73 protein-coding genes and 6 tRNA genes are annotated in these 92,312 nt (G+C 68.0%); 40 read left to right on the forward strand and 39 right to left on the reverse strand.

Going from position 1 to position 92,312, the window contains the following annotated elements; translation table 11 throughout:
* The coding region (locus J2X01_RS15610) for an HNH endonuclease (protein WP_310059352.1) at window positions 1-232 on the forward strand (232 nt) is incomplete at its 5' end.
* 373 nt (window positions 233-605) lie between these two features.
* On the opposite strand, the gene J2X01_RS15615 is transcribed toward J2X01_RS15610, so the two are convergent.
* Together J2X01_RS15615 and J2X01_RS15620 are read right to left on the reverse strand one after the other, a co-directional pair.
* Window positions 606-1,454 (reverse strand): cytochrome, encoded by an 849-nt coding sequence (locus tag J2X01_RS15615; RefSeq protein ID WP_310059353.1) that lies wholly within the window; start codon window positions 1,452-1,454, stop codon window positions 606-608.
* Window positions 1,455-1,560: 106 nt separating this feature from the next.
* A tRNA-Val gene (locus J2X01_RS15620) sits at window positions 1,561-1,632 on the reverse strand.
* A gap of 318 nt (window positions 1,633-1,950) precedes the next feature.
* Between J2X01_RS15620 and J2X01_RS15625 the strand changes: the two genes are divergently transcribed.
* The 6 genes from J2X01_RS15625 (at window position 1,951) to J2X01_RS15650 (ending at window position 3,015) form a co-directional block, all read left to right on the forward strand.
* Window positions 1,951-2,023, forward strand: a tRNA-Gly gene (locus J2X01_RS15625).
* 45 nt (window positions 2,024-2,068) lie between these two features.
* Window positions 2,069-2,139, forward strand: a tRNA-Cys gene (locus J2X01_RS15630).
* A gap of 39 nt (window positions 2,140-2,178) precedes the next feature.
* Window positions 2,179-2,253 (forward strand) — tRNA-Val (locus J2X01_RS15635).
* Window positions 2,254-2,309: 56 nt separating this feature from the next.
* Window positions 2,310-2,382: transfer RNA gene (locus J2X01_RS15640), tRNA-Gly, on the forward strand.
* 38 nt (window positions 2,383-2,420) lie between these two features.
* Window positions 2,421-2,495, forward strand: a tRNA-Val gene (locus tag J2X01_RS15645).
* Window positions 2,496-2,736: 241 nt separating this feature from the next.
* The gene (locus J2X01_RS15650) at window positions 2,737-3,015 is read left to right on the forward strand and encodes an antitoxin (protein WP_310059354.1); all 279 of its coding nucleotides are present in this window, start codon (window positions 2,737-2,739) and stop codon (window positions 3,013-3,015) included.
* Window positions 3,016-3,217: 202 nt separating this feature from the next.
* Here the strand turns inward: J2X01_RS15650 and zapE are convergent, their stop codons facing one another.
* Complete coding sequence (gene zapE, locus J2X01_RS15655; protein WP_310059355.1) at window positions 3,218-4,255, reverse strand: cell division protein ZapE; 1,038 nt, start codon at window positions 4,253-4,255, stop codon at window positions 3,218-3,220.
* Between the two features lie 228 nt (window positions 4,256-4,483).
* On the opposite strand from zapE, the gene J2X01_RS15660 reads away from it, so the two are divergent.
* From J2X01_RS15660 to ybaK, 3 genes are read left to right on the forward strand one after another with little or no spacing between them, the layout of a single operon-like run.
* Window positions 4,484-5,401, forward strand: coding sequence for a sulfurtransferase (locus J2X01_RS15660; protein WP_310059356.1), 918 nt, complete (start codon window positions 4,484-4,486; stop codon window positions 5,399-5,401).
* A 51-nt stretch (window positions 5,402-5,452) separates the two neighbouring features.
* Window positions 5,453-5,908, forward strand: coding sequence for a SufE family protein (locus tag J2X01_RS15665; protein WP_310059358.1), 456 nt, complete (start codon window positions 5,453-5,455; stop codon window positions 5,906-5,908).
* Between the two features lie 48 nt (window positions 5,909-5,956).
* Window positions 5,957-6,457, forward strand: coding sequence for a Cys-tRNA(Pro) deacylase (ybaK, locus tag J2X01_RS15670; protein ID WP_310059360.1), 501 nt, complete (start codon window positions 5,957-5,959; stop codon window positions 6,455-6,457).
* A gap of 35 nt (window positions 6,458-6,492) precedes the next feature.
* On the opposite strand, the gene J2X01_RS15675 is transcribed toward ybaK, so the two are convergent.
* Window positions 6,493-7,785, reverse strand: a complete 1,293-nt coding sequence (locus J2X01_RS15675; RefSeq protein ID WP_310059526.1) for an alpha/beta hydrolase family protein — start codon at window positions 7,783-7,785, stop codon at window positions 6,493-6,495.
* A gap of 260 nt (window positions 7,786-8,045) precedes the next feature.
* Here J2X01_RS15675 and J2X01_RS15680 point away from each other — a divergent pair, with 260 nt between their 5' ends.
* The 9 genes from J2X01_RS15680 (at window position 8,046) to J2X01_RS15720 (ending at window position 18,473) form a co-directional block, all read left to right on the forward strand.
* Entirely contained in the window at window positions 8,046-8,534 is a 489-nt protein-coding gene (locus tag J2X01_RS15680; RefSeq protein WP_310059364.1) for a hypothetical protein, read from the forward strand.
* Between the two features lie 14 nt (window positions 8,535-8,548).
* Window positions 8,549-9,064: a peptide-methionine (R)-S-oxide reductase MsrB gene (gene msrB, locus J2X01_RS15685; RefSeq protein ID WP_310059366.1), complete on the forward strand. Its 516-nt coding sequence runs from the start codon at window positions 8,549-8,551 to the stop codon at window positions 9,062-9,064.
* A gap of 197 nt (window positions 9,065-9,261) precedes the next feature.
* Entirely contained in the window at window positions 9,262-10,671 is a 1,410-nt protein-coding gene (locus tag J2X01_RS15690) for a DUF6421 family protein (RefSeq protein WP_310059368.1), read from the forward strand.
* Window positions 10,668-11,453 (forward strand): SDR family NAD(P)-dependent oxidoreductase, encoded by a 786-nt coding sequence (locus J2X01_RS15695; RefSeq protein ID WP_310059369.1) that lies wholly within the window; start codon window positions 10,668-10,670, stop codon window positions 11,451-11,453. The genes J2X01_RS15690 and J2X01_RS15695 overlap by 4 nt, the downstream gene beginning before the upstream one ends.
* Before the next feature lie 56 nt (window positions 11,454-11,509).
* A complete protein-coding gene (locus J2X01_RS15700) occupies window positions 11,510-12,598 on the forward strand; it encodes a threonine aldolase family protein (RefSeq protein ID WP_310059529.1) in 1,089 nt (362 codons plus the stop codon).
* An 82-nt stretch (window positions 12,599-12,680) separates the two neighbouring features.
* The gene (locus J2X01_RS15705) at window positions 12,681-13,328 is read left to right on the forward strand and encodes a DUF3000 domain-containing protein (RefSeq protein ID WP_310059371.1); all 648 of its coding nucleotides are present in this window, start codon (window positions 12,681-12,683) and stop codon (window positions 13,326-13,328) included.
* 97 nt (window positions 13,329-13,425) lie between these two features.
* Window positions 13,426-14,808 (forward strand): HRDC domain-containing protein, encoded by a 1,383-nt coding sequence (locus tag J2X01_RS15710; protein WP_310059372.1) that lies wholly within the window; start codon window positions 13,426-13,428, stop codon window positions 14,806-14,808.
* A 183-nt stretch (window positions 14,809-14,991) separates the two neighbouring features.
* On the forward strand, window positions 14,992-16,296 hold the full coding sequence (locus J2X01_RS15715; protein ID WP_374724983.1) for a thiolase family protein: 1,305 nt from the start codon (window positions 14,992-14,994) through the stop codon (window positions 16,294-16,296).
* On the forward strand, window positions 16,293-18,473 hold the full coding sequence (locus J2X01_RS15720) for a 3-hydroxyacyl-CoA dehydrogenase NAD-binding domain-containing protein (RefSeq protein ID WP_310059374.1): 2,181 nt from the start codon (window positions 16,293-16,295) through the stop codon (window positions 18,471-18,473). The genes J2X01_RS15715 and J2X01_RS15720 overlap by 4 nt, the downstream gene beginning before the upstream one ends.
* Before the next feature lie 39 nt (window positions 18,474-18,512).
* Here J2X01_RS15720 and J2X01_RS15725 read toward each other — a convergent pair whose 3' ends face one another.
* The 3 genes from J2X01_RS15725 to J2X01_RS15735 all read right to left on the reverse strand — a co-directional run bounded on the left by J2X01_RS15725 (window position 18,513) and on the right by J2X01_RS15735 (window position 22,070).
* Window positions 18,513-19,601, reverse strand: coding sequence for a nucleoside hydrolase (locus J2X01_RS15725; RefSeq protein WP_310059376.1), 1,089 nt, complete (start codon window positions 19,599-19,601; stop codon window positions 18,513-18,515).
* On the reverse strand, window positions 19,602-20,579 hold the full coding sequence (locus J2X01_RS15730) for an aldo/keto reductase (protein ID WP_310059378.1): 978 nt from the start codon (window positions 20,577-20,579) through the stop codon (window positions 19,602-19,604).
* A 141-nt stretch (window positions 20,580-20,720) separates the two neighbouring features.
* Entirely contained in the window at window positions 20,721-22,070 is a 1,350-nt protein-coding gene (locus tag J2X01_RS15735) for an MFS transporter (protein ID WP_310059380.1), read from the reverse strand.
* Between the two features lie 167 nt (window positions 22,071-22,237).
* On the opposite strand from J2X01_RS15735, the gene J2X01_RS15740 reads away from it, so the two are divergent.
* The 4 genes from J2X01_RS15740 to J2X01_RS15755 all read left to right on the forward strand — a co-directional run bounded on the left by J2X01_RS15740 (window position 22,238) and on the right by J2X01_RS15755 (window position 28,434).
* On the forward strand, window positions 22,238-23,071 hold the full coding sequence (locus tag J2X01_RS15740; RefSeq protein ID WP_310059383.1) for a PaaX family transcriptional regulator: 834 nt from the start codon (window positions 22,238-22,240) through the stop codon (window positions 23,069-23,071).
* Between the two features lie 89 nt (window positions 23,072-23,160).
* Window positions 23,161-24,735: an FAD-dependent monooxygenase gene (locus J2X01_RS15745; RefSeq protein WP_310059384.1), complete on the forward strand. Its 1,575-nt coding sequence runs from the start codon at window positions 23,161-23,163 to the stop codon at window positions 24,733-24,735.
* The gene (locus tag J2X01_RS15750; RefSeq protein WP_310059386.1) at window positions 24,728-26,764 is read left to right on the forward strand and encodes an acetate--CoA ligase family protein; all 2,037 of its coding nucleotides are present in this window, start codon (window positions 24,728-24,730) and stop codon (window positions 26,762-26,764) included. Before J2X01_RS15745 ends, J2X01_RS15750 begins: the two co-directional genes overlap by 8 nt.
* Window positions 26,761-28,434, forward strand: coding sequence for a (2,3-dihydroxybenzoyl)adenylate synthase (locus tag J2X01_RS15755; protein ID WP_310059388.1), 1,674 nt, complete (start codon window positions 26,761-26,763; stop codon window positions 28,432-28,434). Before J2X01_RS15750 ends, J2X01_RS15755 begins: the two co-directional genes overlap by 4 nt.
* Before the next feature lie 82 nt (window positions 28,435-28,516).
* Here the strand turns inward: J2X01_RS15755 and J2X01_RS15760 are convergent, their stop codons facing one another.
* The 8 genes from J2X01_RS15760 to J2X01_RS15795 form a co-directional block, all read right to left on the reverse strand.
* A complete protein-coding gene (locus J2X01_RS15760; protein ID WP_310059390.1) occupies window positions 28,517-29,344 on the reverse strand; it encodes a PaaX family transcriptional regulator in 828 nt (275 codons plus the stop codon).
* Window positions 29,345-29,393: 49 nt separating this feature from the next.
* Window positions 29,394-29,612, reverse strand: coding sequence for a helix-hairpin-helix domain-containing protein (locus J2X01_RS15765; protein ID WP_310059392.1), 219 nt, complete (start codon window positions 29,610-29,612; stop codon window positions 29,394-29,396).
* A 69-nt stretch (window positions 29,613-29,681) separates the two neighbouring features.
* The gene (locus J2X01_RS15770; RefSeq protein ID WP_310059394.1) at window positions 29,682-30,239 is read right to left on the reverse strand and encodes a hypothetical protein; all 558 of its coding nucleotides are present in this window, start codon (window positions 30,237-30,239) and stop codon (window positions 29,682-29,684) included.
* Window positions 30,236-30,781 carry a DUF402 domain-containing protein gene (locus tag J2X01_RS15775; protein WP_310059396.1) on the reverse strand — a complete coding sequence of 182 codons (546 nt, stop codon included), beginning with the start codon at window positions 30,779-30,781 and terminating at the stop codon, window positions 30,236-30,238. The genes J2X01_RS15770 and J2X01_RS15775 overlap by 4 nt, the downstream gene beginning before the upstream one ends.
* Window positions 30,778-32,751 (reverse strand): 1-deoxy-D-xylulose-5-phosphate synthase, encoded by a 1,974-nt coding sequence (dxs, locus tag J2X01_RS15780; protein WP_310059398.1) that lies wholly within the window; start codon window positions 32,749-32,751, stop codon window positions 30,778-30,780. The genes J2X01_RS15775 and dxs overlap by 4 nt, the downstream gene beginning before the upstream one ends.
* A gap of 187 nt (window positions 32,752-32,938) precedes the next feature.
* Window positions 32,939-35,752: an aconitate hydratase gene (locus J2X01_RS15785; protein WP_310059400.1), complete on the reverse strand. Its 2,814-nt coding sequence runs from the start codon at window positions 35,750-35,752 to the stop codon at window positions 32,939-32,941.
* Between the two features lie 172 nt (window positions 35,753-35,924).
* The gene (locus J2X01_RS15790; RefSeq protein WP_310059402.1) at window positions 35,925-37,289 is read right to left on the reverse strand and encodes a class I SAM-dependent RNA methyltransferase; all 1,365 of its coding nucleotides are present in this window, start codon (window positions 37,287-37,289) and stop codon (window positions 35,925-35,927) included.
* Window positions 37,286-39,262, reverse strand: coding sequence for an APC family permease (locus tag J2X01_RS15795; protein WP_310059403.1), 1,977 nt, complete (start codon window positions 39,260-39,262; stop codon window positions 37,286-37,288). Before J2X01_RS15795 ends, J2X01_RS15790 begins: the two co-directional genes overlap by 4 nt.
* 202 nt (window positions 39,263-39,464) lie before the next feature.
* Between J2X01_RS15795 and J2X01_RS15800 the strand changes: the two genes are divergently transcribed.
* Window positions 39,465-40,136 carry a potassium channel family protein gene (locus J2X01_RS15800; protein ID WP_310059404.1) on the forward strand — a complete coding sequence of 224 codons (672 nt, stop codon included), beginning with the start codon at window positions 39,465-39,467 and terminating at the stop codon, window positions 40,134-40,136.
* Entirely contained in the window at window positions 40,137-40,895 is a 759-nt protein-coding gene (locus tag J2X01_RS15805) for a potassium channel family protein (protein WP_310059407.1), read from the forward strand.
* Here J2X01_RS15805 and J2X01_RS15810 read toward each other — a convergent pair.
* The 4 genes from J2X01_RS15810 to dut form a co-directional block, all read right to left on the reverse strand.
* A complete protein-coding gene (locus J2X01_RS15810; RefSeq protein WP_310059409.1) occupies window positions 40,892-41,650 on the reverse strand; it encodes a DUF3159 domain-containing protein in 759 nt (252 codons plus the stop codon). The genes J2X01_RS15805 and J2X01_RS15810 overlap by 4 nt on opposite strands.
* Window positions 41,647-42,066, reverse strand: a complete 420-nt coding sequence (locus J2X01_RS15815) for a hypothetical protein (RefSeq protein WP_310059411.1) — start codon at window positions 42,064-42,066, stop codon at window positions 41,647-41,649. The genes J2X01_RS15810 and J2X01_RS15815 overlap by 4 nt, the downstream gene beginning before the upstream one ends.
* Window positions 42,059-42,790, reverse strand: a complete 732-nt coding sequence (locus J2X01_RS15820) for a DUF3710 domain-containing protein (RefSeq protein ID WP_310059413.1) — start codon at window positions 42,788-42,790, stop codon at window positions 42,059-42,061. The genes J2X01_RS15815 and J2X01_RS15820 overlap by 8 nt, the downstream gene beginning before the upstream one ends.
* Window positions 42,791-42,875: 85 nt before the next feature.
* Window positions 42,876-43,424 carry a dUTP diphosphatase gene (gene dut / locus J2X01_RS15825; RefSeq protein ID WP_310059416.1) on the reverse strand — a complete coding sequence of 183 codons (549 nt, stop codon included), beginning with the start codon at window positions 43,422-43,424 and terminating at the stop codon, window positions 42,876-42,878.
* A 120-nt stretch (window positions 43,425-43,544) separates the two neighbouring features.
* Here dut and J2X01_RS15830 point away from each other — a divergent pair, with 120 nt between their 5' ends.
* The gene (locus J2X01_RS15830) at window positions 43,545-44,030 is read left to right on the forward strand and encodes a DUF3093 domain-containing protein (RefSeq protein ID WP_310059419.1); all 486 of its coding nucleotides are present in this window, start codon (window positions 43,545-43,547) and stop codon (window positions 44,028-44,030) included.
* Here the strand turns inward: J2X01_RS15830 and J2X01_RS15835 are convergent.
* A complete protein-coding gene (locus J2X01_RS15835) occupies window positions 44,027-44,326 on the reverse strand; it encodes a DUF4193 domain-containing protein (RefSeq protein ID WP_018772415.1) in 300 nt (99 codons plus the stop codon). The two genes, J2X01_RS15830 and J2X01_RS15835, sit on opposite strands and share 4 nt — an antisense overlap.
* Before the next feature lie 356 nt (window positions 44,327-44,682).
* Between J2X01_RS15835 and sepH the strand changes: the two genes are divergently transcribed.
* A complete protein-coding gene (gene sepH, locus J2X01_RS15840) occupies window positions 44,683-46,047 on the forward strand; it encodes a septation protein SepH (RefSeq protein WP_310059425.1) in 1,365 nt (454 codons plus the stop codon).
* 35 nt (window positions 46,048-46,082) lie between these two features.
* Here sepH and J2X01_RS15845 read toward each other — a convergent pair whose 3' ends face one another.
* The 3 genes from J2X01_RS15845 to J2X01_RS15855 form a co-directional block, all read right to left on the reverse strand.
* The gene (locus tag J2X01_RS15845; protein ID WP_310059534.1) at window positions 46,083-47,303 is read right to left on the reverse strand and encodes an alkaline phosphatase family protein; all 1,221 of its coding nucleotides are present in this window, start codon (window positions 47,301-47,303) and stop codon (window positions 46,083-46,085) included.
* Between the two features lies 1 nt (window position 47,304).
* On the reverse strand, window positions 47,305-48,048 hold the full coding sequence (locus J2X01_RS15850) for a DUF5998 family protein (RefSeq protein WP_310059427.1): 744 nt from the start codon (window positions 48,046-48,048) through the stop codon (window positions 47,305-47,307).
* 86 nt (window positions 48,049-48,134) lie between these two features.
* Entirely contained in the window at window positions 48,135-50,825 is a 2,691-nt protein-coding gene (locus J2X01_RS15855) for a bifunctional acetate--CoA ligase family protein/GNAT family N-acetyltransferase (protein ID WP_310059431.1), read from the reverse strand.
* A 67-nt stretch (window positions 50,826-50,892) separates the two neighbouring features.
* Between J2X01_RS15855 and J2X01_RS15860 the strand changes: the two genes are divergently transcribed.
* Both J2X01_RS15860 and J2X01_RS15865 read left to right on the forward strand, forming a co-directional pair.
* Window positions 50,893-53,433, forward strand: coding sequence for a DNA gyrase/topoisomerase IV subunit A (locus J2X01_RS15860; RefSeq protein WP_310059439.1), 2,541 nt, complete (start codon window positions 50,893-50,895; stop codon window positions 53,431-53,433).
* Between the two features lie 261 nt (window positions 53,434-53,694).
* Window positions 53,695-54,213 (forward strand): DinB family protein, encoded by a 519-nt coding sequence (locus J2X01_RS15865; RefSeq protein WP_310059443.1) that lies wholly within the window; start codon window positions 53,695-53,697, stop codon window positions 54,211-54,213.
* Window positions 54,214-54,228: 15 nt separating this feature from the next.
* On the opposite strand, the gene J2X01_RS15870 is transcribed toward J2X01_RS15865, so the two are convergent.
* From J2X01_RS15870 to J2X01_RS15885, 4 genes are read right to left on the reverse strand one after another with little or no spacing between them, the layout of a single operon-like run.
* Window positions 54,229-55,221: a GNAT family N-acetyltransferase gene (locus J2X01_RS15870; protein WP_310059446.1), complete on the reverse strand. Its 993-nt coding sequence runs from the start codon at window positions 55,219-55,221 to the stop codon at window positions 54,229-54,231.
* 21 nt (window positions 55,222-55,242) lie between these two features.
* Window positions 55,243-58,797 (reverse strand): thiol reductant ABC exporter subunit CydD, encoded by a 3,555-nt coding sequence (gene cydD / locus J2X01_RS15875; RefSeq protein ID WP_310059449.1) that lies wholly within the window; start codon window positions 58,795-58,797, stop codon window positions 55,243-55,245.
* A gap of 6 nt (window positions 58,798-58,803) precedes the next feature.
* Window positions 58,804-59,853, reverse strand: a complete 1,050-nt coding sequence (cydB, locus tag J2X01_RS15880; RefSeq protein WP_310059452.1) for a cytochrome d ubiquinol oxidase subunit II — start codon at window positions 59,851-59,853, stop codon at window positions 58,804-58,806.
* A gap of 31 nt (window positions 59,854-59,884) precedes the next feature.
* The gene (locus J2X01_RS15885) at window positions 59,885-61,486 is read right to left on the reverse strand and encodes a cytochrome ubiquinol oxidase subunit I (protein WP_310059456.1); all 1,602 of its coding nucleotides are present in this window, start codon (window positions 61,484-61,486) and stop codon (window positions 59,885-59,887) included.
* A 298-nt stretch (window positions 61,487-61,784) separates the two neighbouring features.
* Here J2X01_RS15885 and J2X01_RS15890 point away from each other — a divergent pair, with 298 nt between their 5' ends.
* On the forward strand, window positions 61,785-62,171 hold the full coding sequence (locus tag J2X01_RS15890; protein ID WP_310059459.1) for a BlaI/MecI/CopY family transcriptional regulator: 387 nt from the start codon (window positions 61,785-61,787) through the stop codon (window positions 62,169-62,171).
* Window positions 62,172-62,177: 6 nt separating this feature from the next.
* Entirely contained in the window at window positions 62,178-63,167 is a 990-nt protein-coding gene (locus J2X01_RS15895; protein ID WP_310059461.1) for a M56 family metallopeptidase, read from the forward strand.
* 40 nt (window positions 63,168-63,207) lie between these two features.
* On the opposite strand, the gene J2X01_RS15900 is transcribed toward J2X01_RS15895, so the two are convergent.
* Together J2X01_RS15900 and J2X01_RS15905 are read right to left on the reverse strand one after the other, a co-directional pair.
* Window positions 63,208-64,725, reverse strand: a complete 1,518-nt coding sequence (locus tag J2X01_RS15900) for a M20/M25/M40 family metallo-hydrolase (protein ID WP_310059464.1) — start codon at window positions 64,723-64,725, stop codon at window positions 63,208-63,210.
* Between the two features lie 175 nt (window positions 64,726-64,900).
* Complete coding sequence (locus tag J2X01_RS15905; protein ID WP_310059467.1) at window positions 64,901-67,009, reverse strand: DNA gyrase/topoisomerase IV subunit B; 2,109 nt, start codon at window positions 67,007-67,009, stop codon at window positions 64,901-64,903.
* 238 nt (window positions 67,010-67,247) lie between these two features.
* Between J2X01_RS15905 and J2X01_RS15910 the strand changes: the two genes are divergently transcribed.
* Window positions 67,248-67,469 carry a DUF7455 domain-containing protein gene (locus J2X01_RS15910; protein WP_310059469.1) on the forward strand — a complete coding sequence of 74 codons (222 nt, stop codon included), beginning with the start codon at window positions 67,248-67,250 and terminating at the stop codon, window positions 67,467-67,469.
* A 206-nt stretch (window positions 67,470-67,675) separates the two neighbouring features.
* Here J2X01_RS15910 and J2X01_RS15915 read toward each other — a convergent pair whose 3' ends face one another.
* The 4 genes from J2X01_RS15915 to J2X01_RS15930 all read right to left on the reverse strand — a co-directional run bounded on the left by J2X01_RS15915 (window position 67,676) and on the right by J2X01_RS15930 (window position 73,116).
* On the reverse strand, window positions 67,676-69,013 hold the full coding sequence (locus tag J2X01_RS15915; RefSeq protein WP_310059472.1) for an RNA polymerase sigma factor: 1,338 nt from the start codon (window positions 69,011-69,013) through the stop codon (window positions 67,676-67,678).
* Between the two features lie 323 nt (window positions 69,014-69,336).
* The gene (locus tag J2X01_RS15920) at window positions 69,337-70,650 is read right to left on the reverse strand and encodes a DUF4192 family protein (RefSeq protein WP_310059476.1); all 1,314 of its coding nucleotides are present in this window, start codon (window positions 70,648-70,650) and stop codon (window positions 69,337-69,339) included.
* Between the two features lie 160 nt (window positions 70,651-70,810).
* Window positions 70,811-72,142 (reverse strand): MFS transporter, encoded by a 1,332-nt coding sequence (locus tag J2X01_RS15925; RefSeq protein WP_310059479.1) that lies wholly within the window; start codon window positions 72,140-72,142, stop codon window positions 70,811-70,813.
* Window positions 72,143-72,177: 35 nt separating this feature from the next.
* Window positions 72,178-73,116 carry a proteasome assembly chaperone family protein gene (locus tag J2X01_RS15930; protein WP_310059482.1) on the reverse strand — a complete coding sequence of 313 codons (939 nt, stop codon included), beginning with the start codon at window positions 73,114-73,116 and terminating at the stop codon, window positions 72,178-72,180.
* A gap of 290 nt (window positions 73,117-73,406) precedes the next feature.
* On the opposite strand from J2X01_RS15930, the gene J2X01_RS15935 reads away from it, so the two are divergent.
* From J2X01_RS15935 to J2X01_RS15955, 5 genes are all read left to right on the forward strand, one after another.
* Window positions 73,407-74,933 (forward strand): leucyl aminopeptidase, encoded by a 1,527-nt coding sequence (locus J2X01_RS15935; protein WP_310059485.1) that lies wholly within the window; start codon window positions 73,407-73,409, stop codon window positions 74,931-74,933.
* A 254-nt stretch (window positions 74,934-75,187) separates the two neighbouring features.
* A complete protein-coding gene (lpdA, locus tag J2X01_RS15940; RefSeq protein WP_310059487.1) occupies window positions 75,188-76,573 on the forward strand; it encodes a dihydrolipoyl dehydrogenase in 1,386 nt (461 codons plus the stop codon).
* 115 nt (window positions 76,574-76,688) lie between these two features.
* Window positions 76,689-78,422 (forward strand): 2-oxoglutarate dehydrogenase, E2 component, dihydrolipoamide succinyltransferase, encoded by a 1,734-nt coding sequence (gene sucB, locus J2X01_RS15945; RefSeq protein WP_310059490.1) that lies wholly within the window; start codon window positions 76,689-76,691, stop codon window positions 78,420-78,422.
* A gap of 156 nt (window positions 78,423-78,578) precedes the next feature.
* Window positions 78,579-78,929, forward strand: coding sequence for a hypothetical protein (locus tag J2X01_RS15950; RefSeq protein WP_310059493.1), 351 nt, complete (start codon window positions 78,579-78,581; stop codon window positions 78,927-78,929).
* Window positions 78,930-79,117: 188 nt separating this feature from the next.
* Window positions 79,118-79,546, forward strand: coding sequence for an OsmC family protein (locus tag J2X01_RS15955; protein WP_310059496.1), 429 nt, complete (start codon window positions 79,118-79,120; stop codon window positions 79,544-79,546).
* A 98-nt stretch (window positions 79,547-79,644) separates the two neighbouring features.
* Here the strand turns inward: J2X01_RS15955 and J2X01_RS15960 are convergent, their stop codons facing one another.
* The gene (locus J2X01_RS15960) at window positions 79,645-83,262 is read right to left on the reverse strand and encodes a S41 family peptidase (protein ID WP_310059499.1); all 3,618 of its coding nucleotides are present in this window, start codon (window positions 83,260-83,262) and stop codon (window positions 79,645-79,647) included.
* A 73-nt stretch (window positions 83,263-83,335) separates the two neighbouring features.
* Here J2X01_RS15960 and J2X01_RS15965 point away from each other — a divergent pair, with 73 nt between their 5' ends.
* On the forward strand, window positions 83,336-84,238 hold the full coding sequence (locus J2X01_RS15965; RefSeq protein ID WP_310059503.1) for a TIGR01777 family oxidoreductase: 903 nt from the start codon (window positions 83,336-83,338) through the stop codon (window positions 84,236-84,238).
* Between the two features lie 46 nt (window positions 84,239-84,284).
* Here J2X01_RS15965 and J2X01_RS15970 read toward each other — a convergent pair whose 3' ends face one another.
* The 5 genes from J2X01_RS15970 to J2X01_RS15990 all read right to left on the reverse strand — a co-directional run bounded on the left by J2X01_RS15970 (window position 84,285) and on the right by J2X01_RS15990 (window position 90,804).
* Window positions 84,285-85,973, reverse strand: a complete 1,689-nt coding sequence (locus tag J2X01_RS15970; protein ID WP_310059506.1) for a serine/threonine-protein kinase — start codon at window positions 85,971-85,973, stop codon at window positions 84,285-84,287.
* A gap of 113 nt (window positions 85,974-86,086) precedes the next feature.
* Window positions 86,087-87,430: a dipeptidase gene (locus J2X01_RS15975; RefSeq protein WP_310059508.1), complete on the reverse strand. Its 1,344-nt coding sequence runs from the start codon at window positions 87,428-87,430 to the stop codon at window positions 86,087-86,089.
* A gap of 3 nt (window positions 87,431-87,433) precedes the next feature.
* The gene (locus tag J2X01_RS15980; protein WP_310059511.1) at window positions 87,434-87,880 is read right to left on the reverse strand and encodes a hypothetical protein; all 447 of its coding nucleotides are present in this window, start codon (window positions 87,878-87,880) and stop codon (window positions 87,434-87,436) included.
* Window positions 87,877-89,325: a glutamate/gamma-aminobutyrate antiporter GadC gene (gene gadC, locus J2X01_RS15985; protein WP_310059514.1), complete on the reverse strand. Its 1,449-nt coding sequence runs from the start codon at window positions 89,323-89,325 to the stop codon at window positions 87,877-87,879. The genes J2X01_RS15980 and gadC overlap by 4 nt, the downstream gene beginning before the upstream one ends.
* Before the next feature lie 192 nt (window positions 89,326-89,517).
* The gene (locus J2X01_RS15990; RefSeq protein ID WP_310059518.1) at window positions 89,518-90,804 is read right to left on the reverse strand and encodes an APC family permease; all 1,287 of its coding nucleotides are present in this window, start codon (window positions 90,802-90,804) and stop codon (window positions 89,518-89,520) included.
* Window positions 90,805-90,997: 193 nt separating this feature from the next.
* Here J2X01_RS15990 and lipB point away from each other — a divergent pair, with 193 nt between their 5' ends.
* Together lipB and J2X01_RS16000 are read left to right on the forward strand one after the other, a co-directional pair.
* Window positions 90,998-91,666, forward strand: coding sequence for a lipoyl(octanoyl) transferase LipB (gene lipB / locus J2X01_RS15995; protein ID WP_310059520.1), 669 nt, complete (start codon window positions 90,998-91,000; stop codon window positions 91,664-91,666).
* A partial coding sequence (locus J2X01_RS16000; protein WP_310059523.1) for a lipoyl synthase occupies window positions 91,663-92,312 on the forward strand: 650 nt, incomplete at its 3' end. The genes lipB and J2X01_RS16000, both read left to right, overlap by 4 nt.

Here is a 92,312-nt window from a genome sequence, read left to right on the forward strand (position 1 = left end):
AACCTGGTGCGAAGCACACCACATCGACTACTGGTCCCGCGGCGGAACAACCGGCACGGAAAACGGCGTGCTTCTTTGTTCCCACCACCACCACGCGATCCACAAGGAACAATGGACCATCCAGCTCCAAAGCGGCGTCCCCTGGTTCATCCCGCCACCCCACATCGACCCGCGCCGACAACCCAGACGCAACTACTACTTCCACCCCACAGACCTCAACACCGCCGCCTGACCGGGGCCGAACGCAGCACGGGGCCTGGGTGCGTTTGCGACTGATCCCGGCGCCGGCAAAGGACGTGGCCGAAGGCCCGGGAACGGTAGCAGGAACCGCTATCGGTCATCACCCGCTGAATCTTCACCCCGTGGGCGGCGACGACGGCAATGGCCTTGGTCATGACGGCCGAGGTGGTGGCCTGGGATTCATCGGGCAGGATCTCGGAGTCCACGTAGCGGGAATGGTCGTCGACGGCGTCGTGGATGAAGGAGTAGCACTGACCTGGCCGCGGACCGTGCGGTGGCCCTGGGCGCGGTTCCGTGCCCGGGAGGACGCGGGCCTACTGCTGCGGTCCGCCAGCCCGGCTTCGCCCGATTCGCCGTAGCAACAGTTAGCGCGAAATTGGCGGCGGAGCCAGCGGGAGCAGCGCCGCTCCTGCGGCAGTGGTGTCGGCGGACATTTCCCAGACACGGCGCAGGGCGCAGAACTTCCACCAGTGGTGCTTCAGGACGTCCGGGTTGGCCCGCAGCGGTCGAACTTCGGTCTGTCCGATCGCAACCGCCAGCAGGATCGGGGATTCACCGTGCTGCCAGGCCTCCCACTCCCCTGCCACCGGATCCACCAGGCTTTCCTCGGCCTTCATTCCGGCGACGAGCTGCATAACCACTTTGTCATCCAGGGGTTTGACGGTGCCGTCACGGCTGGTGCCCTTGGTCTTGTAGTCAATGAGGCACGTCCGGCCGTTGATCCTGGCGACAAGGTCCAGGGTGCCGGCGTAGCCGACAGTCTTGTTCCAGACTGTGATTTCCGGGGCGATCGGCTCCACCTGGAAGAGCTCCCACCACTCGTCAAAGCGGGCCGCAAAGGCTTCTTCACCATTGGCGGCAAGGGCCTCGCGGGTTTCCTTCATCTCGTGCGGACGACCCAGGGCGCGCAGGGCGACCTGCTCGCAGTAGTTGTGCACCCGGTCACCGCGCTTCGCCGCGTCGTCGCGGTAGGTCTCGGCGGCCTTGGCCGCACGGCTCACCGCCTGGCGCACCTTGGCCGGGCTCCCCAGGATGCCGGGCAGCGTCGGATCCTGGGCAAGGCTGTTGGCGCCCATGTACCCGAACCAGCCGTCCAAACCATGGGGCTGCTGACCGATCACGGTGGTAATGGAGGGGACAGAAAATTGCTCCGATGTGGAGCGCGCATACATCCGGCCATGGTCCGTGGCGTGGGCAAGAAGTGGGGCGGTCATAAGAAGACCCTTTCACGGGGGTATGACAGTGGTGAAAACAGCAGGCCAACTGCACTAACAAGAATGGTCCGCCCCGCTCGGTGAGCGGAACGGACCATCTATGGGGTGGGCGATACTGGGTTCGAACCAGTGACCTCTTCGGTGTGAACGAAGCGCGCTACCACTGCGCCAATCGCCCCAATGCCATTGAATGCTAGCCCACCCCGGCGGAATATAGAAATCGGAGCGCTGCATTGCGCATGGGACACCCAAATACGTCTTCCGGTGTTGAACCGACCTACCTCCGGCAGACCTCCGCCACCACGCTGGGCCGCCCGCGAAATGCACTCTAATTACATCCTTGTAATTAGCTGGAACCGCTAGAACTCAACGATGCAGCGCTCCCGTCGCCCGGCATCGCCGTCTCGATTTGTAAGTTCCCAGAACCTCCTATAGAGTTCTTACTCGTTGGAACGCGAGGAATTGCCGATTGCGGCGGGGAATTGCAGACAATACTGCGGACGTAGCTCAGCTGGTAGAGCACCACCTTGCCAAGGTGGATGTCGCGAGTTCGAATCTCGTCGTCCGCTCGCAGGACACTGTCACGGTAAGGTTCTTCGGAATCCTATCTACACGGTGGGTTGGCCGAGAGGCGAGGCAGCGGCCTGCAAAGCCGTATACACGGGTTCGAATCCCGTACCCACCTCGGTGAAAACCCTGGTTTCCGGTCTAGGTCGGATACAAGGGGCGATTGGCGCAGCGGTAGCGCGCTTCCCTGACACGGAAGAGGTCACTGGTTCGATCCCAGTATCGCCCACCAGAGCAAGGCAACTTGCTTGATGCAGTACCACCGGCCCAGCCGGCATGGACTAAAATGCGGACGTAGCTCAGCTGGTAGAGCACCACCTTGCCAAGGTGGATGTCGCGAGTTCGAATCTCGTCGTCCGCTCTCTTCAATACAACTCCACTCCGGATCCTTCCGGTTGCGGGCGATTGGCGCAGCGGTAGCGCGCTTCCCTGACACGGAAGAGGTCACTGGTTCGATCCCAGTATCGCCCACCACAAGAGCAGCTCCCCGGAGCTGCTTTTTTTATGCCACGCCGCGCGCTGCCACTCCGCCCTCCCCCAGCCGCCCCGGGACTGTTCCCAGGCGCTCGTCCTCGCGGGAGTCCGGGTCCTTGTACCCTTGCCCCGGGCCAAAGTTCTTTACCCTGTGGGCGTACACCCTTGGCACCCCCGCCACCTCCCGCTAGGGTGGAAAGCGCTAGGAGCGATCTGGCTCCGCGACCGAAGGGAGGTGCCCGTGGGTCTTCTTGACGATCTAAAGGGCAAGGCTCAGCAAATCATTGGTGGCAACGAAGAAGCCATCAAGGACGGTATCGAAAAGGCCGGCGATTTCGTCGACTCCAAGACCGGCGGAAAGCACGCCGACAAGATCGATGCCGTTCAGCGGGGCGCCTCCGACTTCGTGGACAAGGCGAACGACCGGCCGAACGCGGCCCCCGTCGCCGATGAGACTCCCGTAGCCGGGGAGCCCCCGGTACCTCCGGTAACCGGGGAACCCCGCCAGCCAGGCCTCTGACCCAGATACGTCAGCGAGGTGCCGGTCCCGCCGAGAGGCGGCGCCGGCACCTCCGGCGTTTAACGGCACCGTACGTCGCCGGCTCCAAGCGCCAGCGGGCTGCTAAACCGAACGGCTCTTAACGAAGCAACGCGGGGTCACGTGCAGCCCATCCGGTGCTTGGCGGATGGACTGCAAGTGAGCCCGCGTTGCTTTCTGCGTGTCAGGACGGTTCGTGGTTCTGGCCCTCGCGGGCCAGGGCGGTGAGCCGCGAGACGGCCCGGAAGTACTTCTTTGTGTACCCGCCGGTCATCATTTCCTCGGTGAAGAGCTGGTCGAACGGCACGCCGCTGGCCAGGATCGGCACGTCCTTGTCATAAAGCCGGTCCGCGAGCACCACGAAGCGCAGCGCGACGGCTTGCTCGGTGATGGTGTGGACGTTTTTCCAGACGACGCCTTCGATCCCGTCCAGCAACTGGCGGTACCGGCTCGGGTGGACGCCGGCCAGGTGGTTGATCAGGGTGCTGAACTCATCGCGTGCCACCGTCTTGCCGTGGAACTCGTTCTGCATGTGGTGCGTCAGCTGCTCGTTCGGCAGCGGCTGCGGTGCAGCGGGAAGGCCGCGGTGGCGGAAGTCCTCGCCGTCGATCCGGACGACGTCGAACTGGTCCGCCAGCACTTGGATTTCGCGGGCAAAGTCGACGGCAGCGAAGCGTCCGTCGCCGAGGGAACCGGGCAGTGTGTTGGACGTCGCCGCGAGCTTGACACCGGCGTCGGCCAGTTCGCGCATGAGCCGGGACATCAGGACAGTGTCGCCGGGATCATCCAGCTCGAATTCGTCGATGCAGACCAGCTTGTAGTGGCTCAGGGACTCGACCGTTTTCCGGAAGGAAAGCGCCCCGACCAGGTTCGTGTATTCGACGAAGGTACCGAAGGCCTTCGGCCCGGGGGTGGCATGCCAGAGCGATGCCAGCAGATGGGTCTTGCCGACGCCGAACCCGCCGTCGAGGTAGATCCCCGCCCGGGACGTGTCCTTCTTGCCGAAGAGGCGCTTGAAGAGCCCGTCGCCGTCGCGGGCTCCGACGTTGGCCGCGAAACCTTCCAGCGCCTTGACCGCGTGTGCCTGGCTGGGCTGGGACGGATCCGGCCGGTAGCTGGAAAACGAAACCTCACCGAAGCGCGGCGACGGATAAAAACCCTTGAGGAGTTCATCCACTGAAACTGCCGGGGTGCGGGCGGCGAGCTGTTCGATCTGTACCAAGGTGGTCCGTTCTGCTGGTCTCTTGTCCCCAGACAGAATACCGGCAATGCGCGGACAGCCGGTCGGCAGACGGGGACGGCTGGGCATCACGTGACGAAGACCATATTTCCGAGTGTGAACCCCGTGGAGCAATCCCGGCGGGGCGTGGCTAGTGTTGAAGCAGGCCCGGCGCCGCCTTTGAACCTTCCATGGCCCGGTCCCTGACCGTTCCAGTGAAAGGCCACCACCATGCCCTACCCCGTTGAGCAGAATGAGAAGTTCTCCGCCTACGCCCACCCCGAGCGGCTCGTGTCCACCGAGTGGCTGGCCACCGCGATCGACGACGGCGCCCTCCAGGACGGCAAGCTCGTAGTGGTCGAATCCGACGAGGACGTGCTGCTCTACGAAACCGGCCACATCCCCGGCGCGGTGAAGGTCGACTGGCACACGGACCTGAACGACGAGATCACCCGCGACTATGTCGACGGCGCTGCGTTCGCCGCCCTCGCTGCAGCCAAGGGAATCTCCCGCGACAGCACTGTCATCATCTACGGCGACAAATCGAACTGGTGGGCCGCGTACGCCCTGTGGGTCTTCACACTCTTCGGCCACGAGGATGTCCGGCTGCTCGACGGCGGCCGGGACAAGTGGATTGCCGAAGGCCGCGCCGTCACCACGGACCAGACCGCCACCAGCCCCGGCGACTACCCCGTCATCGAGCGCAACGACGCACCGATCCGCGCCTTCAAGGAAGATGTGATGGCCCACTTCGGCAAGCCGCTGATCGATGTCCGCTCCACCGAGGAGTACACCGGCCAGCGCACGCACATGCCCGCCTACCCCGAAGAAGGCACCCTGCGCGGCGGACACATCCCCACCGCCGCCTCCATCCCCTGGGCCCGGGCGGCAGCCGGAGACGGCACCTACCGGACCCGCCCCGAACTGGAGGCACTGTACCTGGGCGAGGCCGGGCTGAAGGCAGGCGACGACGTCGTGGCGTACTGCCGCATCGGCGAGCGTTCCAGCCACACCTGGTTCGCACTGAAGTACCTGCTTGGTTTCGAAACTGTCCGCAACTACGACGGCTCCTGGACCGAATGGGGCAACGCCGTCCGCGCCCCGATCGCCAAGGGCACCGAACGCGGCACGGTGCCGGCCGCGAGGTAGCGCCGGACACCGACTGGGACACAAATCGCCGCGCGTGCGAAACTGGAACCGATGAATACTACTGCCCTTCCCACCGCACTGGCGGAAATTGTTGACGACTTCCAGGCCGTCACCGAACCCGAACGGCTCCAGCTGCTGCTCGAGTTCTCCCGTGAACTGCCGGAACTCCCGGAACGGCTCAAGGACCACCCGGAGCTCATGGAGCAGGTGGTGGAGTGCCAGTCGCCGCTGTTCCTGACGATTGAAACAGAACTGTCCGACGGCGGCGCCGACAGCGTCCGGCTCTTCTTCAAGGCGCCGCCCGAGGCCCCCACCACGCGCGGCTTCGCGGGTGTGCTTCACGAGGGCCTCGACGGGCTGAGCGCTGCGGAAATCCTGGCCGTCCCGGACGACATGCCGGAGCTGCTGGGCCTCACCCGCGCCATCACGCCGCTGCGGATGCGCGGGATGACAGCGATGCTGGGCCGGATCAAGCGCAAGGTTGCCGCCCTGCCGCAGCAGCCCTGACGGTTATCCGAACAAGCAGATAACCGGGCACCCGAAGACCGGACAGCAATGGCACGCAAGCAGGCGTCACAGGGAACCCCGGCCACCGCAGCACTGGCGGCCGCCGGGGTTCCCTTCGTCGCGCGCCCCTACAGCCACGACCCGGCGGCCGCCAGTTACGGGCTGGAAGCCGCGGAGATGCTCGGCGTCGATCCGTCCCGGGTGTTCAAAACCCTCATGGTCGACGTCGACGGCCGCCTCGCCGTCGGCGTCGTGCCGGTGAACGGAAACCTGGACCTCAAGGCGATGGCGGCCGCGCTGGGCGGCAAGAAGGCGGCGCTGGCGGACCCGGCTGCCGCCGAGCGCCGCACCGGCTATGTGCTGGGCGGCATTTCCCCGTTGGGACAGCGGCAGCCCTCCCCCACCGTTGTCGATGACAGCGCCCTGGGCCTGGACACGATCCTGGTCTCCGGCGGGCGGCGCGGGCTGGATATCGAGTTGAGCCCGGCCGAACTGGTCCGGCTCACCGGGGCACGCACCGCCAGGATCGGCACCCGCAGGAACCAGTAGGCCGCCCCGCTGCCCGGGTTAGTTGCCCGGGCGAGTTATGCCGCCGGGCCGGGCTCCCCCGGAGCGAATTCTCCCGCCTGGGGCTGTTGGGGATCCGGCTGGCCCGGATTCAGGCGGGGCGCGAGCTGCTGCCCGAGCCAGGCTGTGACCAGCCGCTCCCAGCGTTCCGGATCCACGTTCCATTCCTTGGTGTGCCGCGCACGGTCGAAGGTCTCGAAGGTGACCATCTCCGGGTTTTTCTCGGCCAGGGCAGCTGACGGGCCATAGGGGACGTATTCGTCGTCGACACTGTGGATGATCAGTGTCGGTGTCCGCAGTTCGACCGCCCGGGACACCCAGTCCATCGCTTTGAGGTCCACCGGGGCGGCGAGGCCGGTCAGCCGCCTTCCGAGTTTGTGGCTCATCATCAGCTGCCCGTACCGGCCCACCGCCGAGGGAATTCGGTTGAGTTCGGCGTGGTGCGCCAGCACATTCACCCAGTTAATGACGGGCGCGTCCAGCACCATGGCCCGGATCAGGTGGTGGTACCGGGACAGGTCGGCGGTCTGGAGGCAGATTGCCCCGCCCATGGACCAGCCAAAGAGCACCACTTCCCGGGCGCCGCGCTCGAGGGCATAGCTGATGGCAGCCTCGACGTCCCGCCATTCGGTGGAGCCCAGGCCGTAGCGCCCGTCCTGCGCCGAGGGCGCCAGACCGTCATTTCGGTACGTGATCAGCAGGCTGGACATGCCCAGTTCGCGGGACGTGCGGACCGCCCGCAGGCATTCCTGCCGGCTCGCTCCACGGCCGTGCACCATGATGGCCCAGATGCCGGACTCCTGCGGGGCCCGGACCAGCCACGCCGGCGCCGTCCCGCCGTCGACGTCGACGTCCACGTCCTCCGACGGCAGGCCGATGCTGGCCGGATCCGGGTACGCCGCCCCGCTCCAGTAGCCGCGGCGCGCCGTGCCGAGATCGCCGCTGTAGACGGCCTCGACTTCGCGCTGCACCGTCCGTTCCGCCGGCGAATAGGACACGATCCGGCCGATCCGGGCGTGTCCCCGGCCGCCGTCGAAGAAGAAACCGTAGACGCCCTCGACCGTGGCCTCGGGCGTGGCGGCGAGGATGAGCTGCAGCCCCGGCCCGCCCCGGATCACAGCGAGCACTTCCTGGTCCTCGACCTTGACCCTGGCGGGAGTGATCACGCGGCGGGCGAAATAGAGGGCGAGGGCGGAGGATCCGGCGGCCAGCAGGCCAGCCGCGGCGCTGCCGCCGATGATGCCTCCAAGCGCCCACTTGGCGCTGCCCTTGACCGAGACGTCGTTCGCCGAAGCCGTAACTTCGACCATGGCGGCGCGGACCGCCTTTCCACGGGCGGTGGAGATCCGGTGCTGGTCCGGCAGGAGGCGCGGGGAGGATGCCATGGCACCATTCTTACCGAACTACCCGCCCACCGTGGCATCCGCCGGCGTCACCGGCCACCGGCGGCGGGTCCGGCCGACGGCCCGAACGTCCGTGGGCCGCCGCGCAGAACGCCCAACACCGCGACAGGCCGGCCCCCGGCGCCCCAATCCGTGCGGGCCCAACGGCGCACGACTAGGCTGGGGTCATGAGTGATCCAATCGTCATTTTGACAGAAGAGCCCCTTGGCGCGGACGACCGCGTCAACATCAAAGCCCTGCTTGCCGGGGGTGATGCACCGCTGGTGGTCCTGGTTCCGGCCAGCACGGAGCGGCACATCCTGGTGGATTTCCTGGAGAACCTGTCCCTGCTGGAAGTCTCCAAGGCCTTCCGTGAACTGACGGCACACTCCGACCCCGCCGGGGAACGCGCGGAAGCCGCCGAGACCCTGGCCGCCTCGCTGGCCGCGTTGGCCGGGCTGGGCGGCGGCGTCACCGGGGAGATCGTCGAGGGCAAGGCCGTCGACTCAATGGTCGCCCGGGTCAAGGAACTCGGCGCCGGGCAGGCCGTGGTGATCACCCGCCCGCACGCCGTCGCGGACACGTTCCACACCGACTGGGCAACCAAGGCCCAGGACAAACTGGGCCTGCCGGTCCTGCATCTGTACGCCGGATCGGGATTTATCGGGGACTCCTGAACGTTATTGAGGCTATGAGTATCTTTAGCAACCGGCCAAAAGTCACCCCTGTCGCGGCCCCCGCTGCCGAAAGCGCGCCCGGCCCCGCCGTCGGAAGCGTCCCCGGACCGGCTGGACACGCGCCCGCGGCAAAGACCGACGAGCAGTGGCGCCAGGAACTGACGCCGGAGGAATACCGTGTGCTCCGCCAGGCGGGCACCGAGCGGCCCTACACCGGCGAATATTGGGACAGCCATACCGCGGGCGTCTACCAGTGCCGCGCCTGTGGCACCGAGCTGTTCACCAGCCAGGAGAAGTTCGATTCGCACTGCGGCTGGCCCTCCTTCTGGGCCCCGCTCGCCGAGGGCACGGTCCGTTACATCCACGACCGCACGCTGGGCATGGAACGGGTGGAAGTCCGTTGCGCCAACTGTGATTCGCACCTTGGCCACGTCTTCGAGGGCGAAGGCTACGGAACGCCGACCGACCAGCGGTACTGCATCAATTCCGTCTCCTTGAAACTGGTCCCGGCGGACGCCGCCGGCCAGTAGCCGGGCGGGCAGCCGTCGCGGGCAGCCCGGGCCGGCAGCCCCGCGGCAGCTGGAGCTGACCCGGGCCGCAGCGGCCACTTGCCACAGAGTTCCTTATGCTCGAGGCAATTTTGCGTTAGGGATTCTGTTTGCTTGCTACGCTCGGCATAGAGGCTGACGAGCGACGCTCCCAGCAAACAGAAAGGTGCCCGCTGACGATGACTACCACCGCTTTCACCACCACTGCCCCGATCTCCGCCGGCTCCCCGGAGTGGCTCGAGCTCAAGGCCGCCGCCACCGCCCTGCAGGCACTCCAGGTCCAGGACGGTTCGGTCCCGGAGCCAGCCCACCACGAGGCCGCCGCGGAGTACGTCCGCACGATCACGGCATCGATCAGCGCCCTCGCACCGGCCTTTCCGCACGACGCCGACTACCTTGCCCTCCTCGTCACCGACTTCGGCCGCTGGGCCGAGGGCGGTTTCGGCGTGCCCGACTTCCTCGACTCCCTGCAGGCATTCCAGCCACAGGAGCACCGGGTGAACGGGCTGCGGCACCTCGTGGTCTTCCCGATGTACACGCAGAACGGCAGCAGCAACCGCCTGGTCGAAGCGGTGCTGATCGAGGTCATCTGGCCCGAGTTCATCGCAGGCCTCGAGCAAGGCGAATACTCCAACCGGCTCTTCGTGCCGATCCGATTCCTCGACTTCACCCCCGGCTACAACACCAACTCCGCGGTGCTGTTCCCCGAGACCGTCGCCGTACGCACCACCCCCACGTTCACCTGGGGTGCCATCTTCGCCGACCGTGAGGCGGCCCGCTTCCGCCGGGTACTCCGGGCCGCCGCGGACATTACCTCGCTGCAGCTCCCCGAAGACGCCGCCGCCCTGCTCCAAAACCAGGAGCTGACGCAGGAAACCTTCGTCATGTGGGACCTCATCCACGACCGCACCCACATGCGCGGGGACCTGCCCTTCGACCCGTTTATGATCAAGCAGCGCATGCCGTATTTCCTCTACTCCCTCGAGGAACTCCGCTGCGACCTGACCGCCTTCCGGGAATCCGTGAAGATCGAAAAGGACGAGGACGCCGACCCGGAGGCACGCCGGCACGCCAAACTTGTCCAGTTCGCCGTCATCTTTGACCGGATCTTCCGCTTCGCCATCACCGGCAGCCGCGTCCGCAACTACGACGGCCTCGGCGGCCAGCTGCTTTTCGCCTGGATGCACCAGCACCACGTCCTGAATTGGACCGACAGCAAGCTCAGCATCGACTGGGACGAAGCCGCCGACGTCGTGGTTGAACTCGGCGCAAAGATCGAGGAGCTCTACTGGCGCTCGATCGACCGCCCCAAGACGGCCCACTGGCTCGCCGCCTACGAGCTGGTCTCGGGCACCCTCACGCCCAACCCGGCGTCGGCCTGGGCCAAGGGACCGGAGGCACTGCCGCTGGCCGGGCCGCCGCGCGGCCTCACCGACCAGGTGCTCGACGACGAATTCCCGCTGTCCATGTTCTACGAGGCCCTCGAAAAGAAGATGCGCCCGGTGATCGAATCGACGGCCGGGATCACCGGCACGTCCGATACGGGTTCCGCCGCCGGCCCGGCACGCAAAGCCATGAACGCCGGATGAGCCCCGGACGCAGCTTGAACGTGCTGGTAACGGGCGGCAGCGGCCCTTCGGGGATCGCCGCCGCCCGTGCCCTGCGCAACGCCGGGCACACGGTGTTCACGGTCGGCTCCGACGGGCCCCGGATCGAGGCGGCCGCCGCGGAAGCCGGCGACGGCGTCACGCCGCTGGTCTGCGATCTCGCCAGCCTGGCCGCAGTCCGTTCACTGCACACCACCATCCACCGGCTTGCCGGATCTGGAGCTGCCGGACCTGGAACTGCCGGAAACGGCGGAGCCGTCGACGGCGTCATCCATCTGGTCGGCGGGTGGCGCGGCGCCAAGGGCATCACGGATCAGAGCGACGAGGACTGGGACTTCCTGGAACGCGGCGCCATCACCACACTGCGGAACGTCACCCGGGTCTTCTACGACGACCTCGCCGCCTCGGACACCGGGCGCTTCGCCATGGTCTCCTCCACGGCCGTGGACAGGCCGACGGCGGGCGGCGCCAGCTATGTGGCCGCCAAGGCCGCCGCCGAAGCCTGGACCCTCGCCGTCGCCGACGGCTTCCACAGCGGCCAGGCGGGCCGCCAGCAGGACCCCGTGGAACAGCACAGCGCCGCCGTGATCTTCGTCGCGAAAGCCCTCGTGGATACAGCCATGCGGGCTAAGTCCCCGGACCGCAGCTTCCCCGGATTCACCGACGTGGAGGACCTCGCCGCGGCCGCCGCCGGACTGTTCAGCTCACCCGCGGCGGAACTCAACGGCCGGCGGCTGCTGCTGGGCCCCGGGCCCACGCCGTGAGCCCGGGCACTGAACTTCGCCCCGGACATCCTTAGACTGAAAGCGTGAGCAAATCGATGACAAGCACAGTTGAAACCGCCCGTGCCGGCACCGCGGCGCGGCTCCACGATCCCTCCGTCCGCGGCTTCGCCTCCGACAACTACTCGGGCGTCCACCCCGAGGTGCTGGCCGCCCTGGCCGCCGCCAACGAGGGCCACCAGGTCTCCTACGGTGAGGACGACTACACCGCCCGGCTGCAGCAGCTGATGGAGCAGCACTTCGGCGACGGGATCGAATGCTTCCCGGTCTTCAACGGCACCGGCGCCAATGTGCTCTCGCTGCAGTCCCTGCTGCCGCGCTGGGGCGCCGTGGTCTGCGCCTCAACCGCCCACATCAACATGGACGAGAACGGCGCACCGGAGCGGATCGGCGGCATCAAACTGCTCCAGGTTCCCACGAAAGACGGCAAGCTCACCCCCGAGCTGATCGACCAGGAAGCCTGGGGCTGGGGCGACGAGCACCGGGCCCAGCCACTGGCCGTGTCCATCACGCAGACCACCGAGCTCGGCACCTGCTACACACCGGACGAAGTCCGGGCCATCGCTGAGCATGTCCACTCCAAAGGCATGAAGCTGCACATGGACGGCGCCCGGCTGGCCAACGCCGCCGCCCACCTGAACGTGCCGCTGCGGGAGTTCACCCGCGACGCCGGCGTCGACATCCTCTCCTTTGGTGGCACCAAGAACGGACTGCTGTTCGGAGAGGTCGTTGTCGCGCTCAACCCGGCCGCCGCCCAGGGGCTGGTCTACCTGCGCAAGATGAACATGCAGCTGGCCTCCAAGATGCGCTTTATGTCCGCGCAGTTCATTGCCCTGCTCGAGGGTGACCTCTGGCTGCGCTCCGCCTCGCACGCCAACGCCATGGCGTCCCGGCTCCGTGCCGGCGTCGAATCCATCCCCGGCGTCGAACTAAGCCAGAAGACGGAATCCAACGGCGTGTTCGCGATCCTGCCGGCCGGAGTGGCAGACCGGCTGCGCGCGTCGTTCCGGTTCTACGACTGGAACGAGGCGGCCCGTGAGGTCCGCTGGATGTGCTCCTTCGACACCACCGAGGCCGACGTTGACTCCTTCATCGCCGCCATCAAGCGCGAACTCGCTGCCGGCTGACCCGCGTGCCCGGCGCAAGCCCGGCCGGGCAGTTGCGGCGAGCCTGCCGGGCTTGGGAGCGCGCCTTGCATAATCTTCCAGAGTGAACGCACTCGATCAGGTTCCGGCAGACTTTATCTTTGCCTTGGGAACCCTTCGGCAAGCACGAACCCGCGCTGAACTGCGTCTGGAGGAGATCCCGGCACCGGCGCGGCTGGCACCCTTCGCCGTCGCGCTCGGGGCGGAAGTCATCGCCGCCGGCGAACCGGCACCCTCCGGAGCCGTCCACGGCCCGGCGGCCGCGGCCCTGGCACGTGCTTCCGGCAGCGATGACATCGAACTGGCCACCGGCCGCTTCATCCTGCTGCACGATCCCGACGGCTCCGACGTCTGGGAGGGTGAATTCCGGATCGTCACCTACATCCGCGCCCAGTTGGAGCCGGAAATGGGCAATGACGAAATGCTCGGCCCGGTCGCCTGGGCGTGGCTCGTCGAGGCGCTGGAAAACCATGCCGCACCGTACCGCGCTGCCGGGGGCACCGCGACGCGGGTGCTTTCCGAAAGCTTCGGCACCCTCGCGGACCGGCCCAACTCCATCGACATTGAGCTCCGGGCATCATGGACGCCGGCTTCCCCTGACATCACCTCGCACCTCGAGGCGTGGTCGGACATGGTCTGCACCTTCGCCGGCCTCCCCCCGCTGCCGGAAGGCGTCACCCCGCTGCCCCGCTGGCGACGCGGACTGCCCTGAAATGGACCTGATCCTGGACCGTAGCGCCAGCGCCATCCGCTTCGTTTTGGCACAGGCGCGGCCCGCAACACTGTGTTGTCGCTAAACTGAAGTCATCATGACCCCTCATATTCCGGAAACCACGACGGCCGGCGCCGTACCAATCAAAACAGAGGCCGCTGACACTACAGCCCACATCGCGGTGGACGGCTTCGACAGCCTGGTCCCCGAGGTCATCGACCTCGATGCCCCCCGCGACGGTGTGCCGCTCGTCATTGAAACAATGTCAGGCCTGCAGCGCTGCGCCGCGGCCCTCGCCGCAGGACACGGACCCGCGGGGGTTGACGCCGAACGCGCCTCCGGCTTCCGCTACGGCCAGCGCGCCTTCCTGGTCCAGATCCGCCGTGAGGGTTCCGGCACCTGGCTGATCGATCCGGAACCCTTCGACGACCTGCGAATCGTCAACGACGCCCTGCGCGGCGTGGAATGGATCCTGCACGCTGCCAGCCAGGACCTGCCCTGCCTGTCCGAACTCGGCATGTGGCCGGACAAACTCTTCGACACCGAACTCGCCGCCCGCCTCGCCGGCTTGCCCCGCGTGGGCCTCGCCGCCGTGATCGAACAGCTCCTGGGCTTTGGCCTCGCCAAGGAACACTCCGCCGCCGACTGGTCCACCCGGCCGCTGCCGGAGCCCTGGCTGCGCTACGCCGCCCTCGACGTCGAGGTCCTCACCGAACTGCGCGAGGAACTCATCGAACTCCTCGTGGCCGACGGCAAGCTGGACTACGCCGAACAGGAATTCGCTGCCATCCTCGACGCCGGGCAGGCACCGCCTCGCGTCGACCCGTGGCGCAAGACGTCCGGACTGCACCAGATCCGCGACCGTCGCCAACTGGCGGCGGTCCGCGAACTGTGGCTCGAACGCGACTCGCTGGCGCAGAAGCGCGACGTCGCCCCCGGCCGGCTGATCCCCGACTCCGCACTGGTCGCCGCCGCCAAGGCCATGCCCACCACCGTGCCGCAACTGCTCGGCACCAAGGGCTTCCACGGCCGTGCAGCCCAGCGCGAGGCGCCGCGGTGGCTGCGCTGTATCAGCACCGCCCGGACCCTCGAGGAACTCCCGCCCCTGCACCTGCCCACGAACGCTCCCCCGCCCCCGCGTGTGTGGGCCGACCGGGACCCGGAGGCCGCCGCACGGCTCGCCACCGCCCGCCCCGCGCTGCAGGCCAGGGCCGAGGAGCTGAACATGCCGGTGGAGAACCTGCTGACGCCGGATTACCTCCGCCGCGTCTCCTGGCGCCCGCCGCTCGAGTCCACCGAGGAAGGCATCGCGGAGGAGTTGGCGAACCTTGGCGCGCGCCAGTGGCAGATTGAACTCGCCGCGCCGCTCATCGCCACAGCGTTCCAGCACCCGCAACCACTGCCGGCCAAGGAAGCCAAAGCCGCACCGGACAAAACTGGCGTCACGACTGCCGCGGAAGCACCGGACACAGCGCACTAGGCCGCGACCGGCCCGCGGAACGTCACCCGGCGGCACCGCCGCCGGACTCCTTGCCAGCTATGTTACTGGCTAGTAACATGGTCTCTGATGTCGCCCGACTCCGTCGCCTCTGGGCTCTTTGCGCCCAGGGCACGGATCCGGCACCCATGTCTCGATGAGGAGTAACACGTGAGCCAGCCCAGCATCAGCGGACAACCCAGCGGCGCAAAGCCGAGCATCGGAGGAAACAGGACCATCCGCGAGGTCGTTTTCGTCGACGGCGTCCGCACCCCCTTCGGCCGCGCCGGCGAGAAGGGCATCTACGCGGGAACGCGGGCCGATGACCTCGTGGTCAAGTGCATCCGCGAACTGATGCGCCGCAACCCGTCCCTGCCCGCCGAACGCATCGACGAGGTGGCCATTGCGGCGACGACGCAAACCGGCGACCAGGGCCTGACGATCGGCCGCACCGCCGCCCTGCTGGCCGGACTGCCGCGCACCGTGCCGGGTTTCGCGATCGACCGGATGTGCGCCGGCGCCATGACGGCCGTGACCACCACGGCGAGCGGCATCGGCTTCGGCGCCTACGACGTCGTGATCGCCGGTGGCGTGGAACACATGGGCAACCACCCGATGGGCGCAGGCTCCGACCCCAACCCGCGCTTCATGTCCGAACGGATCGTGGACCCGGCCGCCCTGAACATGGGCAGCACCGCGGAGAACCTGCACGACCGCTTCCCCGCCATCACCAGGGACCGCACCGACGCCTTCGCTGTCGCCTCGCAGGACAAACTGGCCGCCGCCTATGCCAGGGGCCAGATCCAGCCGGACCTGGTGCCGGTCGCGACGATGAAACCGGGCCGGGGCTGGACCGTCAACAGTCTGGATGAGCCGCCGCGGCCGGGGACCTCGCTTGAGGACCTCGCCGCGCTCAAGACCCCGTTCCGCGCCCATGGCCGGGTGACGGCCGGCAACGCTGCCGGCCTCAACGACGGCGCCACGGCGGCCCTGCTGGCGTCCGCCGACGCCGCCGAGGAACTTGGCCTGCCGGTCAAGATGCGCCTGGTCAGCTACGCCTTCGCCGGCGTCGAACCCGAAGTCATGGGCATCGGACCGGTCCCGGCCACCGAAAAGGCCCTCAGGAACGCCGGACTCGGCATCGGGGACATCGGCCTCTTCGAAATCAACGAGGCTTTTGCCGTGCAGGTGCTCAGCTTCCTGGACCACTTCGGCATCGCCGACGACGACCCCCGGGTCAACCGTTACGGCGGCGCGATCGCCGTCGGGCACCCCCTTGCCTCCTCCGGCGTGCGGCTGATGAACCAGCTGGCCCGCCAGTTTGAGGAGGACCACTCGGTCCGCTTCGGCATGACCACGATGTGCGTCGGCCTGGGCATGGGCGCCACAGTGATCTGGGAGAACCCGCACCATGCCGGTTACGGCACCTCCTTCGAGCCGGCCGCCGCCACGGGCACCGCCACCACTACCGAGACTGGAGCAGCCGCATGAGCGCCGCCGATTTCCGTAAACTTGCCGATCTCTTCCCGGACGAGACGGTCACCCACTCCTACGTCCAGGACATTCCGCTGCCGGCGGTCGATGGCAGGAGCCCCGGCGTGTTCGCCTTGGTCACGCTGGACAACGGCCTGGACCACGCCAGGCCCACGACCCTGGGTCCCAACACCCTTGTCGAGCTCGGCACCGTCCTGGAAGGACTCAAGGCCCGCGCCGCCCGCGGCGAGATCGCGGGCGTGGGCGTCACCGGCAAACCCTACTTCCTCGTCGCCGGCGCCGATCTGTCCACGGTCAAGTCCATCAGCGGCCGCGAACACGGGCTCTGGATGGCCCAGTTGGGTCACGACGTCTACGGCACGCTGGCGGACCTGGGTGTGCCGAGCTTCGCGTTCATCAACGGCCTCGCCCTGGGCGGCGGGCTGGAAATCGCGCTGCAGTCCACCTACCGCACGGTATCCACCGGCGCCGGCGCGCTGGCCCTGCCCGAAGCCTTCCTCGGACTCATCCCGGGCTGGGGCGGCGTGTACATCCTGCCGCGGCTGATCGGCCCGGAAAACGCCGTCAAGGTGATGATTGAAAATCCGCTGAGCAACAACCGCTCGCTCGCCGGGCCCCAGGCGTTCCAGCTCGGAGTGGCGGACGCCATGTTTGAGCCGGCCGACTTCGTCGAGCAGTCCGTCGCCTGGGCCGCGCAGGTCATCGCCGGCGCCGTGACCCCGGAACGCGCCAACGCCGTCGACCCCGCTGCCCCACAGGTCGCGGCCCGCTGGGCCGCCGCCGTCGCCACGGGCAGGGCCTTCGTGGAGGCCAAGACCTCCAACGCCTCCCCCGCCCCGGCCAAGGTCCTCGACGTGATGGAAGCCAACCGGACACTGACCCAGGCGCAGGCCGCGGAGCTGGAATGCGAGACCCTCGCAGACCTGATGCAGACCGAGGAGTTCCGCTCCACCGTCTACGCCTTCCTCGACCTCGTGCAGCGCCGGTCCAAGCGCCCCGCCGGCGCCCCGGACCGCGCGCTCGCCCGCCCGGTGACGAAGATCGGCGTCGTGGGCGCCGGGCTGATGGCGAGCCAGCTCGCCCTGCTCTTCGCCCGCCAGCTCATGGTGCCCGTGGTGCTGACTGATATCGACCAGGCCCGCGTGGACAAGGGTGTGGGCTACGTGCACGCCGAGGTGGACAAGCTGTTGCAGAAGGGCCGCATCAGCCCAGACGCCGCCAACCGGACCCGGGCGCTGGTCACCGGATCTGTCTCCAAGGAAGCCTTCGCCGACGCCGACTTCGTCATCGAAGCGGTGTTCGAGGAGCTCAACATCAAGAAGCAGGTCTTCAAGGAGGTCGAGGCGATCGTTTCACCCGAGTGCATCCTTGCCACCAACACCTCCTCGCTGTCCGTCACCGCCATGGCCGCAGACCTGGAGCATCCGGAGCGCCTGGTCGGGTTTCACTTCTTCAACCCCGTTGCCGTGATGCCCCTGCTGGAGATCGTCCGCGCCCCGAAGACCGACGACGCCGTACTGGCCACCGCGTTCGAGCTCGCCAAGGGGCTCAAGAAGTCCGCCGTGCTAGTCAAGGACGCCCCGGCGTTCGTGGTCAACCGCCTCCTGCTGCGCCTGATGGGCGAGGTGACGGCGGCGTTCGATGAGGGCACCCCCGCGGACGTGGCCGACAATTCGCTGCGCCCGATGGGCCTGCCGATGACCCCGTTTGTCCTCGGCGCGATGGTGGGACTGCCGGTCGCCCAGCACGTCCAGGAATCCCTGCATGCTGCGTTCCCGGACCGCTTCACCGTCTCGCGGAACCTGCAGAAGCTCCTCGATCACGGCGTGACATCCATCTGGGCCACGCAGAACGGGGCAACGGAAAAGGGACCGGACGGTAAGCCGTTCATCCCCGCCGAAACGCTGGCACTGATGACCTTCGGCAACACCCCCTCGACCGCAGGGGAAGTGCTGCGCCGCACCCAGGATGCCCTGGCCGAGGAAATCGGACTCATGCTGGACGAGGGCGTGGTGGCCGGTCCCGAGGACATCGACCTCTGCATGATCCTCGGCGCGGGCTGGCCAATGTTCCTCGGCGGCATCACCCCGTATCTGGACCGGGTGGGCGCCTCCGAGCGGGTCAACGGCAGGAAGTTCCTGGCGCCCGGGGTGGCGTCCGAACCGGCCGCCTGAACACCCCATATTGGCCCCTGCCGCAGGGCCGCCCGCACCCTATCCCGGGGCGGGCGGCCCGGCGGACATACTCCGCCGGGCCAGCGCACCCACAGAGGAAATCAGCTCCTCGAAGCATTGCTCCGGGTTGTTGGAGGCGACGATCCGGGCGTTGGGCGGCAGGCCCCAGAGACCGCGGAAGTCAGCGACGGTCGTGCCGATCAGCAGGGGCGAGCCGGTTTCGACGTCGACGGTTGCCAGGCGCGCGGTGAACGGCGTGCGCCCGACGGCGGCGCAGGCCGCGAAGGCGTCATGCATGTGTGCCACATAGCCCTGCCCGTGGAGCCGGTGGAACTCCATGTAGAACCGGATCGCGTCGGACAGGCAGGCCACAAGCGGGCTGGCCGAGGTGCTGCGGAGGCCATCCGGCTGCTCCGGCAGGACCAGTTCCGGCCCGGCCCCGGCGGCCTCGCCCAGGCGCCGGAGGTGCAGCGGCAGCAGCTCGATCCGCTCGGTCGTCTCCAGCGCGCACAGCAGCGGCAGCTTGTCCGCCGGCAGGCCGCGGTACGCGGCGAAGACTTCCCGGGCCGCGTGCGGGTCCACCGAGACGTTCCATTCCGCCGTCGGGGTGGTGTTGCCCTGGTAGTTGAAGCTTCCGCCCATAATCACGAGGCCCTTGAGCAGCCGCGGCAGCTCCGGCTCGCGGCGCAGGGCCAGGGCGAAGTTGGTCAGCGGGCCGGTGACCAGCCCGGTGATCTCCCCCGGATGCGCCCGGACCTCCTCCACCCAGACGTCGACGGCGTGGCGCGGCGAGATCCGCCGGGCGGGCGCCGGCAGGACGGCGTAGCCGATCCCCTGCGGCCCGTGCGTTTCCTTGGTGGTGACCAGCGGAATTTCCAGCGGCGCCTCGGCGCCGATGGCCACCTCGACGCCCGGCCGGCCGCACAACTGAAGCAGTGCCAGGTTGTTGAGCGCGACCTGGCGGGCGCCCACGTTACCGGCCGTGCACGTGATGGCCTGGAGGTGGACCTCCGGCCGGGACAGCAGGTAGACGAGGGCCAGCGCGTCGTCAATCCCGGTATCGACGTCCATCAGGATGGTCTGCGGCGGTGCTGGCACCCCGGGACGGTCCATCTGGCGACGGTCCATCTAGAACAGCGCGACTTTCGGTATGCGCGGGAAGATCTCGTCGAGTTCCGCACGTTCCGCGGCGCTGGGCAGCCAGGCGACGGCCGCGGCATTCTGCCGGACCTGTTCGGGCCGGGTGGCGCCGGCAATGACGCTGCTGACCGAGGGCTGCGCCGCGAGCCAGGAGAACGCCACCTGGATCTCGTTCAGGCCCCGCTCTGCGGCGAACGCGCTGAAGGCAGCCAGTTGCTCCCAGTCGGCGTCATGGACCAGGTTGGTGCGCGTGTGGCTGAGGCGGGAGCCCTCGGGCGCGGTGTCCCTGGCGTATTTGCCGGTCAGCAGGCCGTTGGCGAGCGGGAAGTAGGGCAGCACGCCCAGGCCGTAGGCTTCGGCGGCCGGCGTGACCTCGAGTTCGGCCCGGCGGTCCAGCAGGTTGTAGTGGTTCTGGCTGGAGATGAAGCGTGCTCCGCCGCGGGCGCGGGCCACGAATTCGGCCTCGGCGATCTGCCAGCCGGCGCGGTTGGAATGACCGACGTAGCGGACCTTGCCGCTGGTGACGAGCTCGTCGAGGGCAGCGAGGGTCTCCTCGATCGGGGTGAGCGGGTCCGGGGTGTGGAACTGGTAGAGGTCGATCCAGTCAGTCCCGAGCCGTCGCAGTGACGCTTCCGCGGCCCTGATGATGTAGCGGCGGGAACCGCGGGCGCCGAAGTCATTGCCGTTGGTCCCGCGCATGTCCATGCCGAACTTCGTGGCGACGACGGCGTCGTCGCGGCGTCCCTGCAGGGCCTTGCCCAGCATCGTCTCGCTGAGGCCCGGTTCCCGGCCGTAGCTGTCGGCGACGTCGAAGAACGTAATGCCGGCGTCCAGGGCCGCGTGCACGACGGCGTCGGTCCCCTGCTGCGACTCGGTCGCAGTACTGGCCCGGCCCAGGTTGTTGCAGCCCAGCCCGACGACGGAGACAGTCAGTCCGGAATTTCCGATGCGGCGGTATTCAGTCATGGGGTTCAGCCTATATCGGCCGACAGCGGCTGCCGGGCAGGGTCCGCGCCCGCCGTGGCCGGGCACGGGGCTGCCCCCGTCACCGCTTTGGCGGCGACGGGGGCAGGTGCCGTACGAAGGCGACCGGGTCGCCCGCGGGGGTCAGCCCACCGGCTCGACGACGGCAGCCGTGGCGTCCGTGACGGCGGCAACGGGTTCGCCCGCCCTGGCTGCCGGTACGGCGAGGACGGCGACGACGCCGACGGCTGCGGCGATGGCCCAGATGGAGAAGTTGACGAAGTTGCCCAGCGATGCCGCGACCAGGATGCCGCCGCCGGAGATGGCGAGGACGGCGCCGATCCGTCCCACGCCCAGCGTGATTCCGAGGGCTGTCGCACGGGTGGCTGCGGAATAGTAGGTCGCCACGTAGCCGTTGATCAGGATCTGCGCGCCGACGGAACCAAAGCCGACCACAGCCACCAGCAAGTACATCGCCGGAAGCGGCGCGATTCCCGAGCCCATGACCAGCAGCGCGGTGCCGGAGCAGACGAAGGAAACGGCGGTGATGACCCGGGGCCCGAACTTGTCCGCCAGCCGGGAGGAGACGATGACGCCGACGACGGCCCCGACGTTCACGGTCAGCAGGAAGCTCAGCGAGGAGGCGAGGGAGTAGTTGGCGAGCACCATCAACTGCGGGAGCCAGGTGTTCAGGCCGTACACGAGGATCTGGCCGCAGATCCCGGCCAGCGAGAACAGCACCGTGGCGGCCAGCACCCGGCCGGTCAGCAGGGTACGGAACCGGCCGCGCTCCTTGGCCCGGGCGCTGGCGGCCGCGGCGGGCGCCAGCGGTTCCAGGCCGTAGTCGGCGATGAGCTCCTCGGCCTCGGCACGCCGGCCCCGGGCGGCCAGGAACGCCGGAGACTCCGGAAGGAATTTGAACAGGAACGGCAGGACAATGATCAGCGGAAGGCCACCGATGGCGAGCATGCCGCGGAACCCGATGGACGACAGCAGGGCCAGCGCCAGCAGTGCCGCCATGATGCCGCCCACGGCGTAGCCGGAGAACATCAGGGCGTTGTTGAAGTTGCGGCGGTGGGACTTGGAGAACTCAACGGTCAGGGCAATCGCCGTCGGAATGACGCCGCCGAGGCCGAGCCCGGCGAGGAAGCGGAAGATGCCGAACAGCTCCGGGGTGGGCGCCCACGCGGTGAGCAGCATCAGCAGCGAGAAGAAGGCGATGGAGCCCATCAGGACCCGTCGGCGGCCCAGGATGTCCGTGAGGTAGCCGATCAGGATGGCGCCGATGAACATTCCCGCCAGCGCGTAGCTGCCGATGGCGCCGGTCTGAACCGGGGTCAGGCCCCAGTCCTGGTAGGCGAGCAGCTTGGGGACGATCGCCCCGTAGACCACGAGGTCATAGCCGTCAAAAACAATGGCGACGAAGCACAGGAAGATGACAGCGGCCGCGGATTTCCGGGGCCGGGATACAGCGGTCGGGGCTTGACCAAGCATGAAAACTCCAAGCGGTTACGCCACAGCTTCGTGGCGGCTGATGGGTGCGGGAGAGGAAACCAGGAGGTTTGATGGGCGTGTGATGCAACCCACAATTCAATGTAACATAGTCTTGTTGTGCGTCAAGATACTTGTTACATCTCAATTCTTGCTTCCCAGGAGTCCACATGGCGGAGACCCCGCGTTCACTCGTCCTGAACCTTTTCGGGGACTATCTCCGCTATGCCGGCGGCGAGGTCAAACTCGGCGAACTGACCGAACTCATGACCGCATTCGGCCTGGAACCGGCCACCATCAGGGTCAGCATGTCACGGCTCAGGAAGGAAGGCTGGTTCTCCACCCGCAAGGAGGGCCGGGAGACGGTATACACCCTCAGCGGCCACATGCTGGAAGTGCTCACCCAGGGCCGGGCGCGGATCTTCCGCCGCCGGGAGGACCCCTGGTCCGGCCGCTGGACCATGGTGATCTACCAGGTGCCGGAGTCCGAGCGGGCCGTCCGCGAAGCGCTGCGCAAGCAGCTGGCGTGGATTGGTTTCGGACAGCTCTCCCCCTCGACCTGGCTGGCCCCGCACGACCTCTCGCTCGAGGCCAAGGAGCTCGCCGCACGGCATGAGTGCGCGCGGGTTGACGTTCTCTGGTGCGGCTCGGATGACGCCGACGCGGCCAAGGACCTGGCCCGGCGGTGCTGGGACCTTGAAACCCTTGGCCGGGACTACCGCAACTTCCTCGCCACCTATGGACATCTGGACAATGCGCGCGGCAACCTCACCAAGGACGGCCGCCAGGCCCTTGTGGAACGCACCCGCCTTGTCAACGATTTCCGCCGCTTCCCCTTCCGGGATCCCGAACTGCCGGAGCAGCTCCAGCCGGAGAGCTGGCCGGCACCGGCGGCATTCAGCCTGTTCCGCCGCGTCCACGAACAACTCGGCCTGCAGGCCAACGCCTACGTGGCGGACCTGATCGGAAGGCCGGTCCACCCGGGCACCCCGCTTCATGTGTAACAAAAGCTTGACGTTCCACATTTTTTAGCAACATAATGGTTCCGGGACGTGGCACACGTCCTCCCCCAAATCTCCAGAAGGTGGCATCGATGGCACTTCGCGTAGCCTGCATTGGCGGCGGTCCCGGCGGACTGTTCTTCTCAACTTTGTTCAAGCAGACCGTTCCCGACGCCGAGGTCGTGCTCTTTGAGCGCAACCAGGCCACGGACGCCTTCGGCTTCGGCGTTGTCTTTTCCGACGCAACGCTGCGCCGGATCAACGACGCGGATCCTGTCGTGCTGAACGGTCTCCGTGACTACGGCACGCACTGGGACGATATCGAGGTCTGGCTCAAAGGCGAGCGGAAGTCCTTTACCGGCAACGGCATGGCAGCCATCAACCGCAAGACGCTGCTTCAGCTGATGCAGGACCGGGCAACGGACGCCGGTGTCGACCTGCGCTTCGGCGAGTACGTGCCCGACCTGGCCGCGCTCGAAGGATTTGACGTGATCGTCGGCGCGGACGGCGCAAACTCCTCCACCCGCGAGCAGCTGGGTGACAGCCTGGGCCACACCGCCGAAACCGCCACCGCCAAGTTCATCTGGTTCGGCACAAGCCACAGGTTCAAGGGCATGACCTTTGTCCACCGCAAGAGCGAGTTCGGCAACTTTGCTGTCCATGGCTACCCGATCAGCGATGAGCTCAGCACCTTCATCGTCGAAACCGATGAAGAGACCTGGCGCCGCGCCGGACTCGACGAATTCGACGTCAGCCAGCCTCCGGGGCCCTCCGATCTGAAGACCCAGCGGTTCCTGGAGAAACTCTTCGCCGAAGACATCGCAGGCGAGCCGCTCGTGGCCAACAACTCCCGCTGGGCCAATTTCCGCACCCGCCGCACCCGCTCCTGGCACAAGGGCAACGTGGTCCTGCTCGGCGATGCCGTCCACACCGCGCACTTCTCCGTCGGTTCCGGCACGAAGATGGCGATGGAGGATGCCATCTCCCTGGTTCGCGAGATTGCGGACCACCAGGACGACCTCGAGCTGGCCTTCAGCAACTACGAGGCCGAGCGCCAGCCGCAGGTGGCCAAGATCCAGAACCAGGCCCGCGGCGGCCTGAGCTGGTGGGAACACTTCGCCCGGTACTACGACTCCTTCGACCCCACCCAGTTCACTTTCCACTTCTTCTCCCGCAGCATCGACATCGACAAGATCCGCCAGCGCGACGCGGGCCTCGTTGCGGCCGTCGAGGCTGACTGGCTCCAGCGCCATGGCTCCGAGCCGCTTGACACGCCGCTGGCCGCAGGAAACGTCCGGTTCAGCGGACGGCTGCTGTCCCTGCGCAACTACGGCGGACACCCGGCCCTGAGCGGCCCGGGCGGCAGCATCGCGCTGACCACCGACCCGGCCGCCGCCGGCGGCAACACCGGCCTGCTCGTCACCGCGCCCGACACCGAGGACGGCCTCGCAGCTTCCTTCCGGGAACTGCCGGCCCGTGCCGCCGCCATCGTCATCCAGGGCGGAACCCCGTTCACCCGTACCCTCCTGTCCGAGGAGGTTCGGCTCGGCCGGGGCCTCACGAGCGTGGTGGTGGACGACCGCGGCGCCGTCTCCGCCCTGACCCAGGTGCTGTCCGGCCGGACGGACGCCGTCGCGACCGTGGCCCAGGAGGATTCCGATGCATAGCCTGGCCCCGCTCTTCGCGCCCCGCGGCATCCTCGTTGTTGGCGCCTCAGCCAGCCCGGACAAACTCGGCGCTGTGATGGCCCAGTCCCTCGCCAGCTACCCGGCGCCCCTGGCGCTGGTGAACAGCCGCGGCGAGAACGGCATGCACACCAGCATTGCCGATGCAGCAGCCACCATCCCCGGCGGACCGGACCTGGCCGTACTGTGCGTGCCGGCCGCCGCCACCGCCCAGGCGCTGCGCGACAGCGCCGCCGCGGGGGCCACAGCCGCCCTCGTCTGTGCCGGCGGCTTCGCCGAAGCCGGCGGCCCGGGACTGGAGTTCGCCCGCCAGGTCGAGGATGCCGTCCGGGACACCGGAATCCGGCTGCTCGGCCCCAACACGTCCGGGTTTTTCGTGCCGCACCGGAGCCTGCGCGCCAGTTTCGTTCCCGGCGTCGCCGCGCTGGAACCCGGCCCGGTCGCCGTCGTGGCAGCCAGCGGCGGTGTCAACCACGTCCTGGCCTTCCATCTGCAGCGGGCCGGGGTGGGCGTCAGCCTCGCCGTGGGCATCGGCGCCGGCGTGGACATCAGCGCGCCCGATGTACTGGAGTACCTGATCTCCGATCCGCACACCAAGGCAGTTGCCCTGCACCTGGAAACCGTCGCCGACGGCCCGGCGCTTGTCGACGCGGTGGCCCGGCTGAGTGCGGTCAAACCGGTGGTCGCACTGGTGGTCGGCCGCAACGATGTTTCCGAGTTTGCCCAGTCGCATACCGGCGCCCTGGCCACGTCGTGGCGCACCACGAGGGCGGTCCTGAAGCAGGCCGGCGCGGTGATCGTTGACGACGAACACCAGCTGGTTGCCGCAGTGACGGCCCTCGCCGGACGCCGCCTGACTCCCGCCGCCGATCCCGGCGTCGGGCTCATCACCGGGCAGGCCGGCCCCGGACTGCTGATCGCCGACGCGCTGCACAGCGCCGGTGTGGCCCTGCCCCGCCTGGACAGGAACAGCCAGGAGGCCATCGGCGCGCTGCTGCCGCCGCTGACCTTCCAGGCCAACCCCGTGGACACCGGCCGCCCCGGCCCCGGCTACGAGAAGATCGTGGCGGCCGTGGCCGCTGACCCTGCCATCGACGTCGTCGCCGTCTACGGGCTGACCGAACCCGTCGCCGACCTTCCGGCGTCCGTGGCGGCTTCCGGCGCTGCCGGGACCCTGCCGATCGTGATCGGTGTGGACGGCCCGGACAGCGACCTTGAGCGCGCCGCGAAGTCTGCCCGGCAGTACGGCCTGCCCCTGATCAGCGGACCGACGGCACTCGCTCACGGCATCACCGCCCTGGTTAACGACGCACGCGGGCAGTTCCAGCGGGCGCAGGCGCCCGCCGGGTCCTTCGCGTGGCCGGAACTGCACGGACCATGGGATGAGGTCCGGTCCAAGGAACTCCTCGGCGCGCTGGGGATCGCCACGCCGCCGCGACGGCGCTGCGAAAGCCGCACCGCTGCCCACGAGGCGCTCGCTGACCTGGGCGGTCCGGTGGCGGTCAAGCTGCTCGACGCCACCGTGCTGCACAAGACAGACATTGGCGGCGTCTTCCTCGGCGTCGAGTCCCCCGCCGCCCTGGACCGTGCGCTCGACGGACTCGAAGCCGCCGGGGCCCGCGAATTCCTGATCGAATCAATGGCTCCATCCGGCGTCGATCTGGTGGTCGGCGCACGCCGCGACCCGGTCTTCGGCCCGATCATCGTCCTGGGCCTGGGCGGGACCGCCGCTGAAGTTTTCGCCGACATCTCCATCCGCTCCGCGCCCCTGTCCGTCCGCGGAGCCGAGGGTATGCCCGGCGAGCTGCAGGCCCGTGAACTGCTCTACGGCTTCCGCTCCGGACCCGTGCTGCAAACCACCGAACTGGCCGTAATCCTGGCCCGGCTCGGTGACGCTTTGTGCTCCAATGAGGAGATAGCCGAAATCGAAATCAACCCCCTGCGCCTGACCCGTAACGGTCTCCTGGCGCTCGATGCAGTCGTGATCAATGTCGAGGAGGACATTCAATGACCAGCCACACAAGTGCGGGCACCGTCGCCTGGCCGGACGACCTCGCGGCCGGGTTCCGCCGCAAGGGCTACTGGGAAGACCGCCCGCTGGGCAGTCTGCTGCTCGACGCCGCGGACCGGCTGCCGGAGAAGACCGCCGTCGTCGACGGCGACGTGCGGCTGAGCTACGCCGGACTCGCCAACCGGGTGGATGCCGCCGCCGGACGGCTGCTGCAACTGGGCCTGAAGGCCGACGACCGGATCATGGTCCAGCTGCCCAACGGCTGGCAGTTCACCGTGCTCACGCTGGCCTGCTTCAGGGCCGGCATCATCCCGGTGATGGCCCTCCCGGCCCACCGCAGGTACGAGCTTTCCTTCCTGACCGAGCTCTCCGAGGCCCGGGCCATCGCCGTTCCGGACGCCATCAAGGACTTTGACCACCAGGCCCTGGCCGAGGAACTTGCCGCCGCGGTCCCCACACTGGATGTCATCCTGGTGTCCGGAGCAGCGAACACCGGCAACACCCGGCTCGAGGACATCCTCGCCCCGGGAACAGAGGTGGCGGCTGCCCGCGCCCGGCTGGATGCGGCCGCCCCGTCAGCGGACAGCCCGGCCCTGTTCCTTCTCTCCGGCGGCACCACGGGCCTGCCCAAACTCATCACCCGGACGCACAACGACTACGCCTACAACATCAGGGAAACCTCCCGCGTCACGGCCGTCACCGAAGACACCGTCTACCTTGGCACGCTGCCGGCAAGCCACAATTTCCCGCTGGCCTGCCCCGGCATCCTCGGCATCCTGTACGCCGGCGGCCGCGTCGTGATGCTGCCCAGCCCCGAACCGCGAAAGGCGTTCGCCACCATTGAAGCCGAACAGGTCACGCTGTCCACTGCGGTGCCCGCCGTCGCCCAGCGCTGGATCGAACACCAGCAGGAGACCGGATCCGGGCAGCTCGCCAGCCTCCAGGTGCTGCAGGTCGGCGGCTCCCGCCTGCCGGACGAAATCGCACGCAAGGTGAAGCCCGTCCTGGGTGCCACCCTGCAGCAGGTCTTCGGCATGGCGGAGGGGCTGATCAACTCGACCCGGCTGGACGATCCGGAGGAGGTCATCTGCACGACCCAGGGCCGCCCCGTCTCCGAGGCTGACGAGGTCCGGATCGTGGACGAGGCCGGCATGGACCTTCCCGACGGCGTTCCCGGCTCCATCCTGACCCGCGGACCGTACACGCCGCGGGGATACTACCGTGCACCGGAAGCCAATACCCGCGCCTTCACCCCCGACGGGTGGTACGCCAGCGGCGACATCGTCGAACGCCGTCCGGACGGGAACCTGATCGTGCAGGGACGCGACAAGGACATGATCAACCGCGGCGGGGAGAAAATCTCGGCGGAGGAAATCGAAAGCCTGGTCTACCGGATCGAGGATGTCACCATGGCGGCCGCGGTCTCCATGCCGGACCCCACCCTTGGCGAACGCCTGTGCCTGTACATCACGGTGAAGCCCGGGAGCGAAGTCACCCTGCAAATCATCCAGCAGCTCCTGCGGGAGACCGGCGTGGCAGCCTTCAAGATCCCGGAGCGCCTTGTGGTGGTCGATGAGCTGCCCGTCACCAAGGTCGGAAAGATCAACAAGAAGGACCTGCGGGCCGACATTGCCCGGCGCCTTGCCGGCGCCGGGGTCAACGCCGGCTGACCCGGGAGCCGCCCCGGCGTCCCGCCGGCCGGTGCCCACCGACTGGTGTGTGCCCGCCGGCCGGTGTGCCCCCGCCGGGTGTCTAGGAGACGACGGGCGAATCGACGAGGATTTCGCGTCCGATGAGGTCCGCGACGAACGCGTTCGAGGGCGCGGCGAGTTGCCGGTGGATTTCCTTGAAGAGCGCGAACGCCGCGTCGCCCGGCCAGTCCGCGGGCCGCAGTTCAGCGGGAAGGAACGGGTCCCGGAACGGGAAGCGACGGAAGTCGGATATCAGCTGGATCCGTTCGGACAGCGCCTGGCTGCCCGCTTTGGCGGCATTGGCGGCGGGGTCATTGAGCGGCGAGTAGCTGGCGATGAAGCGTTCGTAGTCGGCAGCGAGCTCCGTCAGGTCCCAGCAGCGCGCCGCCAGATCGCGGTCCGCATCCGCGTCCCCCGTTCCGCACCAGAGGACGTCGATGGTGGCGGACGGGTAGTCGGCGGCGAGTCTGTGGGCCGCGTCCAGGAGGTCGTGGGCGGCCACCCAGGTCGAGGTGGACAGCTGTCCGAAGCCGTGCCAGGAAAGGTCCTTGCGGAGCTGCTCCCGCAGGGACCTTTCAGTTTCCGGCACCTGGTAAATGACCATGGTCCATCGCCCCGGCCAGGGCTCCTGCCGCCGGTCGAAGATCCGCATCCGGCCTTCGGTGAGGACGTGGAGCATTTTCTCCGTCAGTTCGTAGACCGTTTCGCGCTGCTGCCGGCGGGTCGTGAACCAGCCTTCCTTCTTCAGGCGGGACATGCTCACCCGCACGGTGGCGGGTTCCACGCCGAAGACCGCCAGAAGCTTGGTCATGTCGCCGAGCTTGATTTCGGCGCCCGCGTAGCGGAGGTAATCCCCGAACAGGTCGAGGATGATGGAACGCGGTTTCATGGACGCAGGGCCCTTCGGTTGGTGGAACGTATCCTAACCCACCCGCCGGCTATCCTGCGGGCAGTTCCAGCCCTTGTTCGTCCAGGGCGTCCTCGAGCTGGGCCAGGGTCCGCGGGCCCATCCCGTGCATCCCGGACAAGGCGCGGCCACCGAGGGCCACCACCTGCTCGAGGGTCTCGACGCCGGCGTGGGCCAGGGCCCGGCGGGCGGGAGCCGCGATCCCCCGCGGCAGAGGGGTCCGGCCAGGTTCAACGGATTTCGGTGCCATGATGCATACCTTCCAGTCGTTGTCCCCCAAAACTGATGTGAAAACGTGCCGGTGGAACCAGCCCCGGAACTACAGGGTGAAGCTGTTGGCCGGCTTGGGTGAGTGCTTGAGCCTGAAGGACGTCTCGCCGAAGGCGGCGGCGCCGATGCTCAGTTTGGTGTAGTCGAGGTCCTCGCCGCGGATGCAGACCTTGATCGCGTTGACGGCCTTGTTGATGTCAGGGGTGAGTATGAAGATGTTGAGCTTGGCATCGGCGAACTCCGAGCGGTCCACAATGCCAAGCCCGCGCCAGGCCAGGTGGCTGATCAGGGCGTCCTTGGCCTTTTCCTCGAGGTAACGGTCGCGGTCGGTGCCGTCTTTGGTCTTCAGGGCGTACTGGGCCACGACCCAGAACTGCTCTTCCTCGGGGATTTCGGCATAGCCGTCTTCGGCGCACTGTACGGCGAAGGCGTCCATCAGCCCTTCAGCGGCTGCGGCATCGGCGACGTCGGTCTCGTCGGTCTTGCTCTGGTGCCCGACCACGCCGTGGTTCATCACGAACTGGCTGTAGTCCTCGTCAAACCAGGCCTCCCTGAACTCGAGGACCCCTTCGTCGTTGCGTTTATAAACGCGGATAATCCCGCTCATGTCCGTCCTTTCCTGAACCATTCGCGGTCTGCGCCGTCGAACGGTGGCTGTTGTGCCTTGACGGCCTGAAAAAGCTGCTCCGACGCCGCACTGATCCGGTCCACCACGTCTGCGGGGTAGTCCATCTCGATCCGGTGCGCGGCGAACTCGTCCTCGTCGTCGACGTACACACCGCGGTCCGCGGTCCGGATGACGTCGAGGTCCATGTCGATCAGGTGGAACTCTGTGACGCCCGGCCGGATCGTGGTCCAGCCGTGGTCTGTCGCAAGATCCACGTAGATCCGGACGCCCGCGGGATGGGCCCCGTCGTAGAAGGTGGCCACGTACTCGCCGGAGCGCGGGACCAGCAGCACGGCGTCGGATTCGGCGTAGAAGGCCGCGCCCGGGCGGGAGCAGAACTCGTTGGTTCCCTGGAAGATCCACCAGCCGTGGGCGTCCTCGCCGAGGTAGGTTCCGGGCACCACCCAGTGGGCCTTGCCGTTCCATTTCCGGTTGCGGGAGACCACGAGGTCTCCCGGTGCCAGACCGCGGGGGATCCTCACAGAATCGGCAGGCTGCCGGTGCTGGGGTGTGACTGGCCCGGGAGGGGCCGCGCGAACGGCACCTTGGTCCCCAGGACCTGCGCCACGACATCGTGCGTGATCTGCTGCGCGGTCAATCCGACCCGTTCCAGCACCTGGTTGCGGGACCCGTGGTCCAGGAACTCCACCGGGAGGCCGACCTCGTTGAGCGCGGTGTCCACGCCGGCGGCCCGCATTTCCTGGCGGATCCGGGATCCGACGCCGCCGGCGCGGACCCCGTCCTCGATGCAAATGACCAGGCGGTGTTGGGAGGCGAGGGCGATGATGGATCTCCGGACCGGGAGGAGCCAGCGGGGGTCCACCACGGTGGAACTGATCCCCTGCGCCCCGAGCCGGTTGGAAACGTCCAGCGCGAGTTCGGACATCGCACCGACACTGACGATCAGCACGTCGTTTTCGCTGGAGCCGGCCGGGCGGCGCGCCAGCACGTCAACGCCGTCGCTCAGCCGTTCGAGGGCTTCAACCTCGGCGCCCACGGTGCCCTTGGAGTAGCGGATGACACTGGGCGCGTCCTCGATGGCGACCGCTTCGCGCAGTTCCTCGCGCAGCCGTGTGGCGTCGCGGGGCGCGGCGAGGTGCAGCCCGGGAACGATCTGGACCATGGCCATGTCCCACATGCCGTGGTGGCTGGGGCCGTCCGGTCCGGTGACGCCGGCGCGGTCCAGGACCACGGTGACGCCGGCCTTGTGCAGGGCGACGTCCATCAGGAGCTGGTCGAAGGCGCGGTTCAGGAACGTCGCGTAGACCGCGACGACGGGGTGCAGGCCCCCGAATGCCATGCCGGCGGCGGACGTGAGGGCGTGCTGTTCGGCGATCCCGACGTCGAACACGCGCTCAGGGTGCCGCGCGGCGAACTTGTGCAGCCCGACGGGGATGAGCATGGCGCCGGTGATCCCGACGATGTCCTTGCGTTCGTCCGCGATGTCGGCGATCTCATCGGCGAAGACGGCGGTCCAGGACTTCGCGCCGCCGGCCTCGGTGGGCTCGCCGGTCTCCGGGTCGATGATCCCGACGGCGTGGAACTGGTCGGCCTCGTGGGCCCGGGCGGGCGCATAGCCGTGGCCTTTTTCGGTCATGGCATGCACGATCACCGGACCGGCGTAGTTCCTGGCGGTGGACAGGGCGTTCTCCATGGCCTGGAGGTCGTGGCCGTCCACCGGGCCGATGTACTTCATCCCCAGGTCCTCGAACATTCCCTGTGGGGCCCACCAGTCCTTGACGCCCTTCTTCATGGCGTGCAGGCTCTTGTAGGTGAACTGGCCCGCGGGGCCGCCGTTCTGCAGCCGCCTCCGCCACCAGTCCAGGGTGCCTTCGTAGGTCGGCGCCGCGCGGAAGGAGTCGATGGTGGGGCGCAGCGAGGCCAGGTAATCCGCGAATCCGCCAACGGTCGCGGCGTAGGAGCGGCCGTTGTCGTTCACCACGATCACCACGCGGCGCTTCTTGTCGGCGGCGATGTTATTGATGGCTTCCCAGGCCATACCGCCGGTCAGGGCGCCGTCACCCACCACGGCGATGACGTAGCGGTCGCCGTCGCCGGTCAGCTGACGGGCGCGGGAGATCCCGTCGGCCCAGGACAGCGAGGAGGAGGCGTGTGAGCTTTCGACGATGTCGTGCTCGGATTCGGCGCGGTCCGGGTAGCCGGACATGCCGCCCTGCTGGCGCAGGGTGCTGAAGTCCTGGCGTCCGGTGAGCAGCTTGTGCACGTAGGACTGGTGGCCCGTGTCGAAGACGATGCTGTCGCGGGGGGAATCGAAGATCCGGTGGACCGCGATGGTGAGTTCGACGACGCCGAGGTTCGGGCCCAGGTGCCCGCCCGTCTGGGAGACGTTGCCGATCAGGAACTCCCTGACCTCGGCTGCCAGCTGATCCAGCTGCGCCTCGGACAACTTACTCAGGTCCTGCGGATTCCGGATGGTCTCCAAGATTCCCAACGGCCCCTCCTTCGGGTGGTAGACATGCCTGTTAACTCTAACGCCTCCGGGCTGGGCCCGGTGCCGGAACGCGTCGCGGCGGGACGGCGCCCCGGCGCGCGTCCGGCACGCAAAAGCCCCGGCCGGTCAGGGACCGGCCGGGGCCAAAGACGCCTGGGAACTCCTCCCGTGCGGGAGGAGTCCTCCACTAGTTGGCGGAGATCTGGCGCAGCACGTACTGCAGGATGCCGCCGTTGCGGTAGTAGTCGGCCTCGCCCGGGGTATCGATGCGCAGGACCGCATCGAAGGACGTGACGGTGCCGTCTTCGGCTGTGGCGGTGACCTTGAGCGTCTTCGGCGTGGTGCCTTCGTTCAGGGCGGTGACGCCCTCAACGGCGAAGGTCTCCGTGCCGGTCAGCCCGAGGCTGGCAGCGTTCTGGCCGGCCGGGTACTGCAGCGGCAGGACACCCATGCCGATCAGGTTGGAGCGGTGGATGCGCTCGTAGCTTTCGGCGACGACAGCCTTGACGCCCAGGAGCGCGGTGCCCTTGGCTGCCCAGTCACGGGACGAGCCCGAGCCGTATTCCTTGCCGGCCAGGACGACCAGCGGGGTACCGGCGGCCTGGTAGTTCTGCGCGGCGTCGTAGACATAGGCCTGCGGGCCGTCCGCCTGGCTGAAGTCGCGGGTGAAGCCACCCTCGACGCCGTCCAGGAGCTGGTTCTTGATCCGGATGTTCGCGAACGTTCCGCGGATCATGACCTCGTGGTTGCCACGGCGTGAGCCGTAGGAGTTGAAGTCCTTGCGCTCCACACCGTTGGCCAGCAGGTACTGCCCGGCCGGGGTGTCGGACTTGAAGGAACCTGCCGGGGAGATGTGGTCCGTGGTGACGGAATCGCCCAGCTTCAGCAGCACGCGCGCGCCGGTGATGTCCTTGACGGGGTCCGGCTGTGCCTTCATGCCGTCGAAGTACGGGGGCTTCCGGACGTAAGTGGACTTCGGGTCCCAGGCGAAGGTGTCGCCCGCCGGGGTGGAGAGTGCCTTCCAGCGGTCGTCGCCGTCGAAGACGCCCTCGTAGCCGCGGGCGAACATCTCCTTGTCGATCGAGGAATCGATGACCTGCTGGACCTCGACCGGGTTCGGCCAGATGTCCTTCAGGAAGACGTCGTTGCCGGCCTCGTCCTGGCCCAGGGCGTCGGCGTCGAAATCGAAGTCCATGGTCCCGGCCAGGGCGTAAGCGATGACCAGCGGCGGGGAAGCCAGGTAGTTCATCTTCACGTCCGGGTTGATCCGGCCTTCGAAGTTGCGGTTACCGGACAGCACGGCGGTGACGGAAAGGTCGTTGGCCTGGATGGCCTCGGAGATTTCGGCGTCGAGCGGGCCGGAGTTGCCGATGCAGGTTGCGCAGCCGTACCCGACGATGTAGAAGCCGAGCTTCTCCAGGTAGGGGGTCAGGCCCGACTTGTTGTAGTAGTCGGTGACAACCTTGGAACCGGGAGCCACGGAGGTTTTGACCCACGGCTTCGACGTCAGGCCCTTGTCGACGGCGTTGCGGGCCAGCAGTGCGGCGGCCAGCATCACGGACGGGTTGGACGTGTTCGTGCAGGACGTGATTGAGGCGATCGACACTGCGCCGTGATCCAGTTCGAACTCGCGGCCGTCGGCGGTCTTGACGCTGACCGCGTTGGACGGCCGGCCGTCCGACGTCGGGCCGTGCCCGTGCGGGGCCAGGTCCGTGAGGTGGCTTGCGGAGCCCGTGAACGACGGCGAGTCGGACGCGGGGAAGCTCTCGTCGATCGCCTCGTCGACGCTGCCGCCGGCGAGCTCTTCCTTCACGTAGTTGCGCAGGTCCTGGCGGAACTGGTCCTTGGACTCCGTGAGGATGATGCGGTCCTGCGGGCGCTTCGGGCCGGAGATCGACGGGACAACCGTTGACAGGTCCAGCTCAAGGTACTCGGAGAACTTGATCTCCTTGGAAGGATCGTGCCAGAGGCCCTGTTCCTTCGCGTAGGACTCCACGAGGGCAACGTTCTCGTCCGAGCGGCCGGTGAGGCGCAGGTAGTCGAGGGTGACGTCGTCGATCGGGAACATGGCGGCCGTGGAGCCGAACTCCGGGCTCATGTTGCCGATGGTGGCGCGGTTGGCCAGCGGCACCGCCGCGACGCCCTCGCCGTAGAACTCCACGAACTTGCCGACCACACCGTGCTTGCGCAGCTGCTCGGTGATGGTCAGCACAACGTCAGTGGCGGTCGCGCCGGCCGGGATGGACCCGGTCAGCTTGAAGCCCACGACCCGCGGGATCAGCATGGAGACGGGCTGGCCGAGCATGGCCGCCTCGGCTTCGATGCCGCCGACGCCCCAGCCCAGTACACCAAGGCCGTTGACCATGGTGGTGTGCGAGTCGGTGCCGACGCAGGTGTCCGGGTAGGCCCGGACAACGCCGTCAATTTCGCGGGTCATCACGGTGCGGGCCAGGTACTCGATGTTGACCTGGTGCACGATGCCGGTTCCCGGCGGGACGACCTTGAAGTCATCGAACGCGGTCTGGCCCCACCGCAGGAACTGGTACCGCTCGCCGTTGCGCTGGTACTCGATCTCCATGTTGCGCTCCAGTGCGCCGGAGTTGCCGAAGGCGTCGATCTGCACAGAGTGGTCGATCACCATTTCGGCGGGTGCCAGCGGGTTGACCCGCTTGGGGTCCCCGCCGAGTTCCTTGACTGCTTCACGCATGGTGGCAAGGTCCACAACGCAGGGCACGCCAGTGAAGTCCTGCATGATCACGCGCGCCGGCGTGAACTGGATTTCAGTGTCGGGCTCGGCGCTGGGGTCCCAGCCGGCCAGTGCTCGGACGTGGTCGGCCGTAATGTTGGCGCCGTCCTCGGTCCTCAACAGGTTTTCAAGCAATACCTTGAGGCTGAACGGAAGGTTTTCTGCACCTTCAACGGAGTTCAACCGGAAAATTTCGTATTCGGTACCGGCTACATTAAGTTTGCCTTTTGAACCGAAGCTGTCCACAATGCTCATCGCAGGACTCCTCTCGCAACAGTTTCATCTTTGTCGCGCCGCAGACCCCTTGCTAGTTAGGTGGTCCTAACTAGTGCTTTGCCTTGTTCACACAAGGATCGGTACTTAGGTGCAGGAGGTCAGCCGTGACTACGGAGCGCGACATCGGACTACTCCGCCCATCCTAGTGGCCTCAGCCCCGGGGAGTCAGTAGCGCCACAGTTTCCATGTGATGGGTATGCGGGTAAAGGTCAAAAGCCCGCAGTCCCGCGAGGTCCCAGCCGGACTGCCGGAAGTAGCCCAGATCGCGGGCAAAGGACGCCGGATCACAGGAAACATAGGCAACGGCCCGCGGGCCGGCCCCGACCAGGTGGTTCACGACGGCCTTGCCGGCACCGGCCCGGGGCGGGTCCAGCAGGATGGCGTCGAACTTGCGCGCTTTCTCGCGCAGGACCCGTTCCACCTTGCCCTGGACGATCTCAACCTGGGCCGCGTCATGCAGGTTCTTTCGCGCGTCCCGGCTGGTGCCGGGCGAACCTTCGACGGAAAGCACGGACCCGGTTTCCCCGACCGCGTCGGCCAGCGGCGCGGTGAACAGCCCCGCCCCGGCGTAGAGGTCCGCCACCACGGCGCCCGGTTCCAGGAAGCCGCCGTCGTGCAGGAATCCGGTCACGGCCCCCACGAGCGTGGCCGGGGCGTCCCGGTGGATCTGCCAGAAACCGTCGCCGGTGACCCGGAAGTCGTGCCCGGACGCGGACTCCTGCACGTAGGTGCGCCCGCGCAGCCGCAGCACCTCGCCCTTGACTGGATCGAAGCTGGCGACCGAGACATCCTCGGGCAGTCCGGCCAGGACGGCGCTGAGCCGCTTGGCCCGGGTGCCCGGGGCCGGGACCAGGAGCACGAGCGGGCGGGAGCCGTTGGCCGGGGCGGCGACCTCGACGCGCTCGATGCCCTGCAGGTCGATGTCCCAGAGCCTGAGGGCGTTGATGGCGTCGACGGCCAGCGGCATCTCCCGGACCGGGAGGACGGTGTCGGAGCGGTGCGCGTGCATGCCGAGTTTCCCGGCCGGGGTCACCGCGAAACCGGCGCGGGTCCGCCAGGCGAGGCCCGCCGCCGCCTTAGGTCCGCTCTCCCCGGCGGCGCCCTCCACGGTGAAGCCCTCCTCCGCGTGCGTGAGGTCGACGCCGGCCAGGCGGCGCAGCTGTTCGGCCAGCACCTCGGCCTTGAGGCTGCGCTGGCGCCCGAGGGCGATGTGGCCGAGTTCGGCGCCCCCGACCGGCGGGTGGCGGTGCGACCAGGAGCGAACGGAATCGGCCAGGTCCCAGAAGTGATCCACGCGGTCCGGGGACGCCGTCAGGACTTCCACGACGTCGCCGCGCCAGAACTTGGCGTCCGGGCCGGACTCGGTGAGGCGGACCCGGACCTTCTCGCCGGGGATGCCGTGGCGGACGAAAACCACGCGTCCCTCATGCCGGGCAACGCAGTGCCCGCCGTGGGCGACCGGCCCGACGTCGACGATTAATTCGGTCTGGGCTTGCGTCTGGGTGTCGGAGCTCATTGGATGTCCTGCAGTCTCTTGGCTTCTTCGGATGATTTCAGCTGCCACGGCACACTGGCCACCATGACTCCCGGCTCGAAGTGCAGCCGGGTCTTGATGCGCAGGGCGGTCTGGTTGTGCACCAGCTGCTCCCACCACTTACCCACCACGTACTCGGGGATATAGACGACAATCAGGTCGCGGGGCGAATCGCGCCGCATGTTCTTGATGTACTCCATGATGGGCGTCACCGTTTCGCGGAACGGACTGGCCAGCACCGTCAACGGTACCGGGATTTCCAGCTTCTCCCAGTCCGCAACCGTCTGCCCGGTCTCCTCGCTGCTGATGTCCACGGTGATGGCGTCCAGCCGGGAGGGCCGTGATGCGCGGGCGTAGGCCAGCGCCCGAAGCACCGGCTTGCGGACGTGCGAGACGAGCAGCACGGCGTGCACGCGGGTGGGCAGGGCCCGCGGCGAGGAGTCCTCATCGACGGCGAGTTCCTTGGCCACATTGTCGTAGTGCGCCCGGATGCTCCACATGATCAGGAACAACACGAACATGGCCAGCAGCGCAATCCAGGCGCCCTGCGTGAACTTGGTGACCAGGACGATCACCAGGACCAGGCCGGTCATGCAGAAGCCCACGGTATTGATGGTCCGGGACTTGAGCATGCGCAGCTTCACGGCCGGGTCCTTGGCGAGTTTCAGCTCCCGCCCCCAGTGCCGGACCATGCCCAGCTGGCTCATGGTGAAGGAGATGAAGACTCCCACGATGTAGAGCTGGATGAGCTTGGTGACGTCGGCGTTGAACGCGATAATCAGCACCAGGGCGCCGGCGGCCAGCGCCAGGACACCGTTGCTGAAGGCAAGCCGGTCCCCGCGGGTGCGCAGCTGGCGGGGCAGGTAACCGTCCTGGGCCAGAATCGAGCCGAGCACCGGGAATCCGTTGAACGCCGTGTTGGACGCGAAGACCAGGATCACGCCGGTGGCGGCGACCACGATGAAAAAGGGGAGGGAGCCCGCCCCGAAAATTGTCTGCGCGATCTGGCTGATCGCCGGACTCTGGATGTACCCCTCGGGCAACGGCTCGCCGTCCAGCAGGAATTCGGTCGCCGGGTCCAGCACAATATGCACCTTCGTGGCGTTGGCCAGGTAGATGATGCCGGCCAGCATGGCCGAGGCGATCACGCCGAGCAGCAGCAGCGTGGTGGCCGCGTTTTTGCTCTTGGGCTTCTGGAAGTTCGGCACTCCGTTGCTGATCGCCTCGACGCCGGTCAGCGCCGCGGCGCCGGAGGAGAAAGCGCGGAGCAGCAGGAAGGCGCCCGCGAGTCCGACGAGTCCTTCGTCGAAGCCCGCAGCGGGAATGATCGTGAAGGCTGCGGAAGGGGCCTGGCCCAGCTGCCCGGTCGCGGCCTGGAAAACACCGATGGCGGTCATGCCGAGGATGGACGCCATAAAGATGTACGTCGGTACGGCGAAGACGCTGCCGGCTTCCTTGATGCCGCGCAGGTTCACGAGGGCCAGGATCACGACGCCGATCGTGGCGATGGCCGCCTGCTGGCCATGCAGCGAGGGCACCGCGGTGGTCAGGTACGTGGCGGCGGAGGACATCGACACGGCGACGGTCAGCACATAGTCGACCAGCAGCGCGGAGGCGACGGTGAGTCCGGCATATTTGCCCAGGTTCTCGTTGGCGATCTCGTAGTCGCCGCCACCGGACGGGTAGGCGTGGACGTTTTGCCGGTAGGACGCCACAACGGTCAGCAGCACCACCATGACGGCCAGCCCCACCCAGGGCGATAACGCCACGGCACTGACGCCGGCCAGCGCCAGCGTCAGGAGGATTTCGTCCGGTGCATACGCCACCGAGGACAGCGCGTCGGAGGCGAAAACGGGCAGGGCGATCCGCTTGGGAAGCAGAGTGTGAGCCAGGCTGTCGTTCCGGAACGGCCTGCCTACCAGCACCCGCTTCACGGCATTGAAAATTGTCGGCACCACACAAAGCTAGTCCGATTCGGACGCGATGTCATGACGGCGGCGGTCCCTGCCGTTCAGGCGCCGACTCGTAGCTCTGCCGGCGGGCATGGAAGCCTGTTGCGGCGCCGGTTACTGCGCCGGTTCCGTGGCTGGCCGGGCGGGCCGTGGAGGCCGGTAGAGTTTTACGCAGCAGCAGAAATCAAAGCCTGAGGAGGCACGTGTGGCGCACTTCGTGATCATGGGTTGCGGCCGTGTGGGGGCAACCCTGGCGCACACGCTCGAGGACGCCGGCCATTCGGTGGCGATCATCGACCAGGACGACCGCGCCTTCCGGCGGCTCCGCACCGGCTTCACCGGCCGTAAAGTCACCGGCGTCGGCTTTGACCGGGAGACCCTCAAGCAGGCCGGCGTCGCGGAGGCGTACGCCTTCGCCGCCGTCTCCAGCGGCGACAATTCCAACATCCTGGCCACGCGGGTGGCGCGCGAAACCTTCCACGTCCCCCACGTCGTCGCGAGGATTTACGACCCGGGCCGCGCGGAGATCTACCAGCGGCTGGGCATCCCGACGGTTGCCGCCGTGCGCTGGAGCGCGGACCAGGTGCTCCGGCGGATCCTGCCCGAACAGCACCTGGCCGGCGACTTCCGGGATCCGTCCGGCAGGCTCGTGCTCGCAGAGGTGGATTTGAACCCGCAATGGATCGGCCACCCGGTCACTTCGATCGAAAAGGCCGCCGGCATCCGCGTCGCCTACCTGACCCGGTTCGGCGAGGGCATGTTGCCCGCGGCGGGCACGCTGTACCAGGACGGCGATACGGTGCACGCCATGCTGGGTGTGGACCGCAGCAGCGAAGTAGCTCACATTCTGGCCCAGTCCCCTGCCAAGGAGTCCTAAGTGAAAGTCGTCATTGTCGGGGCGGGAAGCGTCGGTTCCTCGATCGCGCGCGAACTGCTGGCCCACAAACATGAGATCCTGCTCATCGACCTGAAGCCCGAGGTGATCGGCCGCAGCGGCCTGCGCGGCGCCCACTGGCTGGTCGGCGACGCCTGCGAACTGAGCACCCTGCAGGACGCGAAACTGGAGGACGCCGACGTCGTGGTCTCCGCCACCGGTGACGACAAGGTCAACCTGGTGGTGTCGCTGCTGGCCAAGACCGAGTTCGGCGTCGGACGGACGGTCGGCCGGGTCAACAACCCGAAGAACGACTGGATGTTCGACGATTCCTGGGGCGTCGATGTCGCGGTCAACACGCCGCAGCTGATGACTGCCCTTGTCGAAGAGGCGGTGGAAATCGGCGACCTGGTCCGCCTGCTGACCCTGCAGACGGGCGTGTCATCGCTGGTCGAGTTCACCGTCCCGCACGACTCGCACGTGGTTGGCCTGACGGTCGGCAATATCGTGTGGCCCGAGGATTCCACCCTGGTCGCGATCCTACGGGACCAGGCCCCGATCACACCGAGCCGTGATGACGTGATCGACGGCGGGGATGAGCTGTTCTTCGTGACCACGATCGCGGCGGAGGACGAGCTGCGCGCCCTGCTCTCGCCGGAGTCCCAGGGCGATGACGAGCCGGACAGCGACCAGCACCCCGTCACCTCGGACCGGCACGGCCACGGAGGTACCGCGGCCGAGAACGACGGCTTCGACGGCTAGCCCGGTTGCGCTGTCACTCCGGGCCGGGTCAGCAGCCAGGCCACCCAGATGCCCAGGATGTACAGCGGGGCCCCCATCAGGAGTCGTGTGGTAGCGAGGGCCGCGAAGCCGGGTTCGCCCATAAAGTACAGCGGAACCTGGACCAGGAGCCGCAGGGCCAGCACACCGATGATCACCCAGGTGCCGATCTGGTAGGCCTTCACCCGGGCCGGGTTCTTCCGCCAGTCCAGTCCCTCGTTCCGGATGAAGCCGAAGATCAGCCCGGCGAAGGGCCAGCGGACGGCAATCGAGATCGCCATCCCCACGATGTAGGCGAAGTTGGTGAAGAACCCCGGGACGTAGAAGTCCTCGGCCTTGCCGGTGCTGTTGGCGAGCCAGGCGGAGATCCCGACGCCGACAATCCCTGCCAGGGCCTGCGTCAGCGGCTTGCGCTGGACCAGCCGGATAACGGTGAACGCCGCGGCGACGGCGAGTGCGGCCACGAGGGCCAGTGGCAGCTCGCGCGTGATCGTGAAAGCGACCAGGAAGACCAGGCCAGGGAGGATGCTTTCGGCAATTCCCTGGGCGCCGCCGGCGCTTTTGAGCACGTCGATGTTGCCGTTGCCGCTGCGGTGCAGTCCGGCTTTGGCGGCATAACCTTCGGCAAGCTGCGCCACCGTGGGCTGGCTTGCGGCGGGCTGGGTGACGGCGGGCTGGCCGGACGCACCGTGCCCCTCGGGTCCCTGCACAGCCTCGGGCTTCTCGGGCAGGGTCATTGCTCCTCCTGGTGGGAGAGTATTTCGTAGCGGGGGTTGAACATGGTCGGCAGGCCGTCGCGCACGGTGACCATGCCCTGCAGCCGGAGTTCGGTGCCGGCGTCGATCCCGGGGACGCGGCGCCGTCCCAGCCAGACCACCCGGAGCCGGTCCGCGGGCAGGGAGGGCCGCTGGCGCCGGCTGCCGGCGGGCGGGGCGGCAGCCGCTGCGCCGGATTCTGCCGGGGCTGGGCCCGATTCGCGGCTTTTGGCGGGAACCGCCTCATGGTCGACGACGACCGCGCTGAATGCTGCCACGTTTGTTGCCGGCGGGTAGGTGACCGACTCGATGTAGCCGTGGCACACCACGCGGCCGCGGACCGGCAATCCCCTCACGGAGACGGAGGAGTCCGGATCCTGGCGGGGGGCATCAGCCAATCTGGGTAATCTCCGGTCCACGTTCGGGCCGCCCGAGGTCCGGGGCGGACTGCGGAGCGGGCACGGCATTTTCCTTCGGCAGGCGGAGCTGCAACAGGTCGCGCGGCGGCATCGGGTTTTCACCGCGGACCACAACGATCTGCCGGAACAGACCCTCAAGCCCCGCGGCCGCCGCGCGGTCCACAGCGGCCTCGCCACCAAGCACGCCGCGGAGGAACCAGCGCGGGCCGTCGACGCCGATGAAGCGGGCAACGCGGTAGCCCTGGCTGGCGTCGGCGCCACTGGCCGGGAGCTTGGCGAGCAGCTCGGTGCCGAAACTGCCCTGGACTTCCTCGATCTGGCCGCCCTGGCTGCCGACCGACTGGCCGATCTGCTCACGGATTTCGTCCCAGAGGCCTTCGGAGCGGGGCGCCGCGAAAGCCTGGAGCTGGAGGCTCGAGCCGTTCAGGTCCATGGTGACGGCGACGACGCGCTGCGTTGCCTCCTCAACTTCGAGCCGGAGCTGCAGGCCTTCCGTGGGCGCGATCAGGAGCGCACCGAGGTCCACGTAGCCGTCCTGGTCCTCGATTTCGGAGACGTCGAAGGGACCCGTAGCGCCGCGGACGGGTGCAGCAGTGGACGTCCCGGCGGAGTCACCGGCGGCAGCGTCAGCCACGGCCTCCTGGGTTTCCCCGGGGTCTGTCAGCTGTTCCTGCTTGGCTTTCCTGCCACGCCCAAAAACCATGGGGTTTTCTCCTTAGTTGTGATCCTGTGAGGCCGCGTCGCCCCGCGTCCGCGCGGCGCCTGCGTAAATACTGGCGTCTGGCCCTCTATGCCCGGACCGTGGCGCCGAAACCGCCGGTGGATCCGAACCCTCCGCCGCCCCGAACCGATCCGCCGAGTTCCTGCACCGGCAGGAACCGGGCGTACTCCACGCGCTGAATAACCATTTGTGCAATTCTATCGCCGCGTTTGAGTTCAATCGCCTGGTGGCGGTCGGTATTGAGCAGCGTCACCGCGATTTCGCCGCGGTAGCCGGCGTCGACGGTGCCGGGTGCGTTCACCACGGTCAGTCCGTGCTTGGTCGCGAGCCCGGACCGCGGGTGGATCAGGGCCACAAAGCCGTCGGGCAGGGCGATGGAAACACCGGTGGGGACCAGGCGGCGCTCCCCCGGTTCCAGCACAACGTCCTCGCGGGAGCGCAGGTCCGCTCCGGCGTCGCCCGGGTGCGCATACGACGGCGGCTCCAGCCCGTCGTCGAGCATCTTCAGCTGCACCGTCAGGGTGGGGGCTCCGTACTCCGCCGCGGACGCTGCCGCTGGGCGTGGTTCTGCCTCCGCTGTTCCGGCGTGGGCTACTGCAGTCGTTTCTTCAGTCACAGTCCCCCACTCTAACGCCAGCGGGGAAGATCGACCTAGCTGCGGCCGGCGCCGGCGGATGCCCGCACCGGCTTCCGCCGCCAAGGTGAAATAGCCCGCGAAAAGTGGAAAGCTGGGCTTATGCCCGAATCCAGCGCAGCCGCGCCTGCCCCCAACAGCACCCCCGGCGACGCCACCGTCGTATACAGCGAGAAGCTCTGGCCGAATTTCTGGATCTGGCTGGTGTCGGCGGGGCTGTCGGGCGCCGGGATCCTGGTGTTCGCCCCGATCAGCCTGGCCGCCGGGCTCACCGCCGCGGTCGTCCTGTTCGCGGTCCTCGCCACGCTGCTGGTCCTCTCGACCCCCGCGATCACAGTCACCGGCTCCACACTCCGCGTCGGCCGCGCCACCATCGAACGACGTTTCGTCGGCGCCGCCTCGGCCTACCGCGGCAAGGAGGCGACGGCAGAGCGCGGCACCCGGCTCAACGGCCTTGCCTTCCTGTGTATCCGCGGATGGATCGATCCTGTCGTCCGCATCGAGATCACCGATCCCTCTGACCGGACGCCCTATTGGCTCACGTCCACCCGCCGCCCGGACGAGTTGCTCGCTGCGCTGAACTCCTAACCCTCGCAGTCCTTGCAGTACTTGAGGCCGTCCTTTTCGCGGGCAATCTGCGAACGGTGCCGGACGAGGAAGCAGGAGGCACAGGTGAATTCGTCGGCCTGGGCAGGCAGGACCCGGACCAGCAGTTCCTCCCCGGACAGGTCCGCGCCGGGGAGTTCGTAGCCTTCTGCAAGATCCGATTCGTCCTCGTCGACCACTGCTGAAGGTTTTTCCGTACGCCGCGCCTTTAGCGCCTCAATCGAGTCCTCGCTGAGATCCTCTTCGGTCTTGCGCGGCGCGTCGTAGTCTGTCGCCATTGTGTGTTGCTCGCATTCCGCATTCGTTCGGGTGGATCGCCCCGCCCGGACGGTCCTGCAGGCTGTAGCCCGGGGCCCTGGGAGGGATTTGCCGTTGTCAACGCCGGACATGTGGTTTTTGTGCCCGATGTCGGGTCATTTTTGCTTAAGCGTCCGGTGAATGCCAGAGTCCCGCGGTCTGTGACACCGGGACCCGGCCGCCGATTCCCGGGACCGGGTTGGCAGCAGGCCCTGCAATGAGCCCGAAAGTCGCGGAATTGAGCGGAAAATGACGGCGCGCCCTCCGTCCTCACCGGAATTGGCACGCATCGGTGGCAGAGTTTCGATTGTTAGTAATGCCAGGGTGGAGGATTTGTATGCAGGATCTACGGCTTGTAGGCGTCCACGACGACGGGGAGCATCTCCTGTTGAGCGGCACCGGCGGCGAGATGTTCCAGCTGCCAATCGATGAAGCACTTCGGGTGGCAGCCAGCCGGACGCCGGCCAAAGCCGCGTCCGGGGCGGGCGCGGCGCCCATTGCCATGTCCCCGCGTGATATCCAGGCGCGGATCCGCAGCGGCTCGACCGCGGCCGAAGTGGCGGAGCTCTCCGGAATTCCGCTTGCGAAAGTCCAGCGCTACGAGGGTCCGGTGCTCGCCGAGCGCGAGTACGTCGCCGAGCAGGCGCGCAAGCTGGACGTCGCTTCGCCGGCCCCTGGCCACGACGCCTACCGTGCGGTCTTCGGCGACCACCCCGCGTCCCTCGGCGAAATGGTGGCCCACCGGCTCAGCGCGCACGGGATCGAACCCTCCACCGTGGAATGGGACTCGTGGCGGCGCCCGGACGGCAACTGGAACGTGGTGGCGCGTTTCGCGGCCAATCCGAGCGGCCCCGCCGGCATCGGCGAGGAACCGCCTGCCCTGTGGACGTTCAGTCCGGGCCGGAAATCCCTGCAGAACGCCAACCGCTGGGCGCAGCAGCTCAGTGAACTTGAGCCCCTCGATGGTCCCGTCCCGGCCCGCCGGCTCACGGCCGTCTCCGACCGGCCCTTTGATTTTGAAACCGACGCCGATGCCGCCGCGCGCACCGCCACCGCCCAGCAACAGGCGGGCCAGCAGCTCCAGTTGCTGCAGGATAAGGAATCCGACGGGCTGCTGGACATGCTGCGCTCCCGCCGCGGGCAGCGCCTCGGTGTGGACGAAGACGCCGACGACGCCCTCGCGGTGCTGCTGACCAACGGCGTTCCCGCCGCCCACCCGCGGCCCTCCGAGGTCCCCGCCGAGGTGCCGGACGAGCAGGAAAGCGGATCACCTGCGGCCGGCGCGCCCGCAGCGGTGCCCACGGAAGCGCCCGCTGCGGACACTGAAGCTCGGCCGGCCACCGACCCGTGGGAACGCCGCCGCGACGGAAGGCCCTCGATCATGTCCAGGCTCACCCTGGCGCCCCGTCATCACGACGAGCCGGACGACGCCCTGAAACTGCATGACGGAGTCAGTACCGAAACCCGGGAGATCACCATCTCGGCGTCGCAGTTGCGGCCGGTCGGCCAGCAGGGACCCACCTCCAGCCCCGGGCTCGACGAGCTGCTGGGCGGCGGACCCTCGCGGCGCCAGCAGCGTGAGTCTCCCGTCGCCGCCCGGAACGACCGCGACGCGGAGCAGCCGGAGCGCCAGCCGGCGAAGCCGAAGCGCTCCAGCATCCCGAGTTGGGATGAGATCGTCTTCGGAGCCCGCGGGGACTAGCGGAAGCCTCGTACCCCAGGGCCCTTCACGCGCAGTCAGGCGCGGGGGGCCCTTTTTCCGTCCGCCTGGAACGACAGCAGCGGGACTTCGCGCTCGGCCTTCGTCAGCGAGCCGTGCTGGCCCACGACCTCGAGGGCCGTCGGCCGCACCCGCCGGGTGTCATAGAAAGCCAGGGCGTCCCGGGCGGCAATCATCACATCGCCGATCCGCGGGCCGACCTCAGACCGGACCGCGCCGAAGAGCCCTGCGGCGGTGGCCTCCTCCCGGGTAAAGGCCCAGATCCGGTCCCCGAACCGTGCCCGCCAGGCATCAAGCAGGCGTACGCGGCCGCTGTCGCCTTCCGTCTCCTCAAGGTACAGGTGGACCATGCGCGGCTCGCCCGCGGTGTGGCGGACGCCGGCAATCAGGGCAGGGTCGGCCGAATAGTCGATCCGCTGGGATTCCGGCACGTCGAGCATGCCGTGGTCCGCCGTGAGCAGGATGGTGGTGCCCGCCGGGAGGGTGGTGCTGAGCCGTTTCACGGTGGCGTCGAGTTCCTCGAGCTGGTGCTCCCACTGGGGTGACTGGCAGCCGTGGCGGTGGCCGGCCTTGTCGAGTTCGTTGACGTAGAAGTACATCAGCGCCCGCCCCGCACCGGCCATCGCTTCCGCGGCGGCCGCGGTCCTGGCGTGTGAGGTGGTGGCCGTGACGTAGCGGCCGCCGCGGAGCGCGGCCCGGGTCATGGCGGAGTCGCTGAACTGCGGGAGGCTGACCGTGGTGACGTCCACGTGTTCCGCAGCCCGCTCGAACACGGTGGGGAACGGCTGCCACCGCTGGGGATCGACGCCGGCGTCCCAGCCGCCGAGCATGTTGACCACCCGGTCCTGGTCGGGGTCCAGCACGTCATAACCGACCATGCCGTGCTGCCCGGCTGCGAGTCCGGTGCCGAAGCTGGCCAGCGACGCCGCCGTGGTCGAGGGGAACGCCGAGTCCAGCATGACCGGCACGTTCCCCTGGCCGGACTGCATCACGGAGCGCAGGAACGGTGTGTGCGCCGACTTCTGCTTCAGCAGGTTGCGGCCCAGCCCGTCGGCGAGGACGACGCAGACGCGTTTCGCCGCGGGCAGGTTCAGCCGGTTCTCGAAACCCGGCACGCCCAGGCTGGCCGCGGCGCTCGTGAGCACCTCGGCGACGGAGCGGTCCCCGAAGGCCGGGGCGGTGGGGAGGACCCGCGCAATCGCCGTGGAGAGAGGTTCTGGCACGCGGACCGGCGCCATCTCAGCGCTGGTGGCCGCGGCTGGCGCGGCTTCCGAAAACACCCATCCGCGGGCGCGGCGGAAGCCCGGGGCCGGTGTGCGGCACCGGTGCGGAGGACCCGGTATTCACCGCGCGGAGGGCACGGGCGAACAGCTTGGCGTCCTGGACGGCCTGCAGCCCGTCGGCTTCGGCGCTGATCCGGAGCACGATGTCCTCCTGCGCAATGGTGCCGCTGTAGCCATGGTCGGCCTCGCACTGCGGGTCCCCGCAGCTTGCCGGCCCCATATCGAGGCGCTGGCCGCCCGACCACGCGATGGACAGGGTCAGCTCGCGGACCGGATCGGAGGACTTGTATTCCTGCGGTTGCGCGTACACGTAGCTGAGGACCACGGAACGGATCTGGGTGACCGGGACTGATTCGGTGGAGACCTGCGCGACGGTCTGCTCCCCTGCCTCGTCCAGCTGCTGGTCATCCACGTGCGTGATAACGAGCATGTCTTCGGTGAGGACCAGCACGGTGATGTGGCGGCGGACCTCGGCGCGGTCGAAGTGCGTTTCAAGGTGCACCAGGTGGGCAACGCAGTCGCGCCCGTCGAGGGCGTCGGCGACGACGTCGGCGACCAGCCGGGGGTAGAAACCCGCCTGCTGGAGGGCGCCTTCCAGGCTGTGGCCCTGCGCACTGTGGTCATGCAGGCCGTGATGGTGCGCGCCCGGGCGTCCGGAGAGGGTCGCCTGGGGCTTGGGAGTCGAAGACTGAAAGCTCATGGTTTCCATTTTCACAGATCGGCATGGGACATGCTAACCGCTGCCGGCCGCGGGGTGCCGCGGCCGGGCCCGCCGCTCCCCGGGCTTCAGCTGCGCATGGCGCGGCGGGCACTGTCGGTGCGCTGGGCGGCGTTGGCGATCCGGACGTCGGCCGCGAGGATCGACGCCCCCTCCGGCCCGGCGAGCACGGGGTTGAAGTCGACGAGGGCGATTTCCGGATGGTTGTCCTTGAGCCTGGTCAGCCGGGCGGCAAGGTCCTCCAGTGCCCTGGCATCCACGGCGGGCAGCCCCTGGTAGCCGAAAAGTTTCCGCGAGGCCCGGGGCGCCCGGATGAAGTCATGCAGGTCGGAGCCGGAGAGCGGTGGCACCCGGTGGGCCCAGTCGTCCAGCAGGTTGACCGCGTCACCGGCCAGGCCGAAAGATATCACCGGACCCAGCAGCGGGTCCTCGACGGCGCGGAAGGTACAGGCCTGACCAACCGGGGCCATTGACTGCACTTCCAGTGACGGCGAGCCGTAACGTTCCAGCGACTTGCGCATTTCCAGGACGTTGCGCCGCAGCGAGTCGGGATCCTGGATGTCCAGGCGCACCCCGCCGAGGTCGAGACGGTGCCGGAGCGCGGGGTCCGTGGTCTTCAACGCCACCGGCCAGCCGAGCCGGTCTGCGGCCGCGACGGCCTGTTCCGCGGTTTCAAATCCGACGGACGGAACCACCCGGATGCCGTAGCGGGCCAGCAGTCCCGTGGCGGTGTCCGGATCCAGCCGGATCAGATGCTCGCCGCCGACCTGGTCCAGCAGGCGTTCCAGCTCGTCATGGGTGCCGTCAGGGTCGCATCCCTCGGGTTCCACAAAGAGCCCCTGGTCGCGGTTGAGCCATTGGGCGTAGCGGACCACGGCACCCAGCGCGGCCACTGCCGCGCCGGGGTTGGAGTAGCAGGGAAGGACTGTTGAGCCTGCGCCGTCGCCCACCATTCCTTCCACGTAGATGGAAGGGTCCAGCAGGCCGCTGAACGCTGCCACCACGGGTTTGCCTGCCGCGACCGAACACTCGGCCAGGACGCCGGCGACCTTTTCCACCGTCAGGCCATGCGCCGGCAGCAGCGCGACCACAACGGCGTGGACGGTATCCGCCGTGAGAACCTCCTGCAGGCTGCGCCGCAGCGCCGGCAGTGCCAGGGACATGCCGGCGTCCAGGTCGACGTCGGTGACGATCCGTTCCACACCGAGTCCCTGCACGGCCGCGCTGTCAGCGACGACCTTGCCGAGGGCCCGGGAGTTGCTGAAGACGGCGATCCCCGGGCCCTTCGGCAGCGGCTGGCTTGAGACAATCTGGGCGACGTCCATGAGCTGCTCGATGGTCTCGACGCGAATGACGCCGGCCTGGCGCATCATCGCATCGACGGCCTCCGGCGGGGCCTGGGTGGTGCGCACCGCGTGGCCGGGAGGCAGCCCGAGGCCCATCGCGTTGGACTTCGCCACGATGACCGGCTTGGTGCGGGCCAGACGCCGGGCCAGCCGGGAAAATTTGCGCGGGTTCCCGATCGATTCCAGGTAGAGCCCCACGGCGGTGGTGTCGGCGTCGTCCTCCCAGAACTGCATCATGTCGTTGCCGGAGACGTCGGCGCGGTTGCCGGCCGAGAGGAAGGTGGAGATCCCGACGCGGCGCCGGCTGGAGGCCGCGTAGAGCGAGACACCGATCGCTGCCGACTGGCTGAACAGGCCCAGGCCGCCGCGGCGGCCCAGCGCAGGCGCCATGGAGGCGTTGAGGGACACGACAGGGTTGGTGTTCATGATGCCCAGCGAAGCGGGGCCGATGACGCGCATGCCGTTGGCGCGGGCCTGCCGGACGAGTTCGCGCTGGCGTGTGAGGCCGCGTTCGCCGTCGTCCGCGTACCCGTCGGTGGCCACCACGATCCCCTTGACCCCGGCGGCGGCGCATTCCTCCACGACCTTGGGGACCTCGGCGTACGGGACCGCGATGATGGCGAGTTTGACCGGCCCCGGCACCTCAGACAGCCGGGCGAAGGAGAGCATACCGGCGAGTTCGAAGGCCTCCGGGTTGATCGCGTAGACCGGGCCGGTGAAGCCGCCCTCGATAATGTGCTCCAGCAACTGATAGCCCACGGTGCCCCATTTGCGGCTGGCCCCGATCACCGCCACGGAGGACGGGGCGAGAAGTTCCTGGATGCTGCGGGCCTCGGCGCGGTGTTCCCGGGACTCCATCACGGCGCGGGACTTGTCCGTGGGGTCGATGTTGAATTCGAGGCTGACGATGCCGTCGTCGAAGTGTCGTTTGACGTCGTAGCCGGCATCGGAGAAGACCATCAGCATCTTGCGGTTTTCCGGCAGGACCTCCGCACTGAACTTCCGGATGCCGTTCTCTCGGGCGGCGGCGGCGAGGTGCTCGAGCAGGATGGACCCGATGCCGCGGCCCTGGTGCGCGTCGGCGATGTTGAACGCGACTTCCGCTTCCTCAGGGTCATCGAGCCGGTCGTACCGGCCGATGCCAATGATCTCCCCGCCGATCGTGATCACGAAGGCCACACGGTCCTTGTGGTCGACCTCGGTGAAGCGCTTGAGCTCCTTGGTGGAGAGTTTGGACTTGAATGCGAAGAACCGCATGTAAGTGGACTTCTGCGACTGCCCCACGTGGAAGGTCTGGACCGCGGCCGCGTCGGACGCGTGGATCGGGCGCAGATGAGCGGTCCCGCCGTCGCGCAGGACAACATCGGCTTCCCAATATTCCGGATATACGCCGTCCCCGGGCTGATCCACCATAGGCTTAGCCTAGTCATAAACTTACGCAGCACACTTTCAGCACCGCTCAGAAGGACCCACCAGCCCCATGGCCCGCCGCCAAACCCCGTCCCCGGCAGGGGACGCCAGCCCAGATTTCGTAGAAAATATCGTCGACATCGACGTCACGTCCGAGATGGAAGGATCGTTCCTCGAGTACGCCTATTCGGTGATCTACTCGCGGGCCCTTCCCGACGCCCGCGACGGCCTCAAACCCGTGCAGCGGCGCATCCTGTACATGATGAGCGAGATGGGCCTCCGCCCGGACCGTGGCCACGTCAAGAGTGCCCGGGTGGTGGGCGAGGTCATGGGCAAGCTGCATCCGCACGGTGACACCGCGATCTACGACGCGATGGTGCGCATGGCGCAGGACTTCTCGCTGCGGCTGCCGCTCATCGACGGCCACGGCAACTTCGGCTCGCTCGACGACGGCCCCGCGGCCCCGCGGTACACCGAGGCCCGCCTCGCGGCCGCGGCCCTGACCCTGACGGACCACCTCGACGAGGACGTCGTCGACTTTGTCCCGAACTACGACAACCAGCTGACCCAGCCGGACGTGCTGCCGGCGGCGTTCCCGAACCTGCTGGTCAACGGCGCCACCGGCATTGCCGTCGGCATGGCCACGAACATGGCCCCGCACAACCTGGTGGAAGTGATCGCCGCGGCCCGGCACCTGATCGAGCACCCGGACGCCACGCTTGCGGACATCATGAAGTTCGTCCCCGGCCCGGACTTGCCCACCGGCGGCCGGATTGTGGGCCTGGACGGCATCCGGGACGCCTACGCCACCGGCCGCGGCTCCTTCAAGACCCGGGCCAAGGTGGAGGTCGAGCAGCTCTCCGCCCGCCGTACCGGACTGGTGGTCACGGAGCTGCCGTACATGGTGGGCCCGGAAAAGGTGATCGAGAAGATCAAGGACGCCGTCAACGGCAAGAAGCTGACCGGCATCAGTGACATCGTGGACCTCACCGACCGCAAGCACGGGCTGCGCCTCGTGATCGAGCTGAAGAACGGCTTCAACCCGAACGCCGTGCTCCAGCAGCTGTACCGGTATTCGCCGATGGAGGATTCCTTCGGCATCAACAACGTCACGCTCGTCGACGGGCAGCCGCAGACCCTCGGGCTGCTGCCGCTGCTCTCCGTTTATGTGGAGCACCGCATCAACGTGGTGCGCCGGCGTACCGCCTTCCGCCTCGGGAAGAAGAAGGACCGCCTGCACCTGGTCGAGGGCCTCCTGGTCGCGATTGTGGACATCGACGAGGTCATCCAGATCATCCGCTCCTCGGATGAGGCGGCCGCGGCGAGGACCCGGCTGATGTCCATCTACGACCTCTCCGAGATCCAGGCCAACTACATCCTGGAACTCCGGCTCCGGCAGCTGACCAAGTATTCGAGGATCGAACTCGAGAAGGAGCAGGACGAACTGCGCCGCGAGATTGCGGAACTCGAAGCGATTCTCGGCTCCAGCGAGCGGCTCCGTGCGCTGGTGTCCGCCGAACTGGCCGAGATCGCGGAGAAGTACGGCACGCCGCGCCGCACCGTGCTGCTCGAATCCGAGGCTGTCTCCCCCACCGTTGCTGCCGCCCTGGCCGCCGCGCCCGGGCCCAAGGGCAAGGCCGCTCCACTGGCTCTGGAGATCGCGGATGACCCCTGCTGGGCGATCCTGACCGCCTCCGGCCAGGTCGCGCGCACCGCCAACCAGGACGGCCTCGCCGAGTCCGGCCCGCGGACCAGGCACGATGTGTTCACCTCGGTGGTGAAGACCTCAGCCCGAGGCGAGATCGCGGCCGTCACCTCGCAGGGGCGGATGCTCCGGCTCCAGGTCATGGACATGCCCGTGCTGCCGCCGACGTCCGGCACGCCGAACATGGCCGGCGGCGTGCCAGCCAAGGACTTCATCACGCTGCTCAAGGGCGAATCGCTGGTGGCGTTCGCCCCGCTGGATGAGGTGCTGGCGATCGGCACGGCCCAGGGTGTGGTCAAACGGCTCCAGCCCGACTACCCGCTGAACCGCGAGGACTGGGAAGTCATCGCGCTCAAGGACAAGGACACCGTGGTCGGGGTGGCTCCGGCAGGATCCGACGACGTCGACCTCGTCTTCGTGACGCGGCAGTCGCAACTCCTGCGCTTCCCCGCCTCCGCTGTCCGGCCGCAGGGCCGGACCGCCGGCGGAATGGCCGGCATCAAGCTGGCCGCCGGGGACCAGGTGATGTTTTTCGGCGCCGCCAGCCCCGGGGACAGCGCCGCCGTCGTGGTGACCATCGCCGGCACGGACGGGGCGCTGCCCGGCACCGCCCCGGGTGCCGCCAAAGTCACCGCCCTCTCCGAGTATCCGGCCAAGGGCCGCGCCACCGCCGGCGTCCGGGCGCACCGGTTCCTCAAGGGCGAGGACACCCTGCTGCTCGCATGGGCCGGCCACGGCCCCGCGAAGGCGTCCTCGCTGGCCGGCGTGGCCCGTTCCCTGCCCGGCGAACACGGCCGCCGCGACGGGTCCGGCATTCCGCTGTCCCAGGCCGTCGACGCGATCGGTCCGAGCATGTCCTGGGAGCCGGCGACTGAGGCTGAAGCCCAGGCTCCCGCGGGGGTCTAGGGCGGCCGGGAGCCGGGGTTTTACGGCAACCCCGGGGCACCCGTCACGCCCCCCCGCCCACCCATTTGCCACGAGTGGCCGCTATCGATCATCCGTACACCCACAAATGGCCGCTACAGGGCCCGCCATTGCGGCCATTCGTGGCGAATGGTTTACGTGGCGCAGGTGCAGGCACGAAAAGTGCCCGGCTTTCCCGCGCGGGTTCGCCGTCGACCGGCTCCGGCCCCTCGGCTGCGTGAGGAATGCGTTTAGAATTCTCGCATGCCTATCATCCCGGATATCAAGGATTGGACCTGGGTCCTGCAGCGGCCCTGCCCGGAGTGCGGTTTTGATGCCTCGGCGGCGACACCCGCAACCGCGCCAGGGATCGTGGAGAGTATGCTCCCCCGCTGGCGGGCCGCGCTGCGGCGTCCGGACGTTGCCGAGCGCCCGGATGAAAACACGTGGTCCGTCCTCGAATACGCCTGCCATGTCCGGGACGTCTTCAGCCTGTTCGATCACCGGCTGGACCTGATGCTGACCGAGCAGGACGCCCGGTTCGACGACTGGGACCAGGACGTGACGGCGGTCGAGAAGGACTACGCCAACGCCGACCCGGCCGAGGTCAGCGCGCAACTCACGGCGGAGGGCGAGCAGATTGCCGCCTCCTTCGCACGGGTCCCGGAGGATCAGTGGGGCCGCAGGGGAACCCGCAGCAACGGTTCGGAGTTCACGGTGCTGACGCTCTCGCAGTACTTCCTGCACGACGTCGTCCATCATCTCCACGATGTGGATGGGTAGCGCGTTGACGGCCAGCTAGAGTTCCTTGTCCCAGGCCATGCTGCTGTTGACGGCGACGTAGCCCATCTTGGTGTAGAGGGCCAGGGCGCCGGTGGGGTTCTCCGAGTCGACATCGAGCGAGGCCTTGTCCATCCCGGCCGCGGCGAAGCGGCGCATCGCATCGGCCAGGAGTGCCTGCGCCACGCCGCGGCCGCGGAACTCGCGGCGCACGCCCAGCAGGTCCGTGTACCCCTCTTTGTACCCCCGCAACCGGGCGCTGACCGCGTCATGGCTGGCGAGCTGGTACCCGGCCACTCTTCCGCTGGCCTGGTCCACGACGACGGCGCTCAGGTCGGGCCTGGCCAGCGGATCGTTCACCACGAAGCCCCAGGCCTCCTCGTCCCGGGGCTCGCTGCCCCAGTGGTCCCGGAATGCCTCGTTGTGCGCGAGCCGCACGGGCTCGTGCAGCTCCGGTCCGAAGCCCACAAGCTCCAGCCCCGCCGCCAGTACAGCCTCGGGGAAGCCGTCCGCCAGGGGCCGGTGCATCTCGTTGTAGTAGCGCACGATCCGGTAGCCGGCGTCCCCGAACAGGGCGGCCTGATGCGTGTGCTGCTGTTCCAGGTGGAGCCGCAGCCTGGCGGCGGCCCCCGCGACCGCGTCCTCGGCAAAGCGTTGCCGGGTCCTCGCCTCCATCCAGCCCAGCAGTCCGGTGCCGATGCCCCGGCCCTGCCACTCCGGGTCGACGCAGCCATACCCGATCGCCTTCTCCCCGTCCGGGTTCTTCGTGATCCGGGCATAGGCCCTGGCCGCGCCCTGCGCGTCGAAGCCGATAATGGTGTTCGCGGCCGCCGGGTTCTTCCGGGATTCCAGGACCTGTTCCAGGTCGGCACGGCGCTCGAACCAGACGGGCCGTTCGACGGCGGCGGTCCGGGCGATCAGCGCCGCCCAGTCGTCCAGGTCAGCGGTCCCGGCCGCGCGCCACCGAAGGCGGGGATCCAGGCTGGCCAGGGGGTCGGCGTGTCCGTTCATGGCAACAGGCTAACGTCCGGCCTACCCCCGCGCCAGCAACGACGACGACTGCTGCGGACCAGCTGCATTCCCGGCCGCCGCACGGTCAAGGTCCAGGCGTATGTCGTCCGCGGCGATGTCCTCCGGGTTGTGGGTCACCAGGACAATGGTGCGGTCCCTCAGGCCCTGCCGCAGCTCGGCCAGCATCGCTTGGCCGGACTCGGCATCCAGGTGGGCCGTGGGTTCGTCCAGCAGGATCACGTCCGCGCCGGTCAGGAGCGTGCGGGCGACGGCGAGGCGCTGCCGCTCGCCTCCGCTGAGGAAGGCCCCGCCGGGTCCGATGCGGGTATCCAGGCCGTGCTCGAGCCGCCCGATCAGCGGCACGAGGCCCACGGCCGCCAGGGCGTCCTGAAGCCGCGGCTCTGCAACTGCCCCGCGCTGGCCTTCCGGAAGCCCCAGCAGCAGGTTCCCCCGGATGGTCGAATCGAAGAGGTGCGCCTCCTGCGGGCACCAGGCGGCACGCCCGCTCAGGAAAATCTGGCCGCCGGCTGCCGGGAGAAAGCCCAGCATAACGGCGAGCAGCGTCGATTTCCCGGAGCCCGAGGCCCCGGTGACGGAGAGCCAGCGGCCGGGTTCGGCGACGGCTGTGAGTCCGGTGAAGACCGGCCGTCCGCCGGGCCAGGCGGCCGACAGTTCCCGCAGCTCAATCCCGGGCTTACCGCCGGACCTGGCGGCGACAGGGACCAGTCCGCTGGATTCGTCGGTGCCGGCGCCGTCCAGGACCCCGGCTTCACCGACCCGCCGCAACACGTCCCGCAACGCGGGATATTGCCGCACCGCCGTCGTGATCGCGGCGTAGGGCTCCACGAGTGCGAGCTGCAGCAGTACGACGACGGCGACCGTCGACGGTGCGACAGCTCCGCTCAGGGCCAGCGGAGCGGCCAGCACGGCGCTGGCCAGGGCGGCCGTCCCGCAGGCCAGCACCGTGAGGCCCTGGCCGAGTCCTTCGGCCCATGCAGAGCGCTGGGAAGCGGCGGTCGCGGAGCGGTCGGCGCTGGTAATGGCGGCGAGTACGGGCGCGGAGACACCGTTGGCGTGGAGTTCGGCGCGGGCATCGAGGGCGGCCGCAACCTGGCGGAGGACACCGGAACGCAACCGCTGCTCGGTCCCGGCAGACATCCGGTCCGCGGCCAGCGCCAGGGCGGGGGCGGCCACGAGGCCCAGCAGGGCGGCGGCAATCACGGCGGGGACCGCGGCCGGCAGCAGCAGCGCGATGCCGGTAATGGCGGCCACCCCGACGGCCACGGCGGTCAGCGGCGGCAGGACAACGCGGGGCAGCAGCTCCCGGACCGTGTCGACGTCGTCCACAACCGTGCCCAGGACGTTGCCACCCTGGAGCAGCCGGCGCAGTGACAGTGCGCGCCGGCTCAGCGATTCCCAGAGCCGGCCGCGGAGCCTGGTGAGCGCCGAGAAGACGGCGTCGTGCAGCAGGAGCCGTTCGAGGTAGCGCAGGGCGGCCCGTCCGATGCCGAAAAAGCGCACTCCCACGATCGCGGTGAGCAGGTAGAGGATGGGGGGCTGCTCGCTGGCGCGGATGATCAGCCAGCCGGAGAGCCCGGCGAGGGCGACGGCGAAGAGGGCCGCCAGGGTGCCGACGGCGCCGGCCGCGGCGAACTTGGCTCCGACCGGCGCGAGCAGCCGGCGCAACTGGGCTGCCGTTGACCCGCGGGCGCCGCGCCCGGCAGTCGGCTCGGCCAGCTGCCTGGCGGATTCCCCAGTGTCCGCCCGCCGGGGTTCGGTCGGCAGCTGTTCAGTTGGCAGCGATTCAGTTGGCAGCGGTTCGGCGGACCTCGGTGCGGACGCGCCCGCGGTGGACGCCCCTGCAGAACGGCCAGTCGCCAGTGCCGGCAAGGACGCCGGGACTGGCGCCCCCGCTGTGGCGGCAGCCGCTGGCCCTGCGCCCGGCGCCACGGCCACAAGCTCATCGGCGAGTTCCCGGGTCTGCCGGTCGTGGGCGACGAGCAGGACAGTGACCCCGCCGCGCAGGCCGACGATGGCGCCGCTGATCGCGGTGGCGGATTCCCGGTCAAGGTGGGCGGTGGGTTCGTCGAGCAGCAGCACAGTGGCTCCGGCTTCGATCCGGGCCAGAGCGCGGGCCAGCGCGACGCGGCGCAGTTCGCCCGGGCTCAATTCGGCGGGATGTTTGGCGGCGAGGTGCTCCGCGGCGCAGGCGACCAGGCAGCGCAGTGCCGTGGCCTGGTCCGGGACGTCGGTGGTGCCGTCCGCGGCCGCCCCCAGATAGAGCAGGACCTCGCCCAGCACGGTCGGGGCGACCATCACGGGGTGCTGCGGCACCCAGGCGACGTCCGCCGTCGTGAATCCTTCGAGCAGCCCGGTGACGGTGGTTTGCTGGTCCGTGCCGCCGCCGGTCCCGATGGTGCCGGCCAACACGCCAAGGACGGTGCTCTTGCCGGCCCCGCTGGGACCGTCCAGCGCCGTGATCCGGCCCGGGGCGGCGGTGAAGCTGAGCGGCCCGACGGCGGCGCCGGACCTGCCGCCGTAGCGGACGGTCAGTCCGGTAACGCTGAGGGCGGGCGGACCGCCGTCGCCTGCGGTTCCGGTTCCCGCCCGGCCGGCAGTACCGGCGGGCCGCAGCGGCGTGGGCTCGGGTGCCTCGAGCACGGCGGTGGTTTCGGCGAGCGCGGCACGGCCGTCGTCGCTGGCGTGGTGGGCGGTGCCCAGTTCCCGGAGCGGCAGGTAGCAGTCGGGGGCAAGGATCAGGGCCAGCAGCCCCGCTTCCAGGGCCATGTCGCCCTGGACCAGCCGGACCCCGATGAAGACCGCAACAACGGCCACCGAGATCGTGGCGATGAGTTCCAGGGCGAGGGCGGACAGGAACGCGGTCCGCAGGGTCCCCATGGTCCGGTGCCGGTACTCCTCGGAGAGGTCCTCGAGGGCCTTGCGCTGGGCGGTGGCCCGGCCCAGCCCCACGAGGACGGGCAGGCCCTTGGCCAGTTCCAGCATGTGGCCGGACAGCCGGGCCAGCGCCGACTGCGCCTCCCGGACGCGGTCATCGGTGTAACGGCCGATCAGGATCATAAACAGCGGGACCAGCGGCACGGTAAGTACGACCACGACGGCGCTGATCCAGTCGGCGAACAGGATGCGGGCGCCCAGCAGCAACGGGATCACCGCGCAGTTCACCAGGGCGGGCAGGAACTGCGTGTAGTAGCTGTCCAGGGCATCCAGCCCCCGGGTCGCGAGGATGGCGAGTCCGCCGTCGGAGGGGCCGGCGGACCGGGTGCCGTTGCGCAGCGCACGCTCGAGCAGCTGCGAGCGAAGTTCCTCCTTCACTCCCAGAGCGGCGCGGCGCGACGCGACGGCCTGGGCCCAGACAGTCAGGGACCGGAGCACCACCCCGGCAGCGCCCCAGTACAGCTGCTCGGCCCAGGCAGGGTCGTTGGCCATCAGCCCCGCAAGCATGGACGCGACGGCCTGCCCGATCAACACCAGGGACAGTGCTTTCAGGGCCGCAAGCAGGCCAAGCAGGTAGAGGGCGGCACGGTTGGCGGGGCCTGCGGGGAACTGCGGTCTCATCAGGTGCTAGTCCTTGCGTGCCAGCGCTTTGGCGGCGATTGCTGGAAGGAAGCTGTGGGCCTCGGGGATGTGGGCGTCGCTCACGCGGCGCCGGAACACCCAGTACGTCCAGGCCTGGTACGCGAGGACCAGCGGCAGCCCGATGCAGGCGACGATGCTCATCAGCCCCAGGGTGTAGTCCGAGGAGGAGGCGTTGGAGATCGTCAGGTTGAAGTCCGGGTTCAGCGTGGACGGGAGCACAACGGGGAAGGCGGCACCGAAGATCGAGGCGCTGCCAAGCAGCAGGAAGATGCCAAGGGACAGGAACGCACGGCCTTCGGCGCCCGTGCGGGCGAAGTTCCAGGCCAGCACGGCGGCCACCACGGCGGCGGCGACGGCCAGCACGGTCCAGACCTCGCCGCTGAGCAGCTGCACGCTCACCGCCCAGCCCGCAATCGGCAGCAGCAGGACGGGCAGGAGCCGGACGAACCACCGGCGTGCGCGGTGCCGGACGTCGCCGTCAGTCTTCAGCGCCAGGAAGGCGAGTCCGTGCAGCAGCGAGAACGCGACGACGGCGAGGCCGCCCAACACGGCGTAGGCGCTGAACCACGCGAACGGGCCGCCTTCGCGGTCGCCGTTGGCGTTCAGCGGCAGCCCGGTGGTGGTCAGTGCCAGGGCGGCTCCGACGCCGAAGGCCGCCACGAAGGAACCGAGGGAAATCGCCCAGTCCCAGCGGGCACGCCACCGCGGGTTGTCCACCTTGCCGCGGTATTCGAAGGCCACGGCACGGAAGATGAGGGCCACGAGGACCAGCAGCAGCGGCAGGTAGAGCGCGGAGAACAGCGAGGCGTACCAGAGCGGGAAGGCCGCGAACGTGGCGCCTGCAGCGGTCAGAAGCCACACCTCGTTGCCGTCCCAGACCGGGCCGACCGTGTTGAGCAGCACACGGCGTTCAGTGTTGTTCCGGGCGAAGCCCTTCATGAGCATCCCGACGCCAAGGTCAAAGCCCTCGAGAAAGAGATAGCCTGTCCACAGCACCGCGATGGCGATGAACCAGATGGTGGGAAGCAGTTCCATGCTGAGTATCCTCTGCGTTTCGTGGGGAGGCTTAGTAGGCGAAGGCCAGGACGTCGTCGGCGCCCGCCGGCTTGCCGGGACCACCGTCCCTGGGGGTGCCATCCTCGTTCTCATCGACGGGCACGTGCACGAGTTCCGGCATGGCCGAGGCCACCCCGCCGCGGATGTATTTGACCAGCAGCTTGACCTCGACCACCAGCAGCACCGCGTACACGCTCGTGAGCACCACGAGGGAGGTCAGCAGCTCGCCGGCCGAGACGCCGGGTGAGACGGCCGCGGCGGTGAACATAAAGACCTGGTCGATCCCGTTGGCGTCCGGGTTGGGGGCGACGACGAACGGCTGCCGGCCCATCTCGGTGAAGATCCAGCCGGCGGCGTTGGCCCCGAAAGGCGCCAGGATTCCGAACACGGCAAGCCGCATGAGGCCGCGGGAGGCTGGGACGGTCCCCTTGCGGGCCAGCCAGAGCGCGACCAGCGCGGCGGCCGCCGCGAATCCGCCGAAGCCGATCATCATTCGGAAGCCCCAGTAGGTGACCTCCATGACCGGGACGTACTGGATCTCCTGGCCGGCCCGTTCCCCGTAGATGGGGTTGTCCGGCAGGTGGGTGCCGTAGTCGGCCTTGTACTGGTCCAGCAGGCTGTTGACGCCCTGGACCTCGGTGGTGAAGTTTCCCTTGGCGAGGAAGGACAGGATTCCGGGCACCTCTATGACGGCCACGACTTCGTCGCAGTTCTTGGAACCGACGTTGCCCAGGCTCAGGATGGAGAATCCGGTGCCATCGTGGCAGGCCGCCTCGGCGGCTGCCATTTTCATCGGCTGCTGTTCGAACATGAGCTTGCCCTGCAGGTCGCCGGTGAAGGAGGTGCCGGCGAAGGAAATCATCGCCACGACGGCACCGATCCGCAGCGAGCGGATCCAGACGGCGTGGTCGGCGCGGTCACGCCCGGGGATCGCGGACTCACCCGGGACGACGCTACCGTCAGCTCCGATCGTGTCGATCCCGTCGTGGCGGCGGCGCCACAGGTGGTACCAGGCAATGCCCAGCAGGAAGGAGCCGGCGACGGCGAGGGAGCCAAACAGCGTGTGCGGGACGGCAACGAGGGCGGTGTTGTTGGTGAAGACAGCCCAGGCGTCGGTCATCACCGGACGGCCGTCGATCATCTCGACACCGACCGGGTGCTGCATCCAGCTGTTCGCCACGATGATGAAGTAGGCGGAGAAGACCGAGCCGATCACGGCGATCCAGAGGCAGGCGAGGTGGATGGCGGGCTTGAGCTGTTTCCAGCCGAAGATCCAGAGCCCCAGGAACGTCGACTCCACGAAGAACGCCAGTAGTGCCTCCATGGCCAGCGGCGCCCCGAACACATCGCCCACGAAGCGGCTGTACTCACTCCACGCCATGCCGAACTGGAACTCCTGCACAATGCCGGTGGCGACACCCATGATGAAGTTGATCAGGAAGAGCTTGCCCCAGAACTTGGTCATCCGGAGGTATTCCGGCTTCCCCGTGCGGTGCCACATCGTCTGGATCACGGCGACGACGAGGCCCAGGCCGATCGTGAGCGGCACCATCATGAAGTGGTAGACGGTGGTGATGCCGAATTGCCAGCGTGCGATTTCCAAGGCGTCCAAGGCAGTCCCTACTTTTGCTAGGCGAACAACTTCTACACAACGTAGAAAGCTTCTTCTACAGAGTGTAGAACAGTTCGATGGTTCCCTGCACCCCAGAGTCCCACGCTGCGGAACCGGCCGCAATGGAGGTTCCGCCAGGAGCGCGGCCAGCCGGTGCGGCGCGGTGCGCGACACACCCCGGCGGTGTTCTACCTCATGTAGAAACTATCCGCAAAACACGCTAAATTTATGACTGACGTAGTTAGTAACCCCCGGCAGAGTCAAATCGCCGGAACGGCCCTCACGAAGGATGTATGCAATGGCGAGTCTCGGCGAACTGGAACGGGCAGTGATGGACCTGCTCTGGGCAGGCCATGAGGCTGCAACGGCGAACACCCTGCGGGATTTGCTCGCCCGGAGCACCCGCGCGGAAAACGGCACCGCCGGGCACGAGGGGAAGGACCTGGCCGTTACGACGGTGCTGACGGTGCTCTCCCGCCTGGAGCGGAAGGGTCTGGTTGAGCGCGAACGCGGCACCCGCCCGCACCGCTACCAGGCAGTCTCCAGCCGGGAGGACCACACGGCTGAGCTGATGCACGAGGTGCTGGGGTCCGCCCCGGACCGCGAGGCCGTGCTGGCACGCTTTATTGGTTCCGTAACGGATACCGAGGCAGAAACGCTGCGCAAGCTGCTGGGACTCAGCTAGCGCCCGATGTTCTGGACCTCATGGTTGCTGGCGGTCCTGGCGATAGTGCTGGCCTGGCCGGTGCCTATCCTGCTTTCCCGCGCCCAGTGGCCGGCACGTTCGCCGTTCACGGCGATGCTGCTCTGGCAGGCGATCGCGCTGGCCGGCGGCCTGTCGATGATCGGCGCCATGCTGGTCTACGGCCTGGAGCCGCTGGGTGACAACCTGCTGGCGGGCTTGCGGGCCCTGGCCGGGATGGTCTTCAGCAATGCGCCCACCACCGCGCTGGGCTTCTGGCACATCTTCGCACTCTCGGCCGCGGCCCTGCTCACGGCCCACCTCGTATTCACCCTGCTGCTGACCTACTACAAGATCCAGCGCCAGCGGCGGCGCCACCGCGAACTGCTGGCGCTGCTGGCATCCCCGTCGGCCGGCGGCCCGCGGACGATGGTGATCAATGTCGACTCCCCCGTCGCGTACTGCCTGCCCGGCGGTGCCCGCTCGGTCACTGTTCTCTCCGACGGGCTGATGGCGGCCCTGGAACCTGCCGAACTCCGCGCGGTCCTGAATCATGAAAACGCCCATCTGGACCAGCGCCACCATCTGCTGCTGTGGGCCTTTGCGGCCTGGCGCCAGGCGCTGCCGTGGCTGCCCACCACGCGGCTGGCGCAGGAAGCCGTCAGCTCCCTGATCGAGATGCTCGCCGACGACGTCGCGCTGAAGACCGAGAGCAGGGTGACCCTGATCAAGGCGATCGCGATTGTGGCCAGCGGCTCCCCCGGCGCGCCCGGCGCCCGGATGGCCTTCGGCGAACCGGAACTGTCCGACGTCGAGCCCGGCCAGCCCGGCGCCACCGGCGGCGCCGGTTCAGCCAGGACCACGGCGTCCCGCGTCAGCCGCCTGCTCGCCCCGCAGCCTCCGCTGCCCGAGCCCGTGCGCGCGCTTGTGCTGGTTGCCTGCCTGCTGCTGCTGGCGGTCCCGACGGCGCTGCTGATCGTTCCCGGACTGCTGGGCTGAGCCCGTCCCAGGCGCCCGCTGCCCTGCTGTGGCCCGCTGGCTACTTGAGCAGTTTGTCGGCCTTGTATTGTAGGTCCACGTTGCCGGCCGCCTTGCCTTGGGCAGTCTCGTTGACCGCCGACGTCATCGCGAAGGTCAGGGTGGAGTGGGCGATCGCGTCGGCCATTTCCTCAAGGACCCCGGCGTCGAGGTTGTCGATATCGTCACAGGCAGCGTGGTAGCAGGCGTCATACGCCGCTCCCGCTGTTCCGCCGAAGATCTGCGTCTCTTCCGCTGTCTTGATTCCTTCCGCGCCGGTGAACAGGCCGCCGGCCGGGATGCCGTTGTTAATGAAGCCGAAGTAGTCGCTCCGTCCGTCGAACGCCGTCGGCGCCACGGGCAGGTTCTGGGACTGGAAGTAGTCCAGGAAGACTTTCTCCACCAGCGCCGAACCATTGGGGCCCACCGCCCCAAACGCCGAGCCGTCGCCGTCGTAGACGAAGCGGACGAAGTTCGGCGAGCCGACCATGTCGAAGTTGAGGTTGACGGCATGGTCCGTCAGCTGCTGCGCCGTCAGCTGGGAGACGTAGTAATCGGACCCGACGAGCCCGTCCTCCTCCCCGCCCCAGAAGGCGAAGCGGACCCGGTTCGTCGGTTCAATGCCCGACTCCATCATCTGGATCGCCGTCTCCAGGATCGCGGCGGAACCCGAGCCGTTGTCGTTGATGCCGGGGCCGACCCCCACGGAGTCCAAGTGCGCGCCCACCACCACGGTGCGGTCGGCGCGTCCCGCGGTATCGGCCAGGATGTTGTACGAGTCAATGGAGGCCACGCCGGCATCCACCGCGACGTGCATTTCAACGCCGCTAAGCCCGGCGAGTTCGGCCCCGGTGGCGTAGCTGGTGCTGACCACGGGGATCGCCGCCTGGGGAAGGTCCAGCGTTCCGCCAAACAGGCCAGCACGGTCGTCTCCCGGGACGACGTTGCCCTGGTTAAAGATAATGACCGCTGAGGCCCTGGCCGCAGCGGCGTTGTCCGCCTTGATCCGGAAGCTGCAGGTGCCGCGCTGGATCAGGGCGACGTTCCCCGCCGGGAAGCCGACAAAGTCTGCCGCTTCGCAGCCGCTGGTCGACGCGTGGTCGCCGGCCAGGTTGACGTCGACGGCGGTCAGCGGGGCGGTGACGTCACCGGCGCCCGAGTAGGACAAGTCCCGGAAGCCCTCGCCATAGACATAGCTCGTCGGATTAGGTGAGACGCGTTCCAGCGACGCCGACACGAAGTCGTAGCGGTCATAGGTGAAGGGCTGCCGGACCGGATCGTAACCGGCCGCGTCCAGCTGTTCCTCGATGTACACGAGGGACGCTTCGTAGCCCGGCGTGCCTGCCGCGCGGTTGCCGCCGTTGTCGTCGGCGATGCCCTGCAGGGCTTCGAGATGATCGATGATGTTCTCCGCCGATACCGCGGAGCGCAGGGCGTCCGAGCCGGTGGCGGTTGCTGCACGGGCCGGCGGCGCGAAGCTGACCGTCAGCCCGATCGCGGCGGCGATGGCCACGCGCTGGATGTTCCGAGTGTGCCTCATCGGGGTCTCCTGGATTCATAGTGCGGAATCCGGCCCCGGGCGGGCGTCACTGCCCTGGGCCCTTCGACGACACTAGCAGAGGGAGGCAAAAGGGGTTAGAGGCTTGTCGGCACTGGCGTAGATCGGCCGCGGGCAGGAAAATGAGGGCTCCCGGCCGCACGGCCGCGGCCGGGTGTCAGGCGTCGATGCGCTCCCGGTCCAGGCTCGCTGCCCCGGCGATGATGAAGTCCTTGCGGGGCGCGACGTCCGATCCCATCAGCAGATCGAACGTCTCTTCGGCCTGCTTTGCGTTGTCGATCCCGACCTTGCGCAGGGTGCGGTGCCGCGGGTCCATCGTGGTCTCGGCCAGCTGCTCCGCGTCCATCTCGCCCAGTCCCTTGTAGCGCTGGATCGGCTCCTTGTACCGTTTGCCCTCCTGGGCGAGCCGCGCCAGCAGGACGTGCAGCTCCGCTTCGGAGTAGGTGTAGATCATCTCGTTGGCCTTCTGGCCGGCGTTGATGACCTCGACACGGTGCAGCGGCGGGACGGCCGCGAAGACGCGGCCCTCCTCGATCATCGGCCGCATGTAGCGGAAGAACAGGGTCAGCAGGAGCGTGCGGATATGGGCGCCGTCCACATCGGCGTCCGTCATCAGAATGACCTTGCCGTACCGGGCGGCGCTGATGTCGAAGCTCCGGCCGGAGCCGGCGCCCACCACCTGGATAAGGGCGGCGCACTCGGCGTTCGAGAGCATGTCGCCCACCGACGCCTTCTGCACATTGAGGATCTTGCCGCGGATCGGCAGCAGCGCCTGGAAGTCCGAGGAGCGCGCCAGCTTGGCGGTGCCGAGCGCCGAGTCGCCTTCGACGATGAACAGCTCCGAACGCGCGACGTCGTCCGTGCGGCAGTCCGCGAGCTTGGTCGGCATGGAGGACGTCTCCAGGGCGTTCTTGCGGCGCTGGGTCTCCTTGTGGACGCGGGCGGAGATGCGCGACTTCATCTCGCTGACGACTTTTTCCAGCAGCAGCGCCGACTGGGCCTTGTCGTTGCGCTGGGAGGACGTCAGCTTCGCGTTGACCTCCTGCTCCACGACTTTCGCGACGATCGCCCGCACGGCGGAGGTGCCCAGGATTTCCTTGGTCTGGCCCTCGAACTGCGGTTCTGCAAGCCGGACGGTCAGGACGGCGGTGAGTCCCGCGAAGATGTCGTCCTTTTCGATCTTGTCGTTCCCGGCTTTGAGCTTGCGGGCATTGGTTTCGACGGCCTTGCGGAAGGTCTTCAGGAGCGCCTGTTCGAACCCTGCCTGGTGGGTGCCGCCCTTGGGCGTGGAAATGATGTTGACGAAGGTGCGCACCGTGCTGTCATAGCCGATCCCCCAGCGCAGGGCGACGTCGACCTCGCAGTCGCGTTCGACCTCGGTCAGGTGGCTGTGCCCCTTCTCGTCCAGGACCGGGACGGTTTCCTTGAACTGTCCCGCGCCGTGCAGGCGCCAGACGTCCGTGACCGCGGGATCGGCGGCGAGGTACTCGACAAACTCGGAGATGCCGCCGTCGTGGTGGAAGACCTCCTCGTGCGCGCCGGACTCGCCGGGGGTGCCGGGGACTTTGCGCTCGTCCCGGACGGTGAGTTTCAGGCCGGGGACCAGGAAGGAGGTCTGGCGGGCCCGGGCGGCGAGTTCATCGTAGGAGAACTTCGCGTCCGGGGTGAAGATCTGCCGGTCCGCCCAGTAGCGGATCCGCGTGCCGGTGACACCGCGTTTGGCCTTGCCCACGACGTCCAGGACGGAACCGTCGACGAAGGGCGCGAAGACTGAGGCCGGGTCGGGCCGGGTGCCGGTGTCCTGGAAGCGGCCGGGCTCACCCCGCCGGAAGGACATCTTGTAGGTCTTGCCGCCACGGTCGACTTCGACGTCCAGCCGGGAGGACAGTGCGTTCACCACGGACGCGCCGACGCCGTGCAGTCCGCCGGAGGCGGTGTAGGAACCGCCGCCGAACTTGCCGCCGGCGTGCAGCTTGGTGAAGACAACCTCGACGCCGCTGAGTCCGGTTTTCGGTTCGATGTCCACCGGAACGCCGCGGCCGTCGTCGTGGATCTCCACTGAATTGTCCGCGTGCAGGATGATTTTGATGTCGTGGCCAAAGCCGGCGAGGGCCTCGTCGACGGAGTTGTCGATGATTTCCCAGAGGCAGTGCATGAGGCCGCGGGAGTCGGTGGAACCGATGTACATGCCCGGCCGCTTTCGGACGGCCTCGAGGCCTTCCAGCACGGAGAGATGCCGGGCGGTGTAATCAGAACTTGGTGCCACGGGGCGGAAACTCCTTCAGGAACGGGACCGTCGGCATTGGACGGGCACAGCTTTTTGACGCTCCTCCAAGCGTAGTCGGAGTGCTGCCCCGCGGTGTGCAGCCACTCCCCGGCCGCCGCAGTCACGGGACCCCGTTACCGAGACGTGATACGCGTACAGCGAAAGTGGGCCATCCGTGCCATGGTTTGGTGGCGAATGCTGGTTATATAGGTATACCGATCTACCAAGGAGGCCGAACATGACAACAGCAGTTGCGGACCGCACACTCAACACCGTCGACCGGTGCGATCGTTGCGGAGCACAGGCGTATGTCCGGGTTGTTCTCGGCGCCTCCGGGGGTGAGCTTCTTTTCTGCGGCCACCATGCCCGCGCGGTCGAACCGACGCTCAGGCCGCTCAGTTCTGACTGGCACGACGAGACAGGTCGGCTTCACGAGAAGCCGCCGGTTCCCGTCGACTAGAAAACTAAAAAGTACGAGCCACTTAGGAAAGGGCCCCTTCAAATTTGGAAGGGGCCCTTTCGTTGGTTAACCACAAATGAGGGTCACCCACCACGGTTAACCCACAACCGGTTAACAAACAACGCGGGGTCACTTCCGGCCGGTCCCCCAGGGAGGATGGGCCGGAAGTGACCCCGCGTTGTTAGGTGCGGTGCCTGGTCCAGCGCCTAGTCCAGGTAGTCGCGCAGGACCTGGGACCGCGACGGGTGCCGCAGCTTGGACATGGTCTTGGATTCGATCTGGCGGATCCGCTCCCGCGTGACGCCGTAGACCTTGCCGATTTCGTCTAAAGTCTTCGGCTGTCCGTCGGTCAGGCCGAAACGCATGGCGACCACACCGGCCTCGCGCTCGGAAAGGGTGTCCAGCACCGAGTGCAGCTGTTCCTGCAGCAGGGTGAAGCTCACCGCGTCGGCAGGGACCACGGCCTCGGAGTCCTCAATGAGGTCACCGAATTCCGAGTCGCCGTCTTCGCCCAGCGGGGTGTGCAGGGAGATCGGCTCACGGCCGTACTTCTGGACCTCAACGACCTTTTCGGGCGTCATGTCCAGTTCGAGGGCCAGCTCTTCCGGAGTGGGTTCGCGGCCGAGGTCCTGGAGCATCTGGCGCTGCACGCGGGCCAGCTTGTTGATGACTTCCACCATGTGCACCGGGATGCGGATGGTGCGGGCCTGGTCGGCCATGGCCCGGGTGATGGCCTGGCGGATCCACCAGGTGGCGTAGGTGGAGAACTTGAAGCCCTTGGTGTAGTCGAATTTCTCGACCGCACGGATCAGGCCCAGGTTGCCTTCCTGGATCAGGTCCAGGAAGAGCATGCCCCGGCCGGTGTAGCGCTTGGCGAGTGAGACCACGAGGCGGAGGTTGGCCTCCAGCAGGTGGTTCTTGGCGCGCTTGCCGTCGTGGATGACGAACTCGAGCTCGCGCTTGAGCTTCGGGTCCATCGTTCCGTCGTCGGCGGCGATCTTTTCCTCGGCAAAAAGACCGGCCTCGATGCGCAGCGCGAGGTCGACTTCCTGCTCGGCATTCAGCAGGGCGACCTTGCCGATCTGCTTCAGGTAGTCCTTGACGGGGTCTGCGGTGGCGCCGGCCGACATAACCTGCTGGACGGGGGCGTCGTCATCGTCGGCGTCGGAGTAGACAAATCCGGAGCCTGTGGTGGCTGCGGCAGCCTTGCCCGGGACCTCCTCGCCGTCCTCACCGATCTCGACAACCTCGACCACGGCGTCGTCGAGGTCAACCTCGACGTCCTCGTCGTTGTCGTCGTCACCGTTGCCGGCTTTGCCGGCGGCCTGCGCCGCGGCCTTGGCGCCGGGCTTGGGCCCGCGCTTCTTGGGTTCGGGCTTGGCGGCCGCCGATGCGGTGTCGCCTCCTTCGGCCAAGGCGGCGCCTTTGACGGCCTTGTTGGCTGCACGCGTGGCAGCGCGCTTGGCGCTCGTTGCCGCCTTCTTCTCCTCGGCGGACAATTCAGCCTGGTCGGCGGGTTCCTTCTTCGCGGAAGACGGGGTCACAGAAAACCTTTCTAGCGGCGGTCTGTGGAATCACCATACGGGCAACACCACTATGACCCTGTCAAGTCCGTGTTTCACATCAGGTGCAATCACGACCAGCAGAGCCACTAAGTAGAACTCCTGGGGCGACCGGAATGTTCCCTGTTTCCAAGGTTCACTGCGAGCACTTAATACACGGACCCAACCGGGTCTCGGCAACCATTGTCTCACGGTTTTCGGCAACGGCACCGAACCGCGGCCCGGGGCCGCCAGACCGTGCCGCCGGTGCCGCTGCCGGGGGTCGTTCTCGGCGGCACCCGCAGCAGCTCAGCGACAGCCTGGCGTCAGGCCACGTCCGGCTCGAACCTCTGCCAGGCAGCCTCCCTCCTCCCCGCCCAGCCGCAGAGCGTCCCGCGGCGGACCAGTTCGCCCAGCAGCTCCGCCAGCCGGTAGCCCGGCCGCTCCTCACAGGCCCGACTGAACAACGCGTCGGCGAAGGATCCCTTGCCCCGGCACCATTCAATCCAGCCCTGCCCGGTCAGCGCGGCGGCCCCGGCCTCGCCTCCGGCGGCGTCCAGCTGCTCAAGAACCCGCGCCAGGCGTGCCATCGAAGTCCAGTCCGGCAGCGGGGGTGCCAGCCCGAGCAGGACCTCGCCATAGCCGGGCATCTCCGGCCGGACACTCTCGCCGTCGCCGGCTCCACCGCTGCAGCCTTCGCCGCGTCGGCCGCCGGTCCCGGGGCGAAGGTTCCAGAGCGGGAAGCCTTCCAGCGGAGGCAATGGCGCCAGTGGCCTCGACGACGGCGCGGATCGAGGCACCGAACCACCCCCGCCGGCGCCGGGTGCGCCTGGGTCAAAGACGCCGAAGTCCTCGGCGCCCCGCTCCGCGGCCTCCGGCCCGGCGGCCGCCATCACGAGTACGGCGTCGCGCCAGGGCGGCACGCACAGGGACGCCCGCAGGTAACCCGTGAGCTCGGCCGCCAGTTTCGGCACGGGCGCCGGGGCGTGCAGGATCCGCGCCCAGACATCCAGCATCTGCCCGAACCGGAGCCTGTCCCGCGTGCACGCGGAGAACAGCAGCGCCCAGTCCCGCTCGGCCGCCAGTACGGCGGGATCTGCCGCGCCCGCGGGCGGCGTGCGGGCGGCAGTTCCAGGGGCAGCTCCAACCGTGCTGCCGCGGAAAACCATCTCGGCGCTGAGCCTGCTGTTCCTGATCTCCTCGACCGGCCGCCCCGGCGGTGCGCAGCACGACGGGTCGAAGCAATACGCATTGCGCCAGTAGTCCGCACCGACGAGCCAGGCGTCCTGCACCGGCATGCCCGCGCCGGCCAGCGCGTTCTCAAGCTCGGCCAGAAGTTCCGCCCACGGGGCACCGTCCCCGTCTGTTTCGGTGAACAGGGCAAGCAGCGAGCCGTCCGCGTTCTCGTCGGATTCCAGGTAGGACGCGACGGAACGGGCAAAGTTCGGGAGCGCGGCGGACGCTGGCCGGTCAGCGCTGCCGTCTTCGCCGGGGAGGTCGACGCGCAGCGTTGCGCCGAGCCGTTGGCCCTGCAGGGTCATGGCAACGAGGCTGTGGGCCGGCCAGTAACCCAGGGAATGCGGGATGAACCCGAGGATATCCTCCGGGCCGGTGATTCTCAGATGTTCGGGAGCTGTCATGAAGCAAGCGTGGCCGCCGGTGAGGGCCAGTGTTAGTCCCGGCGCCGGCTATGTGGAAAACCCCGCCCGGTTGACACCGCGCCGGCACCCTTCGCCGGACAACACCGCGACGCAGCCCTGGTCCGGCACAGCGGACACGGCCCGGGCAGCACCCCCGGAGTCAGGGCGTTCGGCGCCGCTCCGCGCTGAGCCTTCGCTGCTCGGCGAGAGACGCCAGCAGCGGAGGCACCACAACGCCCTGGACCGCCATCTGCTTGCGCACCTTCCGGCGGATCACGATGATGCCGCCCGCGCCTCCGGCCAGCAGGAGGAACTGCACACTCAGGGCGATCCGGAACGGATCCAGCCCGTAGAGCTCACCCTGGGAAAAGCCGGTGGCGTACAGGACGTCCAGGACCAGGCCGATCAGGTAGATGGCGATGAGCGCGGCAATGAAGCCGCCCACGTTCACAATCCCGGTGGCGGTGCCCATCCGGTGGGCCGGATTGAAGGTACGGGCGAAGTCAAAACCGATCATGGACCCGGGACCGCCGATGGCGAGCACCACCACAAGCCCGGCCAGCAGCCACAGCGGGGAACGGCCCGGGATCAGCAGCACAGCGGCCCAGGCCGCGGCGGTGGCGGCCGAGATCAGCAGCACCATGGTGGACCGCCGGAGCGGATGCCGCGCGACGAAGCTGCCCATCAGCGGCCCGGCAGCGATGGCCGTGGCCACATACAGCGTCATCAGCGCCGAAACGGCGGCGGCGTCCAGGCCCTGGGCGGAAATCAAGAACGGGTAGCCCCAGGTCATCGCGAAGACGGTGCCGCTGAACTGGACGGTGAAATGGCTCCACAGTCCCAGCCTGGTTCCGGGCTGCCGCCAGGCCTGGGACAGCGTGACGCCCGTGGCGCGCAGGCCCTGCGCTGGTTCCGGCGCGGGGTGCCCGGGCGGGCGGTCCTGCAGCAGGACGAGCACGAGCACTACGGCAAGGGCCGACATGGCCGCCAGCGCCAAAAATGCAGGGGTCCAGCCGGCGAGGTGCAGGATCATGGCGAACGGCACTACGCTGATGAGCTGGCCGAGCTGGCCGGACATTCCGGTCAGCTGCGTGAGCAGCGGAACGCGGGCCGGGGCGAACCAGATCGGGATCAGCCGGATCACGGCGATAAAAGTCATCGCGTCCCCGGCACCGACCAGCACGCGGCCCAGCACACCTCCGGGAATGTTCTCGGCGAACGCGAGCTGCAGCTGGCCCAGCCCCATCAGCAGGGCGCCGCCGGCGATCATCACCCGGGAGCCGAAGCGGTCCACGAGGATGCCAACCGGAATCTGCAGGGCGGCGTAGACAAGCAGCTGCAGCACGGTGAAGAAGGAAATTTCGGCCGCACTGGCATGGAAGCGTTCCGTGGCTTCGAGCCCTACCACGCCGAACGACGTCCGTTGGCTGACGGCCACCAGGTACGCGAAGACCCCGATGATCCAGATCAGCCAGGCGCGGGGTGAGGTCACCCGGCCCATTATGCCAGCGGTTGGACAAATATTATTTATTGGCCCGGTTCTTTACGGGCGAGATAGGCCTCGACAGCGGCACCAAGGGCGTCCGCGTTGGGAAGCTCGTCGTTCTCGTCGGCGAGCAGGGAGCGGCGTACAGTTCCTTCGGCGTTCTCGTCGTAACGGGTTTCGAGCCGTGAAACCACCTGCTGCACCTCTTCCGAAGCGTCAATCTGCTCGGCGATCTGGCGTCCGACTTCCCGGCCGGCCTCGCGGAGCCGGTCGGTGGGCAGCATAAGCGAGGTGGCCGCCCCGAGGTACTCGAGCCCGGCGACGGCGGCCGTGGGGTATTCGGCCTCGGCGAGGTAGTGCGGCACATGCATCACATAGCCGGCAACGTTGCGCCCGGCTTCCGTCAGCCGCAGTTCGAGGAGGTGGCCAACGGCGGCGGGCACCTCGACGGTGGGCTTCCAGACCGAAATACCCTCGATAAGGTCCGGGCGGTTTCCGTGCACCGTGACTCCCACCGGCCGGGTGTGCGGCACCGGCATGGGAATGGAGTGGATCCAGGTGACGAGGTTGACGTCCAGTTCCTCGACGATCCCTACGACGGCGCGGGCGAACCGCTCCCACTGCAGGTCCGGTTCGAATCCAGCCAGCAGCAGGAACGGGCTGCCGAGCCCGTCGACCAGCCTGTACATGGCCAGGCTCGGCGCCTGGTAGTCCTGCAGGTGGTCCTCGACGAAGCTGATCTGCGGGCGGCGTGACCGGTAGTCGATCAGCTGGTCGGCGTCGAACTCCGCAACCATCTCCGAGTCCAGGGTGTCCAGCATTTCGGCGGTGATCTGCCGGACGACGTGCCCGGCGTCGGCGAATCCGGTGAATCCCATGACGAGGTTCAGTCCGCGCAGTTCGGGGCTGTGGAACAGCGCGTCATCACGCAGGTAGAGCGATTCGGGGTCCAGCAGGGAGCCGGAAATCCGTTCAATCACGGCATGTTCCTTTCGTCGTAGTCATGGGGGCGGCCGGAAGGGCCCTGCGGGGCTGCGGCCTTGCTACCCGGTACAACACGCCGGAGTGCGGGCGCATTCCTGATCGTGGTGTGGCCCAGCTCTCATTCAATTGAACACCCGTGCCGGGGAGAGACTACGATCAGAACTGGCCTTAGGACGGCTTGAAGACACCCGGTTACGTCTCAAACCAACAGTGGCCGAGGCTCCATGGCAGGGCGCCGAACATGCAGTTCCTGCCGAAAAAACTCACAGAATTGAGGACTTCCCTCGTGGTCAAGAATACTGAAGTCACCCTTAGTGCAGTCGCCGGAGACCAGTTGCGGTCCCCCAGCGGTGCCCTCGTCATCGGCGTGGGGCAGGGCACCGACGGTCCCGTCCTGCTCAGCAACCCGCTGACAGCCAAGGCCGCCGAGGCCCTTGCGGAATCACTGGGTGTTCTTGGCATCACCGGGGCAGCCGACCAGGCCCACCGCCTCCCGGGCCTGAGCGAAGCCGGAGCGAAGGTCCTCGTGCTCGCCGGCGTCGGCAAGGTGTCCGGATCGCAGCGGGTCACCGAGGAAACCCTCCGCCGCGCCGCCGGCTCGGCCGTCCGCCAGCTCGCCGGTGTCGGCACGGTCACCCTGGCCCTCCCGACGTCGTCGCTCGGCGATGTGGCGGCTGTCGCCGAGGGCGCCGCGATGGGCGCCTACTCCTTCACCGAACACCGCTCCTCCAAGGCGGACCTGAAGGATCCGGTGAAGAACGTCATGATCGTCACGGACTTTGCCGCGGACAAGGGCCTGAAACCGGTACTGGACCGTGCCGCCCTGATCGGCAAGGCAGTCAACGCGACCCGCACGCTGGTTAACCAGCCGCCGAGCCACCTCTACCCCGAATCCTTCGCGGAAGCGGCCAAGGAACTGTCCAAGGGCCTGCCGGTCAAGGTGACCGTGTGGGACGAGAAGCGACTGGATAAGGAAGGCTTCGGCGGAATCCTCGGCGTCGGCAAGGGCTCCACCCGGCAGCCGCGCCTGGTCAAGGTCGAATACTCCCCCGCCAGGGCCACCGCCAAGATCGCCCTCGTGGGCAAGGGCATCACCTTCGACACCGGCGGGATCTCGCTTAAGCCGCACCTCGGCATGGGCGACATGAAGTCCGACATGGCGGGCGCCGCCGTCGTCCTTAATACTGTGTTGGCGATCGCCGGGCTGGGCCTGCCGGTCAAGGCGACCGCCTGGCTCTGCATCGCCGAGAACATGCCCTCCGGTGCGGCCCAGCGCCCGGCAGATGTGCTGACCATGTTCGGCGGAAAGACCGTCGAGGTCCTCAATACGGACGCCGAGGGGCGCCTGGTCATGGCGGACGGCCTCGTCGCCGCCAGCCAGGAGTTCCCCGATGCCATCATCGACGTCGCCACGCTCACCGGCGCGCAGCTGATCGCCCTCGGCGACCGCACCGCCGGCGTGATGGGCTCCGACTCCGTCACCGGGCCGATCAAGGCTGCCGCGGACCGCGCCGGCGAGCTGGTCTGGCCGATGCCGCTGCCCGACGAGCTGCGCCCCAGCCTCGACTCGCAGGTCGCGGACCTCGCCAACATCGGCGAACGCCACGGCGGCATGATGACGGCGGCCGTTTTCCTGCGCGAATTCGTCGGCAAGGGCAGGGATGGCGAGCAGATCCCCTGGGCCCACATCGACATCGCCGGCCCGTCCTTCAATAACGGCAGCCCCTACGGCTACAACCACAAGCAGGGCACGGGATGCACGGTGCGCACGCTCGTGGCCTACGTCGAGGACATTCTGGCCAAGACTGCCTGAGCCCCCAACCCGGCCAGGCGTGTGCGCGGCCCGGCGGCCGGGGCCGATGACCCCCGCCGCCGGGCCGCGTGACACTGGACACAAGCGCTGCACAAATGCCACGGCAAGGTGGAGCATGTATTAGTGGTTCGCTAAGGTGAACTGCGGTAGTCACAAATGAAAGGGAACAGTCCTGCTGGCATAATCACGGCAGGAAGTTCCAAGACCAGATGATGCGTACTCTCGTGTCATCGTTCACGCGAGGGAGCGTTTTAGTGGCCGATCAGGCAACTGCGCAAGAATTCGACATCCTGGTACTCGGCGGCGGCAGCGGCGGCTACGCAACTGCCCTGCGTGCCGTTCAGCTCGGCCTCACCGTCGGCCTCATCGAAAAGGCCAAGCTCGGCGGCACCTGCCTGCACAACGGCTGTATCCCCACCAAGGCGCTGCTGCACTCCGCTGAGCTGGCCGACCACGCCCGCGACTCGGCGAAGTACGGCGTCAACGTCACCCTCGACAGCATCGACATCACCGCTGTCAACGCCTACAAGGACGGCATCATTGCCGGCAAGTTCAAAGGCCTGCAGGGCCTGATCAAGGGCAAAAAGGGCATCACCGTCATCGAAGGCGAAGGCAAGCTCCAGGGCACCGACACCATCGTCGTGAACGGCACCGCGTACAAGGGCAAGAACATCGTCCTCGCGACCGGATCCTACTCCCGCACGCTGCCGGGCCTGGAAATCGGCGGCAAGGTCATCACCTCCGACGAAGCCCTCACCATGGACTTCATCCCCAAGAGCGCGATCATCCTGGGCGGCGGCGTGATCGGCGTCGAGTTCGCCTCGGTCTGGAAGTCCTTCGGCGTCGACGTCACCATCGTCGAGGGCTTGCCCTCGCTGGTCCCGAATGAGGACGCCACGATCGTCAAGGCCTTCGAGCGCGCCTTCAAGAAGCGCGGCATCAAGTTCTCCACCGGTGTCTTCTTCCAGGGCGTCGAGCAGAACGACGACGGCGTCAAGGTCACCCTCGTGGACGGCAAGACCTTCGAAGCCGACCTCCTGCTCGTGGCCGTCGGCCGCGGCCCGGTCACGGCGAACCTCGGCTACGAAGAGGCCGGGATCACCATCGACCGCGGCTTCGTCATCACCAACGAGCGCCTGCACACCGGCGTCGGCAACATCTTCGCGATCGGCGACATCGTCCCCGGCGTGCAGCTGGCGCACCGCGGCTACCAGCAGGGCATCTTCGTCGCCGAAGAAATCGCCGGCCTGAAGCCCGTCATCGTCGAGGACGTCAACATCCCCAAGGTCACCTACTCCGAACCCGAAATCGCCACTGTCGGCTACAGCGAGAAGGCAGCCAAGGAGAAGTTCGGCGAGGACCAGATCCAGACCCAGGAATACAACCTCGCCGGCAACGGCAAGAGCTCCATCCTGGGCACCACCGGCCTGGTCAAGCTGGTCCGCCAGAAGGACGGCCCCGTCGTGGGCGTCCACATGATCGGCGCCCGCATGGGCGAGCAGATCGGCGAAGCCCAGCTGATCGTGAACTGGGAAGCCTACCCGGAGGACGTGGCCCAGCTGGTCCACGCACACCCGACCCAGAACGAATCCCTGGGCGAGGCGCACCTGGCGCTGGCGGGCAAGCCCCTCCACGGCTAAGCATCTCCGCAGGACAACAGAGCTTGGTGCACCCGGCCGGAAATGCCGGGTGCACTAAGCTCGACCAAGGCAGCAATCATCCGCACTAAAGATCAATAAGGAGAACGGGGACGACATGTCTGAATCCGTTAACTTGCCCGCCCTCGGTGAGAGTGTCACCGAAGGAACCGTCACCCGCTGGCTCAAGCAGGTAGGTGACCGGGTAGAGGTGGACGAGCCGCTGCTCGAGGTTTCCACCGACAAAGTAGACACCGAGATCCCCTCTCCGATCGCCGGCGTGATCGAGGAAATCCTCGTCGCCGAGGACGAGACTGCTGAAGTTGGCGCGCCGCTCGTGCGCATCGGCGACGGCTCCGGTTCCGCCGGGGCGCCCGCCGCCCAGGCACCGGCCGAGGAAGCACCGGCCCCCGAGGCTGAAGCCCCCGCCGCCGAATCGCCGTCGGCCGCCGAAGCACCCGCCGCGGAAGCAGAGGCACCGGCACCCGCCGGCGAAGGCCACGAGGTCACGCTCCCCGCCTTGGGCGAGAGCGTCACTGAAGGCACCGTCACGCGCTGGCTCAAGAGCATTGGCGACACCGTCGAGGTCGACGAGCCGCTGCTCGAGGTTTCCACCGACAAGGTCGACACCGAGATCCCGTCCCCGGTCGCCGGCACCCTGCAGGAAATCCGCGTCGCCGAGGATGAAACCGCCGAGGTCGGCTCCGTCCTCGCTGTGATCGGTTCCGGCGCCGCTGCCCCCGCTGCGGCTCCCGCCCCGGAAGCCCCGAAGGCGGCACCGGCACCGGAAGCCCCCAAGGCGGCCGCTCCGGTGGAGGCCCCCAAGCAGGCGGCCCCGGCTGCACCGGCAGCGCCGGCCAAGGAAGCAGCCCCGGCCGCTCCCGCGGCTCCGGCCGCACCGGCCAAGGAAGCTGTGGTGGCCGCAGAGTCCGGCTACGTCACTCCGCTGGTCCGCAAGCTGGCCAATCAGCAGGGCGTGGACATCTCCTCCCTGAGCGGCACCGGCGTCGGTGGCCGGATCCGCAAGCAGGACGTGCTGGCAGCAGCGGAAGCCAAGGCAGCCCCGGCTCCCGCGGCGGCCGCTCCGTCCGCCGCACCGGCCGCGCGTCCCTCCGCTGACCAGTCCTCGCTGCGCGGCACCGTGCAGAAGGCCCCGCGGATCCGCCAGGTCATTGCCCGCCGCATGCGCGAGTCGCTGGACATCTCGACCCAGCTGACCCAGGTGCACGAGGTGGACATGACCAAGGTCGCCAAGCTGCGCGCCAAGGCCAAGAACTCCTTCCTGGCCCAGAACGGCTCCAAGCTGACCTTCCTGCCCTTCATCGCCAAGGCTGTCGCCGAGGCCCTGAAGCAGCACCCCAAGGTCAACGCCTCCTACGACGAGGACAAGCAGGAGATCACCTACCACAACGCCGAGCACCTGGCGATTGCGGTGGACACGGACAAGGGCCTGCTGGTTCCGGTCGTCTCCGATGCCGGCAACCTGAACCTGGCCGGCCTGGCTGGCAAGATCGCCGACGTCGCGGACCGCACGCGCAACGGCAAGATCGGACCGGACGAGCTCTCCGGCGGAACCTTCAGCATCACCAACATCGGTTCCGTGGGCGCCCTGTTTGACACCCCGATTATCAACCAGCCGCAGGTTGCCATCCTGGGCACCGGCGCGATCGTGAAGCGGGCCGTCGTTGTCGCCGACGAAAACGGCGACGATTCGATCGCCATCCGCTCGATGATGTACCTCTCCCTGACCTACGATCACCGGCTGGTCGACGGCGCCGATGCGGGACGTTTCCTGCAGACGCTGAAGGCACGCCTCGAGGAAGGCGCCTTCGAAGCCGACCTCGGGCTCTAGCCTCGAGAGGTTCAGAAACACCGACGGCGACGGCGGTGCGGACGCCGGTGGGAAACCACCGGCGTCCGCACCGCCGTCGCCGTTTTTGCGGTTCCGTCCCTGGACGCCCGGCGGGTCCTACTACGGTGCGTAGAAGACTCTGGCTACACTGATGCCATGAACATCGTCTATAACGTCATGGTCTTCCTGCACATCATCGGCGCCGCCATGATCGTGGGCATCTGGATCGGCCAGATGAAAAAGCCCACCGTCCACCCCCGCCAGTTCGACGGCGCCGTCCTGCAGCTCATCACCGGCGTCGTCATGATGGGTCTTATCCCGGCCCTGGACATGAACGCCAACTACATCAAGCTCGGCATCAAGCTCGTCATTGCCCTGGTCGTGGGTGTGCTCGCGTTCATCGGCAGCCGCAAGTACAAGAAGGGCGAGCCGGTCAGCAAGGGCCTCGCCCACAGCGTCGGCGGCCTGGCGCTGCTCAACGTGGCCATCGCCACGCTCTGGCAGTAGCCCGCGCCCGCCCCGCCGACGACGGCGACGCACCCCGGGCGGGGCGCGTCGCCGTCGTCGTCGGGAATTCAGACAATCCACTCAGAGCGGACACCGGTGCGGCGGCACCGCCAAATCCCTAGGATGGGAAGCGACATGATCCGGTGGATCTCCGGATCCATGGGAATCAACGATCTTGAGGAGTGGACATGGCAGCAACACGCACCGCACACACTGTATGGAATGGCGACCTGATGACGGGTGCCGGCAACACCACGCTGGACAGCTCCGGGCTGGGCAACTTCGACGTCACCTGGAAGGCGCGCACCGAGGCCTCCGAGGGCAAGACCAGCCCCGAAGAGCTGATCGCCGCCGCACACTCGGCCTGCTTCTCCATGGCGTTCAGCCACGCCCTCGCAGGCGCCGGCCACACGCCCGAGGAAGTCAACACCAAGGCCGATGTCACCTTCGTGCCCGGCACCGGCATCACGGACAGCCACCTGACCGTCAGCGCGCGGATTCCGGGGATCACGGAAGATGAATTCCAGCGGATCGCCGAGGAAGCCAAGATCGGCTGCCCGGTCTCGGGTGCCCTCACCGGCCTCAAGATCACCCTGGACGCCAGCCTGGTCTCCTAGCGCGTCACGCCGCAAACTGAACTGAAGGCCCCCGTTCCCTGCTGGTCAGGGAACGGGGGCCTTCGGTTTGGGCGGCTGCGCCGGGCGGGCGGCGCTGCCTAAGCCGGCGTACCCTGGGCCTGGCCGCCGGGCCGGCGGGCCGGCAACGGGGCGGGCCGGACCTGGCGGTAGCCTTCGCGCAGCGGCGGCCGGTCGGTGGGCAGCTCCTGGATCATTTCCTTGAGCGCGCCGATACCGTATTCCAGCTGTGGGTCAGTGCCGGCGGCATAAGCGTGCGGCGGGAAGGTCACTTCGATGTCCGGGGCGACACCGAAGTTCTCGACCCCCCAGCCCACACCGCCGGAGAACCAGGTGGCGTAGCGCGGCTGGGTCACTCCGGTCCCGTCCGCGAGGGCGAAGCGGTTGTCAATGCCGACGACGCCGCCCCAGGTCCGGGTGCCGATGACCGGGCCGATCCCCCGCAGTTTGGAAACCTGGGTGATGATGTCGCCGTCGGATCCGGCGAATTCGTCGGTGAGGATGATGACGGGTCCGCGCGGTGCGTGGTGCGGGTAGGTGCGCGGCCGCTCCCCGCGGGGCATGCTCCAGCCTGTGACCTTGCGGCCGATTAGCTCCGCGACGAGCTGGGAGGTGTGCCCTCCCCGGTTGCGGCGGACGTCGACGATCAGCCCGTCAAGGGCCGTTTCGGTGTCGAGGTCACGGTGCAGCTGGGCCCAGCCGTTGGCCATCATATCGGGGATGTGCAGGTAGCCGAAGGTTCCCTGTGAGGCCTGCCGGACGGTCCGGCGGTTCGCGGCCACCCATTCCTGGTACCGCAGCCGCTCCTCGTCCCGGACCGGGACGACGGCCACACGGCGCTGCTGTCCGGCCTGGCTCCCGTGCCCTGCGCCGTTGCGCAGCGTGAGCTCGACGGCTCGTCCCGCGGCGCCGACCAGCTGCATCGCGGGCGTGCGCGCGTCGGTCAGCTCGACGCCGTCGATCGCCAGCAGCACGTCGCCGGTCTTTGCGTCCGCGCCCGGGCGGGTAAGCGGCGAGGTGGCAAGCGGGTCGGAGGACTCCCCCGCGAGGATCCGGGTGATCTCCCAGCCCTCGCCGGTGAAGGCGAGATCCGCGCCGAGCCGGCCCTGGCCGTTGCTGCCGTTCTCGGTGACGGCGGCGGGACGGACGTAGGCATGCGAGGTGCCCAGCTCACCGTGGAGCTCCCACAGCAGGTCCACGAGGTCGTCGTGCGAGCCGAGCCGGTCCACAATCGGGCGGTAGCGGGCGTGCACCGAGTTCCAGTCCTGCCCTGCCATATCTTCCGTCCAGAAGAAGTCGCGCTGGAGCCGCCAGGCTTCATCGAAGGCCTGGCCCCAGACGCTCAGCGGATCGAGTTGCACGCGGATGCGGCCGAGGTCGACCTTGACCAGCTGGCCCGACTCCTCGTCCGCCTTGGCGTTGGCGGGCGCGACCCGGATCTGCTTGTCCTGCAGGACCACGACCTTTTCGCCGTCGCCGGAGAGCCGGTAGCTGTCCACGGCGTCCACGATGGTGGTGGCCTTGCGCCGGGCCAGGTCGAAACGGACCAGGCAGGGCGCAGCGTTCTTGTCCTCGAGGCTGGCGCGGCCCTCGCCGGTGACGCCGAAGAGTTCGCTGTCGAGCCAGAGCAGTGCCCCGGCGGTGGCGGTGAGGCCGGAGTAGTTGCCCTGTGGCACCGGCACGCTGATGACACGGTGCGCCAGGCCCTCGGCGTCGACCCGGACCGCAGGAACCGCGTCGGCGCTGTTGGCTGCGTCGTCCGCGGCAGTTCCGGCCGCCGGGGCTTCCTGTAGGCCGACGCTCGGGCCGAAGGGCGAGGGTGTGTCTGCGGCCAGGGCCACGAGGTAGGGCTTGATCGGGCTCGGGAAGGACAGGTCGAAGGAGTGTCCGTCATATACCGGATCAAAGCTTCGGTTGGAGAGGAACGCCAGGTACCGGCCATCGGGCGTGAACGACGGCGACTCGTCGCGGAAGCGTCCGTCGGTGACGTCGATGATGGGTCGTGTCCCGTCGGTTGCGGCGCCGGCGGCGTCAACCTTCGTGATGCGCAGCCGGCTCCGGGAGCCGAAGGAAGTGACCGGCTCGGACCAGCCCAGCCAGGCCGAGTCCGGGGACCAGCTGAATCCTTCGATGCTGCCGTCGCCGATGCTGCTCACGAGGGACAGCGTGCCCGTGCGGGTGTCCGCGAGGTAGATGTCACCGAACGCGGTGCCAACGGCGAGCCAGTGGCCGTCCGGGCTGGCCTCGATGGCGCTGGCCCGGGTCGGCTTGGGGAATTCGATTCTGACCAGTTGAACGGGCTGTCCCTGCTGCGCCGGGGCCACCGCTTCCGCCGGGTCGGCGGTGTCGGCCGCGTCGACTGTGTCGACTGTGTCCGCGGTGTCCTGGTGCGTTCCGGCCGCCGATGCTGCCGGGATTGGCGCTACGGCCCCCGGCCGCGTGAGGGCTGAGGCCGAGACGGGGCGGGGCAGGGGCGTGCCGGCGCCGGTACCCTCCTGCGCCCTGGCCCCGTTCAGCGGAGCCGCAGCTGCCTGCTGTCCCGTGTCCGGCTTTCCGGGGGCCGGCTGTCCGGCGTTCGGCTGTCCTGGGCCCGGCTGTCCGGAGACCAGGGGTCCGGCAATCTGCTTCAAATACAGGGCTTCGACGCCGTCGTGGTCGGCCACGTACGCGATCCGGCCCTCGCCGAACGGGCGGGGCAGGCGGGCCCGGACACCGGGCGTGGCTTCCAGGACCCGTGAGGGGCCGTCCTTGTGGCGCAGCCAGTGCAGCGTGCCGTGGGCTTCCACTGCGCTGGAGTCGCCGGTGCGGTCCGGAACCACATCTCCCAGATGCCGTGACGGCTTCAGCGGCGCTGCGCGGCGGGCCTGTGACGCCGACCCCAGCGAAATGCCGAGTTTAACGGCGTCCGAGCCGAGGTCCGGCAGGAGCCACAGCTCACCGGCCGATTCGAAGACGATGCGCCGGCCGTCAGTCGCGGCGTGCCGGACGTAGAAGTCTTCATGGTCCGTGTGGCGGAGCAGTTCAGAGCCGTTGGGCAGCACGGAGTAGAGGTTGCCATAACCCTCGTGGTCGGAGAGGAAGGCGATCCGGCCGTCGACCCACATCGGATCGGTGAGGTTGCCATCCAGCCCGGCGGCGAGGCGTTCAAACTCACCATTTCCGTCGGCATCGATCCAGAGCTTGCCGGCGGCACCGCCCCGGTAGCGCTTCCACCAGGCGGGCTCGCGGGAAAGCACGCTGGCCAGGACCACAGGGCGTTCGTCACCGACCACCGGTCCGAAGGCGACGGATTCCACCGGGCCCAGAGGGAGTTCGGTGGCCCAGCCGCCCGCGACCGGCAGGCTGTAGGCGTGGGTGTGGCGGCTGTCTGCCTGGCGGAAGGCGCTCGTGACCAGGACGTCGCCGTCGGGCGTGAAGCCCTTGACCTTGGTGGTGGCGTGGCCGAAGTAGCTCAGCTGGCGGTATCCGCCGCCGTCGACCTCCGCGGTGACAACTTCCGGCGTCGTCCCTTGAACGACGGTCCACACCAGCCGCTTGCCGTCCGGGGTGAAGCGGGGGTTGCGGGCGGGCAGCTGCAGCGAGGACACGCGCCAGGCGCGGCCGCCATCAAGGGGCGCGATCCAGACGTCGTCCTCAGCCACGAAAGTGACCAGGTCGCCGTGCAGATGCGGGAAACGGAAGTAACTCGAAGAGGTCATCGTTAGATCATAGTCAAGACGGGACTTCCCCCCGGGAGGTACCCCGGCCGTGCCGGGCATGGTGAGATGGATCATGCGAATCATAGTTGGCGGCGCCTCCGGGCTGATCGGAACCGCCGTTTCCCATTCCCTGCGCAGCGCCGGGCACGACGTCGGCGCGCTGGTCCGGCGGCCGCCCGCAGCACCGTCCGAGTTCCAGTGGGACCCTGCATCAGGCAGCATCGACGAGTTGGCGCTCAAAGGTGCGGACGCCGTGATCAACCTCTCCGGCGCCGGTATCGGCGACCGGCCCTGGACCCGGTCCCGCATCAACGAACTCCGCAACTCGCGGCTGGGAGCGACCCGGACCCTGACGGCGGCGATGGGTCGCCAGGACACACCGCCGGCGGTGTTCCTGAGCCAGTCCGGCTCCAACTATTACGGCAACGCCGGACTGGCGGTGCTCCGGGAGAACGCACCCGCCGGCAGCGGGGTGCTGGCCCGGATCTGCGCCGACTGGGAGGCTGCCGCCCACGAGGCTCCGGCCGGCGTCCGGGTGGTCACTCCCCGGACCGGCGTCGTCCTGAGCCGTTCGGGTGGCGCTCTCGGACGCCTGATGCCGTTGCTGCGCCTGGGCGTGGGCGGACCGCTGGGCAACGGCCGGCAATATTGGCCCTGGATAACGCTCCCTGATGTTGCCGGCGCCTTCGAGTTCCTGCTCGGCAGCCCGCTGTCAGGCCCGGTGAACCTCTGCGCCCCCGAGAGCGCGGACGTGAATTCGCTGATCGCGCAGCTGGCCGGGGCCCTGCACCGCCCTGCGGTGTTCCGCGTCCCCGCGCCGGTGCTGCGGCTGGTGATGGGCAAGCTGGCCGACGAGCTGCTGCTCGGCAGCCAGCGGATGGAACCGGCGGTCCTGAGCGAAGCAGGCTTTCAATGGCAGCATCCGTCCCTCGCCCAGGCTGCCGCCTGGGTAGCGGAACGCGGTTCGAAGAACTGAAGACCGCTGCCCGCCAGCCTGGGCTCAAGGAACCGGGAGTCGTGCCCTAGCCGCCAGACGTGCCGGCGGCCGGGAGGATGTCCTGAATCCTCCAACGTCCTTCAACCGGCGCCAGTACCAGCCGCAGCCGCTGTTCGGGCCCGGCAGCGGCCTCGGCCAGCACCGCTCCAGTGGAGTCGCGTTCCTGGTAGGCGGGCGTGCCGGCGGTGACCACCACGACCGCCTGGGAGGGACCGTTGTTCCCCTCTGCGGCCACACCGGTCAGGAGGATGGTAAAGCCGGCCAGCACCCGGCCGGACTCCCGAAGCCCGGCGCTGATCCGTCCGTCCGCCACGGCCGCGGTCGACGCCGGGACGTTGACCTGGTCCAGCAACCCGAAGTCCCCCGAGCTGAACGCAAGGGAGCGCAGCTGGGCCAGCCCGCGGACGGCTTCCTCGGGGTCCGTTGACGCAAGCTGGTCCTGCACCTCCGGAGAAATGACCGGGGCAGTCCGCACGGGCGCCCCGGGAGCTGGTGCGGACTGACTGACCGACCGTGGCTGCTCGTCGGCAAAGTTGAGCCACGGTGAGGGCATCCGGGCACCAGCAAACGCCCACACGGTGACGAGGGCACCGCTGAGGGCAAGGCCCACGGCGGCTGCCCGGTAGCCCCGGCGGTAGCCCGTCCGACCCGCAGGTTTCGGACGGGCCAGGCCGTTGCGGGAGGAGCCCCGGCGGGCGGAGTGCCGCGCGGTGCCCCCGGAACGAAGTTCGGCGGGGCGAGGCTTGGGGAATCGGCGGTGGTGCAACCGGAGCCGTTCGGCCCACCGTGCCCGCGCCGTGCGGGGGACGGTCCGCCGTGTCAGCAGTTGCGGGATGACCGTGGGGTGGACGGAGACCGAGAGGTCCACGGCTGCGGCCGCAGCGCTGCGATGCACGGCGGCTGAGAGCTCTGCGGCAGAAGGCCGTAGCCGGCGGTCCTCCTGAAGTCCGGCTTCCAGCGCTGCCGTCAGCGCCGGCGGAACTCCCGGAACCAGCAGCGGAAGCGGCGGCCGCTGCGCACCCGGTTCGGGGGCGCGTCCGGTCAGGCAGTACCAGCCGAGCGCCGCGAGTGAATACACATCGCGCTCCGGCTGCAGTCCGGCCCGGACGGCGTCAACGGGCGCCGGGTCGCGGAAGCCCTCCGTCCCGGCGTCGGCCACCGCCTGAGCGTCAGCCATCATGCGTGCCACACCCAGATCGGCCAGCAGCGGTTTGCCGTGCGCGGTGAACAGCACATTGCCGGGTGAGACGTCGCCGTGCGTAAAGCCCTGGCCATGCAGGTACGCGAGCGCCTGCGCGATCGGGGTCAGCACCGTCACCGTCTCCCCCGGTCCCAGCATTCCGCGGCCAGCCACGAGCTGCCCCAGCGACCCGCCCGCCGCATAGTCCATGATCAGCCCGAGGCGTACCCCGGCCACCCCGTCCAGCCGGACGACGTCGCGTGCCTTGACCAGGTGCTCGTGGTTTAGGACCGAGAGTATTCGGATCTCGCGCCGGACAGAATCCTCAACATCCCCCGCCCCGGCGTAGGCATCCGGGATGTGCCGATCCGGCAGCACAAAACTCTTAAGGGCGAAGTCGCGCTGCGTCAGTTCCTCGGTCACGAGCCAGACGACGGCAGAGCTGCCCCGGCCAAGCTCCCGGCCGACGGCATAGCCGTGAAGTTCGGGAATTCCCGCGTCCGCGCTGCCGCCCACTTCAGCAAATTCGTCCATGTACTAGGAATAGCCGATTCCGCCCGCCCGCGCAGAAGTTATCCACAGCCACCGCCGTTGTGCCCGGAGGGCTCGAACCGCTCCACTCCGGACGAGGTGCGGGACGAGGCCCGTCAGCCGGTGTTCGCGTACCGCTGGAGGAACAGGGCCAGGGACAAGGCCATGGCCCGGATCTCGTTCGGATCGACGCTCTCATTCGGTGCGTGGATGAGTGCAAGCGGTTCCTCGACCCCCAACAGGATGATCTCCGCGTCCGGATAGGTATCGGCGAACACGTTGCAGAGCGGGATCGACCCCCCTTGCCCAAGAGTGGTCATCGGCTGGCCGTAGGCCTCAAGCATCGCGGCACCCATGGCCTCGAAGGCGGGCCCGCCGACGGCCGCCCTAAAGGGTGACCCGATGGCCTCCAGGTCCACCGTGACGTGGACGCCCCAAGGCGCTGCGGCCGTGAGGTGTTCTACCAATGCGGCGTGGGCATTATCGGCGGCCATACCCGGCGGTACGCGCAGGTTGAGCCGGGCGGACGCCTGCGGCACGATTGCCGCCGTCGAGCCGGTCACCGGGGGGCAATCGATGCCGAGCACGGTGAGGGCAGGCCTGGCCCAGAGCATGTCGGAAACGCTGCCATCCCCCAACAACGCGACGCCTTCGAGCAGGCCGGCGTCGGACCGGAATTGCTCCGGCGGATAAGGTGCGCCGGTCCACGTCTGGGTGTTGTCCAATCCCGTGATCGTGGTGTTGCCTTGCTGGTCGCGCAATCGTGCCAGCAGGGAGATCAGCGCGGCGAGCGCGTCGGGGGCGGCACCTCCGAACATGCCGGAGTGAAGTTCCGACGCCAACGCCTCCACCGTCACCACAACGTTGACCATGCCGCGCAGGGTCACGGTGGCCGCGGGGTGACCCACGGCGGCGTTGCCGGTGTCGCAGACCAGGATGGTGTCGGAACGGAACAGATCCGGGTGGCTCGCGACAAACGCCTCGAGCCCACCGGTGCCCTGTTCCTCCGACCCCTCGACAACCAGCTTCAGATTCACCGGAACGTCGCTGCCGAGCGCCCTGAGCGCGAGCACAAGGGCGAGGATGTTGCCTTTGCAGTCGGCGGCGCCCCGGCCATACCAGCGGCCGCCCGACTCAGTGAGTTCGAAGGGGGGAGTCCGCCACGCGGAATCATTGAGCGGAGGCTGCACGTCGTAGTGCGCGTAGAGGAGCACAGTGGGCGCATCCGGATCGGGTCCCGGTCTCGAGCCGACCACCGCGTCGGAGCCGTCCGGCGTCCGCTCGAGGCGGGCATCGGAAAATCCGAGCGCGGCAAATTTGGCGAGCACCCACTGCGCAGCCTTCGCGCACTCCTCGGCGGGGAACTGCCGGGCATCCGCGACCGACCGAAGGGCCACGAACTCCGCGAGCTCGCCCCATGCCGGGCGCATCAGGTCGGTGATGCGTGACCGCAGTTCCACGGCTCACGCACCACCTGTGTGGACCGTCTTGAGGTCGTCGATGAACTGCTGGAACTCGGCCAGCTCATCCGGGCAGTAGATCTGGAGAATCGCGAGCTCGCCTTGGACGATTCGGGCGTTCGCGATGACCGGCCTGCTTCCGGGTCCGGTGGCCCCGTTCGAGAGCTGGCTCAGGAACGTGGCCCGGCTCAGCGCGTCGTTCGGGTTCGCGCAGACCGCGCCGCCGTCGTCGCCGAGTACCCGGGCTATCTGTTCGCGCTGGGGTGCCGTACCCCCGGCAGCCTCGATCGTCGCTATGAGCTGGTCGGCCTTCTCCAGGGACTGTTGCGTCTCCCTCGCCGAGCGGAAGTTCACCAGTGCGATAACAGCGAAGACTACGAGCAAGATCATGGAAACGATGTAAAGGACCGAGCGACCGCGCTTGGTTGAGGACTCCATCTGCGTGCTCATGACTCTGGCACCTCCGTCTGCCTCTCTTGGTCAGGCAGCTTCCAGGAAGGCTTGCGCAGCTTGTAAAAGAGGAACGGCACGAGCAGGCCGAGCCCCAGTGCGCCGCCGCCGACGATCAGGAAATAGACAATCGGATCGCCGTTGCCGAACTGCGACGGCGGGACGAACCCGACGAGCAGGGCGGCCAGGGAGGCGGCGAATCCGACGCCGCACAGCCCGATCAGCATGGGCGCCCGGTAGCCACGCGGGTGGTCCGGGTCGTTGCGGCGCAGCCGGACAGCGGCCACGAACATCAGCAGGTACATGATCAGGTAGACCTGCGTGGTGATCACCGAGAAGATCCAGTACGCGCTGGAGACATCCGGGATCAGCGCGTAGCCGAGTGCGATCACGGTGGTGATGAGCCCTTGGACGACCAGGAGGTTCTGCTGGATGCCGTTCTTGTTCAGCTTTTGCAGGAACGGCGGGAGGTACCCTTCCTCACGCGAGATCAGCAGCAGGCCTTTGGATGGACCGGCCAGCCAGGTCAGCATGCCGCCGAGGGAGGCAGCAACCAGCATGATGCCGAGGATCGGCGTGAGGCCCTGCATGTTGAAGGACGCCAGCACCGCGTCGAAGGCCTGCATGACCCCCGCTGTGAGGGAGAGTTCTTCGGCCGGGACGATCCAGCTGATCGCCAGCGCCGGCAGGATGAAGATCAGGAGGACGAGCCCCATGGCCAGGAACATCGACTTCGGGTATTCCTTGGGCGGGTCCTTCAGGGCGGACACGTGCACGGCGTTCATCTCCATGCCGCTGTAGGACAGGAAGTTGTTCACGATCAGCACCAGGCTGGCCAGCCCGGCCCATTCGGGGAAGAAGTTTGCCGCGGTCATCGGCGCGGCGGAGGGATTGCCTTGGCCGAGGAAGACCGCACCCAGGATGACGAGCAGGGCGCCCGGGATCAGGGTGCCGATGATCAGGCCACCGCTGGCCAGGCCTGCCACGCCCTTCGTGCCGCGGGATGAGACATACACGCCGGCCCAATAGAACACCACTATCACCAGGGCCGTCCACACGCCGTTGCTGGCCAGCGCCGGGTTGAAGACGTAGGCGAGGGTGCTGGCGACGAATCCCAGCAGTGTCGGATAGTAGAAAATCGTCATCGCGAACTGGCACCACACCGCCAGGAAGCCCATCGGCTTGGAGATGCCCGACGCTACCCAGTTGTAGATGCCGCCCTTCCATCCGGACGCCAGCTCAGCTGACACGAGGGAGGTGGGCAGCAGGAACACGATGGCGGGAACCACGTAGAGGAAGACCGAGGCCAGGCCGTAGACGGCCATGGTCGGGGCCGCACGGAGACTGGCCACCGAACTCGTGGTCATCAGCGCCAGGGCCACCCAGGAGATCCACACCGCCGTGGGCACCTTGGGGCGGGCCAGTGTCTGATCAGCGCTGCTCACAGCAGCCACATCCCTGGGTGTCCCGTGGTCTGCGCCACGGGCCAGGCGGAGCCAACCGCCTGGGGCGAGTAGTCGACGGCTTGAACATGCCACTGCCCCCTTATCACACAAAGTGCTCGGTGCCTATAGCATGGACCTTGGAATTAGCCGGGAATAGTACCGATCTCCCCTATACGTGAGGTCGCCGTGGTGCTAATTTGCGCGCCTTCGGTGGCGCTTCCAGAGCAGGTCGGTGATGAGGGCCAGGGCAAGGATCACCACCAGTGCGGCGGCCGTGGCGGGTTCGTTGACGAGCGTGGTCGTGCAGAACACGACGAACGTTCCCATGGTTGCGACCAGGGCGATGATGAGCACCATAAGCAGGGCGCCGGTCTCCTTGTACACCTTGAAGTGGGCCACGGTGACCGCGGAGAAAACCAGCAGGGCAACCGCGCTTCCGAGCGACGCGATGCTGTTGAGGTTGAACGCCAGCACCATCACGGCCGCGAGCCCGGCCATCACCAGCAGCCCGACCGGCACGTGCCGGCGGCCCAGGGAGCTGCCGAACACCGGTGGGAACTGGCCCACCAAGGCGAGGTGCCGGGTCATGCCCACCGAGGGGTAGAGGCTGGCGTTCACTGCCCCGGCGGTGGAGAGCAGGGCGGTGACCACCATCAGCACGTATCCGAACTGGCCCAGGGTGGGCTTGGCTGCCTCGGCCAGGGCCGTCGCGCCGTATTCGACAACCTGGTCGGCGGTCAGTGTCCCGAAGACGCCCAGGGAAACCGCGACGTAAACTGTCGTGGCGATCGCCAGCGCCAGGTACATGGCGCGGGGCAGTTGACGGGACGGGGCAGGCAGATCCTTCGCGGTGAAGGTGATGACGCCGAATCCGAGGAAGGCGAAGAACGTCAACGCCACGCTCGCGATGATCTCGCGGACGCCGGGGTAGCCGGCCGGGTCGAGGAGCGCGGGGTTCCAATTCGCGATGGTGACGATCGCGAACACGGACAGGATGGCCAGCACCAGTTTCACGATCAGGGATTGGACTCTTGCGACTGCCGTGGAGCCGACGGCGTTCAGTGCCGTCATCACCAGGATGAGGGCGACGGCGAACGCCTTGGCCCAGCCTGGATCGCGACCGGTCAGGACGGCGCTGGCATAGCCACCGAAGGACGAAGCCACCATTGCCCCGACGATCGCGCCGGTCACATAGAAGAGCCATGACACAATCCCGGTGACATGACCCTCACCGAACCCGCGGGCCAGGTAAGCGAGCATGCCCCCGCCCGAAGGAAACGCGGCGCCAAGCTTCGCGAACGAGTAGCCCTGGAGACCAGCGATGGTGCCGGCAACCAGGAAGGAGACCCACACCGCCGAGCCGGCGACGGCGCCCGCCGCTCCCAGCAGCGCGAAGATTCCTGCGCCCACCATCGACCCCACCCCGATGAACGCCGCTTGCATGACGGTCATCTGCTTCTTCGGAATGGTGGTCGACATGGCGTCCCTCCCGTGGTCAGGCGCCTGCGTGCGGCAGCCTCGCAGGGACACTACCACCGCGTCCCGGACCGCGGAACCCCTCCGGACGGCCGGACCACCTCCCGAACGCCGACGACTGATCGTCCACCCGGTCGGGGTGAGAGCTTGGCCACAGAATCAGCCTCTGGGACAGCCGGGGTCTAAGCTGGATGCCATGGCTCTTGAGTTTTCCCCGCTGGGTCTTGCCCCGGAATTTGTTGATTACACCCGCGGCTGGGACATCCAGCGCGAACTCCATGAGAGGGTTCTCGCCGGTACAGCCCCCAGCACGGTCCTGCTGCTCGAACACGCCGCCGTCTACACGGCCGGCAAACGCACCGAAGACCATGAACGCCCCTTTGACGGCACCCCGGTGGTCCCCGTTGACCGCGGCGGCAAGCTCACCTGGCACGGTCCCGGACAGCTGGTTGGCTACCCCATCATCAAGCTCAAGAACCCGGCTGGCATCCGCGACTACGTGGAGCGGCTCGAAGCCGTGATCATCGCCGTGCTGGCCGACTACGGCATCGCCGCCGTCCGGATCAAGGGCCGCGCAGGAGTCTGGCTCGACCAGGACGAGAAGGGCCCCGCGCGCAAGATCGCCGCGATCGGCATCCGCGTCCATGAGGGCGTCACGATGCATGGCTTTGCGATCAACTGCAACAACGACCTTGCGCCGTACGCCCAGATCATCGCCTGCGGCATTACCGACGCCGGCGTCACCACGATCTCGCAGGAGATCGGCCGGGACGTTACCCCCGCCGATCTCGTGTCCCGGATCATCGAAGAACTGCGCAACAATGAAGAAGCGTTAGTTGCAACCCATGAAGGAGCTTTACTGTGACCCTGGCACCCGAAGGCCGGAAAATGCTGCGGATCGAGCAGCGCAATGCGGCCACCCCGGTGGAACGCAAGCCGGAATGGATCAAGGCCAAGGTCCAGATGGGCCCCGAGTTCGTCCAGCTCAAGAACCTCGTGAAGAAGGAAGGCCTGCACACCGTGTGTGAGGAGGCCGGCTGCCCGAACATCTTCGAATGCTGGGAAGACAAGGAAGCGACCTTCCTGATCGGCGGCTCCGAGTGCACCCGCCGCTGCGACTTCTGCCAGATCGACACCGGCAAACCCTCCCCCGTGGACGTTTTCGAACCCACCAAGGTCGCCCGCTCGGTCCTGGCCATGGCCCTGCGCTACGCCACCGTGACCGGTGTGGCCCGCGACGACCTCGCCGACGAGGGCGTCTGGCTCTACGCCGAAACGGTCCGCAAGATCCACGAACTGAACCCCGGCACCGGCGTCGAACTCCTGATCCCGGACTTCTCCGGCCGGCCCGAGCACATCGCGGCGATCTGCGACTCCGCCCCCGAGGTCTTCGCGCACAACGTCGAGACCGTCCCGCGGATCTTCAAGCGCATCCGCCCGGCCTTCCGCTACGACCGCTCCCTGGACGTCATCACGCAGGGCCGCAACCTCGGCATGGTCACCAAGTCCAA

It is taken from the genome of Arthrobacter ginsengisoli (genome assembly GCF_031456935.1).
GTDB classification, from domain to species: Bacteria; Actinomycetota; Actinomycetes; order Actinomycetales; family Micrococcaceae; genus Arthrobacter; species Arthrobacter ginsengisoli.

What these genes read in the sequence shown, in the direction of transcription:
- J2X01_RS15615 (WP_310059353.1), bottom strand. Translation starts at nt 1,454, where the DNA reads ATGACCGCCCCACTTCTTGCCCACGCCACGGACCATGGCCGGATGTAT.
- J2X01_RS15660 (WP_310059356.1), top strand. Translation starts at nt 4,484, where the DNA reads ATGCCCTACCCCGTTGAGCAGAATGAGAAGTTCTCCGCCTACGCCCAC.
- J2X01_RS15665 (WP_310059358.1), top strand. Translation starts at nt 5,453, where the DNA reads ATGAATACTACTGCCCTTCCCACCGCACTGGCGGAAATTGTTGACGAC.
- ybaK (WP_310059360.1), top strand. Translation starts at nt 5,957, where the DNA reads ATGGCACGCAAGCAGGCGTCACAGGGAACCCCGGCCACCGCAGCACTG.
- J2X01_RS15675 (WP_310059526.1), bottom strand. Translation starts at nt 7,785, where the DNA reads ATGGTCGAAGTTACGGCTTCGGCGAACGACGTCTCGGTCAAGGGCAGC.
- J2X01_RS15680 (WP_310059364.1), top strand. Translation starts at nt 8,046, where the DNA reads ATGAGTGATCCAATCGTCATTTTGACAGAAGAGCCCCTTGGCGCGGAC.
- msrB (WP_310059366.1), top strand. Translation starts at nt 8,549, where the DNA reads ATGAGTATCTTTAGCAACCGGCCAAAAGTCACCCCTGTCGCGGCCCCC.
- J2X01_RS15690 (WP_310059368.1), top strand. Translation starts at nt 9,262, where the DNA reads ATGACTACCACCGCTTTCACCACCACTGCCCCGATCTCCGCCGGCTCC.
- J2X01_RS15695 (WP_310059369.1), top strand. Translation starts at nt 10,668, where the DNA reads ATGAGCCCCGGACGCAGCTTGAACGTGCTGGTAACGGGCGGCAGCGGC.
- J2X01_RS15700 (WP_310059529.1), top strand. Translation starts at nt 11,510, where the DNA reads ATGACAAGCACAGTTGAAACCGCCCGTGCCGGCACCGCGGCGCGGCTC.
- J2X01_RS15710 (WP_310059372.1), top strand. Translation starts at nt 13,426, where the DNA reads ATGACCCCTCATATTCCGGAAACCACGACGGCCGGCGCCGTACCAATC.
- J2X01_RS15720 (WP_310059374.1), top strand. Translation starts at nt 16,293, where the DNA reads ATGAGCGCCGCCGATTTCCGTAAACTTGCCGATCTCTTCCCGGACGAG.
- J2X01_RS15725 (WP_310059376.1), bottom strand. Translation starts at nt 19,601, where the DNA reads ATGGACCGTCGCCAGATGGACCGTCCCGGGGTGCCAGCACCGCCGCAG.
- J2X01_RS15730 (WP_310059378.1), bottom strand. Translation starts at nt 20,579, where the DNA reads ATGACTGAATACCGCCGCATCGGAAATTCCGGACTGACTGTCTCCGTC.
- J2X01_RS15735 (WP_310059380.1), bottom strand. Translation starts at nt 22,070, where the DNA reads ATGCTTGGTCAAGCCCCGACCGCTGTATCCCGGCCCCGGAAATCCGCG.
- J2X01_RS15740 (WP_310059383.1), top strand. Translation starts at nt 22,238, where the DNA reads ATGGCGGAGACCCCGCGTTCACTCGTCCTGAACCTTTTCGGGGACTAT.
- J2X01_RS15745 (WP_310059384.1), top strand. Translation starts at nt 23,161, where the DNA reads ATGGCACTTCGCGTAGCCTGCATTGGCGGCGGTCCCGGCGGACTGTTC.
- J2X01_RS15750 (WP_310059386.1), top strand. Translation starts at nt 24,728, where the DNA reads ATGCATAGCCTGGCCCCGCTCTTCGCGCCCCGCGGCATCCTCGTTGTT.
- J2X01_RS15755 (WP_310059388.1), top strand. Translation starts at nt 26,761, where the DNA reads ATGACCAGCCACACAAGTGCGGGCACCGTCGCCTGGCCGGACGACCTC.
- J2X01_RS15760 (WP_310059390.1), bottom strand. Translation starts at nt 29,344, where the DNA reads ATGAAACCGCGTTCCATCATCCTCGACCTGTTCGGGGATTACCTCCGC.
- J2X01_RS15765 (WP_310059392.1), bottom strand. Translation starts at nt 29,612, where the DNA reads ATGGCACCGAAATCCGTTGAACCTGGCCGGACCCCTCTGCCGCGGGGG.
- J2X01_RS15770 (WP_310059394.1), bottom strand. Translation starts at nt 30,239, where the DNA reads ATGAGCGGGATTATCCGCGTTTATAAACGCAACGACGAAGGGGTCCTC.
- J2X01_RS15785 (WP_310059400.1), bottom strand. Translation starts at nt 35,752, where the DNA reads ATGAGCATTGTGGACAGCTTCGGTTCAAAAGGCAAACTTAATGTAGCC.
- J2X01_RS15790 (WP_310059402.1), bottom strand. Translation starts at nt 37,289, where the DNA reads ATGAGCTCCGACACCCAGACGCAAGCCCAGACCGAATTAATCGTCGAC.
- J2X01_RS15810 (WP_310059409.1), bottom strand. Translation starts at nt 41,650, where the DNA reads ATGACCCTGCCCGAGAAGCCCGAGGCTGTGCAGGGACCCGAGGGGCAC.
- J2X01_RS15820 (WP_310059413.1), bottom strand. Translation starts at nt 42,790, where the DNA reads ATGGTTTTTGGGCGTGGCAGGAAAGCCAAGCAGGAACAGCTGACAGAC.
- J2X01_RS15830 (WP_310059419.1), top strand. Translation starts at nt 43,545, where the DNA reads ATGCCCGAATCCAGCGCAGCCGCGCCTGCCCCCAACAGCACCCCCGGC.
- J2X01_RS15835 (WP_018772415.1), bottom strand. Translation starts at nt 44,326, where the DNA reads ATGGCGACAGACTACGACGCGCCGCGCAAGACCGAAGAGGATCTCAGC.
- sepH (WP_310059425.1), top strand. Translation starts at nt 44,683, where the DNA reads ATGCAGGATCTACGGCTTGTAGGCGTCCACGACGACGGGGAGCATCTC.
- J2X01_RS15845 (WP_310059534.1), bottom strand. Translation starts at nt 47,303, where the DNA reads ATGGCGCCGGTCCGCGTGCCAGAACCTCTCTCCACGGCGATTGCGCGG.
- J2X01_RS15850 (WP_310059427.1), bottom strand. Translation starts at nt 48,048, where the DNA reads ATGAGCTTTCAGTCTTCGACTCCCAAGCCCCAGGCGACCCTCTCCGGA.
- J2X01_RS15855 (WP_310059431.1), bottom strand. Translation starts at nt 50,825, where the DNA reads ATGGTGGATCAGCCCGGGGACGGCGTATATCCGGAATATTGGGAAGCC.
- J2X01_RS15860 (WP_310059439.1), top strand. Translation starts at nt 50,893, where the DNA reads ATGGCCCGCCGCCAAACCCCGTCCCCGGCAGGGGACGCCAGCCCAGAT.
- J2X01_RS15865 (WP_310059443.1), top strand. Translation starts at nt 53,695, where the DNA reads ATGCCTATCATCCCGGATATCAAGGATTGGACCTGGGTCCTGCAGCGG.
- J2X01_RS15870 (WP_310059446.1), bottom strand. Translation starts at nt 55,221, where the DNA reads ATGAACGGACACGCCGACCCCCTGGCCAGCCTGGATCCCCGCCTTCGG.
- cydD (WP_310059449.1), bottom strand. Translation starts at nt 58,797, where the DNA reads ATGAGACCGCAGTTCCCCGCAGGCCCCGCCAACCGTGCCGCCCTCTAC.
- cydB (WP_310059452.1), bottom strand. Translation starts at nt 59,853, where the DNA reads ATGGAACTGCTTCCCACCATCTGGTTCATCGCCATCGCGGTGCTGTGG.
- J2X01_RS15890 (WP_310059459.1), top strand. Translation starts at nt 61,785, where the DNA reads ATGGCGAGTCTCGGCGAACTGGAACGGGCAGTGATGGACCTGCTCTGG.
- J2X01_RS15895 (WP_310059461.1), top strand. Translation starts at nt 62,178, where the DNA reads ATGTTCTGGACCTCATGGTTGCTGGCGGTCCTGGCGATAGTGCTGGCC.
- J2X01_RS15900 (WP_310059464.1), bottom strand. Translation starts at nt 64,725, where the DNA reads ATGAGGCACACTCGGAACATCCAGCGCGTGGCCATCGCCGCCGCGATC.
- J2X01_RS15910 (WP_310059469.1), top strand. Translation starts at nt 67,248, where the DNA reads ATGACAACAGCAGTTGCGGACCGCACACTCAACACCGTCGACCGGTGC.
- J2X01_RS15920 (WP_310059476.1), bottom strand. Translation starts at nt 70,650, where the DNA reads ATGACAGCTCCCGAACATCTGAGAATCACCGGCCCGGAGGATATCCTC.
- sucB (WP_310059490.1), top strand. Translation starts at nt 76,689, where the DNA reads ATGTCTGAATCCGTTAACTTGCCCGCCCTCGGTGAGAGTGTCACCGAA.
- J2X01_RS15950 (WP_310059493.1), top strand. Translation starts at nt 78,579, where the DNA reads ATGAACATCGTCTATAACGTCATGGTCTTCCTGCACATCATCGGCGCC.
- J2X01_RS15955 (WP_310059496.1), top strand. Translation starts at nt 79,118, where the DNA reads ATGGCAGCAACACGCACCGCACACACTGTATGGAATGGCGACCTGATG.
- J2X01_RS15960 (WP_310059499.1), bottom strand. Translation starts at nt 83,262, where the DNA reads ATGACCTCTTCGAGTTACTTCCGTTTCCCGCATCTGCACGGCGACCTG.
- J2X01_RS15965 (WP_310059503.1), top strand. Translation starts at nt 83,336, where the DNA reads ATGCGAATCATAGTTGGCGGCGCCTCCGGGCTGATCGGAACCGCCGTT.
- J2X01_RS15970 (WP_310059506.1), bottom strand. Translation starts at nt 85,973, where the DNA reads ATGGACGAATTTGCTGAAGTGGGCGGCAGCGCGGACGCGGGAATTCCC.
- J2X01_RS15980 (WP_310059511.1), bottom strand. Translation starts at nt 87,880, where the DNA reads ATGAGCACGCAGATGGAGTCCTCAACCAAGCGCGGTCGCTCGGTCCTT.
- J2X01_RS15990 (WP_310059518.1), bottom strand. Translation starts at nt 90,804, where the DNA reads ATGTCGACCACCATTCCGAAGAAGCAGATGACCGTCATGCAAGCGGCG.
- lipB (WP_310059520.1), top strand. Translation starts at nt 90,998, where the DNA reads ATGGCTCTTGAGTTTTCCCCGCTGGGTCTTGCCCCGGAATTTGTTGAT.